Annotated in this window: 107 protein-coding genes and 3 pseudogenes (2 of these 110 cut by a window edge); 87 read left to right on the top strand and 23 right to left on the bottom strand. The window is 63.4% G+C overall.

Annotated elements, in window-relative coordinates; genetic code table 11:
* From ToN1_RS03135 to ToN1_RS03060, 16 genes are all read left to right on the top strand, one after another.
* Positions 1-922: the 3' portion of an acyl-CoA dehydrogenase family protein gene (locus tag ToN1_RS03135; protein ID WP_169204548.1), read on the top strand. Its footprint begins 353 nt before the window's first position; only the last 922 of its 1,275 coding nucleotides appear in the window; the start codon falls outside the window, past its left edge; its stop codon occupies positions 920-922.
* The gene (locus ToN1_RS03130; protein ID WP_169204547.1) at positions 919-1,974 is read left to right on the top strand and encodes a phosphotransferase family protein; all 1,056 of its coding nucleotides are present in this window, start codon (positions 919-921) and stop codon (positions 1,972-1,974) included. Before ToN1_RS03135 ends, ToN1_RS03130 begins: the two co-directional genes overlap by 4 nt.
* A 26-nt stretch (positions 1,975-2,000) precedes the next feature.
* The gene (locus ToN1_RS03125) at positions 2,001-3,200 is read left to right on the top strand and encodes an MFS transporter (protein ID WP_169204546.1); all 1,200 of its coding nucleotides are present in this window, start codon (positions 2,001-2,003) and stop codon (positions 3,198-3,200) included.
* A complete protein-coding gene (locus ToN1_RS03120; RefSeq protein ID WP_169204545.1) occupies positions 3,191-3,961 on the top strand; it encodes an SDR family NAD(P)-dependent oxidoreductase in 771 nt (256 codons plus the stop codon). The genes ToN1_RS03125 and ToN1_RS03120 overlap by 10 nt, the downstream gene beginning before the upstream one ends.
* Before the next feature lie 266 nt (positions 3,962-4,227).
* Entirely contained in the window at positions 4,228-5,502 is a 1,275-nt protein-coding gene (locus ToN1_RS03115; protein ID WP_096447426.1) for a cytochrome P450, read from the top strand.
* A 162-nt stretch (positions 5,503-5,664) separates the two neighbouring features.
* On the top strand, positions 5,665-6,972 hold the full coding sequence (locus ToN1_RS03110) for an amidohydrolase family protein (RefSeq protein WP_096447424.1): 1,308 nt from the start codon (positions 5,665-5,667) through the stop codon (positions 6,970-6,972).
* Between the two features lie 133 nt (positions 6,973-7,105).
* On the top strand, positions 7,106-8,251 hold the full coding sequence (locus ToN1_RS03105) for an acyl-CoA dehydrogenase family protein (RefSeq protein WP_096447422.1): 1,146 nt from the start codon (positions 7,106-7,108) through the stop codon (positions 8,249-8,251).
* A 2-nt stretch (positions 8,252-8,253) separates the two neighbouring features.
* The gene (locus ToN1_RS03100; protein ID WP_096447420.1) at positions 8,254-9,309 is read left to right on the top strand and encodes an acyl-CoA dehydrogenase family protein; all 1,056 of its coding nucleotides are present in this window, start codon (positions 8,254-8,256) and stop codon (positions 9,307-9,309) included.
* Complete coding sequence (locus ToN1_RS03095; protein ID WP_169141487.1) at positions 9,306-10,106, top strand: crotonase/enoyl-CoA hydratase family protein; 801 nt, start codon at positions 9,306-9,308, stop codon at positions 10,104-10,106. The genes ToN1_RS03100 and ToN1_RS03095 overlap by 4 nt, the downstream gene beginning before the upstream one ends.
* Positions 10,107-10,143: 37 nt before the next feature.
* Positions 10,144-11,268 carry an acyl-CoA dehydrogenase family protein gene (locus ToN1_RS03090; protein ID WP_096447416.1) on the top strand — a complete coding sequence of 375 codons (1,125 nt, stop codon included), beginning with the start codon at positions 10,144-10,146 and terminating at the stop codon, positions 11,266-11,268.
* A 169-nt stretch (positions 11,269-11,437) separates the two neighbouring features.
* Complete coding sequence (folE, locus tag ToN1_RS03085) at positions 11,438-12,076, top strand: GTP cyclohydrolase I FolE (RefSeq protein ID WP_050416190.1); 639 nt, start codon at positions 11,438-11,440, stop codon at positions 12,074-12,076.
* A gap of 13 nt (positions 12,077-12,089) precedes the next feature.
* The gene (locus ToN1_RS03080; RefSeq protein ID WP_096447414.1) at positions 12,090-12,524 is read left to right on the top strand and encodes a hemerythrin domain-containing protein; all 435 of its coding nucleotides are present in this window, start codon (positions 12,090-12,092) and stop codon (positions 12,522-12,524) included.
* 426 nt (positions 12,525-12,950) lie between these two features.
* The gene (locus ToN1_RS03075; RefSeq protein ID WP_169204544.1) at positions 12,951-13,373 is read left to right on the top strand and encodes a DUF4124 domain-containing protein; all 423 of its coding nucleotides are present in this window, start codon (positions 12,951-12,953) and stop codon (positions 13,371-13,373) included.
* 270 nt (positions 13,374-13,643) lie between these two features.
* The gene (locus ToN1_RS03070; RefSeq protein ID WP_169204543.1) at positions 13,644-14,456 is read left to right on the top strand and encodes a hypothetical protein; all 813 of its coding nucleotides are present in this window, start codon (positions 13,644-13,646) and stop codon (positions 14,454-14,456) included.
* A 581-nt stretch (positions 14,457-15,037) separates the two neighbouring features.
* Positions 15,038-18,187, top strand: coding sequence for an ATP-binding protein (locus ToN1_RS03065; RefSeq protein WP_169204542.1), 3,150 nt, complete (start codon positions 15,038-15,040; stop codon positions 18,185-18,187).
* On the top strand, positions 18,184-19,050 hold the full coding sequence (locus ToN1_RS03060) for a response regulator (RefSeq protein WP_169204541.1): 867 nt from the start codon (positions 18,184-18,186) through the stop codon (positions 19,048-19,050). The genes ToN1_RS03065 and ToN1_RS03060 overlap by 4 nt, the downstream gene beginning before the upstream one ends.
* Positions 19,051-19,456: 406 nt before the next feature.
* Here the strand turns inward: ToN1_RS03060 and ToN1_RS03055 are convergent, their stop codons facing one another.
* Positions 19,457-20,368 carry a LysR substrate-binding domain-containing protein gene (locus ToN1_RS03055; RefSeq protein ID WP_096447412.1) on the bottom strand — a complete coding sequence of 304 codons (912 nt, stop codon included), beginning with the start codon at positions 20,366-20,368 and terminating at the stop codon, positions 19,457-19,459.
* Between the two features lie 97 nt (positions 20,369-20,465).
* Between ToN1_RS03055 and ToN1_RS03050 the strand changes: the two genes are divergently transcribed.
* From ToN1_RS03050 to ToN1_RS03040, 3 genes are all read left to right on the top strand, one after another.
* Positions 20,466-24,023, top strand: coding sequence for an indolepyruvate ferredoxin oxidoreductase family protein (locus ToN1_RS03050; protein ID WP_169141808.1), 3,558 nt, complete (start codon positions 20,466-20,468; stop codon positions 24,021-24,023).
* Between the two features lie 86 nt (positions 24,024-24,109).
* Positions 24,110-24,871 (top strand): electron transfer flavoprotein subunit beta/FixA family protein, encoded by a 762-nt coding sequence (locus ToN1_RS03045; protein WP_050416130.1) that lies wholly within the window; start codon positions 24,110-24,112, stop codon positions 24,869-24,871.
* Positions 24,871-25,800: an electron transfer flavoprotein subunit alpha/FixB family protein gene (locus ToN1_RS03040; protein WP_050416129.1), complete on the top strand. Its 930-nt coding sequence runs from the start codon at positions 24,871-24,873 to the stop codon at positions 25,798-25,800. Before ToN1_RS03045 ends, ToN1_RS03040 begins: the two co-directional genes overlap by 1 nt.
* 307 nt (positions 25,801-26,107) lie before the next feature.
* Here ToN1_RS03040 and ToN1_RS03035 read toward each other — a convergent pair whose 3' ends face one another.
* Together ToN1_RS03035 and ToN1_RS03030 are read right to left on the bottom strand one after the other, a co-directional pair.
* Complete coding sequence (locus ToN1_RS03035) at positions 26,108-26,545, bottom strand: hypothetical protein (RefSeq protein ID WP_018990600.1); 438 nt, start codon at positions 26,543-26,545, stop codon at positions 26,108-26,110.
* On the bottom strand, positions 26,545-27,102 hold the full coding sequence (locus ToN1_RS03030) for a nucleotidyltransferase domain-containing protein (RefSeq protein ID WP_153169526.1): 558 nt from the start codon (positions 27,100-27,102) through the stop codon (positions 26,545-26,547). The genes ToN1_RS03035 and ToN1_RS03030 overlap by 1 nt, the downstream gene beginning before the upstream one ends.
* 242 nt (positions 27,103-27,344) lie before the next feature.
* Here ToN1_RS03030 and ToN1_RS03025 point away from each other — a divergent pair, with 242 nt between their 5' ends.
* Positions 27,345-27,563 carry a hypothetical protein gene (locus ToN1_RS03025; RefSeq protein ID WP_169204540.1) on the top strand — a complete coding sequence of 73 codons (219 nt, stop codon included), beginning with the start codon at positions 27,345-27,347 and terminating at the stop codon, positions 27,561-27,563.
* 74 nt (positions 27,564-27,637) lie between these two features.
* Here the strand turns inward: ToN1_RS03025 and ToN1_RS03020 are convergent, their stop codons facing one another.
* The 9 genes from ToN1_RS03020 to ToN1_RS02980 form a co-directional block, all read right to left on the bottom strand.
* On the bottom strand, positions 27,638-29,224 hold the full coding sequence (locus ToN1_RS03020) for an MFS transporter (RefSeq protein ID WP_169204539.1): 1,587 nt from the start codon (positions 29,222-29,224) through the stop codon (positions 27,638-27,640).
* 19 nt (positions 29,225-29,243) lie between these two features.
* Positions 29,244-30,296: a universal stress protein gene (locus ToN1_RS03015; RefSeq protein ID WP_169141813.1), complete on the bottom strand. Its 1,053-nt coding sequence runs from the start codon at positions 30,294-30,296 to the stop codon at positions 29,244-29,246.
* Between the two features lie 114 nt (positions 30,297-30,410).
* On the bottom strand, positions 30,411-31,352 hold the full coding sequence (locus ToN1_RS03010; protein ID WP_169141814.1) for a VOC family protein: 942 nt from the start codon (positions 31,350-31,352) through the stop codon (positions 30,411-30,413).
* A gap of 130 nt (positions 31,353-31,482) precedes the next feature.
* Positions 31,483-32,241, bottom strand: a complete 759-nt coding sequence (locus ToN1_RS03005; protein ID WP_121429182.1) for an SDR family NAD(P)-dependent oxidoreductase — start codon at positions 32,239-32,241, stop codon at positions 31,483-31,485.
* Between the two features lie 60 nt (positions 32,242-32,301).
* Complete coding sequence (locus ToN1_RS03000; RefSeq protein WP_018990607.1) at positions 32,302-32,526, bottom strand: ferredoxin; 225 nt, start codon at positions 32,524-32,526, stop codon at positions 32,302-32,304.
* 147 nt (positions 32,527-32,673) lie between these two features.
* Positions 32,674-33,462 carry an IclR family transcriptional regulator gene (locus ToN1_RS02995; RefSeq protein WP_169204538.1) on the bottom strand — a complete coding sequence of 263 codons (789 nt, stop codon included), beginning with the start codon at positions 33,460-33,462 and terminating at the stop codon, positions 32,674-32,676.
* A 234-nt stretch (positions 33,463-33,696) separates the two neighbouring features.
* Positions 33,697-34,566 (bottom strand): cache domain-containing protein, encoded by an 870-nt coding sequence (locus ToN1_RS02990; protein ID WP_211162012.1) that lies wholly within the window; start codon positions 34,564-34,566, stop codon positions 33,697-33,699.
* Positions 34,567-34,640: 74 nt separating this feature from the next.
* Complete coding sequence (locus ToN1_RS02985; RefSeq protein ID WP_210148003.1) at positions 34,641-35,834, bottom strand: thiolase family protein; 1,194 nt, start codon at positions 35,832-35,834, stop codon at positions 34,641-34,643.
* Positions 35,831-36,229 (bottom strand): Zn-ribbon domain-containing OB-fold protein, encoded by a 399-nt coding sequence (locus tag ToN1_RS02980; RefSeq protein WP_169141817.1) that lies wholly within the window; start codon positions 36,227-36,229, stop codon positions 35,831-35,833. The genes ToN1_RS02985 and ToN1_RS02980 overlap by 4 nt, the downstream gene beginning before the upstream one ends.
* Before the next feature lie 150 nt (positions 36,230-36,379).
* On the opposite strand from ToN1_RS02980, the gene ToN1_RS02975 reads away from it, so the two are divergent.
* From ToN1_RS02975 to ToN1_RS02945, 7 genes are all read left to right on the top strand, one after another.
* Positions 36,380-37,081 carry an SDR family NAD(P)-dependent oxidoreductase gene (locus tag ToN1_RS02975; protein WP_153169519.1) on the top strand — a complete coding sequence of 234 codons (702 nt, stop codon included), beginning with the start codon at positions 36,380-36,382 and terminating at the stop codon, positions 37,079-37,081.
* A gap of 96 nt (positions 37,082-37,177) precedes the next feature.
* A complete protein-coding gene (locus ToN1_RS02970; protein WP_169141818.1) occupies positions 37,178-38,164 on the top strand; it encodes a fumarylacetoacetate hydrolase family protein in 987 nt (328 codons plus the stop codon).
* 172 nt (positions 38,165-38,336) lie between these two features.
* Positions 38,337-39,731 (top strand): aromatic ring-hydroxylating dioxygenase subunit alpha, encoded by a 1,395-nt coding sequence (locus ToN1_RS02965; protein WP_153169517.1) that lies wholly within the window; start codon positions 38,337-38,339, stop codon positions 39,729-39,731.
* A 39-nt stretch (positions 39,732-39,770) separates the two neighbouring features.
* Positions 39,771-40,334: an aromatic-ring-hydroxylating dioxygenase subunit beta gene (locus tag ToN1_RS02960; protein ID WP_018990615.1), complete on the top strand. Its 564-nt coding sequence runs from the start codon at positions 39,771-39,773 to the stop codon at positions 40,332-40,334.
* 102 nt (positions 40,335-40,436) lie between these two features.
* A complete protein-coding gene (locus ToN1_RS02955; RefSeq protein ID WP_169141819.1) occupies positions 40,437-41,708 on the top strand; it encodes an MFS transporter in 1,272 nt (423 codons plus the stop codon).
* Between the two features lie 27 nt (positions 41,709-41,735).
* The gene (locus ToN1_RS02950) at positions 41,736-42,056 is read left to right on the top strand and encodes a 2Fe-2S iron-sulfur cluster-binding protein (protein WP_169141820.1); all 321 of its coding nucleotides are present in this window, start codon (positions 41,736-41,738) and stop codon (positions 42,054-42,056) included.
* 36 nt (positions 42,057-42,092) lie between these two features.
* The gene (locus tag ToN1_RS02945) at positions 42,093-43,328 is read left to right on the top strand and encodes an NAD(P)/FAD-dependent oxidoreductase (RefSeq protein WP_169141821.1); all 1,236 of its coding nucleotides are present in this window, start codon (positions 42,093-42,095) and stop codon (positions 43,326-43,328) included.
* Between the two features lie 76 nt (positions 43,329-43,404).
* On the opposite strand, the gene ToN1_RS02940 is transcribed toward ToN1_RS02945, so the two are convergent.
* Positions 43,405-44,148 (bottom strand): DUF2889 domain-containing protein, encoded by a 744-nt coding sequence (locus ToN1_RS02940; protein WP_169141822.1) that lies wholly within the window; start codon positions 44,146-44,148, stop codon positions 43,405-43,407.
* A gap of 86 nt (positions 44,149-44,234) precedes the next feature.
* Between ToN1_RS02940 and ToN1_RS02935 the strand changes: the two genes are divergently transcribed.
* The 18 genes from ToN1_RS02935 to ToN1_RS02850 all read left to right on the top strand — a co-directional run bounded on the left by ToN1_RS02935 (position 44,235) and on the right by ToN1_RS02850 (position 64,964).
* The gene (locus tag ToN1_RS02935) at positions 44,235-45,035 is read left to right on the top strand and encodes an SDR family NAD(P)-dependent oxidoreductase (protein WP_153169511.1); all 801 of its coding nucleotides are present in this window, start codon (positions 44,235-44,237) and stop codon (positions 45,033-45,035) included.
* Between the two features lie 61 nt (positions 45,036-45,096).
* Positions 45,097-45,798, top strand: a complete 702-nt coding sequence (locus ToN1_RS02930; RefSeq protein ID WP_169141823.1) for a TetR/AcrR family transcriptional regulator — start codon at positions 45,097-45,099, stop codon at positions 45,796-45,798.
* Positions 45,799-45,982: 184 nt separating this feature from the next.
* Positions 45,983-47,074 carry an amidohydrolase family protein gene (locus tag ToN1_RS02925; protein ID WP_050416114.1) on the top strand — a complete coding sequence of 364 codons (1,092 nt, stop codon included), beginning with the start codon at positions 45,983-45,985 and terminating at the stop codon, positions 47,072-47,074.
* Positions 47,071-47,943, top strand: coding sequence for a fumarylacetoacetate hydrolase family protein (locus ToN1_RS02920; RefSeq protein ID WP_169141824.1), 873 nt, complete (start codon positions 47,071-47,073; stop codon positions 47,941-47,943). The genes ToN1_RS02925 and ToN1_RS02920 overlap by 4 nt, the downstream gene beginning before the upstream one ends.
* 17 nt (positions 47,944-47,960) lie before the next feature.
* The gene (locus tag ToN1_RS02915) at positions 47,961-48,866 is read left to right on the top strand and encodes a 3-hydroxyacyl-CoA dehydrogenase (protein WP_153169507.1); all 906 of its coding nucleotides are present in this window, start codon (positions 47,961-47,963) and stop codon (positions 48,864-48,866) included.
* Positions 48,863-50,035, top strand: coding sequence for a thiolase family protein (locus ToN1_RS02910; protein WP_169141826.1), 1,173 nt, complete (start codon positions 48,863-48,865; stop codon positions 50,033-50,035). Before ToN1_RS02915 ends, ToN1_RS02910 begins: the two co-directional genes overlap by 4 nt.
* Before the next feature lie 37 nt (positions 50,036-50,072).
* Positions 50,073-50,924: an SDR family oxidoreductase gene (locus ToN1_RS02905; RefSeq protein ID WP_169141827.1), complete on the top strand. Its 852-nt coding sequence runs from the start codon at positions 50,073-50,075 to the stop codon at positions 50,922-50,924.
* Positions 50,925-51,198: 274 nt separating this feature from the next.
* Positions 51,199-52,899 (top strand): DUF1302 domain-containing protein, encoded by a 1,701-nt coding sequence (locus tag ToN1_RS02900; RefSeq protein ID WP_169204537.1) that lies wholly within the window; start codon positions 51,199-51,201, stop codon positions 52,897-52,899.
* A gap of 26 nt (positions 52,900-52,925) precedes the next feature.
* Positions 52,926-54,281, top strand: a complete 1,356-nt coding sequence (locus ToN1_RS02895) for a DUF1329 domain-containing protein (RefSeq protein ID WP_169204536.1) — start codon at positions 52,926-52,928, stop codon at positions 54,279-54,281.
* A gap of 134 nt (positions 54,282-54,415) precedes the next feature.
* A complete protein-coding gene (locus ToN1_RS02890; RefSeq protein ID WP_169204535.1) occupies positions 54,416-55,543 on the top strand; it encodes a WD40/YVTN/BNR-like repeat-containing protein in 1,128 nt (375 codons plus the stop codon).
* Between the two features lie 36 nt (positions 55,544-55,579).
* Positions 55,580-58,027 carry an efflux RND transporter permease subunit gene (locus ToN1_RS02885; protein ID WP_169204534.1) on the top strand — a complete coding sequence of 816 codons (2,448 nt, stop codon included), beginning with the start codon at positions 55,580-55,582 and terminating at the stop codon, positions 58,025-58,027.
* A gap of 81 nt (positions 58,028-58,108) precedes the next feature.
* Positions 58,109-59,074, top strand: coding sequence for a VOC family protein (locus ToN1_RS02880; protein ID WP_153169500.1), 966 nt, complete (start codon positions 58,109-58,111; stop codon positions 59,072-59,074).
* Between the two features lies 1 nt (position 59,075).
* Positions 59,076-59,912, top strand: a complete 837-nt coding sequence (locus ToN1_RS02875; protein ID WP_169204533.1) for an enoyl-CoA hydratase/isomerase family protein — start codon at positions 59,076-59,078, stop codon at positions 59,910-59,912.
* 40 nt (positions 59,913-59,952) lie between these two features.
* Positions 59,953-60,783, top strand: a complete 831-nt coding sequence (locus ToN1_RS02870) for an SDR family NAD(P)-dependent oxidoreductase (protein WP_169204532.1) — start codon at positions 59,953-59,955, stop codon at positions 60,781-60,783.
* Positions 60,784-60,793: 10 nt separating this feature from the next.
* The gene (locus ToN1_RS02865) at positions 60,794-61,720 is read left to right on the top strand and encodes a quinone oxidoreductase family protein (RefSeq protein ID WP_169204531.1); all 927 of its coding nucleotides are present in this window, start codon (positions 60,794-60,796) and stop codon (positions 61,718-61,720) included.
* Between the two features lie 26 nt (positions 61,721-61,746).
* Entirely contained in the window at positions 61,747-62,703 is a 957-nt protein-coding gene (locus tag ToN1_RS02860; protein ID WP_169204530.1) for a Rieske 2Fe-2S domain-containing protein, read from the top strand.
* Positions 62,700-63,743, top strand: a complete 1,044-nt coding sequence (locus tag ToN1_RS02855; RefSeq protein ID WP_169204529.1) for an aromatic ring-hydroxylating oxygenase subunit alpha — start codon at positions 62,700-62,702, stop codon at positions 63,741-63,743. The genes ToN1_RS02860 and ToN1_RS02855 overlap by 4 nt, the downstream gene beginning before the upstream one ends.
* Before the next feature lie 69 nt (positions 63,744-63,812).
* Positions 63,813-64,964, top strand: coding sequence for a multidrug effflux MFS transporter (locus tag ToN1_RS02850; protein WP_211162011.1), 1,152 nt, complete (start codon positions 63,813-63,815; stop codon positions 64,962-64,964).
* 44 nt (positions 64,965-65,008) lie between these two features.
* Here ToN1_RS02850 and ToN1_RS02845 read toward each other — a convergent pair whose 3' ends face one another.
* The 5 genes from ToN1_RS02845 to ToN1_RS02825 form a co-directional block, all read right to left on the bottom strand.
* On the bottom strand, positions 65,009-65,230 hold the full coding sequence (locus ToN1_RS02845) for a hypothetical protein (protein ID WP_211162017.1): 222 nt from the start codon (positions 65,228-65,230) through the stop codon (positions 65,009-65,011).
* A gap of 72 nt (positions 65,231-65,302) precedes the next feature.
* Complete coding sequence (locus ToN1_RS02840) at positions 65,303-66,886, bottom strand: phytoene desaturase family protein (protein WP_169204526.1); 1,584 nt, start codon at positions 66,884-66,886, stop codon at positions 65,303-65,305.
* Positions 66,887-66,999: 113 nt separating this feature from the next.
* Positions 67,000-68,316: an amidohydrolase family protein gene (locus ToN1_RS02835; RefSeq protein WP_169204525.1), complete on the bottom strand. Its 1,317-nt coding sequence runs from the start codon at positions 68,314-68,316 to the stop codon at positions 67,000-67,002.
* A gap of 93 nt (positions 68,317-68,409) precedes the next feature.
* Positions 68,410-68,979: an aromatic-ring-hydroxylating dioxygenase subunit beta gene (locus tag ToN1_RS02830; protein ID WP_018990641.1), complete on the bottom strand. Its 570-nt coding sequence runs from the start codon at positions 68,977-68,979 to the stop codon at positions 68,410-68,412.
* Between the two features lie 39 nt (positions 68,980-69,018).
* Complete coding sequence (locus ToN1_RS02825; protein WP_169204524.1) at positions 69,019-70,413, bottom strand: aromatic ring-hydroxylating dioxygenase subunit alpha; 1,395 nt, start codon at positions 70,411-70,413, stop codon at positions 69,019-69,021.
* Positions 70,414-70,674: 261 nt separating this feature from the next.
* Between ToN1_RS02825 and ToN1_RS02820 the strand changes: the two genes are divergently transcribed.
* From ToN1_RS02820 to ToN1_RS02770, 11 genes and pseudogenes are all read left to right on the top strand, one after another.
* The gene (locus ToN1_RS02820; protein WP_169204523.1) at positions 70,675-71,454 is read left to right on the top strand and encodes an SDR family oxidoreductase; all 780 of its coding nucleotides are present in this window, start codon (positions 70,675-70,677) and stop codon (positions 71,452-71,454) included.
* Between the two features lie 69 nt (positions 71,455-71,523).
* Positions 71,524-71,934, top strand: a complete 411-nt coding sequence (locus ToN1_RS02815) for a VOC family protein (RefSeq protein WP_169204522.1) — start codon at positions 71,524-71,526, stop codon at positions 71,932-71,934.
* A gap of 333 nt (positions 71,935-72,267) precedes the next feature.
* Positions 72,268-72,471, top strand: a pseudogene (locus tag ToN1_RS25020) (hypothetical protein); the annotation flags it as partial.
* Positions 72,472-72,739: 268 nt separating this feature from the next.
* Positions 72,740-73,555 (top strand): ParA family protein, encoded by an 816-nt coding sequence (locus ToN1_RS02805; RefSeq protein ID WP_244860950.1) that lies wholly within the window; start codon positions 72,740-72,742, stop codon positions 73,553-73,555.
* Complete coding sequence (locus ToN1_RS02800; RefSeq protein ID WP_244860949.1) at positions 73,548-74,990, top strand: hypothetical protein; 1,443 nt, start codon at positions 73,548-73,550, stop codon at positions 74,988-74,990. The genes ToN1_RS02805 and ToN1_RS02800 overlap by 8 nt, the downstream gene beginning before the upstream one ends.
* Before the next feature lie 10 nt (positions 74,991-75,000).
* Positions 75,001-75,723 (top strand): STY4526/YPO1902 family pathogenicity island replication protein, encoded by a 723-nt coding sequence (locus tag ToN1_RS02795; RefSeq protein ID WP_244860948.1) that lies wholly within the window; start codon positions 75,001-75,003, stop codon positions 75,721-75,723.
* Positions 75,666-76,064, top strand: coding sequence for an aminotransferase-like domain-containing protein (locus tag ToN1_RS02790; protein ID WP_169204521.1), 399 nt, complete (start codon positions 75,666-75,668; stop codon positions 76,062-76,064). The genes ToN1_RS02795 and ToN1_RS02790 overlap by 58 nt, the downstream gene beginning before the upstream one ends.
* Positions 76,065-76,073: 9 nt before the next feature.
* Positions 76,074-76,940, top strand: a complete 867-nt coding sequence (locus ToN1_RS02785) for a PFL_4669 family integrating conjugative element protein (protein WP_169204520.1) — start codon at positions 76,074-76,076, stop codon at positions 76,938-76,940.
* A 516-nt stretch (positions 76,941-77,456) separates the two neighbouring features.
* On the top strand, positions 77,457-77,675 hold the full coding sequence (locus ToN1_RS02780) for a hypothetical protein (RefSeq protein WP_210148001.1): 219 nt from the start codon (positions 77,457-77,459) through the stop codon (positions 77,673-77,675).
* Between the two features lie 77 nt (positions 77,676-77,752).
* Complete coding sequence (locus ToN1_RS02775) at positions 77,753-78,169, top strand: single-stranded DNA-binding protein (protein WP_169204518.1); 417 nt, start codon at positions 77,753-77,755, stop codon at positions 78,167-78,169.
* Between the two features lie 15 nt (positions 78,170-78,184).
* Complete coding sequence (locus ToN1_RS02770; protein WP_169204517.1) at positions 78,185-78,385, top strand: hypothetical protein; 201 nt, start codon at positions 78,185-78,187, stop codon at positions 78,383-78,385.
* 1,176 nt (positions 78,386-79,561) lie between these two features.
* Here the strand turns inward: ToN1_RS02770 and ToN1_RS02765 are convergent.
* A complete protein-coding gene (locus ToN1_RS02765; RefSeq protein ID WP_169204516.1) occupies positions 79,562-79,813 on the bottom strand; it encodes an SDR family oxidoreductase in 252 nt (83 codons plus the stop codon).
* A 422-nt stretch (positions 79,814-80,235) separates the two neighbouring features.
* Here ToN1_RS02765 and ToN1_RS02760 point away from each other — a divergent pair, with 422 nt between their 5' ends.
* From ToN1_RS02760 to ToN1_RS02745, 4 genes are all read left to right on the top strand, one after another.
* Positions 80,236-81,012 (top strand): tyrosine-protein phosphatase, encoded by a 777-nt coding sequence (locus ToN1_RS02760; protein WP_169204515.1) that lies wholly within the window; start codon positions 80,236-80,238, stop codon positions 81,010-81,012.
* Positions 81,009-81,845, top strand: coding sequence for an enoyl-CoA hydratase-related protein (locus ToN1_RS02755; RefSeq protein ID WP_169204514.1), 837 nt, complete (start codon positions 81,009-81,011; stop codon positions 81,843-81,845). Before ToN1_RS02760 ends, ToN1_RS02755 begins: the two co-directional genes overlap by 4 nt.
* A gap of 145 nt (positions 81,846-81,990) precedes the next feature.
* Positions 81,991-82,431, top strand: a complete 441-nt coding sequence (locus ToN1_RS02750) for an SDR family NAD(P)-dependent oxidoreductase (RefSeq protein WP_169204513.1) — start codon at positions 81,991-81,993, stop codon at positions 82,429-82,431.
* Complete coding sequence (locus tag ToN1_RS02745; RefSeq protein WP_169204512.1) at positions 82,428-82,634, top strand: hypothetical protein; 207 nt, start codon at positions 82,428-82,430, stop codon at positions 82,632-82,634. The genes ToN1_RS02750 and ToN1_RS02745 overlap by 4 nt, the downstream gene beginning before the upstream one ends.
* Before the next feature lie 18 nt (positions 82,635-82,652).
* Here the strand turns inward: ToN1_RS02745 and ToN1_RS24685 are convergent.
* Positions 82,653-82,790 (bottom strand): annotated as a pseudogene (locus ToN1_RS24685) (IS1380 family transposase); the annotation flags it as partial.
* A 298-nt stretch (positions 82,791-83,088) separates the two neighbouring features.
* Between ToN1_RS24685 and ToN1_RS02740 the strand changes: the two are divergent.
* The 4 genes and pseudogenes from ToN1_RS02740 to ToN1_RS02725 all read left to right on the top strand — a co-directional run bounded on the left by ToN1_RS02740 (position 83,089) and on the right by ToN1_RS02725 (position 89,168).
* A pseudogene (locus tag ToN1_RS02740) lies at positions 83,089-84,252 on the top strand (IS3 family transposase).
* An 850-nt stretch (positions 84,253-85,102) separates the two neighbouring features.
* Positions 85,103-86,194, top strand: a complete 1,092-nt coding sequence (locus ToN1_RS02735) for a YCF48-related protein (protein ID WP_169205971.1) — start codon at positions 85,103-85,105, stop codon at positions 86,192-86,194.
* A gap of 24 nt (positions 86,195-86,218) precedes the next feature.
* On the top strand, positions 86,219-88,738 hold the full coding sequence (locus tag ToN1_RS02730; RefSeq protein WP_169205972.1) for an efflux RND transporter permease subunit: 2,520 nt from the start codon (positions 86,219-86,221) through the stop codon (positions 88,736-88,738).
* 187 nt (positions 88,739-88,925) lie between these two features.
* Positions 88,926-89,168 (top strand): hypothetical protein, encoded by a 243-nt coding sequence (locus ToN1_RS02725; protein ID WP_169205973.1) that lies wholly within the window; start codon positions 88,926-88,928, stop codon positions 89,166-89,168.
* Between the two features lie 136 nt (positions 89,169-89,304).
* On the opposite strand, the gene ToN1_RS02720 is transcribed toward ToN1_RS02725, so the two are convergent.
* Both ToN1_RS02720 and ToN1_RS02715 read right to left on the bottom strand, forming a co-directional pair.
* Positions 89,305-90,222: a DUF2889 domain-containing protein gene (locus ToN1_RS02720; RefSeq protein WP_169205974.1), complete on the bottom strand. Its 918-nt coding sequence runs from the start codon at positions 90,220-90,222 to the stop codon at positions 89,305-89,307.
* A gap of 420 nt (positions 90,223-90,642) precedes the next feature.
* Positions 90,643-91,665 (bottom strand): NAD(P)H-dependent flavin oxidoreductase, encoded by a 1,023-nt coding sequence (locus ToN1_RS02715; protein WP_244860947.1) that lies wholly within the window; start codon positions 91,663-91,665, stop codon positions 90,643-90,645.
* Between the two features lie 317 nt (positions 91,666-91,982).
* On the opposite strand from ToN1_RS02715, the gene ToN1_RS02710 reads away from it, so the two are divergent.
* From ToN1_RS02710 to ToN1_RS02600, 23 genes are all read left to right on the top strand, one after another.
* Positions 91,983-92,384, top strand: coding sequence for a hypothetical protein (locus ToN1_RS02710; RefSeq protein WP_169205975.1), 402 nt, complete (start codon positions 91,983-91,985; stop codon positions 92,382-92,384).
* 44 nt (positions 92,385-92,428) lie between these two features.
* On the top strand, positions 92,429-93,520 hold the full coding sequence (locus tag ToN1_RS02705; protein ID WP_210148000.1) for an acyl-CoA dehydrogenase family protein: 1,092 nt from the start codon (positions 92,429-92,431) through the stop codon (positions 93,518-93,520).
* An 8-nt stretch (positions 93,521-93,528) separates the two neighbouring features.
* Complete coding sequence (locus ToN1_RS02700; protein ID WP_210147999.1) at positions 93,529-94,401, top strand: enoyl-CoA hydratase/isomerase family protein; 873 nt, start codon at positions 93,529-93,531, stop codon at positions 94,399-94,401.
* Positions 94,398-96,542: an acetate--CoA ligase family protein gene (locus ToN1_RS02695; RefSeq protein WP_169205977.1), complete on the top strand. Its 2,145-nt coding sequence runs from the start codon at positions 94,398-94,400 to the stop codon at positions 96,540-96,542. Before ToN1_RS02700 ends, ToN1_RS02695 begins: the two co-directional genes overlap by 4 nt.
* Before the next feature lie 15 nt (positions 96,543-96,557).
* The gene (locus ToN1_RS02690) at positions 96,558-97,367 is read left to right on the top strand and encodes an enoyl-CoA hydratase/isomerase family protein (protein ID WP_169205978.1); all 810 of its coding nucleotides are present in this window, start codon (positions 96,558-96,560) and stop codon (positions 97,365-97,367) included.
* A gap of 132 nt (positions 97,368-97,499) precedes the next feature.
* On the top strand, positions 97,500-99,059 hold the full coding sequence (locus tag ToN1_RS02685) for a long-chain-fatty-acid--CoA ligase (RefSeq protein WP_210147998.1): 1,560 nt from the start codon (positions 97,500-97,502) through the stop codon (positions 99,057-99,059).
* Positions 99,060-99,283: 224 nt separating this feature from the next.
* On the top strand, positions 99,284-100,060 hold the full coding sequence (locus tag ToN1_RS02680; protein WP_210147997.1) for an enoyl-CoA hydratase/isomerase family protein: 777 nt from the start codon (positions 99,284-99,286) through the stop codon (positions 100,058-100,060).
* A gap of 148 nt (positions 100,061-100,208) precedes the next feature.
* Positions 100,209-101,003: an SDR family NAD(P)-dependent oxidoreductase gene (locus ToN1_RS02675; protein ID WP_169205980.1), complete on the top strand. Its 795-nt coding sequence runs from the start codon at positions 100,209-100,211 to the stop codon at positions 101,001-101,003.
* Between the two features lie 8 nt (positions 101,004-101,011).
* A complete protein-coding gene (locus ToN1_RS02670) occupies positions 101,012-101,377 on the top strand; it encodes a Zn-ribbon domain-containing OB-fold protein (RefSeq protein ID WP_169205981.1) in 366 nt (121 codons plus the stop codon).
* A gap of 28 nt (positions 101,378-101,405) precedes the next feature.
* On the top strand, positions 101,406-102,560 hold the full coding sequence (locus ToN1_RS02665; RefSeq protein WP_169205982.1) for a thiolase: 1,155 nt from the start codon (positions 101,406-101,408) through the stop codon (positions 102,558-102,560).
* An 11-nt stretch (positions 102,561-102,571) separates the two neighbouring features.
* A complete protein-coding gene (locus tag ToN1_RS02660; protein WP_169205983.1) occupies positions 102,572-103,441 on the top strand; it encodes a MaoC/PaaZ C-terminal domain-containing protein in 870 nt (289 codons plus the stop codon).
* Between the two features lie 50 nt (positions 103,442-103,491).
* On the top strand, positions 103,492-104,241 hold the full coding sequence (locus ToN1_RS02655) for an electron transfer flavoprotein subunit beta/FixA family protein (RefSeq protein WP_169205984.1): 750 nt from the start codon (positions 103,492-103,494) through the stop codon (positions 104,239-104,241).
* A 2-nt stretch (positions 104,242-104,243) separates the two neighbouring features.
* Entirely contained in the window at positions 104,244-105,176 is a 933-nt protein-coding gene (locus ToN1_RS02650) for an electron transfer flavoprotein subunit alpha/FixB family protein (protein ID WP_169205985.1), read from the top strand.
* A 17-nt stretch (positions 105,177-105,193) separates the two neighbouring features.
* Complete coding sequence (locus tag ToN1_RS02645; RefSeq protein ID WP_169205986.1) at positions 105,194-106,036, top strand: HpcH/HpaI aldolase/citrate lyase family protein; 843 nt, start codon at positions 105,194-105,196, stop codon at positions 106,034-106,036.
* 76 nt (positions 106,037-106,112) lie between these two features.
* Complete coding sequence (locus ToN1_RS02640) at positions 106,113-106,265, top strand: hypothetical protein (RefSeq protein ID WP_169205987.1); 153 nt, start codon at positions 106,113-106,115, stop codon at positions 106,263-106,265.
* Positions 106,266-106,500: 235 nt separating this feature from the next.
* A complete protein-coding gene (locus tag ToN1_RS02635) occupies positions 106,501-107,313 on the top strand; it encodes an IclR family transcriptional regulator (protein WP_169205988.1) in 813 nt (270 codons plus the stop codon).
* Between the two features lie 143 nt (positions 107,314-107,456).
* Entirely contained in the window at positions 107,457-108,311 is an 855-nt protein-coding gene (locus ToN1_RS02630) for an HTD2 family dehydratase (protein ID WP_169205989.1), read from the top strand.
* A gap of 29 nt (positions 108,312-108,340) precedes the next feature.
* The gene (locus tag ToN1_RS02625; RefSeq protein WP_169205990.1) at positions 108,341-109,495 is read left to right on the top strand and encodes an acyl-CoA dehydrogenase family protein; all 1,155 of its coding nucleotides are present in this window, start codon (positions 108,341-108,343) and stop codon (positions 109,493-109,495) included.
* Between the two features lies 1 nt (position 109,496).
* Positions 109,497-110,684: a CaiB/BaiF CoA transferase family protein gene (locus ToN1_RS02620; protein WP_169205991.1), complete on the top strand. Its 1,188-nt coding sequence runs from the start codon at positions 109,497-109,499 to the stop codon at positions 110,682-110,684.
* Between the two features lie 19 nt (positions 110,685-110,703).
* Positions 110,704-111,513: an enoyl-CoA hydratase gene (locus ToN1_RS02615; RefSeq protein ID WP_169205992.1), complete on the top strand. Its 810-nt coding sequence runs from the start codon at positions 110,704-110,706 to the stop codon at positions 111,511-111,513.
* 52 nt (positions 111,514-111,565) lie between these two features.
* A complete protein-coding gene (locus tag ToN1_RS02610) occupies positions 111,566-112,762 on the top strand; it encodes an acyl-CoA dehydrogenase family protein (RefSeq protein ID WP_169205993.1) in 1,197 nt (398 codons plus the stop codon).
* Positions 112,763-112,770: 8 nt separating this feature from the next.
* Positions 112,771-113,904: an acyl-CoA dehydrogenase family protein gene (locus ToN1_RS02605; RefSeq protein WP_169205994.1), complete on the top strand. Its 1,134-nt coding sequence runs from the start codon at positions 112,771-112,773 to the stop codon at positions 113,902-113,904.
* 20 nt (positions 113,905-113,924) lie between these two features.
* A complete protein-coding gene (locus ToN1_RS02600; protein ID WP_169205995.1) occupies positions 113,925-114,704 on the top strand; it encodes an enoyl-CoA hydratase/isomerase family protein in 780 nt (259 codons plus the stop codon).
* Positions 114,705-114,740: 36 nt separating this feature from the next.
* On the opposite strand, the gene ToN1_RS02595 is transcribed toward ToN1_RS02600, so the two are convergent.
* Positions 114,741-115,343, bottom strand: the 3' portion of a protein-coding gene (locus ToN1_RS02595) for an IclR family transcriptional regulator (protein ID WP_169205996.1). The gene runs 213 nt beyond the window's last position; only the last 603 of its 816 coding nucleotides appear in the window; its start codon lies beyond the right edge, outside the window; it ends in the stop codon at positions 114,741-114,743.

The raw sequence follows: 115,343 nt of genomic DNA, 5'->3' as shown, positions 1-115,343 counted from the left end.
GGCGCGCTACCTCGAGCCGCTTCTCGACAACCGCATCGTGTCCTGTTTTGCGATGACCGAGCCGCAGGGGGGCGCCGATCCGAAAGTGTTCACGACGCGCGCCGAACAGGATGGCAATGATTGGCTGATTTCGGGGCAGAAGTGGTTCGCGTCGAACGCGCGCTATGCCGCGTTCTACATCGTCATGGCGATCACCGATCCGACCGTGTCGCCCTACAAAGGCATGAGCATGTTCATCGTGCCTGCCTGCACGCCGGGAATCGAGATCGTCCGTAACGTCGGCGTCCCTGACGATCCCGAGGCGACTCATGGCTACCTGAACTTCGACCGGGTGCGGGTGGCGGCGGAGAACATGCTCGGCGCGCCGGGCGAGGCCTTCGTCGTCGCGCAGGTGCGCCTCGGCGGGGGGCGCGTGCACCACGCGATGCGCGTCATCGGCCAGTCGCAGAAGGCGCTCGACGCGCTGTGCGAGCGGGCCTTGTCGCGCAGCACCCAGGGCTCGCTGCTCGCGGACAAGCAGATGGTGCAGGAGAGGATCGCCGATGCGTGGATCCAGCTCGAGCAGTTCCGCCTGCTGGTCATGCGCACTGCCTGGCGCATCGACAAGTACCAGGACTACATGAAGGTGCGCAAGGACATCGCCGCGGTGAAGGCGACGATGCCCAAGGTGCTGCACGACATCGCGTCGAGCGCATTGCAGGTGCATGGATCGATAGGGGTGTCGTGCGAGATGCCCTTCGTCGGCCTGATCGTGCGCGCCTACCAGATGGGGCTCGCGGACGGTCCCACCGAGGTGCACAAGGTCACCGTCGCCAAGCAGTTGCTGCGCGAGTACACCGGTTGCGAGGACCTGTTCCCGGACTATCACCGGCCGACGGCCGAGGCCGCTGCACGGGCGAAGTTCAGCGCGGTGCTGGGATGAGCGCTCACGGGTGGGCGGCGGAGGTCGATCTCGGACGACTCGCCGAATGGATGGATGCGCAGGGGCTGGGTAGTGGGGCGATCGACTCGGTCACGCCGCTCACCGGGGGCACGCAGAACGTCCTGCTGCGCTTTTTTCGGGACGGCGCCGAGTACGTCCTGCGCTGCCCGCCGCCGGGCGCAAAGCCCGAGATCCACGCGACCTTTCTCCGTGAGGCGCGGCTGCTCGGAGCACTTGCCGGCACGGCGGTACCCCACCCGCGCCTGATTGCTGCCTGCAGGGATGCGTCGGTGCTCGGTGCGCCGTTCTACCTGATGGCTCCGGTGGATGGCTTTACCGCAACGCCCACGCCGCTCCGGGGGCTCTATGCCACTGATCCGACGTGGCGCCATGCGATGGGGCTGTCGATGGTCGATGCCTTGCTGCGCCTGGGCGAGGTCGCGCCCGATGCGGTCGGACTGGCGGACTTCGGGCGGCCGGAAGGGTTTCTTGAGCGGCAAGTGCCGCGCTGGCTCATGCACCTCGAGCGCTGCGCGGAGCAGCCCGGTTGGCCGGGGCCGCAGGCGCTGCCTGGTGTGCGCGAGGTGGCCGACTGGCTCGAAGCGCACGTGCCGGCAGCCAACGTTCCGGGGCTGATGCACGGCGATTATCACTTCGGCAACGTGATGTTCCGGCATGACCGGCCGGCGCTTGCAGCGATCATCGACTGGGAGCTTGCGACGCTGGGGGATCCGCTGCTCGACCTCGGCTGGCTCGTCGCGACCTGGCCCGACCGCGACGGGCGGGGCGCCGGCACCATCCGCATCGCGCCCGCCGACGGTCTTCCCTCGACCGCCGAACTCGTCGAACACTATCGCCAGCGCAGCGCGCGCGATCTGTCGGCGATCAATTGGTACGTCGCGATGGCACGCTTCAAGCTCGGCATCATGCTCGAGGCCAGCCATGCGCGATCCTGCGCAGGCAAGGCTCCGGCGGAAACCGGCGCGCAGCATCATTCGTCCGCGGTGCGCCTGCTCGAAGCGGCGATCGCGGGGATCGAGGTGCGGGCGTGAATGGGCACGGGGTTTCCCCGGCATCCATGCGCAGCGCCCTGGTGGCGCTGGTCGCATGCCAGGTCGGACTGCACGCCTGCGTGCAGGGGGCTCGCCTGGCCGCGCCGCTGAGCGTCCTGCGGCTGGGGCATTCCGAGTGGGCAGTGGGGCTCGTGATGACGATGTTCGCGCTATTTCCCGCGATCTTCGCGATCCCGGCCGGACGGCTTGCCGATCGGCACGGCTACCATCTGCCGCTGCGCATTGCGGCCGGCCTGTCGCTCGCGGGTGCGTTGCTCGCAGCGTCGGTACCCCATCTCATTGCCCTGTGTGCGGCCGCTGCGTTGTGCGGCGCGGGCTCGGGCTTCGGCATGATCGCGATCCAGCGCACGGCCAGCCGATTCGCGCGGGACGAGGCGGATCGACTTCGCGTGTTCAGCTGGATCGCGCTCGCTCCGGCCGTGGCGGGACTCTTCGGGCCGATGATGGCCGGCGTGTTGATCGATCATCTCGGCTTTTCGGCGGCGTTCGCCGCGCTCGCGCTGCTTCCGTTCGCGACCCTGGTGATCGCCCAGGCGGTCCCGCATGAAAGCCGGGCGCCGGTCTCCGCGTTGAACCGCAAGCAGCCGTCCGCTTGGGGCCTGCTCCGCCTGCCGTCGTTCCGGCGCCTGCTCCTCGTCAACTGGCTGGTGTCGGCCAGTTGGGACGTGCATGGCTTCGCGTTGCCGATTCTCGGGGTCGAACGCGGCTTCAGCGCATCGGCGCTGGGGGCGGTGCTGGCGGCCTATGCGGTGGCGTCGATGTCGGTGCGCGTCGTGATCCCGTTTGTGGCCGAACGCCTGCCGCGACGCCATTTGCTTGCGGGGGCGCTTTTCATCACGTGTCTGGTGTTCGTGCTGTATCCACTGCTCCAGAGTGCATGGGCCATGGCGCTGTGCGCCGCGACCCTCGGCCTTGCGCTGGGCGCGATCCAACCGACGATTCTCGCGACGCTGCATCAGGTCACGCCCCGCGAGCGGCACGGCGAGGCGCTGGCTTTCCGCTCGATGACGGTGCACGCCTGGATGACCGCGATGCCCCTCCTTTTTGGCGCCATTGGGGCGAGTGCCGGCGCGGCCGTGCTGTTCTGGGTGATGGCCGCGGCGCTCGGTCTCGGGGGCCTGCAGGCCCGGCGGATCGACACGGACAACGGGGCTCCCGGGCGCCGCGAGGAACATCCACAACAGGAGGAGAGGACATGCAGCTGAGCGGAAAACGCCTCATCGTGACCGGCACCGCAGGGGGCATCGGTGCGAGTGCACTGCGCGGACTGGTGGCGGCCGGTGCGCGGCTGGCGGCGCTGGACGTGAATGACGAGGCTGGCCGCGCGGAAGTGGCGCGCGCCAATGTGGGAGCCTCGGGCGAGGCGAGGTATTTCCACTGCGACATTCGCGAGCGTGCCGAAGTCGATAGGATCGTCGCGCAGGCCGTCGCCTGGTTGGGCGGCCTCGACGGACTGGTGAACATCGCCGGCGTCGAGCGCGCGGCGCCGGCCGAAGCGATCGTCGAGGCCGACTGGGACCTCATATTCGACGTCAATGCGCGCGGTACCCTGAACACCAACCAGGCCGTCTTTCCGCATCTGCGGGAGAAGGGCGGTCGCATCCTCAACTTCGGCTCCGCGGCGGGGGTCATGGGGCTGCCCGGGTGTGCCCACTATTCGGCCGCCAAGGCAGCGGTCCTCGGCTGGACCCGAACGGTGGCGAAGGAGTGGGGGCGACACGGCATCAGCGTGAATGCCGCTGCGCCGGGCATGTGGACACCCATGTACGACGCCCACCGCGCACGAATGGACCAAGATGCCCTGCGGGCGCACGACGCGATGATGGCCGGGTTGATCCCGCTCGGCGGCAAGCTCGGCGACCCCGATCGCGACATGACGCCTTTCGTGGTGTTCATGATGAGCGACGGGGCTCGCTTCATCAGCGGCCAGACGCTAGCCGTCGACGGTGGACTCATGATTCCGTGATGCAGGAGCGAGAACCGTTGCACTGTCGGCTGCACTAACGCGCGCCACGTCCGCATTCCCGCCCCAGGCAGGGCAGGTGTCCTCCGGCCTGCCCTGGTCCCTGCTTGAACACTTGGCAGTACGCATTAAATGGAGCACTATGCGCAAAAGTGTTCAGAAACAGCGCCGTCTTATCCGGCGTGAAGGCACCGTGTCGAGGCCATTGCACATGGCCGGCACAGCGTGTTCGTTCACGACCGGGCGGTGCGCCAACGGAGGAAGACGAAATGAGCAGTGTCAAGGACGTTACGCTGGAGAGCGCGTTCGCCGGAGTGGCCGACAACTACCGCGGTGAGGATGTCGATCTGCATGCGATCTACCGCGAGATGCGGAAGAACTCGCCGATCATTGCCGAGAACTTCATGGGCAAGCTCGGCGTGCCGAACATCGCAGGGCTGGATCCGAACCGGCCGACCTACACCGTGTTCAAATACAAGGACGTGATGACCGTCCTGCGCGATGCCGCAAACTACACCAGCGGTTTCATCGCCGAAGGGCTGGGGGCCTTCTTCGACGGCCTGATCCTCACCGGCATGGACGGCGAGGCGCACAAGAAGGCACGCGGCCTGCTGCAGCCCATCTTCATGCCCGACGTGGTCAACACGTGGCGCGACAGCAAGATGGATCCCATCGTGCGCAACGAGTACCTGTTGCCGCTGGTGCCGAAGAAGAAGGCCGACCTGATGGACTTCGGCCTCCACTTCCCGATTCGCCTGATCTACGCGCTGATCGGTTTTCCCGACGACGAACCCGAGAAGGTCGAACAGTATGCGGCATGGGCGCTGGCGATCCTTGCCGGCCCGCAGGTGGACGCCGAAAAGGCCGCGATTGCGCGCAAGGCTGCAATGGAAGCCGCACAGGCGCTCTACGACGCGGTGAAGGAAGCCGTCGTCGCCGTGCGCCAACGCGGCGCCGAAGGAAACGACCTCATCAGCCGCCTGATCCGGGCCGAATACGAAGGGCGCAAGCTCGATGACCACGAGATCACGACCTTCGTGCGTTCGCTGCTCCCGGCTGCCGGTGAGACCACGACGCGGACCTTCGGCTCGCTGATGGTGTTGCTGCTCGAGCGTCCGGACGTGCTCGACAGGGTCCGCAAGGATCGCAGCCTGGTCGGCAAGGCCATCGACGAGGCGATCCGGTTCGAGCCCGTGGCGACCTTCAAGGTGCGTCAGGCGGCACAGGACCTCGAACTCGGCGGCGTCCGCATCCCGAAGGGTGCCATGGTCCAGTGCATCGTTTCTTCCGCCAACCGCGACGAGGAAGCCTTCGAGAGCAGCGAAGAGTTCGACATCGATCGCAAGCTCAAGCCTTCATTCGGCTTCGGCTTCGGCCCTCACATGTGCATCGGGCAGTTCATCGCCAAGACCGAGCTCCAGGTGGCGCTGAACGCCATTCTCGATCTGTTCCCGAACATCCGCCTCGACCCGGATGAGCCGAAGCCGCGGATTACGGGCGCACAGCTTCGTGGCCCTCACTCCGTCCCGGTCATCTGGGATTGAGGTGGCGCGCGGACCGGCTGAGCCTCCGGCCGATCTGGAAATTTCGTTAAACATGAACACAAAGCAAAAAAGTGTTTAACAAAACGAATTTCTTGCTCTAAGATAGAGGCTCATAACCGGTTCGCGCCCACCGCGGACGCCACTCCAACAGGGGACACACACATGAAGCTCGAAGATCTCATCCTTGTCAGCGTCGATGACCATGCGATCGAACCGCGTGGCGCCTTCGACCGCCACATGCCCGCCAAGTACAAGGGCCGCCAGCCGCGCGTCGAAAACCGCAACGGCCGCGACATCTGGGTGTTCGAGGAGCAGGCAACGGGCTACATGGGACTGAATTCGGTGGTCGGGCGTCCGAAGGAGGAGTACGGCATGGAGCCGCTCTCCTACGAACAGATGCGCCGTGGTACCTGGGACATCAAGGCGCGGGTCGACGACATGAATGCGAACGGCGTGCTCGGCTCGCTGTGTTTCCCGACCTTCCCCGGTTTCGCCGGCCAGCGCTTCCAGGTCATGCCGGACAAAAACGTCAGCCTTGCAGCCATCCAGGCCTACAACGACTGGCACCTGCATGACTGGTGCAACGCTGCTCCGGGTCGCTTCATCCCCTTGATGATGGTGCCATGGTGGGACATGCAGGCCGCCGCGGCCGAGGTGAAGCGCATGGCCGATCAGGGTGTGCATGCCATCACGCTGTCCGACAACCCGACCGTGCATGGCTACCCGTCGATCCACAACCCGCACTGGGATCCCCTGTGGAAGGCGTGCGAAGAGAACAATGTCGTGATCTGCTGCCACATCGGCACCGGGGTGAAGGCGGCTCACGCCTCGGATGAATCGCCGATCGACGCCTGGATCACGTCGATGCCGATCTCGATCTCCAACTCGGCGGCGGACTGGATCTGGGCACCCATGTGGAAGAAGTACCCCAAGCTGCGCATGGCCCTGTCGGAAGGCGGCATCGGCTGGATCCCGTATCTGCTCGAGCGCGCCGACTTCACGCACAACCACCACCACGCCTGGACGAACTCGAACTTCGGCGGCAAGAAGCCCAGCGACATCTTCAACGAGCACTTCATCACCTGCTTCATCGAGGATGCGTTCGGGCTCAGGAACCTCGACTCGATCAACGTCGACATGGTCACGTGGGAGTGCGACTACCCGCACTCGGACTGCACCTGGCCGAACTCCGCGGACGTGTTCTGGCAGCAGGCGAAGAACCTGCCCGACGAGATCATCAACAAGATCAGCCACCTCAACGCGATGCGCGAATTCTCTTACGACCCGTTCGCCATCCTGGGGCGCGAGAACTGCACCGTCGGTGCGCTGCGCGCGCAGGCGACGCATGTCAGCATCGAGCCGGCGCTGGGCCTCGGCGGCGCAGCTCCGCAACGCGATCCCAGCAAGCCGGTGACCTCGGGCGATATCAACAAGATGTTCGCCTCGGCGGACGCGCAGACCGCGCTCTGAGTCCGGCTGCAGTGCGGTTGGCGGGCACGCGGGGCGTGTCCGCCGGCCGACGGTCGTCCGTGCCGTTCGCGGGCGACGTGACCCGGGTCATCCACGCCGTTGCTCAAGCCGACGGCCCACTATCGAACGCGCCATGTCCATAGACCAGTTCAAGTACAGTCGCATTCCACCGGAGGCCGAAGCACTTCGTGCGGAAGTGCGTGCCTTCCTCGCCGAAGCCCTGAAGGACTACCCGGCGGTCCGCCGGGCGGATTCCTGGATGGGGTTCGACGCCGAATTCAGCCGTCGCCTGGGAGCGAAGGGCTGGGTCGGCATGGCTCTGCCCAAGCGCTATGGTGGCGGCGAGGCGAGTCCCTTCGCGCGCTACGTCGTGATCGAGGAGCTGCTCGCCGCCGGCGCGCCGGTGTCCGCGCACTGGTTCGCCGATCGCCAGAGCGGCCCGCAGATCCTGCACTACGGCACCGATGCGCAGAAAGAACGCCACCTGCCGGCGATCTGCCGCGGCGAACAGTTTTTCTGCATCGGCATGAGCGAGCCCAATTCGGGCTCCGACCTCGCTTCGATCAAGACGCGCGCACGCCGTGAAGGGGACAAGTGGGTGGTGAATGGGCAGAAGGTGTGGACCACCAACGCCCACCGCTCGCACTACATGATCGCGTTGGTACGCACCGGCGAGAACAGCAAGCGCCAGGAAGGACTCTCGCAGTTCATCATCGACCTCAGTCTGCCGGGCATCACCATCCGGCCGATCAAGGACCTGACGGGCGCCGAGCATTTCAACGAGGTCTTCTTCGACGAACTCGTACTCGATGCCGACGCCATCATCGGTACCGAAGGGCAGGGCTGGGGGCAGGTCACCGCCGAACTCGCCTTCGAACGCAGCGGTCCCGAGCGCTTCCTCAGCTCGATCGCGCTGCTCCACACGCTCATCGACGCGGTGGGCCGTAGTCCTGATGCCCTGCAGGCCAAGGAGATCGGCCGCTTCGCCGCGCGACTGGTGACGCTGCGCAACATGTCGTTGGCGGTGACGGCCCAACTCGCGGCGGGCAACAACCCGGCGTGGGAGGCCTCGGTCGTGAAGGATCTCGGTGCGGTTTTCGAGCAAGAGATTCCGGAAGTCGCGCAGCTGTTGTGCGAGCTTCCGCCAACCGTTCAGGGCGGCAGCGACCACGCCCAGGTGCTGGCCTATCTGACCCAGATGGCGCCATCGTTTTCACTGCGCGGCGGCACGCGGGAGATTCTCCGCGGCATCATCGCGCGCGGATTGGGGCTGCGTTGATCATGAGAGACCTATTCGATTCCTCTGTCGAGCGCCTGTTCTCGGACCTCGTCACCGCCGACGCGGTGTTGGCTTGCGAGGGCGGCGAATGGCCGACGGAGCTGTGGACGGCTGTCGAAGCATCCGGATTCACGCTGGCACTGGTGCCGGAGTCGCTCGGCGGTGCAGGTGCCACGTGGGCGGATGTATGTGGTGTGCTGCGTCTGGCCGGCCGCTTCAACCTCCCGCTGCCGCTGCCCGAAGCGATGCTCGCCAATTGGTTGCTGGGTGCGAGCGGACTGGCCGCCGTGTCGGGAACGCTGAGTGTTGCCGCGCGCGGCACACTGCGCCTGGAAAACGGCCGTGTGACCGGGGCCGCTGTCGATGTGCCATGGGGGCGCCACGTCCGCCACGTGGTGGCCGTCGCAGCGGGCGCGGCGCCGGCGGTGGTGCTCCTGCCGACCGAGGCGGCGACGGTGGTGCGTACCGTGAATACGGCCGCCGAACCGCGCGACACGCTCAAATTCGAAGCGGTGGTGCCGCTCGCAAGCGCGGCTTTGCCGACGGCACTGTCGGCCGACGTGCTCAAGCTTGGCGGTGCAATGATGCGTGCCGCGCAGATTGCGGGCGCGCTCGAAACCGTGTTGGCGATGGCCACCACGTATGCCGGTGAGCGCGTGCAGTTCGGCAAGCCGATCGGCAGTTTCCAGGCGATCCAGCACCAGATTGCAGTCCTCGCCGAACATGCGGCGGCCTCCGTGATGTCCGCCGAAGCGGCCTTCGCCGAGTCGGACGATCGGCTCGCACGCCTGCCGGTGATGGCGGCCAAGATCTGCGCCTCCGAGGCCGCGGGGATCGGGGCGGGTGTCGCCCACGCCGTGCATGGCGCGATCGGCTTCACCCACGAACACGCCCTGCACCTGACGACCCGCAGGCTGTGGTCGTGGCGCAGCGAGTTCGGCTCGCTCACCGACTGGTCGCAGCAGCTCGGTCGCGCGCTCTGCGGCGCCGGCTCCCAGGCATTGTGGCCATCGGTTACCGCCGGCGTGCTCGCCGCATACGAGGAGACTGCAGCATGAAACCCTTTCTGATCCTCGAACGCGAGGACGCCATCCTCACCGTCCGCATGGATAGCCCGGAGACGCGCAACGCGCTCTCCGACCCGTCACAGATGCAGGAGTTCGTCGACCTGTGCGCCAACGTCCGCACGGACCGCTCGATCAAGGTCGTCGTACTCACCGGCAACGGACCGGCTTTCTGTGCCGGCGGCAACGTCAAGGACATGCGCGAACGCGGCGGCATCTTTGCCGGGTCGCCCTATGAGGTGCGCGAGAGCTACCGCAATGGCATCCAGCGCATCCCGCTGTGCCTTTACGACCTGGACGTGCCCGTCATCGCGGCGATGAACGGACCGGCGATCGGCGCGGGCCTGGACTTGGCGTGCATGTGCGATGTGCGCATCGCCGCCGACACCGCGAAGTTCGCGGAAAGCTTCGTGAAGCTCGGCATCGTGCCGGGTGATGGCGGTGCGTGGCTGCTGCCGCGCATCGTCGGTATGCCCAGGGCCAGCCTGATGGCGCTCACCGGCGACATGATCGACGCCCAGACCGCGCTCGCGTGGGGCCTCGTGACCGAGGTGGTACCCGCAGCCGAGCTCGAGACCGCGGCGCTGGGCATTGCCCGGCGCATGGCGGCTAATCCGGCCCACGGCCTGCGCCTTACCAAGCGCCTGCTGCGGGAAGGCCAGCACATGCGTCTCGATTCGCTGCTGGAGATGTCGGCGGCCTACCAGGCGCTTGCCCATCACACCGAAGATCACATGGAAGCGGTCGCAGCCTTCGTCGAGAAGCGCGAACCGAAATTCACCGGCCGCTGAGCCGGGAAACTGCACGAGAACAGGCGGAGGAACAAGGATGCGGACCGTATTCCGTGAAGATCATGAAATGTTCCGCGAGATGGCGCGGCGCTTCATCGAGAACGAGATCGTCCCCCACCTGCACGAGTGGGAGGCGGTCGGGATCGTGCCGAAGTCGGTCTGGCGCAAGGCGGGCGAGGTCGGCCTGCTGTGCTCGACGGTGCCGGAGGAATACGGCGGTGCGGGTGGCGATTTCGGCCACTCGGCGGTGATGATCGAGGAGCTGGCGCGGGTCAATGCGACCGCGATCGGCTTCACGACCCACTCCGAGATCGTCGCCCCTTACATCGTTGCCTACGGCAGCGAGGCGCAGAAGAAGAAGTGGCTGCCGCGGATGGTTGCGGGCGAGATCATCGGCGTCATCGCGATGAGCGAGCCCGGCATCGGTTCCGACCTGCGCTCGATGCGCACCAGCGCACGGCGCGATGGCGACGAATACGTCATCAACGGCCAGAAGACCTTCATCACCAACGGTGGCAACGCGGACCTGATGGTCACCGCGACCAAGCTCGACCCCAATGCGAAGGAGCTCACGCTGATCTGCGTCGAGGCCGATCGCCCCGGATTCTCCAAAGGCCGGCTGCTTGAAAAGATCGGACTGAAGGGCCAGGACACCTCGGAACTCTTCTTCGACGACGTCCGTGTCCCGGTCGAGAATCGCCTCGGCGACGAGAACAAGGGCTTCGGCTATCTCACGCACCAGCTCGCGTGGGAACGCACCATCATCGGCATTCGCGCTGCCGCCTCCATCGAGGCGCTGATCGACGACACGCTCGAGTACGTGCGCGAGCGCAAGGTGTTCGGCAAGACGGTCTTCGATTTCCAGAACACCAAGTTCAAGCTCGCCGAATGCAAGGCGCAGGCAACCATGCTGCGCGTGTTTGTGGACGACTGCCTGGGCAAGGCCATGCGCGGCGAACTCTCGCCCGAGGTCGGCGCGATGTGCAAGCTGGTCGGTTCCGAGATGCAGGGCAAGGTGCTCGACGAACTTCTGCAGCTGCACGGCGGCTACGGCTTCATGAGCGAGTACAAGATCAGCCGTGCTTGGGTCGATGCACGCGTCGCGCGTATCTACGGTGGCACGTCCGAGATCATGAAGGAAATCATCGCCCGCTCGCTCTGAGCAGACCAGACCGCGCGGGCGTGACGCAGATTATGTCTTCTCCTCCGACGGTGCGCGGTGCGCTGCCGGTTTACGGGACCTCGGCAACACGGTCCCGCTCTTTCTTCTGTGGGGACGCCCTGCGTCACGGGCGCCCCCGCACGCCGCAGGACAAACGGGAGAACGCAGCATGAAAGAAGGGCAAACCGACGACGCCGGTGACGCGGACCTGCGCGGTGGCGTATCGCGCGAGGCGGCGGAAGACGCCGTACGCACCCTTATCCGCTGGGCCGGCGACGAACCGGGCCGCGAGGGGCTCGTCGATACGCCCTCGCGCGTCGTGCGCGCCTACGAAGAATTCTTCGCCGGCTATTCGCAGGACCCGGCCGAAATCCTGGCTCGCACCTTCTCCGAGGTCGAGGGCTACGACGAGATGATCGTCATGAACGACATCCGCTTCGAAAGCCACTGCGAGCACCACATGGCGCCGATCATCGGCAAGGCGCACATCGGTTACCTCCCGAACCACCGCGTGGTCGGCATCTCCAAGCTCGCGCGGCTGGTCGAGATCTACGCAAAACGCCTGCAGATCCAGGAAAAAATGACGGTGCAGATCGCCGACACGCTGCACTCCGTGCTGCAACCCAAGGGCGTCGCGGTTGTCATCGAGGCGTCCCACCAGTGCATGACCACGCGCGGGGTGCACAAGCCCGGCGCAGGCCTCGTCACCAGCCGGATGGTCGGCGCGTTTCGCGAAGACGCCTCGACGCGCCGCGAATTCCTCGCGATGATCGGCATGGGCGGCCCGCGCGGCCTGCCGAATACCTGAACGGAGACCGGAAATGAGCGAGCAGGCGACCCCCTGGAGCGACGAATTCCTCCTCGGCTATGGGCCGATGGACGACATCCACCACGAGTTCGTCGAGCTCGTGCACGCCATGCAGGTCGTCGGAGACGAAGTCTTCCCGGCGCTGCTCGACCGTTTCGCCGCCCACGCCGAGCACCACTTCGCGGAGGAAGCCGCCTGGATGTCCGCGGGAAACTTCCCGGCGCGGGACTGCCACATCGAGGAACACGAGAAGGTCATGGCGTCGGTGCGCGAAGTGCAGCAGATGGTCGCGGCGGGCAACATCGAGGTCGGGCGCCGCCTCGCGGTCGCGCTCGAGGAGTGGTTCCCGGGCCATGCGACCTACATGGATTCGGCGCTGGCGCAATGGATGGTCAAGCGCAGTACGGGGGGCGTGCCGCTGGTCCTGAAGCGCGCGGTGACGACCTGAAAGTCGGCTAGGTAGGCGCGCTGCGGTGGCTATGGCAGAGCCGGGTTAGGTCGGTGACGTCGGCTGCGGTATCCAAAGTGCACTTTGTGCGACCATTCATCACTCAGTTGTGATGTTCCCTGCGCACTGACCGTCGTTCGGCCAGACCGGCCATCGGCCTGGTGGTCTGTGTAGGGCGGCAATGCGTCGGTCACCGGCCGTGGCGGTGAATGAGTCAAGCGACGGGATGTCGTATCCATCTCAGTTGGAGTGCTTGGCAGCTCGCATGCCACGCACTTAAGATGTCGGGCGAATCTTCATGTACCCGGGGGCCACTTGCTAAACGACTGTAATCGGTCGAAAAGTGTCGAGCGCGCGACTGTCCTCCGCACGACGAAGGGCTCTGCACTGACCGCGATCGCATTGTTCGTGATCGCAGCCCCAGGCATGGACGCATGGGCGCAGAATCTGACGCCGCCTTCGCGAACGGTCTTCAGGTGTGAAGCGGATGGCAAGGTGACCTACTCGGACTCCCCGTGCCTAGGAGCGCGCAAGATCGAGGTCGAACCCACACGGGGGGTAAGCAAGTTATCGGGCAGCGAACGCGTTGGCAACGACGTTCGCCTCGAACGGCACCGCGAAATCATGGCCGATGCCCTAAAGCCGCTCACTGGCATGGACGCGAAGCAGATGGACGTCTATCGGCGACGGATCAAACTTGAACCCACCGACCGGCAGGAATGCTACGCCTTGGATGGCGACCTCGCAGCGATGGAGCAGCGTGAAAGGCTTGCCTCCGGATCGCATCTCTCATCGATACAAGGCACCTTGCTAAAGATGAGGCTTCGCTATCGCGAACTTGGGTGTTAGGCGGGCTGATGGGAGCCGGCCACAAGCAGTCGATCGTGCTCTCTTCCATAAGTCGCCCTTCGCACTTGCATTAGCATGTTCGGGTGTCGGCTGCCCGGCACAACAAGGACCGGACCATAGAGGGCCATCCTCCCCCGGCCCACAGGCAGTTTGCCCGAATCCGGTCGGCCGGGCTGATCGAGAAGCCAAGACCAGAGAGCTTCGAACGGACCCGGCGCCTGAACCATTTATAGGTGGTGATAGGTTTTGCCTGGCATTACAGGAGATCAGATGACCCGCACCGCGAGCGATTTTCCCAACGATGCGATCATCCGCATATCGAACCTTGACGTTCCTATTTACCGCATCTTTCCCGTTTGGCACCTTGAAGAAGCGGTGCGCCTACGGCGGGCGGTGTTGGTACCGCCCCGTCGCTGGGACGACCCGTTCGAGGTTGTCGGAAACGCGATTTCTGTGGATTGCCAGGACGGCCCGGAGATCATCAATCAGTCGTTGCCGCAAGCGTACGCACAATGCTGGTCGCTAACCGAAGAGTCTGACACGCTACTGCGCGCTTACTCTCGGGTTGTCAAGGACGCGCTGTTCGGCAGGAATACATCCCCGAGAGACGAAGGCGTCCGGGTCAGGAGCACCCCGCGCAAACTTCTCGGAGCCTTGAAGCGGGGGACACCCGTAGGACTCACTGGGGAATGGTTTCTCGGTGCGGTGAAGTATGTAGGTCGCACGGAACTCTTGCAGGAACTGGCCAACGCAATCGGCGCGCATGGGAAAAGAGTCTTCTACTACCCAGCCAATCACGCAAAGCTGCTTCTCCTGAAGCGATCAGCCTTTTCTCACGAAGCCGAGGTACGCGCGATCTTCGTACAACACGACACCGATCAAGATCACGATCTCTTGTCGATTCCGCTTGATCCCAACGAAGTTTTTGACGAGATCACGTTTGACCCACGACTGCAGACCTCCGAACGGAAGGAGCGAGAGGCTGTATTGAGATCGTTGGGTTACAGCGGCAGCTTTGGGGAATCTGAGTTGTACCACCGGACGCTTCTTCAGGTGGTCGTATCGAGCCCGCCCAAGGAGTGAGCGCTAACAATCACGATATCGATAACGGCAAAGTTTGGGGAGGTCGGCATACGTCGCACCGCAGAATGAATTGCCTACGAGCCCGAATATTGCCATCGCATCATTGAATATGCGCGACTCGTAGGCAACGACTCTGATCGAGTGTCGGCTCCTTATCCGCTGCGACCGGCTGAAATTGGTCGGGTCGAGACGGTCGCACTGGCTTCGCGTTGTACCCGGGCGGGTCCGAAGCCGGAGGTCTCAGTTCGGCCACGAGCGATCATCGAAAAGTAACGAAAAGTACGGTTCTGAACGGCGGGTTGCTCTTAAGGAAAGCGACCTTCGCAAGCGACTGACAGCTCGTCGCCATCTCCGCATAATGCTGGCATACTGGATCTTCTTGTTCCGTAAGTAATGCTTTCGAAGTCGATTACATCTCAAACGGATGTCTTCATGGGAAGTGACGTCAAATTTCAAGTGTGACCTTGAATTTCCTATCCTCTGCCGAAATTGGGACGAAGGCCGCGATGGATATTTTTGCTATCGTTGTGGGAGCCCGGCAATAGTTAGGTATATACATTCTTAATAAAGGGTACGTTTCTGTGTCAATCGACATGAATTCCGTTCGGGCTTTGATTAATCGTATATTTTCTCAATATCCGACAGTAAGCGCCGCTCTATTCCATCGCTCGGCAATTACAGAAGCTCACGAAATCCTGTGCGCGGCAAACCTACCTAGCGCTATTCTTCATGTATGGGAGGACCTCGGAAAGGCAACCGTTCCCCTGTACGGCGCTCGTGGTGTTTTCGGTGGGGTTTCCGACGGATCTCCCGGAGAAGCTAGTCGCAGGCTTCAATCACTTAACCAACCTCTCATTGCGAGAGTTGGGCAAGCACTTATTCAGGCCGACCTTGTGACGTTTGGGCAAGGAGTAACCAATACCGAGCGGTTATCAGTACGAACACAAGCCGATATTGCGGCGCAATTTATTGGCGCCTGCGCTCACTTAGTTGGTTACAACTTTGTTGCTAGCACTGTTCTGCCTACGCTTGCTCCCCTGCGAGCCTTTTCGGCAAGTGCCGCCAAAGATAGTAAGACCAGTCTGCAAGAGGCACTGCAAGCGCGGAAACTAGGCTTACCTAAATACTCTTTGCTCGAAACACGGGGGGAGGCGCACGACGCAATCTTCGTTGTGCAAGTCGAAGTACCATCCGGGGAAAAGGCATGCGGTGAAGCGCGATCAAAAAAAATGGCTGAGATGGAGGCCGCTGGTGCTCTCTTGAAGCATCTTTTTCCTAGGCTGTCCGGCAAGCAATCTATTCCGGTTGCTCCGGCGACCGACATCCCAAAGCTCGCAAGTGGAATCCAGAAGCTACCGAACGAAGTCGAAGTACGCGCCCTAGCGGCTAGCCTGTCGCTTCCGAGCTGGGCAACTAGGTTACTCGGACTGGCATTTGTCCATTGCAGTTATCCAGAGGTTCGGCAAACACCTACCTTTGGGCGAAGCAACAAATTGCTAGCGTTCCTTGGTAGCTACGTTCTGCAGTGGTCCTTCCGGGACTTCATTATTCGAACATGTAGTATCGAGGATATCGAAAAAGCTGGTGGGCTCGCGAACCTGAGTGCTGCACTAATCAATCCAGATGCCTTCGAACAACTCTGCAAGAAACTGCTTCCAAAAGATGCATGTCTGATCGGTCCTGGGGAAAAATCTCTGAGCAAAAGCGTTATTGTTGAGTTTGCTCAGTCAGTTATTGCTGTTGTTTTCCTCTCCCGAGAGCAAACGATCAATTCTTCCATAGACTGTTTTGAAGACATCCCAGATATTGACGATTATCTGCGCTCAAAGCTGGCTCTTCATAAGACACGAGATAATACTCTATCCCCAAAAACGTTGCTCAATGAAAGGTGTCAAGCAATTGGTGTGCGCGTCAGGTGGGAAACTCGTTCGTCAGCAGGTAGCAAAGTCAAAATTAAGCCCACCGTTCGATTTAAATCAGAGGTTGCTGATAAAGATCTTTGCATTGCTTTTCCAGAGCGTACATATTTGTCACATGAGTTTGACGGGAACCGAATAGTTGAGATTCAGTGCGCACGCACCCTGTTAAGTGAGTTTGATAGTTTGGTAGGGGTATCTCCATTTAATGCTAAACATCAGTCTCTCGCGGCATATAGTGCGATTCGAAAATGGTTCGCCACCCACTTGGTAGAAACAATACACACGATCAGTAAGGAGAAGTTCGGTGTAAGGCTATCACGTATAGGCGATACTGACGTTCTGGGTCTCGATTCCGCAAGGAAGGGCAAGTTTCAGTCGTTCCATAGGATAGTTACTGACCTCCTAACTGAGTCTGGTCTCCGCAGAGAAAATGACGTTTCGCGTTTCTTTGAGTTTTTCGCACAAGCTGGTAGGGAGTCACGCCAGCAGGCTTTAGTGAAATGCTTGATTGAGTACCTCGATCAATTGCAGGCTCTGCTTGACAACCTCGATCCGCTTTCATTCGAAAATACGATTCAAGGTTATGACCAATTTCAGAAGCTCACTGAATTTGCCACTGCCTTTAAATTACGTGGTCGAACAATTTGTTCAGTCGAGGCTGACGATCTAATAGACCAACTCAAGATAGGGCTTCGTCGTCGGCGATGTCGAGTCGAGTCATCGATTTCAGTCAGCTCGGTTATACAGGAGCCTCAAGGGTTTCACTTGGCGCTAATTGCTGCGCTAGCAAAACTTCTTGAATCAATCGACAAAAGCAATAGTGTAATTCAACTAGATCAAATGGATTACTGCCTGCGCCTATCCGTTTCAAAGCCGGCTCATTATAAAGTCAATTTAGATGAAGTCTTTTCGAACAACCCGGTATGGCGTGCAATTAATGAATTGTTGCCCGTTAGTGGCGTTGAAAATTCTAGCCTTGCAATTGAATTGTTGATTCCCAGTATTCCGCGTACGGAGTTCGATATGATCGTCCTGCAGTGCTGGGGAGCGTATCACCAACTGGACGCATTGGACTCGCGGACCTATGATTCTATTGCGGCAATTCTTCATGATATGAAAAATGAGCTCCTCGCCTTTTCAGAGGCTGCACAAAGAGCAAGGGCCGCGGCTGAGATGCGTGCACGATACTCATTGGCGACTGATGCCAGTCGCCATATCGATACTGCCAAAGACAAAATTTCTGCTATTCGATCGCTCGCCAAGTCCTCGCTTTCACTTGACATCGCTCCGTTAGAGCTTGGCCCCTTCATGCACTCGTTGGTCTCAGAGACATGGACTATTGTTCCAGAGGGAGTAACCTTTATCCCTCCTGGTATTTCCGGAAAATTTGCGTTATGGTCAAATGAATCTGGATTGAGGTCTGTTCTCTCCAATCTATTACGAAACGCAATTGAGGCAGTTGGTTCTGAAGGCAAGGTTATTCTTGAGTACCTTGTAGACTCTGTAGAAAAGACTGTTACGTTCGAGATTACTGACTCCGGCCCAGGTTTATCAGATTCGCAACTTATTGCTCTTAATAATGGATTGACACTAGATTCGTCAAAAAGGAGCGGCCAAGGTATTGGACTTCTTACTGTTTTAATGATTATGAAGGAGTTGCATGGAAGGATTCGATTCGAAAGAATGTCTTCTGGCGGTAGCAGAATCTCTTTCGATCTTCCTTCTCTGGAACCGGTCGCTCCTGATTGCACAGGCAATTCAGAAACCACTGAGGCCGATGAAACGGAATTCGAAAAGGTGATGCTGGAATGAAGATTCTTTGGGTTGACGATCAAGTCGATACCGCCCAGACGTTCGCGAATATTCTTTCGTCTAACGGCATTGATGTCGAATTTTCAACGGATGGAGAAGATGCCCTCAGAAAGGTTGAGCAGTGTTCGTATAGCCTTATTTTGACGGACCTTGCAATGCCGCCCGGCCGTTGGGGAGGGTTGTGGCTGTTGGAAAGGCTCAAGCACATAGCCTCGGCGCCGCCAGTAATTGTCGTTTCCGGCGAAGGATCACAGCAAGAAACAATTCAAGCTATCAGGCTTGGGGCCGCCGACTACGTAACTAAAGAAAATCTATCTACCGAATTGCTCACACAAGTTCAAAATATCGTAGCTTCAGATAGTGCTGCAATTGATGCACTAAAGGTCATTTCTGGTGGAGAATGTGGTTCGGTAGAGTTCAAGTCGACGCTCCGCTTTAATTTGCATGCAAAGCGCGCCGATTCGAATATCGAATTGGCTTGCCTTAAATCCATAGTCGGCTTCTTGAACACAGCGGGTGGCACCCTAGTCATCGGAGTGAAGGATGACGGGGAGGTTCTTGGTCTCACGTTAGATCAATTCCAAAATATCGACAAATTTCAACTTCACTTCTGGAATCTCGTTAGAGACGCAATTGGCCCGGAGTTTTCTGAGTACATTGCGGCCCAACCCGTAACGGTTAAGGGAGAGGAAATTTTTGTGGTTAACTGTCGCCAATCCAATCGCCCGGTTTTTCTGAAATGGAAATCGTCCGGTGAATCGAGGGCTCAAGAGCTTTTCTTTGTGAGGGCTGGCCCTCAAACTGAGCAACTTGGGACTCGTCAAGCTTTGGCTTACATCAATAGCCACTTTACTGAATCATGAACAGCTTGCAATCGAACGACTAGTATTCATTTTTTTCATGGGGCTGTTCTTTAGGAGTGCTTGCGGCTTGGTCTCTGAGTCGAAGTATGCGACATCGGGCGTATGCGCGCCGAGGGGAGGGCAATCCCTCCGGCCAATAAGCAGTGGAGGTGCTGCATGGCTGTTCCTCTCATAAACCTGCCACTGAATAACCGGGTCAACGAAGGTCTCTTATGGGTCGGGAGTTCGCGTTCACCGGATTGAAAATCTGCCGCTCGTCGTAGTCCGCGGTTGAGCGGCAGGTAACCAATGGATTACTGACCGGTACACACTTCCTTTCGAACGACCGTTCAGGCCGAGTACTTGTCGTCCGACCGTCGCCGCTAGACCATCCCGTCTGACGTGCCCGTAACGACCGCCGCGCCGCTCAGCTCCCGCAAGCCTGTATCAGGAACTGCCTGAACGCGTCGGCGGATCGTTCCAGCGTGCCGTCGTGCCGCCAGATCAGCCCGACTTCCATGTCGGGTACCACATCGAGAATGGGGCGGGCCTCGATCTTCTTGCCTTCCAGCGACCACGGCCGATACACCATGTCGGACAGGATGGTGACGCCGAAGCCGTGCGCGACGAGCCCGCGCAGCGCTTCGACCGAGCCGGTGCGAAACGCGATGTCGGGCTGAATGCCCTTGGCTGCCCAATAACGCTGCGTCGACAGTTCGCCTTCGTCAACGGTGACCTGGATGTAGGGATAGGCAGCGACGTCGGCGAGGGCCGCGTTGTCTTTTTGCAGGAGCGGGTGGGCGGCCGAAGTCCATAGCTGGCGGCGGGAGCGCAGCAGCACGTGGTGGCCGAAGCGTTCGCGCTCGACGACGTTGGACAGGATCACCACGCCCAACTCGATATCGCCGGCCGCGACGCCGGCTTCGATGGCTTCGCGGTTCATGTCGTGGAGGTCGAGTTCGACGTCCGGATAGTTCGCGCGAAAGCGGGCGAGCAGCGGGGGCAGGAAATAGCCGAGCACGGTGTACGAAGCACCGATGCGGATCGCGCCTTTCAGGTGGTGGGCCTGGAAGCGCGGTTCGCGCAGAGCGTCTTCGAGCGCGTCGAGGATGTCGCGCGTGCGTCGATAGAAGCTGTGCCCCTCGGCGGTGAGGCCCACGCCGTGGGGTTTGCGGTCGAACAGGCGCACCCCCAGCGATTCTTCCAGGAGCAGCACCGCATTGGTGATGGCCGATTGCGAAACGTGGGCGCGCGTGGCGGCCATCGAGAACTGGCCGGTCTCCGCGGCGGCGATGAAGTAGCGCAGCTGGCGCAGGGTGACATTGTTGTCGACCGGCATCCGTTTTCCTAATACCAGAACTCAGTATTGGTGATTTTACGATACATAGACAGATTCGTACTATGTGTCGATATAAATAGAGAGTCTGGAGGGGATGATGAACTCACCGCTGTCTGCCGAGGCGAGGGATGCACTGCTTTCGGTCACGCTGGAGGACAAGTACACCCAGGAGTCCGGACGCATCTACCTGAGCGGTACTCAGGCCTTGGCGCGCCTGCCCATGCTGCAGAAGGAGCGCGACCGGCGCGCGGGGCTGAACACCGGCGGCTACATTTCGGGCTATCGCGGCTCGCCGCTGGGCGGGCTGGACATGGCGCTGTGGAAGGCGAAAAAGCATCTTGCCTCCCACGACGTAGTCTTTCAGCCCGGCCTCAACGAAGACCTCGCTGCGACCGCCGTGTGGGGCACGCAGCAGGTGAATCTTTACCCCAACGCCCAGCGCGACGGGGTATTCGGCATGTGGTATGGCAAGGGGCCGGGCGTGGACCGCTCGGCCGACGTGCTGAAGCACGCGAACGCCGCAGGGACCTCGCCCCATGGCGGCGTGCTGATGCTCGCCGGCGACGACCATGCGGCGAAGTCGTCGTCGGTCGCGCATCAGTCGGAACACCTGCTGATCGCCTGTGGCATTCCGGTGCTGTACCCGGCGAACGTGCAGGAGTATCTCGACTTCGGCCTGCATGGCTGGGCGATGAGCCGCTACTCCGGGTTGTGGGTGTCGATGAAGTGCGTCACCGATGTCGTCGAGTCGTCCGCATCGGTCGAGATCGATCCGGACCGCCTGCAGATCGTCATTCCGGATAGCTTCGCAATGCCTGAAGGCGGGCTCAATATCCGCTGGCCGGATACGCCGCTCGCGCAGGAAGCGCGCATGCTCGATTACAAGTGGTATGCGGCGCTCGAATACGTCCGCGCGAACAAGCTCAACCGTATCGTGATCGATTCGCCCGACGCGCGCTTCGGGATCATGGCGGCAGGCAAAGCCTATCTCGACGTGCGTCAGGCGCTGACGGACCTGGGTTTGGACGACGATGCCTGTCGACGGATCGGCATCCGCCTCTTCAAGGTGGGCTGCGTGTGGCCGCTCGACGCCCACAATGCGCGCGCGTTTGCGACCGGACTGGAAGAAATCCTGGTGGTCGAGGAGAAGCGCCAGATTCTCGAGTACGCCCTCAAGGAGGAACTGTACAACTGGCGCGACGACGTCCGCCCGCGCGTCTACGGCAAATTCGACGAGCGCGACAACTCGGGGGGCGAGTGGTCGGTGCCGCGTGGGCAATGGCTGCTTCCGGCGCGCTACGAGCTGTCGCCGGCGATCATCGCGAAGGCCATCGCCGCGCGACTGGAGCGCGTGGGGCTGCCCGAAGACCTTCGCGCCCGCGTGTTCGCGCGCATCGATGTCATCGAGGCGAAGGAGCGCGAAGCGGCGCGGCCTCGCGTGACCGTCGAGCGCAAGCCCTGGTTCTGTTCGGGCTGTCCGCACAACACGTCCACCCGCGTGCCGGAAGGCTCGCGCGCGCTCGCCGGCATCGGTTGTCACTACATGGCGATGTGGATGGACCGGCGCACCGAGACTTTCACGCAGATGGGCGGGGAGGGCGTGAGCTGGCTCGGCCAGATGCACTTCTCGGGCGACAAGCACGTCTTCGTGAACCTCGGTGACGGCACCTATTTCCATTCGGGCCTGCTCGCCATCCGCGCGGCGATCGCCGCCAAGGCGACCCTCACTTACAAGATCCTCTACAACGACGCGGTCGCGATGACGGGGGGGCAGCCGGTCGACGGGGTGCTGACGGTGCCGCAGATCGCGCAGCAGGTGAGCGCCGAAGGTGCTAGCCGGGTCCTGATCGTGAGCGACGAGCCGGAGAAGTACGCGATGCGCGCCGGTCTGCCGGATGCGGTGACGGTGCACCATCGGGATGAGCTTGACGCGTTGCAGCTCGAGCTGCGCGAGAGTTCGGGGGTGTCGGTCCTGATCTACGATCAGACCTGCGCCACCGAGAAGCGCCGCCGCCGCAAGCGCGGCGATTACCCTGATCCGGCCCGCCGCGCATTCATCAACCCGGCAGTCTGCGAGGGTTGTGGCGACTGCTCCGTGGCCTCCAACTGCCTGTCGGTGGAGCCACTGGAAACGCCGCTAGGCACCAAGCGCAAGATCAATCAGAGCGGCTGCAACAAGGATTTCTCCTGCCTGAAGGGTTTTTGCCCGAGCTTCGTGACCGCCGAGGGCGCGCAATTGCGCAAGCCCGCAGCGCGCGAGTCGGCGCCGGTGACTGCCTCGGAAGCGCTGCCTGAACCCGCACTGCCCGGGCTGGACAAACCCTGCGGTATCGTCGTGACGGGGGTCGGCGGAACGGGGGTAGTGACGATCGGTGCGCTGTTGGGCATGGCGGCTCATCTGGAACAAAAGGGCGTCACCGTGCTCGACATGACCGGGCTCGCGCAGAAGGGCGGGGCGGTGTTGAGCCACGTGCAGATCGCGGCGACCCCGGCGGCCATTCACGCCACCCGGATCGCTACCGGCGAGGCCGACGTGCTGATCGGCTGCGACGAGATCGTCTCGGCTTCGGCCGAAGCGCTCTCCAAGGTTCGTCAGGGACGCACGCGAGCGGTGGTCAATAGCGCGCAGACCCCGGCGGCGGAGTTCCTGTCGAATCCCGACTGGAAGTTTCCGGGGGCGGCGGCCGAGGGCGACATCCGCGCCAGTGTGGGCGATGCCTGTGAATTCATCGACGCGAACGCGCTTGCACTGCGGCTGCTCGGCGACACGATCTACGCCAATCCGCTCGTGCTGGGGTTCGCGTGGCAGAAAGGCTGGATTCCGGTCGGCAAGGCGGCATTGCTGCGCGCGATCGAGCTGAATGGCGTCTCGGTCGAAAAGAACCAGCAGGCGTTCGAGTGGGGACGGCTTGCGGCACACGACGCGGGAAAACTGCCGGTGGCCGACGCTTCGGGGCGGGGTGAGGCGGTGGTGCTGGCTATGCCGGAGTCGCTGGACCGGCTGATCGAACGCCGCGTCAGGCTGCTCAGCGATTATCAGAATGGTGTCTATGGCGAGCGTTACCGAAAGGCCGTGGCGCGGGTGCAAGAGGCCGAGCGAGCGGTGGTTGGACAAGGCCGACTCGCCCTGACCGAGGCTGTCGCGCGCAACCTCGCGAAGCTCATGGCGTACAAGGACGAGTACGAGGTGGCGCGGTTGCACAGCGCGCCCGAATTCCTCGCCCAGTTGCGCGAACAGTTCGAGGGCGAGCCCGGCCGGGATTACCGGCTCAACTTCCACCTCGCGCCACCCCTGTTCGCGAAGCGTGGCGTTGACGGCCTGCCCCAGAAGCGCGCCTACGGTCCGTGGATGATGCGTACCTTCCGCCTGCTCTCCCGCTTCAAGGGCCTGCGTGGCACCGCCCTGGATCCCTTTGGCAGGAGCGCGGAGCGGCGCCAGGAGCGCGAACTGGTGAAGGACTATTTCGTCTTCATCGACCGCATCTGCGACGGCCTGTCGCGAGACCGGCTGGATGTCGCGATCGAGCTTGCGCGCATCCCGGAACAGATTCGTGGCTATGGCCACGTCAAGGAACGCAGCATGGCCGGCGCGACCAAGCGTCGCGAAGAGCTGCAGGCCCGGTTCGAGGCTGGCCGGTCGGAACGGGCAGCCTGAAGTGCGCCGGACAACAACATCGAGGCGCTCGCGCCCTTGATGGTCGTACGGCGCGAATCAACCAGCAATCGACAACAAGGAGACTCATGAAGATCCTGGTACCCGTCAAGCGCGTGCTTGACTACAACGTGAAGGCCCGCGTGAAAGCGGACGGTTCGGGCATGGACCTCGCCAACGTGAAGATGGCCATGAACCCCTTCGACGAGATCGCGGTGGAAGAGGCTGTGCGGCTGAAGGAAGCCGGCATCGCGACCGAAGTGGTGGCGGTGAGCTGCGGCGCGGCGGTGTGCTCCGAAACCCTGCGTGCGGCGATGGCAATCGGGGCCGACCGCGGCATCCTCGTCGATTGTGGTGAACTGAACGACGCCGAGCTGCAGCCGCTCGCCGTCGCCAAACTCCTGAAGGCCCTGTGCGACACGGAAGCCCCGCAGCTGGTGATCTGCGGCAAGCAGGCGATCGACGACGACGCGAACCAGACCGGCCAGATGCTCGCAGCCCTGATGGGCTGGCCGCAGGCCACCTTTGCATCGAAGCTGTCAGTGGACGGGAACCTTGCCACGGTCACGCGCGAGATCGACGGCGGCCTCGAAACCCTCGAGATGACGCTGCCCGCGGTCGTCACCACGGATTTGCGCCTCAACGAGCCGCGCTACGCGACGCTGCCCAACATCATGAAGGCGAAAAAGAAGCCGCTCGAGACCGTGAAGCCCACGGATCTGCGAGTCGATGTGGCTCCGCGTCTGGCGATCCTGAAAGTGGCCGAGCCGTCCAGGCGCAGTGCCGGCGTGCTGGTTCCGGATGTCGCGACGCTGGTCGATAAACTGAAGAACGAAGCAAAGGTGATCTGATGGCCGTCCTCGTCATTGCGGAACACGACAACCAGTCGATCAAGACCGCGACTCTCAACGCCGTGACCGCCGCGCAGGCGGTCGGAGCGGACATCCACGTCCTGGTCGCGGGCAGCGGCTGCTCCACCGCCGCCCAAGCCGCCGCCGCCATCAGCGCCGTCGCGAAGGTGTTGGTATGCGACGCGGCCCAGTACGAAGCACAGACCGCCGAGAACGTTGCCGAGCTCGTGCGTGCGCTCGCCGCCGACTACAGTCACGTCTTCGCCGCGGCAACCAGCGCCGGGAAGAACATGCTGCCGCGCGTCGCCGCACTGCTCGACGTCGCGCAGATCTCCGACATTGTCGCGGTCGAATCGGCCGACACCTTCGTGCGACCGATCTACGCCGGCAATGCGCTAGCGACCGTCAAGAGCACCGACCGCGTGAAGGTCGTGACCGTGCGCACCGCTGCGTTCGACGCCGCGCCGCTCGGCGGCTCCGCGCCGATCGAGGTCGTGCCCGCCGCGAAGGACCTGGGCCTGACCCGTGTCGTCGGCCGCGAACTCACGAAGAGTGAGCGCCCCGAACTCGGTGCCGCCAAGATCATCGTCTCCGGTGGCCGGGGGCTGGGTAACGGCGAGAACTACCGCACCCTGCTCGAGCCGCTGGCGGACAAGCTAGGCGCCGCGCTCGGAGCGAGCCGCGCCGCGGTCGACGCGGGCTTTGTCCCCAACGACTTCCAGGTCGGCCAGACCGGCAAGATCGTCGCGCCCCAGGTCTACATCGCGATCGGCATCTCCGGCGCTATCCAGCATCTGGCGGGCATGAAGGATTCCCGGCTGATCGTCGCGATCAACAAGGACCCCGAGGCGCCGATCTTTCAGGTTGCGGACTACGGCCTTGTAGCGGATCTGTTCGCCGCGGTTCCCGAACTGACAGCGAGCCTTTGATCTGCAGGTCATGCCGATTCGCTGGCCGTGATGCCAACCCGTTCCCGTTGGATTCTTCGGTGGCAGCTATTCCTCTCCCGCTGCAATCCCTGCCGAAGATCCCTTCGCCCATCGGTCGCAAACCGGTGAGTTTTTTTTGGTTCAAGGGTGTTACTGCGCAGCTGACCCATTCATTGTCTTTTCCATGGTCAGGGAACCTCTGCATGCGCACCGCACAAGCGTGTGTCCGGCCAGGGTCTTGTCGAACGGTCGAGCGTGGAGGCTCTGACAGCGGCGCTTTGCTAAAGTAATCGCTCGCAGTAGGGCCTCACGGCGTACCGGTCAGCGTGTGTGCCACAGGCAGGTACTTGGCGAGAATGGCTAGCATGGTGGCTGCCTCAGCCTTCGATACCGGGGGGAACGGAGAAAGGTAGGAAGTGCCGTTGCGCCGCTCATGAGCCTTCGTGATGAAGGCAAACTCTTGAGGGCTCACACCCAGCGAGGACGACACCCGCTGAATGGCCAAGTTACGACCAGCATCCTTGGTCCGAACCTCGTAAAATTCCAGGACGGCCTGTACCACCTGAAAATAGCCTTCGTAGGCTAAGGTGAAGACCTGCAGATGTCGGGTGGGGTCTATCTGTTCGGCGGTGACCTTGTAGTCCGCCGCGTTACGCAAAAAGCCCGATATAGCCCCGGGTGTCGGGGCGACCGCTTCAAAGGCTTTTGTCTTGATGAGGTTTTCGTATTCGGCCGGGCGTGGCATTACAGTATCCTCAGGGTTGGGCCTTGGGCAATTTGAGCCATGATGGGGTCGGACTTCACCAGAGCAGCCCACTCAGCAGGCTCGTACAGAGAGAAATTGACGGGGCGCAGCAGAACTTGCTCGGCGAGGGTCAGGGCCTCGGATAGCTCGAGGAGCGGGGCACTCCCGATTACAATCAAGTCAATATCGCTCTGGCCGCTGTCGGTGCCCTTGGCCACAGAGCCAAATACGAACGCTGAGGTGATGTGGTCAGCAAAAGGCGCCAGGGCCTCTTTCAGCGGCTCCACAACAGCAAATGACTTGCGAGCGATGCTGAGCAACTCCGGATAGAGAATGAAGTCGGTATTCGCCCGGATACTCCGCTGCCGGCCTCGCCGGGCGTCTTCTTTTAGTACGCCGGCCTCGACCAGGCGGTCCACCTGCTTCTGAGCGCTTCCGCGCCCGCTGTCCGCCAGGCGTAGCAGTTCCTGCAGTGTGAAGCTGCGGTTAGGTTGCAACAGCGTAGCCCCCAGCACTCGTTGCAGGCCTGGAGTGAAGAGAAAGTCGGCAAGACTCATGGCGAATCCTCACTTTAGGGATGGCTGTCCCTATTATAGGGATTTATCGCAAAATCCTCAATTAAGGGATATATGTCCCCATTTAGAGGATTATACAAACGCCCTGATTCAACCACGCTAGGGATGCGGCAAAAAATCCTTGCGCTCGTTCAGGGTATTGTCTAATATTGAACACAAGCACATATAGTGTGCAAATACAAAAATCGCCCGATAGAGGCGCACCTTCGACAGGAGGAGACATCATGGCTCTCAGAACACTCGGCATCAGCGCCGTCGCGGCGGCGTTGCTGACCGCTACCGACGGTTCCTTCGTTTCGCTGCACCCCCCAGGTGTCCCCCAGGCGTGTGCTTCAGCTCCATCGTGCGATGGGACGCTGGAGAGTCACGCGTATGCGGTGTCGCATCTCTATGCGCACAAGACGATGAACGAGTTCGTCGGCATGTTGTTGATGCACCGCTAAGTGTCGAGGGGACGTCAATGCGTCCTCGGCCGCGCCGGGACGCTGCGGAAGGTCCTCGCGACCGCTTTCAGGCGTCACGCTTCCGCAATGAAGCGGCGTGTGCGCGAGTTCCCGTCCGTGGTGAGGGCCTCCAGGCGGCGCTCGATGTCGCGGTCCTGCCGAGTGACACGGTCGCGCTGGCGCAGGTAGTCGAGCCACGAGTCCACCAGGAAGCGTTCGGCAAGACAATCCGTGTGTTCGAGATCCCTATAGAGGCGCCAGGCGATCGCCCCGTTTCGTCGGCGTGAGATGCCGAGTTCGTGGGCCGCGCGCACGAACTCCTCACGCCGCTCGGCCGGCACGTGGTAAGTGATTTCGACCGCAACCGGTCCCTGCTCATGGTCGGCCGGGCTGGCAGCGGGCCCCGTTTCCTGCGTGTCGGCGACGCTGAAATCGGACTCCGATCCCATTTGCATGCGAGCTCGTCCGGTCAGCATCAGTCCGGCCGCAATCGACCCGGCAGCAATCCACAGGCTTGCCCCGACGCCCATGCGTTCGGCGATCGCGCCCCACAATACGCCGCCCGCTGCCATCGCCCCCATGATGACGAGCAGGTATACCGACGCAACGCGAGCACGTACCCAGGCTGCGGCGGAGGTCTGGATCACGGTCCCGGTGGTGGTATTGACAGCCATCCACGCCATTCCGCCGACGAAGAGCAGTGCACTCATGACAAAGAGATTGTGTACCACCGGAATCAGCGCTGTGACGGCCATGAACAACAGGCCGCCGCCGGTCACGATGCGGCGCACGGAGAAACGACGATACAGTCGGGTGACCTGTAATGCCGCGATGACTGCGCCCGCGCCGAGACTGCCGAGGAGCAGGCTGAACCCGCCCGCAGCGAGCCCGAGCTGGTCACGGGCGACGAGTGGCAGCAATGCCCAGATCGCGCTGCCTGCGGTCACGAAAGCGAAGACCAGTCGCAGCGCGAGCCGCAGCTGCGCGGAATGCTGCATGTAACGTACGCCGCTGCGGATGCCGCTCCACAGCCGCTCGGGCGGCAGGCCGGGCCGCAGATCCGTGTCGGGCAGGGCGCGCAGCAGCCCCAGTGAGATCAAGAAACCGACCGCGACCACGACGAACAGCGTCGGGACGCCCGCGAATGCGATCAGTGCCCCCGCGGCGGCCGGTCCCACGACGCGCGCGATGTTGGGTGTGACCGTGGACAGGGCGATCGCTGCCGGTATCTGCCCCTTCGGCGCGCTGTCGATGTTGGCGGCAATCCACGCCGCCATGCCGAACGCGTTGCTGCACCCGAGCGCGAAGGTGAGGCCGAGGAGCAGCCAGGCGCCGATGCCGCCAGCCAGGGCCGTGGCTGCGAGCAGGCAGGCGCATGCGAGGGAACAGGTCTGGGTGATCAGAAGGAGGCGCCTGCGGTTGACCAGATCGGCGATCACGCCGCTCGGGAGTCCGAGCAGAAAGGCCGGCAGCGCCATCGCCGTCTGGACCAAGGACACCATGAGCGGCGAATCGGGCCGCAGTTCGGTCATCATCCAGGCGGCGCCGATGTTCTGCATCCACATCGACAGGTTGACCGCGATCGCCGCGATCCACAGCGCGCGAAACGGCCGATGGAGGAGAGGTGCCCACGCACCCGTGGCATTGCGCTCGACACTCACGGGCGGGGCACCGGCGTCGTCATGACTGGCCGGGCGTGCTCATGCGGGGCAGCGTCTGGTGCAGGTTGGCAATCCGCGAATACAGGCGTCGGTAGGTCTCGCGTTCGCGATGGTTGAAGCGCGCGTCGCCGTTCGGTCCGAAGGCCGCCACGATCTCCTTCCAGTCCTGTTCCGCGAGGTGTTCGCAGGCGCCCGGGATGACCGCCCGCTCCTCGAGTGCGATATGCCTGAGCTGCCCGAGGGCGAAGGCGTCGATGGCGCTCGCGAGCGTTTCTGCGTCTGGGTCGGGAGACGCCTGATAGTGGGCGACCGCCGCGCGCAGGGCAGCAAGTTGTCGGTCGCCATCCAGGTGCTCCTGTTGCAGGTCGTCGATGACTTGGTCGAGCGAAGACGTGCGCCTCCTGAGTGCAGCGAAGAGATAGGCATCTTCCTTTGGATGGTGCAGTTTGGCCGGGAACTCGTCGAGGTAGGTGAGCATGCCGTCGAGCAGGCCGATATCCGCAGGTTTGCCGTCGCGCAGTCCGCCGGCCAGCATCCGCATGCCGTAGGACACGACCGCGATCGAGCGGTGCTCGTCCTTGATAATCGCGCAGACCTTCGTCATCGCCGGGTTCGGGTCGTTCTTTTCGACCGACGACACGAGCACCGGAATGCGGCTGCCAGCGAGCACCTTGAGCGTTTCGGAGGCGAGCATGACGCCGCCGATGCTGCGCGGCCCATGCGATGCCATGAAGATCAGGTCGCAGCCCAATTCCTTTGCCGCGGCGAGAATGGCCTCGTGCGGCCGGTTGCTCCGCCGGGTCACGCACTCGCAGTCGATGTCGCCCGCGCGCGCCGACACCTCGGCCTTCGCGAGGATCTCGCGGGCGCGCCCGCCGAAGTCGTCCTGGTACAGGCCGGGGTCGAGAAGGTGGATCAGCGCACCGTCGTCGGTCAGAGAGGCGCCGGCATCCGGGTCGGCATAGAAGAACGTGATGCGCGCCCCCACGCTGCGGGCGAACTGGACGGCCTGAGAGATCGTCTGGCTGGCGAGATGGGTACCGTCGGTCGGAACGAGGATATGGCTGTACATCGCGTGCTCCGGTGGCTGCATTCAGATGATGTCGATAGGGTGCGCGGTAGCGGCCGGCGCCGCAACCGGCGCGCGCAGTGCGGAACCCGGTCCGGCTGGTGCGCTCGCAGGCACTCAGCCCCTGGCGTGGAGAACCTCGGGGTCGAAGACCTCCGCCGGTGTGCGCACGCTAGGGCCGAGGATGGGGCCGACGATCTCATGACCCCAGGTGGAGAGCTGCTCCGGATTGAGTTCGAAGCCGTCATCGTGCCAGGGTTCGAGTTCGGTGATGCATTCGATCGCGAAGCCGGACGGCGTGAAGTGATAGAAGGACATGTGCGGGTCCTGCGAATGCTGTCCCAGCGTCATCATCATCTGTAGTCCGTTCTTCTTGACCAGATCGTAGGTTTCGCCGACGTCGCGAACCGAGCGCACGAAGAGGCCGATGTGCTGCACGCCGGCCTTGCCCGGGCCGAAACCGTAAGCGATGTCGTGGCTCGTCTTGTCGTTGAGCCTGGAGCGGAAGAACCCCGTCTTGCCCTTGCCGGCGCCCGAGCCGTACCAGTGCATGCCCATGATGCCGGTGAGGAAGTGTTCGAGTTCGGGCGTGTATTCGGGCGTGATCACGACGATGTGGCCGACGCCCCGTTCGCCGCAGACGAATCCGCCGTGCGGACGGCCCGGCACGAAGGAGCGCGGGCTCCATTTCTGGGCATAGAACAGCTCGTGCTGGTATCCGACCGGGTCACGGAAACGGATCAGCTCCTTCACGCCGCGTTTGTCGCACAGTTCTGGATCGCCGAAGCTGATCTCGACACCATGGCTGCGGAAGCGCTCGACGGCGGCGTGAAACTCCAGCTTGCCCTTGGCTTCCCAGCCGATGTAAGCGAGGCGGTCGATCTTGCCCGTATGGAATGCGAGCCGATGACGACGGTCATCGAGCTTGAAGTAGAGGGTGTCCGGATCCGCAGTCGGGGATGTCCCGATCTGAAAGCCCATGACCTTCGGGCCATATTCGCGCCAGGCATCGAGGTTCGCCGATTCGAACCCCAGGTAGCCGATACCGATGATGTCCATGCTGTCTTCCTCCTGTTTTGAGCGACCTGCGCCCGCGATTTACACCGCGCTTTGCGCAGACTTCGGACTGTGCCGCAGGGGCACGACGTCCGTTCGTTCACTGTTGGGTTACGAACTTTCGGGCTCGTGCTCAGATTGCGAGCAGACCCCCGTCGATGACGAGGTCCGAACCGGTCATGAAGGCGGCTTCGTCCGAGGCCACGTACAGGGCCAGCGACACGACTTCCTCGGGTTCCCCCGGCCGATCCTGCAGCACGCCATCGAGTAGCGCCCGGCGGGTGACGGGGTTCTCGACGAAGGCCGCGGTGCCGGGCGTCTTCACGAAGCCCGGACTGATGCTGACCGCGCGTATGCCGACCGGCGCCCCTTCGACCGCCAGCTGGCGGGTGAAGGAGACGACCGCACCCTTGGCGGCGCAGTGGGCGCTGATGCCTGCAACCTTTGAGCCGCCCCAGGCGGCGGTCGAGGCGATGTTGATGATCACGCCACCGCGCACGGCGAGATGCTTCCACGCGTATTTGGTCGTGTAGAAGATGAGGTCGATCTCGTTCCGGATCGTGTAGTGCCAGTCAGCGATCGAGAATTCCGCCACCGGTCCGAAACGCGCGGCCGATGCGTTGTTGTAGAGAACGTCGATGCGCCCGAACTGTTCCGCCGCGGACTCGACCCAGGCGCGGGCCTGTTCGTGGTCGCCGAGGTCCACCGGGGCGGAGCCGTGCAACTCGAATCCTTCGGCCTCGACCAGCCGGCGCGTTTCGGCGTGGGCGGCTGCATCCGTGTCGCAACCTACCACCACGGCGCCCTCGCGCGCGAAGCGCAAGGCTGCGACACGACCCTGACCGCCGCCGGTGCCGGTGATCAGCGCTACTTTTCCTTCAAGACGATTCATTCGGATCTCCGCGAAGTGGGCAGTTCCAGCGCTTTTCGCGCTACCAGTCCGGCGAAGAACTCAGGCGCCCGGTGCTTCGACCCGGATCGCCTCGGCGGGACAGGCGGCAGCCCCCTCGATCGCGGCCTCTTCCTGGCCGGCGGGAACGAACTCGCTGTCCAGATAGACGATGCCGTCGCCGTCCAGCTTGTACACGTCGGGGCACAGGGCCGCGCACAATCCGTAACCGCAGCAGCGGCTGCGATCGACAATAACCTTGTGAAGTTTTTCGTTCTGTTCGCTCATGGCGTGTCTCCTCATCTGCTCGGGGCCATCGAGGCCTGCGGGATGATTATGCACAGAAAACGAAAAAGTGTCACTGTTTTTGCGGGGCGTGTCGCGGGGCCGCAAAAAGGGTTGCTCAAGGACCGCCGGCAGCCCTCGCGACGACCCTCAAAACAGCAGGTTCGACAGCTTGTCTGCGAGTTTGCGCACCTCGCCCCCGAGCTTGTCCGCGTCGGCCCCGATGTACTGGCCCCGGAACATCACCGCCGATACGGCAAAGGCAATGGCACCGGCGCGGTCGCGCACGGGGGCCGCGATAGCCATGATGCCGGCGGAAAAGTAGCCGTCATCGATCGCCCACTGGTGTTCCCTGGCGAACTGCACCTGCTGGCAGTACTCGTCGAACTCCAGCGGTCGGGCCCAGCGGATCTTGTCGAATGCGGCGCGCATCGCGGTCGGGTCGAGATCCACCTCCGCCGCGAACAGTCTGCCGCTGGCGCCCATGAAGATGGGCAGGCGCTGACCGATCGCCATGTCGATGCGCAGATCGGTCGGGCTTGCCTCGGAACTCACCAGCACGATGCGGTCGTATCCCATCTGGCGCCACAGGGTGACCGTGACATGGAAGCGGGCGGCGAATTGCTGAAGCAGTGGGCGCGCGATGTCGAGCCGCTGGCCTTGTGTTACGAGGTGTCCTACGAGTTTGGCGAGCCCCAGGCCGGGCGAATAGGTCTTCGACGCGGGATCGAATGCAACCATGTCCTCGGCGGCCAGTGTGCGCAGGATGTTGAAGCAGGTACTGGGGTTGATCGACAACTGCCGGGCGATGTCCGCCGCGCGCTCCGGGGTGTCGGTCTCCGTCAGAAAACGCAGGATCCGCACCGCATTGACGACAGGCTTGACGGTGACCCCGCTTGACGACCGGCCCGCGGTTTCATCCTCTTGTGTGGTGTCCATCCCTTGTCTCCTCCGTCCGTCGTGCAGGCGTCCCGGTCGGCAAACGGGAGACGTCTTCCTCGCGTGTGCCCCAGGCGAGGCGTCCAAGGAATCAGGGTGCCCATCCGTGAGCCGGAGAATCTGCACGTAAAACGGTTTTGTGTTTGCGTATTAGAATTAAATTCTGTCCGCAGAATACTACGGCGACGACGAAAAGGCGACAGCCGGGCCGGCTTACGACAAGGGGAAATGACTTCAGGGTTTGAAGTAGCCCACCGCGACGATGTGGTCGCCGACGACTTCGAACAGCGTGTGCTTTTCCTCTGTTCTTTTCGTGACAGGGTTTTTCCACAGGTAGTCGAGTTCGCCTCGCGGTCGGTTCGCGGTCTGCTCGAGCATCTTGCGAACGATGGGCGTGCCGGCCTGGTCGTACAGGTCCCGACCGTCGGAGCCGACCAGGCGCGGCATCGTGCCGTGGGCGACGAAGCGTCCCGTTTTCCGGTCGATTACGAACACGTAGAGATCGTCCCGCACGAAGCGGCCCTCGATGCGGTTGAATTCGGCAATTGCGCTGGCAGGCGCGGCCTTCATCGCCGCAACGGCCTGTTCCAGGAAGGCCTGCGCCTGGTCCGGGGACGAGCGGCTGATGTAGTAACCGACCGCGACCACTCGTTCGCCAACCTTCTCGAAGAACGCATGCTTGCGCTGAACAGTGTTGTCGGTCCAGTTGACCCAGCGGTACTCGACTTCGCCGCGGCCATCGGCACGCGCCTTGTTCAGCATCTCCGCGAAGAAAGCCTTTCCGCTGGCGTCGCGCATCTCGGAGACCTTGCGGCCGATCAGGGTCGTGGACGAGCCCCCGCTCGTCAGCATGGTGCCGTCCATGTCGAGCACGTACACATAGAGCTCACGGTCGATGAAGTCGCCCTGCCGGCCGAATTCCGCCAGTGCCCGGTCGCCGACGGCACGAAGTCGGGCGGTGGCCTTCTCCAGCAATGCCTGCGCGCGCGTGGCGGAATCCGGTGCTGACACCGGGCTACCCGAAACCGCTTCGGCCGCGCTTGCCGGCGGCAGCCAGGTGCTCGCAAGAATGAGCAGTCCCACCACGAGTGTTCTTATCGCCATGCTCCCCTCCGAATAGTCGAAAATTGGACAGTAAATCTGATTGTGAAGGAATCCGCCTGCGACCGTGGCCGGGCTCAGTCACGGACCAGCAGCACACTGCCGCCCAGCGGTCCACCGCCTGCCGCAACCACTGAAACGTGATGGGGCGCGATCTGTCGTTCGCCCGCGCGTCCCCACAGCTGCGAGCAGGCTTCATGAACGTAGCCCAGACCGTGCGTGCGCCCACCGGAGAGCTGGCCGCCGTTGGTATTGATCGGCAACTGGCCGTCGCGGGCGATGCGGTGGCCACCTTCGACGAAGCGGCCGCTTTCGCCGCGCGGGCATAGCCCGAGTGCTTCGAGCCAGATCATCGTGAGGATCGAGAATCCATCGTAGAGCTGGGCCGAGCCGACGTCCTTGGGCTTGAGATCGGTGCGCGCCCACATCATTTCGCCGACATCGCGCGCGGCGGTCGCGGTGAGGTCGATCTGGTCCCACGACCAGGGTTGGTGCAGTGCGGCGCCGATCGCTTCGAGGCGGATTGGTGGATTTGGCCCGTCCCTGGCGACGTCGGCACGCGAAAGGATGATCGCGGTCGAGGCGTCGCAATGGACGTCGCAGTCGAGCATGCGCAGTGGAGTCGAGATCATGCGCGAGGCAAAGTAGTCATCGAGCGAGAGCGGCGTCCGGTAGATCGCCTTGGGGTTCAGCGCGGCGTTGCTGCGGCAGGTGAGGGCGATCTGGGCGAGTTGTTCGGGCGTCGTGCCGTATTCGTGAAAGTGGCGCTGGGTGTAGAGCGCCATGAGGTTGATCGCGGAGAGCACATTGAATGGCGTGTACCACTGCCAGAAGAAGCTGCTGTCGCGTCCGATCGTCTTGTTCGTCAGGGCGCTGGCATTCTTGTCGACCTTGCGGCGGCTCGCTTCCGTGATGGTGCGGAAGACCAGCACGTGGCGGCACAGGCCGGATGCGATCGCCATCGCGCCGTTGATGATGCCTGCGAGCGGTCCGGGGCCTTCGTAGCCCCCTCCGTACCAGTTGACCTGGAGGCCGAGGGTGCCGATCAGCGCGTTGGGGCCGACGGGCGAGAAGGCATCGCCATTGTTGTTGTCGCCCGGCCAGCACGCCACGCCGTCGATGTCCGCGCGCGTGAGTCCGGCGTCGGCGATGGCTTCGAGGCAAGCGTCCAGCGTGAGTCGCATGCCCGATCGGGCAACCGGGCGTCCTACCGCGGACTGGCCGACACCGGTGATGGCGACGTCTTTTTCAAAGATTCGGTCGAACATCATGCGTCCTTCTCGAAGAGGGGGAGCCACACGTCCTCGTGCTGCTCGAAGCGCACCCTGACGGGCATGTCGATATGCACCGCCTCGGCGGGAAGTCCCACGACATTCGTGACGAAGCGCAGGCCGCTCTGTTCCGCGAGTTCGACGATCGCCACCACATAAGGCTCGGTGAGGTCGGGGCGCCATGCCTGGTGATTGATCGTGTAGCTCAGGACCTTGCCCTTGCCGGAGACCGCCCGCGGTGCCACCTCGAAACTGCCGCAGTGCGGGCAGATCGGGGCGGGCGGATGAAAGAAGCGCGTGCAGTCCGCGCAATGATGTATGAGGAGGCGCCCCTGCGCGCCGCCCTGCCAGAACGGGGAGTTGTCCTCGGTGAGGAGGGGGAGTTTTCGGGTCATGGTCTGCGCGCTCTCGACGATTTGACGATCGGTCAAGCGGGATTCTACATGCACATATAGACAGAAGTGCAAAATCTGTCTAAAGTTTGTCGCAAGGACCTGCCTGCCAGCGTGCAACGACGCGGAGGCCATACAAGGAACTCTGATCCCATGAGTACTCGACTCGAAGCTAGAAGTATCGTCGTAACCGGTGGATTCGGCGCGCTTGGCCGCGCGGTGGCGCAGCGCCTCGTGGAAGACGGTGCGCACGTCACGCTTGTGGACCGTGCGGCGGCGCCCGCTGGCGGCCTGCCTGCAGGCGTCGCGGTTGTGCTCGGCGGGGTCGACCTGAGCGACGAAGCGGCCTGCGCGGCAGCCTATGCGCGCGTGCGTGTGGCTGCTGGTGGCATCGACGGCGTGGTGAATGTGGCAGGTGGCTTCGCGTGGGAGCCGATCGAAGGCGGAGCGCTCGAGACCTGGGATCGCCTGTACACGATGAATGTGCGTACCGCCGTAGCGAGTTGCCGGGCGGCTCTGCCGCATCTGCTGGCGCGCGGGGCGGGGCGCATCGTGAATGTCGGCGCACTGGCCGCGCAGAAGGCCGGAATGGGGATGGCGGCGTATGCCGCATCGAAGTCCGGCGTCGCGCGGTTGACCGAATCACTTGCCGAAGAGCTCAAGGACCGTGGCGTCACCGTGAATGCGGTGTTGCCGAGCATCATCGACACCCCCGCCAACCGCGCCGACATGCCGGACGCCGATGCCAGCCGCTGGGTGGCGCCGGACAAGCTCGCCGCGGTGATCGCTTTCCTGCTCTCGGATGACGCCTCGGCCGTCACCGGAGCCTGCGTGCCGGTGAGCGGCCGGGTGTAGCAACCGCCAGCGCCTCTTCCGTGGGGAGGGGCAGAACTCGAAGAAGAGAGGATTCGCCCGCATCGAGCGGGACGAGTCCCCGACAGGAGACAATAGATGCGACTCGTCACATATCGTGACTCTCACGGCTTTCAGCGTGCCGGCGCGCTGATCGAATCGGATTCGGCGATCGTCGACCTCGCCACGGCTTGCGAAGTCGTAAACGGCCATGGGTCCCCCACCTTCGCGAGCGTGCTCGGTTTGGTCGAGGCCGGTGAAGAGGCTCTTGCAGCGGCACGCGTCCTGGTCCGGAAAGCTCCGTCGGCGGCGGTCATCGCGCGTGAGGGCGTGAAGCTGTGCGCACCCATCCAGCCGCCGCCGCAGATGCGCGACTGCTCCTGTTTCGAGCTGCATCTGCGACAGAGCTTCGCTGCTGCGCGGCGCGCGCGCGTGGCGCACTTGCCCGACCCCGAGGAGGCGCTGCGGCAGATGAACACGCGCGCCGACGAGCGCGTCATCGAGACCTTCAATCGCCAGCCGATCTATTACAAGTGCAATCGCTTCGCGGTGATCGGTCCCGACGACGACGTCGTGTGGCCGGCGTACAGCAAGGCGATGGACTTCGAACTCGAGCTGGCCTGCTACATCGGCCGCAAGGGGAAGGACGTGCCGCGCGACAAGGCGCGCGATTACATCGTTGGCTACACGATCTTCAACGACATGAGCGCCCGCGATGCGCAGGCCCTCGAGATGCCCGGCATGCTCGGCCCGGCGAAGAGCAAGGACTTCGACACCGGTAACGTGATGGGGCCTTGCCTCGTCACTGCGGACGAGGTACCCGATCCTTACGACCTGCAGATGATCGCGCGCGTGAATGGCGAGGAATGGGGGCGTGGCACCACGCGCGACATGCGCTGGACCTTCGAGGACGTGATCGCGCACATCTCCCGCTCGGAAACGCTCTATCCGGGCGAAGTGCTGGGCTCGGGCACGGTCGGCAACGGCTGCGGACTCGAGCAGCTGCGCTATCTCAAACCGGGCGACGTCGTCGAACTCGAGATCGAGGCGATCGGCACGTTGCGCACGCGCGTGACGAAGCCGTGACGGGAAGACGCAGTCCTTCGCAATAAGGACGTTAGACGGTGGGCAACGGCTACCGAAATACAGGGTGCCGAACACCGGTGCCCGAGCAATTGAACAACCCACAAGAAGTGGCCGTCAGGCCCATCGAACGAGGATCGTCCTTACGGACGGCTTCACTCCACAGGAGATGACAATGTTGACCAAGGCAAGCTACACGTTGGCGGACGGTACGCCGCTGTCCGATCTGGTTCGCGTCCCGACGCGGGAAGTCCAGATGCGGGCCCTGTCGGATCCGGAGATCTATCAGCTGGAGATGGATCGCGTCTTCGGCAAGACCTGGCTGCTGCTCGGGCACGAATCCGAAGTGCCCAACTCGGGCGATTTCGTCGTGCGCGACATGGGGTCGGACTCGGTCATCGTCGCGCGTGCGAAGGACGGGAACATCCACGTCTCGCTTAACGTGTGTCCCCACCGCGGCATGCGCATCTCGACGGTCGACGCGGGCAATACCCAGATTCACAAGTGCATCTACCACGGGTGGGCATTCAAGCCGAGCGGCGAGTTCATCGGAGCGCCTGTCGAGAAGGAGTGCATGCACGGCAAGATGATGCCGAAGGAGGAGCTGGGCCTGCCGCAGGCGCGGGTGACGCTCTACGGCGGCATCATTTTCGCGACCTGGGACTTGGAGGGACCGTCGTTCGAAGAATTCCTCGGTGATGCGAAATGGTACTTCGACACCCTGTTCGAGCGCAGCGACAAGGGGCTCGAAGTGCTCGGCCCGCCGCAGCGTTTCATCGTGCGCGCGAACTGGAAAGCCGCGGGCGAACAGTCCGCCGCCGACGGCTACCACACGCTGACCCTGCACCGCTGGCTGGGTGAGGTCGGCAACTACTCCAAGAGTGGCGACGGCGGCAGCGCGGACCTGTCGCCCGAGATGTACGGCGTCGAGGTGAGCTCGCCGCATGGCCATGCGCTGCGCTGCATCGACCTCGGACGCAAAATCAAGAAGCTCTCCGGCCTCGATCCGGCGGAGCTGACGGTGGATCAGAAACTCGAAGCACTGCCGCCGCCGGGGATGACGCGTGAAATGTTGCCTCAGCTCAGGAAGCACCTGAGCGAAGAGCAGCTCGAAGTGATGGTGTCGATGCCGCCGCAGGTGGGCGGGATTTTCCCCAACGTGCTGTTCGCGTTCGTGTACATCCCGCAGGCCGACGGCTCCGTGCTCGGCCTCACGCTGCTGCACGCCTACGTGCCGAAGGGGCCGGATCAACTCGAGTTCGTGAACTGGGTGCTCGCTGAGAAGGATGCCCCGCAGGAGCTCAAGGACAGGATGCTGATGCAGAGCATCCAGTTGTTCGGCACCTCGGGCATGGTCGAGCAGGACGACTCCGATACCTGGCCCCACATGACCCTCGCCGCCAAGGGCGCGCGCGGGCGTCGCTCGACCCTCAAGTACCAGGCGGTGTACGAGACCGGCGCCCCTGCCGGCTGGCCCGGGCCGGGCATTGTGAATGAAGGGTTCACCAAGGACGACACCCAGTGGCACTGGTGGCTGTACTGGAACGAACTGATGAACGCCAAGGCCTGAGCCGTCCGGTCCGACCCAACACCTTCGAAGGAGCGACACATGAGCGCCGCACAACAAGTTGCCGAGAACGCCCCCGTCATCGGAAACCCGATCCCGGTCGGGGCCGAAGTCTATAATCGCATCGTCGGCTTCCTCTACCAGGAAGCGACCCTGCTCGACACGATCCGTCTCAAGGAGTGGGGCGCGACGCTTGCGCCCGACCTGGTCTACACCGTGCCTCTGCGACAGACCCGCCCGATGTCCCAGCAGGCCCAGTCGGTTATCCGCACCGTGCAGCACTACCACGACAACTACCGCTCGATCATGGGGCGCATCATGCGGCTCACCGAGACACGTAGCGCGTGGGCCGAGGATCCCCCGTCACGCACCCGCCGCATGGTCAGCAACGTGCAGGTATTCGCTACCGACAGGCCCGACGAGTTCGCGGTCGTGAGCTATCTGCTGCTGACACGCAGCCGTTTCGACTTTCCGGACATGGATGTCATCAGCGGGGAGCGCAACGATCTGCTGCGCGTCGATGGCGAGGGATTCAAGCTCGTGCGTCGCGAAGTCATTCTCGACCAGGCGGTGCTGGGCACGCCGAACCTCGCGATCTTCCTCTAGGCAACCCGGGCGCCGCCGGTCCGGTTACGGATCGGACGGTGCCCGTTCTGTCCTTCGGCACGAGGCTGGTACGAGAGCCAGGACGGGGAGCGGAGTAGAAAAATGGCATCAAACGGAAATCACGCGGCGATCGATCTGACCGAGTTCAGGCAGGGCTGGCAGGTCGTGGTTCTGTCGGTGATCGGGGTGGCGATCAGCATCAACGCCGCATTGCTGTATGGCTTCGGCGTCCTGGTGATCCCCCTCGAGCAGGCTTTCGGGTGGGACCGTGGTTCGCTGCAAGCAGCAATCACCTTTCTGTTCGGCGGCGCCGTGCTCGGCCTGCAACTCGTCGGCTGGCTCAACCTGCGTTTCGGCATGAAGCGCGTGACAGTGATTTCGCTGCTGCTGATGGCGCTCGGCTATCTGGCGACGACGCAGATTGGCGGCTCGATCTGGTCGCTCTACGCAGCATTTTTCCTGCTCCCGATCATCGGCATGGGTGCGCTGGCGGTCACGTGGACGCAACTCCTCAATCTCTGGTTTCACCGCAACCGCGGACTGGCGCTCGCGATCGGGCTTTCGGGCACCGGCATCACCGCCGCGCTGGTACCGAGACTGTTGGGTTGGGGGGTCGAGAACTGGGACTGGCGGGCCGCCTTCGTCATCCTGGCGCTGCTCAATGTGCTGGTGGGACTGCCGCTGACCCTATGGTGGTTCCGCCTGCCTGGCGAACGTGCGGTGAGCGGCGCGAAGGCAGACGACGGTCCGCCGCTGGTGCGGAGCGGCGTGAGCTTCCAGGAAGGAATGCTCCTGCCGCGATTCTGGATCTGCAATGTGGCGTTGTCGCTGGTCGTGTCGGCGGTGGTGGGCCTCGTTACCAGTACCGTGCCGATGTTGCGAGATAAGGGGCTGTCGGCGGCGGATGCGACCCTGGTCTTCGGTTACTTCGGCATTGCGCTGATTTGCGGTCGCCTGGTGGTCGGCTACCTGCTCGATCGGCTGTGGCCGCCCGGCGTGGCGGCCTTGAGCCTTTCCCTGCCCGGGGTGGGTTGTCTGATTTTCCTGTCGGGAACCACCGATCCGGCTGTCATGAGTCTTGCCGCGGCGCTGGTCGGACTTGGCGCCGGCGCCGAATTCGACATCGCGGCCTTCCTCATCGCGCGCTACTTCGGCCTCAAGGATTACGGCCGGTTGTTCGGCGTGCATCAGGGGCTCATCACGGTAGCGTCGGCAGCCGCGCCGCTGATGTTTGCAGCGATGCTGAGTGTCACCGGTAGCTACTTTGCCATGCTCGTCTATTGCACCGTGGCCACCCTGCTCGGCGCGTCATTGCTGCTGACGCTCGGGCGCAGTCCCCAGTTTGCCCTGCACGCCGAAGCGCAGCGGGCCTGATTTCATCCCATTCATCGGAGCCACCAAATGCCCACGATCACCTTCATCGAACACAACGGCACCCGGCACGAAGTGCACGCCGAAGTCGGCCAGTCGGCCATGCAGGCCGCGACCTTTGCCGGCGTTCCCGGCATTCCCGGTGACTGTGGCGGCGCCTGCGCCTGCGCCAGCTGCCATGCCTACGTCGACGACGCCTGGGCGGGGCGTTTTGCGCCCGCCGAAGGCACCGAATACGACATGCTCGAGAACGTCGTCGAGCGCCAGCCCACCAGTCGGCTCACCTGCCAGCTGGTCGTCGGAGCGGACATGGACGGCCTCACGCTGCGCCTGCCGGCTGCGCAGTTCTGAAGACGGCGATCTGAAAAACGACAAGGAGACGGGAAGATGTCGCTCGATTCAGTGGTGATCGTGGGGGCGGGACACGGGGGCGTGCAAGTGGCGATTTCGCTGCGCCAGGAAGGTTTCGGGGGCCGCATCGTGCTCGTGAACGACGAGCCCGGTCTGCCTTACCAGCGACCGCCCCTGTCGAAGGCCTACCTTCTCGGCAAGATCAACGCCACTGCGATGCTCTTCCGGCCGGAGACCTTCTACGTCGATCAGCGCATCGAGCTCGTCCATGATCGGGTAGCGGCGATCGATCGGCAGAACCGTCGTGTCATGCTCGACTCGGGGAGTGCGCTCGACTTCGGCCATCTGGTGCTCGCGACCGGTGCCCACAATCGGCCGCTCAACGTGCCGGGTTCGACGCTGGGCGGCATCTTCGGCATCAAGACCAAGGCGGATGCCGATTTCTTGTCGCCGCTGGTGAAGCAGGCCAGGAACGTCGTCGTGATCGGTGCCGGCTTCATCGGTCTGGAGTTCGCCGCGGTGGCGGCGGCCGAAGGAGCTGCGGTCGAAGTGCTTGAACTCGGCGACCGCCCGATGGCCCGGGCAGTGTCCCCGCAGATGTCGGAGCTCTTCCGTGCCGCACATCAAGGCTGGGGCGTGAAGTTCAACTTCCGTACCGGGCTGGCGGAGCTGGAAGGCGAGGACGGCAAGGTGAGCGCCGTGACGACATCGGACGGACGACGTCTGCCTGCCGAGCTGGTCGTCTACGGCATCGGCGTGATTCCCAACGTGCAGCTCGCGCTCGAGGCCGGACTCGACATCGATAACGGGATTCGCGTTAATTCCAGTCTCCTCACTTCGGACCCGCACATCTCGGCGCTGGGTGACGTCGCCGCCTTCCCGTGCGTGCAAAACGGCGAAAATCTCACGCGCCTGGAGTCCGTGCAGAACGCGGTCGACCAAGGCAAGCTCATCGCGGCCCGCCTCGTGGGCAAACCCGCACCCTACACAGCGCTGCCCTGGTTCTGGACCGACCAGGGCAATCTCAAGCTGCAGATCGCCGGTCTGTCGATCGGGGCAGACAACTACGTGACGCTGGGTGACGCCGCCGCGCAGCAGCTCTCGGTGCTGTGCTTCCGCGGGGACGAGCTGATCGCGGTCGAGTCCTGCAACCGTCCCGGCGATCACGTGTTCGCACGCAAGATCCTCGCACGCCCCCCAGCGCTCACGCCCGCTGCCGCCGCTGCCCCCGACTTCGATCTGAAAGCCTGGGAAGCGGCCAACCGGCCCTGATCGTCCGGTGTGCTACTCGGCGCGATCGCATGTCGGCGTCCGCCGCATCGCGCTCGCGCCGACACCTGGAGCGTGCTTACTCCGCGAAAGCGTGGAGCCAGGACTGGTCGTCGCGGCAAAGGCGTTCCGGATGCGCGGTGAAGTCCCAGGTCGAGCCCACGATGCGAATCGCCTGGGGCGCGCGTTCGGGTTGCTGCACGAAGCAACGGCCGCTCGGGCGGGCGTGCAAGTCCTTGTCGATGTCCCGCAGACGTCCGAGCGCGATCAGCGCACAGCGGCGCAGCACGAGGGCCGCTTCCGCCTCGTCGGCCGCGAGACTGCTGAGCGCCCAGCGCGCCATGCCCTGGCGCATGTCGACGCCGGCATAGGGCGAGGGGGACACGATCGTACGGTCCTGCACTTCCCAGTCGAGCCGCAAACCGTCGTCACGGACCAGACGGGCGTGCGAACGGCCGTCGACATGACGGGGAATTTCGATGTCGAAGAGGCGATGGGAGATCCCCCTCGCCGCTGCGGCGATCGCGAGGCCGGCGAGGTCGAACATATGCGTGCACTGCAGGCTGGCGTCGGTATGGCGGGTTACTGCGCTGGCGATGGGGTCCAGTTGCATGCCGCGTAGTGCGTTCAGCGGTGCGGCGGCATTCGGACACTCCGTGAACGGATGTCGCGGAGCCTCGGCGGAGATTTCGATCACGCGGCCGAGGCGATGACGCAGCGCGACGCGGAAATGGTGAAAGTCGTCTTCGAGGACGGCACGGACTTCGCCCTCATGGCCGGTCTGGCGGCCTTCAAGCTGGATCCGTCGGCAAAAGGAGGGCATTGCAATGGCTTCCGTTTGGGGAGTGTTTCTTTCTTCTTAATGTGTACAATAACAAAAATAGTGTGCAAAAACGCCAGGAGACGAAAATGGGCTTGCTGAAGGACAAGGTTGCGTTGATTACCGGGGCCGGCGGCGGCATCGGGCGCGGCGTGGCGCACAGCTTCGCGCGCGAGGGGGCTGCCGTGGTGATCGCGGAGATCAACGAAGAGACTGGAGCCCAGGTGGCGCGCGAGATCGAGGAGTTGGGCGGGCGGGCGCTGTTCGTGCGTACCGACGTGATGCAGAAGGCGTCCGTGACGGGAGCGATCGAGGCGGCAGTGGCCCATTTCGGCGGGCTGGACATCCTCGTGAACAACGCCTTCGTGCCGACGCCGAACGTGCGCCTCGAAGACAAGACGGACGAAATGCTCGAGCAGACGCTGACCTCGACGATCAAGGCGTCGTGGTGGGCGATGCAGGCATCGCTGCCGCACATGCGGGCGCGCGGGGGCGGGAAGATCGTCAATTTCTACTCGATCGACGTCGAGATCGGCGCGTGGCTGCATGCCGACTACAACACGGCGAAGGGAGGCATCGTCGGCCTCACGCGCAGTGCGGCGGCGGAATGGGGACGCTTCAACATTACGGTGAATGCCGTCGCCCCGACGGCAATGGGTGCGACCTTCCACAAGCTGGCCGCGGAGAACCCCGGTTTCGCCGAACGCTCTGCCGCGATGCGCCCCCTCGGCCGGTGCGGCGATCCGGAACTCGACATCGGCCCCGTTGTGGTCTTTCTCGCATCGGACATGTCCCGCTATGTCACCGGCGAAATGCTGCATGTCGACGGCGGGCTGCACTTGCCCGGCTACAACTCGCGTCCGGCGGATGTGCCGGTGCGCGAATACTGAATCGAAGTTCTGATGGGCCCTGCGGTTCGCCCCGCGGTCCCTCCATTCCCAAGGCACACGCATGAACGACGAAGCCGAGACAGTCGCTGAAGACGGACCGGTAATGGAGTCCGCTCGGCGCAATCGCCGCTCCGACGCGACCATTGCACGAATTCTGGCATCGACGGAAAGGATCATCCTCCAGGGAGGTGCCGAGCGCATTTCCATCATCGACGTGTGCGACGACGCAGGTGTCTCGCGGGGCACGTTCTACCGCTATTTCTCGTCGCAGGACGATCTGCTCGATGCGTTTTCGCGCCACAAACGCGAGGGTTTTCACAGGGCGATGCAGGAAGTGACCGCCCCTTACGACGACCCCGACGAGAAATTTCGCGCCCTGATCGGTTACCTGGAGCACTACGCGGCGCACGGACAGGCGCGGCGTCTGCTGGTGGTGGCACCCGATTATGCGATGAGTTTTTTTCGCCGCGTCTTCAACGACGCGCGCGTGCGCTTGCAGGACGTCCTCAGGGCCGTGTTCGACGCGTGGGATGGGCGTCTCGGCATCAGCATCGATCGCGAGCTCGTGTGCGAAATGCTGATCCGCTACGTATTGAGCGAACAACTCGTCCCCAATGAGCGCGTAAACGAAGGCACGGCACGCATCGAGCGTCTCGTGCGCTCGCTGATCGGTTTTCCTGCCACCAAGGGCGATGAGGCTGTCGAGGTGGCTGCGCCGGCACGTTCCACGGGCTCGCGCCGCCGCGAGAAAGAAAAAACATAAACAGATTTGCAAAATATGTTTATGTTTGGCATGATGAATCTTATCGTTGCAAAGACACCGGTCGAGTGTCGCAGGCAGGAGACAAATCCCCGATAGCCAGGCGAGGTCCGTCCGGCGCATCGATGCTCCCGTCCGCGATTGCGGCACTCGGCAGGTTCCACCAACCTGCACTGGGAGACACCACATGCTCATCGACCTCCACGCCCACGCCCCCCATCCGGATTACTACGACCAGCACCCCTATTGGGGGCCGGCTTTCGAATCGCAGCCCGACGGCGACATCAAGCTTCGCGTCGGCGACTGGATCCTCACGCTCGGCGCGCCCGAGCGAAAAGCCGCCTTGCGCAAGGCGAAGGCCGAGGGCAATGCCCTGAACGTGCAGGACTACATGAGCCGTTGGCGCGACCCCAAGACGCGCCTTGCGGGGATGGATGCAGCCGGCCAAAACGCCCAGGTCGTCTCGGTGCCTTCGCATTGCTACATGTACTGGACGGAGCTCGACTACGCGATACCGTTCTCGCGCAAGGTCAACGACGTGCTCGCCGAGTACTGCTCGGCGGCGTCCGACCGACTGATGTTCTGGGCGCAGGCGCCCCTGCAGGATCCGAAGGAGGCAGCCAAGGAAATTCGCCGCGCGTGCACCCAACTGGGCGCAAAGGGACTGGGTGCGGGGGGGTCGAATTTCGGCGGCCTGGAGTTCGATTCGCCTGAGATGGATCCGGTGTGGGAGGCCCTGTGCGACCTCGACCTGCCGATGTTCGTGCATGGCTACAACCAGTCGGTGACGTGGGGCAAGAAGGCCAATACCGACCGCTATGAAACCACGGCCATCGTCGGCATGAACTACGACGAGACCAAGGCCTTCTGGTACCTGGTGAACGGTGGTGTGTTCGACCGCTTCCCCAAGCTCAAGGTCTACATCACGCACGGTGGTGGCTATGTGCCTTATCAGCTCGGCCGCCTCGCGCAGACCAACCCCAACCTCGACACGTACCACAACAAGAAGCCTGTGCTGGAGTACATGCGCAACTTCTGGTTCGACGTGGAGCTGCACGAGCTGCCGATGCGTCAGGCACTGATCGACGTCATCGGGGCCGACCGCATCCTCTACGGTTCGAATTTCGGAGGCAGTGATGCGGTGCGTCACGACCTCACCGAAGGCCTGCGCCTTTCGGAGGAAGATCTGCAGAAGATCCGCTGGAAGAATGCCTGCGAACTGCTCCACCTCGATCCGGCGAAAGTGGGCGCCGTCGCAAAGGCCGAGGTGGCGGCATGAAACTCGCGCGCTGCAGTGATGGCGGCGCGCCATTCTGGGCCGTCGTCAATGCCGAAGCCCGCACGGTCACACCGATCGTCGGCAGCTTCGCGGATTGGGGACCGGCGCTGACCCGCGCGATTGCCGCGGGGCAGGGCGGAGCAGCCCATTCGGTGCTGACGCCCGGCGGCGATGCCCGGCCGCTGGATTCGGTGCGACTGCTGCCGCCGATCGAGCCGGTCAATCGGGTCGTCGTCGCGGGTGCGAATTACGCGAAGCATCTGGCGGACGACTTCGGCCTGAAGTCTCCCCCGCAGCCCATCGCCTTCCTCAAGGCATACGGCGCCCTGATCGGTGCCAATGATCCGATCCGTTATCCGCCGCTGACGAACGAACTCGATCACGAGGTCGAACTCGTCGTCATCGTGGGGGAGGTGCCGGTCGACCCGGAAGACCCGCTCGCCAGCGTTCTCGGCTATGCCGTGGGCAACGATGTATCGGCGCGCGACCTGCAGCGCAGCGGTCCGGCCGGCATCGGCATGGATCTCTTCGCGGCGAAAAGCCAGGACCGCAGCACCGGAGTCGGTCCGTGGATCGTGACGCGCGACGAGTTCCCGGAGGGGAGCCCGAAACTGCGACTGACCCTGAAGGTGAACGGCGAGACGCGCCAGGACGGCAATACCGGCGAGATGACGTGGAACGTCGCGCAACTGGTGAAGTTCGTCGAAGAGCGTTCCAGTTTCGCGCCCGGCGACATCCTGTTTACCGGATCGCCGGCCGGCGTGGGCCAGGGTACAGGCCGATTCCTCAATCCCGGCGACGTCGTCGAAGCCGGAATCGAGGGGATCGGAACGATCACGAACATCGTCGGGCCCAAACCCGGCGTCTGAGCAAGGAGGCAAGACAAATGCTCGACAAGAATCACAAGGTTGTGGTGGTCGGCGCCGGCCTGATGGGCACCGGCATCGCCCATGCGTTCGCGAGCAGCGGCTTCGCGACGCAACTGGTGGATACCAGCGCCGACGCACTCGCCAAGGCGGAGAAGAGCATTCACGGCATCCTGGATGGTGGCGTGAAGCTCGGAAAGCTCGTCGTGGATGTGGCCGACGCCGCCAAGGCGCGGCTTTCCACGAATACCTCATTGAAACAGGCTGCCGAGGGGGCTCACCTCCTGGTCGAGACCGTCTCGGAGAATCTCGCGGTCAAGAAGGCGGTGTTGGGCGAGGCGGTTCCCGTACTGGCCGCGAACGCGGTGATCGCGACCAACACATCGGCGCTCAGCGTCACCGAGATTGCAGCTTCGGTGCCGTGTCCCGAGCGCGTCATCGGCATGCACTTTTTCAACCCGGTGCACAAGATGAAGCTCGTCGAGCTGGTGCTCGGTATCGCAACCGACGAAGCCACCGTCGCGACAAGCCGCGAATGGTGCGACGCGATCGGCAAGACCTCGATCCTGGTGAATGAGTCCCCCGGCCTGACGACCAGCCGCATGTCCGCGATGCTGGGGAACGAAGCGATGTGGATGCTGCAGGAAGGCACTGCCAGCGCCGAGGACATCGACACCGCGCTGCGGATGGGTTTCAACCACCCGATGGGGCCGCTCGAGCTGGGTGACCTGACCGGTTGGGATACGCGCCTGTCGGTGCTGCGCTACCTCCATTCGACGCTCGGCGAGAAGTTCCGTCCCTGCCCGCTGATCATCAAGATGGTGGCGGCCGGCCGCTACGGGCGCAAGACCGGGCACGGAGTATACAAGTATGACGAGACTGGCCAGCGCGTTCCGGGCTCGGGCCTGAAGGCGAGCAACCTATGAGCGACGTCTTCATAGTCGAGGCCGTCCGCACGCCGGTCGGCAAGTACCGGGGGAGTCTGGCCGGCGTACGCGCGGACCACCTCGGCGCCCACGTCCTCAACGCCGTGGTCGAGCGCGCGGGCATCTCGGCGGGCGAGGTGGACGACGTCATCTTCGGCTGCGTCACCCAGGTCGGCGAGCAATCCGCGAACATTGCGCGCACCTCCCTGCTGGGGGCCGGCTGGCCGGATACGATTCCCGGTCTCACGATCGACCGCAAGTGCGGCTCCGGTGAGGCCGCGGTACACGTCGCCGCAGGACTGATCGCCGCCGGATCGGCGCAGGTCGTCGTGGCGGGCGGTGCCGAGAACATGAGCCGCGTGCGCATGGGCGGCAACCGCGAAATCTACGGCGAGCCCTTCGGCTGGCTGGCTTCCGAGCGCTACGAGCTCACCAGCCAGGGTGAGGCGGCCGAGCGGGTCGCGGACAAATGGGAATTGACCCGCGTCCAGCTCGACGCCTTCGCGATGGAGAGTCACCGCCGCGCTGCGGCCGCGGCCGAAGCGGGATATTTCCGCAAGGAGATCGCGCCGGTACCTGTCGCTGCGCTCAAGGATCGGGACTACGTAGAGCCCGCGCCGGAAGTCTTCGCCGCTGACGAAACGATTCGCCCCGGCACCAGTGCCGAGAAGCTTGCCACGTTGAAGACCAGCTTTCGCGACAACGGCAAGATGACCGCCGGCAATTCGTCGCAGATTTCCGACGGTGCAGCGGTGCTGCTGCTGATGTCCGCAGAGGCGGTCGACCGGCTCGGCGTCAAACCCCGTGCGCGCATCCGCGCCTTCACCACGGTCGGCTCCGACCCGACGCTGATGCTGACCGGGCCGATTGCCGCAACCCGGAAGGTGCTCGCCCAAGCCGGGTTGAATGTCGAGGACATTGATCTGTTCGAGGTCAACGAGGCGTTCGCGCCGGTGCCGATGGTATGGATGAAGGAGCTCGGTGTGTCGCATGACCGGCTCAACGTCAATGGCGGCGCGATCGCCCTCGGGCATCCGCTCGGCGGAAGCGGCTCGCGCATCATGACCTCGCTGCTGCACGAACTGGAACGGCGTGACGCGCGCTACGGCCTGCAGGCGATCTGCTGCGCGGGCGGCATGGGCACGGCGACGATCATCGAGCGCATGTAAGCGGGCGCCGCGGCAGGCAAACGACAGGAGACACGACATGAACATCGACCTTAGCGACCGGCGCGTAATCGTAACCGGCGCCTCACGCGGCATCGGGCGTGCGATCGCGCGTGCCTTCGCCGCGGAAGGTGCGCGCGTTGCGATCTGCGCACGCACTCCCGAAGCGGTCGAAGAGACTGGCAGGGAGCTTGCACAGCAGGCCCGGGCGGTCATCGCGCACGCGGTGGATGTGACCGACACGCCGGGTGTGAAGGCCTTCGTGGATGAGGTCGCCGAGAGCTGGGGCGGGGTCGATGTCCTCGTCAACAATGCCGGCCAGGGGCGGGGGGGGAATCTGGACACGCTCACCCCCGAGGCGATCCTCGAGCACGCCAACATTCTGCAGATGGGGCACTTCCGCTTCGTGCAGGCGGTGGTCCCGTACATGCGCCGGCAACGCTGGGGTCGCATCATCGAGATCAACGCGCTGGCCGGTGCGATCCCGACGCCGGACGGCATCCCGTCGGTCATCAATCGTGCGTCCTGCCTCGCGCTCTCCAAGTCCCTCGGGATGTCGCTCGCGAAGGAAAACATCCTCGTCAACTCGCTGAACATGGGTTGGATCGACACCGGCCAGTGGGAGCGCCATTTCAGGGAGGTCGGCCCCGGAGTCTCCCGTGAGGAGTTCAACGAGATGGTCCTCAAGGTGGTGCCGATCGGGCGTTTCGGCAAGCCGGAAGACGTGGCAGGCATGGCGCTGTTCCTCGCCAGCGAATACGCCAGCTTCATCAGCGCGGCCTCGATCGATATCGCCGGTGGGCTGCAGGGCCAGATCGCGTACTACCCGACACTCAAGCGCGATTTCACCGAAGCCGTGAAGCGGCGCAACGAGGGCTCGGCGACGGTCTGATTCGTCGGTGCCGATCTGGATCGGCGCGTGTTTTGACGATGTCAAATCAATTGCTGGGTAGGCGGGTGATGCGGGGTAAAATTCTAATTAGAGAATCTATGTTCGAATGTAGAATTTTAGGAAATTACTCGCTACAATTCAGTTGTGTGAAAACCCGCCGTACCGGGACACGCAGCGATTGATCTGAAAAGAGGCCGGATTCGCCCTTCAATGAGGCGTGAAAAGACAAGGTCAGGGCGTCACGGTCATCGATATAACCAGAGGAGACAAATTCATGAATAATGGGAGCAGGTCTGTCCGTACCCGGTTCGCGCTGCGAGGCGTCACTGCCGCGCTTGCACTTGCATGGGTGGGGGGGGCGTCGGCGTTCGAGGTCGAAACCGGCAACCCGGACGTCAAGATGCGTTGGGATAACACGATCCGATATACGACGGGCGTGCGCGTCGAGGATCAGGACAAGAAGCTGATGCGCAACCCGGTCTATGACGAGGGCGACAGCAAGTTCGATCGAGGCGACGTCGTGACCAACCGTCTCGATCTGCTCTCAGAATTCGATGTTAGCTATCGCGGCAAATTCGGCGCTCGTGTAACCGGTGCGGCGTGGTATGACCATGCCTACGATGATCATTCGGTGACTGCGCCGACCGGCACTGCCACCGCCTACCGCAACGACAAGTACAACGGCACGGTCAAGCGCTATGTGAATGGTCCCTCGGGCGAAATCCTCGACGCCTTCGTCTGGACCAACCTCGATCTCGGCACGGTGCCGTTCAACCTGAAGGTCGGGCGCCAGACCAACGTGTGGGGTGAAGGCCTGCTGATCGGTGCGCATGCAATCTCCTACGGACAGTCCCCGGTCGACGGGGTGAAGGCCGTAACCAACCCCGGCATCGAGACCAAGGAAGTTTTCCTTCCGATCGGGCAGGTGCATGCAAGTGCCCAGCTCACGGACAGTGTGACCGTCGTCGGGCAGTATTTCTACGACTGGGAGCCTACCCGCGTACCGCACGCCGGCACTTACCTGATGGGTGCCGACACCGCGCCGTCGTCCGATAACCTTTCCTTCGGGATCGGCCAGCTCAAGGCCTCGATCATCGACGCGAAGGAACCGAGCAAGCGCGGCAATTGGGGTGTGGGTGCGCGCTGGAATGCCGAGGCGATCGAGTCGACCTTCGGTGCCTACTACCGCAAATTCGACGACTACGCGCCGGAACTCGGTGTGCAGCTCTCGGACTTCGTTCGCCTCGGTCCCGCCGTATTGCCCAGCAAGGCACGCTTCCTGTATCCCGAGGACATCGAGCAATACAGTGTGAGCTTCTCGCGCGTGATCGGTGGCGTAAGCGTGGGTACCGAGTTGTCGTACCGCAAGAACGGGCCTTTGAATACGCCGGCGTCGCATACGCTCGACTCGGGCGCGCGCGGCGACACCTGGCATGCGGTGGTGAATGGCGTTTATCTGTTACCGCAGACGCCGATGTGGGATACCGGGACATTGATTGCGGAGGTCGCATACAACCGACTCGATCGCGTGACCGAGAACGAGCAGCTGTATCGCAAGGTCGGTGCGGCAAGTTGCGTCAATTCGGCAATCGGACGCCCGAGGACCGGCACCAAGCGCGACGGCTGTTCGACCGTCGATGCCCTGCAACTCGCGGTCAGGTTCTCGCCGCAATATCTCAACATCTTTCCGTCATGGGACCTGGCGGTGCCGGTCAGCATCAACTACGGGCTTTCCGGAAACGCACCCTCTTCAGGTGGCGGCACAGAGGGTGAGCTGCGTTGGTCGATCGGTACCACCTGGACCTATGCGTCCAAGTACGAATTCGCCCTCAACTACTCCGACCGCACTCTGCCAGTGCGCAAGGGCGTCGTTCGCGGTGAGGAACGGATTACCGGCGGTGCCGCCCACAGCAACTCTTCGGTTGGTGTGATCGACCGTGGCTGGCTGTCCTTCACGTTCAAGACGGCTTTCTGACAGGCCGCAAACAGGAGACGAGAGACATGAAGATGCGCAATTTCGTATGGGCCGCCGCGGCGGTCCTCTCGAGCCACGCGATGGCAGCAGTTACGGCAGAAGAGGCGAAACAGCTCGGTGCGACGCTGACCAAGTACGGCGCGATCCAGGCGGGCAACAAGGAAGGGACGATCCCCGAATACACCGGGGGGCTGACCAAGGCTCCGGCCGACTTCAAGCCCGACAGTGGTTTCTGGGCCGATCCGTTCAAGGACGAGAAGCCCCTGCTCCGGATCGACGGCAAGAACTATCAGCAGCACGCAGACAAGCTGTCGGAAGGGCAGAAGGAGCTTTTGAAGAAGTACCCGAGCTTCTATATGGATATCTATCCGTCGCACCGGACAGCGTCGTATCCGGCCAAGATCCTGAACAACACGGTGCGCAATGCGACGACGTGCAATACCGCCAAGAACGGCCTTTCCGTCGAGGACGCGTGCCGGGGCGGTCTGCCGTTCCCGATCCCCAAGACCGGCTATGAGGTCATGTGGAACCAGCAGCTTCGCTACAAGGCCGATACGACCACCAAGTCGTCGCGCTCGTGGGTCGTAGACTCCAACGGCAAGGTGGTCATGGCGGCCCAGCAGAAGACGATGGAAGAGACGCCTTACTACCATGACGACCTGGACGGCCGCGACGCAAAGCTCTACTGGCGCACCTACTCGGTAACTCAGGCGCCGATCCGCAAGGCAGGCGAGGCGACCGGCCTTTCGGATTTCCTCGATCCGACCGAGAAGCCACGCCGCGCGTGGAGCTACACGCCGGGACAGCGCCGCATCAAGCTCGCCCCGGAGTTCGCCTACGACACGCCGGTCGCAAGCATGGGGGGCGTTACGCTGTTCGACGAGCTCTTCGTGTTCTCGGGACAGATGGACCGTTTCGAGTTCAAGCTGGTCGGCAAGAAGGAGATGTACATCCCCTACAACGCCTACAAGCTTTATTTCGGTTGTGGCGTCGAAGAGCAGTTCATGGACAAGCACCCGAATCCGGCCTGCTGGCGTTGGGAGCTTCACCGCGTCTGGGTCGTGGAAGCGACGCTGAAGCCGGGCGTCCGCCATGTGTACGCCAAGCGCATGTACTACTTCGACGAGGACACTTACGGCGCAGGCCTGTACGACGCCTTCGACCAGAGCGGCCAGTTGTATCGCTCGATCTTCAACTCGATGGTTCAGCTGTACGACGTCCAGGCGCCCTACACCGTGAAGAACGTGGTGTATGACTTCAACAAGGGCATGTACGCGCTGGTGAATGACGGCCTGGTAGGCGGTTACGGCGTTCTGAAGGCGCCGAAGGCCAACCGCGAACTCAACCCCGAGGCAATCGTCGCGCAGGAAACCGCGCGCTGATCGTCAGTCCTCATGTGGGAGCGGGCATCGCGGCTTGCCGTCTTGCCCCTTCCGGTTCCGGCTCACTCCAGATAGATCCCCCCGCCCGGTGCTTGTTGTGGGCGGCGGGGATCGCATCGGCAAGGAGTTGTCTCTTGAATCGCGTTAGCAGTTCGATCTCCCGTTCCATGGTCCCGGGCCGGCGTCTGCGTCTGACCCTTGCGGCAGCGGTTCTCGGCGCGGCAGGCGTGGCGCTCGCCACGGGTTCCGCCGTGCGCGACGTATTGGCCGTCCCCGCGGTGATCTCTCCCCTGTCCTTGCGGAGTGCAATGTCAGGAATCGCCAGCAAGGATGGGCGCGCCCTGGCCGTCGGGCCGCGCGGGATCATTCTGCTGTCACGCGATGGCGGTCGGAACTGGTCCCAGATCGTCGCGCCGGTGAGCGCAGACTTCACGACGGTGCGCTTCGGGGCGGGCAGCACCGCATGGGCGCTCGGACACGATGCAGTCGTCCTGCGTTCGGATAACGGCGGGGAAACCTGGTCCCGGGTGATGGACGGTCATGCTCTCTTCGAGCTGCTCTCCAAACACTACGGCGCTCTGGCCAATGCGGGCAACGAAGAGGCGGAACGCGTGTTGCGGGACGTCGAGATGGCGGCCGAGCAGTCTGCGACGCCGGGCGTGCTGGCCTATCCGTTTCTCGATATCCACGTAAACGAGCGCGGCGAAGGTTTTCTGGCCGGCGCTTTCGGTCTCCTGCTGCATACCACTGACGGTGGCACCACATGGGAGCCGTGGATCGAGCGCGCGGACAACGGGCGTCGCATGCACCTGTATGCGATCGAGCCGACGCCCGACGGTGGGGTGTTTCTTGCCGGAGAGCAAGGTCTGGTACGTCGCCTCGATCGGGACGCGGCCCGGTTCGAGACCATCGAAACGCCCTATAAGGGTACGTATTTCGGCATCACGGCAGGGCACTCGAAGCTGATCGCCTACGGGTTGCGCGGCAATGCGTTTATCAGCCGCGATGGGGCAACGAGCTGGTCGTCTCTCGCCATGGGCAGCGATGCGAGCGTTGTCGCCGCACTCGACCGCGGCGCGGGACGGCTGGTGTTCGTGACCCAATCTGGTCAGGTCCTGCTGAGTAATGACGATGGGGCGAGCGTGGCAGCGCTCGAGGTGCCACGCGGCGGGGAGGTATTCGCCGCTGCGATGGCCGGTCCGGAAGAGATCCTGCTCGCCCGGGTCAATGGTGTTGATCTGATCCGTTTGCCCCTCCGGTAACGGCCTCTCCTGATACTGAAATTTGCGAGACACAGCATGGCAGGCCACAGCGAACAAAGAGTGATGCCGGTGATTCGGGACCTGAAGGATTTCGATTTCGGTTCCGGCAGCGTGCTCGAGCGCATCATCTTCAACAATCGCATCGTCGTGCTCCTGGCATGCCTTGTGGCGACTCTCGTACTCGGCTTCGCCGCGACGCGCATCCAGGTTAATGCGAATTTCGAGCGGATGATTCCACTCGGCAGCCCGTACATCAAGAATTACCTCGATAACAAAAGCGAGTTACCGGGCCTGGGCAACACGATCCGGATCGTCGTCGAGAACAAGTCGGGGGACGTCTTCGACCCCGGGTACCTCGACGTGCTCAAGAAAGTCAATGACGACCTTTACCTGATTCCCGGCGTCGATCGCTCGTGGATGAAGTCGATCTGGATGCCGATTGTCCGCTGGCGCGAGGTGACCGAAGACGGCATTACCGGCGGCGCGGTGATGCCCGCGAGCTTCGACGGCAGCGCGAACGAAGTCGCGAAACTGCGCGAGAACATCGGCAAGGCGGGCATCGTCGGCAGCCTCGTCGCGAATGACATGAAGTCGAGCATGATCGTGGCGCCGCTGCTGGATATTCATCCGAAGACCGGTGAAGCGCTGAATTACGGTGAGTTTGCGGACGCTCTCGAAGCGAAGATCCGCACCTACGAGAGTGACAAGGTCGGCATTCACATCGTCGGTTTCGCGAAGATCGTCGGCGATCTGATCGCGGGCCTGCGCGAGGTGATGGTGTTCTTCGCGGTGTCAGTCGTCGTTGCCGCGTTCTTCGTCTATCTCTACACCCGCTGCGTGCGCAGCACGATGCTTCTTGTGACGGTCGCCGTGATCGGCGTGGTGTGGTTGCTCGGGCTGATGCAGTTGCTCGGGTATGAGCTCGATCCGTATTCGATCCTGGTGCCTTTCCTGATCTTCGCCATCGGGCTGTCGCACGGCGCGCAGAAGATGAACGGCATCATCCAGGACATTGGCCGCGGCACCCACAAGTACGTCGCGTCACGCTACACCTTCCGGCGCCTGTTCATGGCCGGTCTCACGGCACTGCTGGCGAACATCGTCGGCTTTGCTGTACTGATCATCATCGACATCCCGGTTATCCGCGACTTGGCCCTGACCACCAGCGTCGGCGTTTCGGTCCTGATCTTCACGAAGCTTTTCCTTATCCCGGTCGCACTCTCCTATCTCGGCGTCAGCGAATCGGCCATCCGGCATGCCACGGCGGACGACATGAGGGCGGGCGGCCGGCGTTCGTTGCCGGGGCGGATCTGGCACGGTTTGGACGAACTCACCGAGCGGAGGTGGGCGATTGCGGTCATCGCCATTGCCGCGATCGTGACCGTCGTCTCCGCAATCGTCATGCAGGACCTGCGCATCGGAGATCTGGATGCCGGGGCGCCCGAACTTCGTCCCGAGTCGCGCTACAACCGCGACAACGCATACATCACGGAACACTACGGGCTCTCGAGCGACCAGTTCGTGGTCATCATGAAGACCAGCGACGAGGGCTGTCGCCTGTATTCCAACCTGCAGAAGATGGACGGGCTGGCACAACTGCTGCGGCAGGATCCGGCGGTCCAGACGACGACCTCACTGGCCGAAACGGTGCGTTTCGTGACCTCGGCGATGTTCGAGGGCAGTGGCAAGTGGCTCACGATCAGCCGTAACCAGTCGATCACGGACGGCTCCGTGTCGGCAGCCGTCATCGCGACGCCGGACATCACGAACCAGAGTTGCTCCGTGTCGCCGCTGGTGGTGTACCTGAAGGACCACAAGGCCGATACCCTGGCGCGCATCCTGCAGACCGGGGAAGCGTATGCGGCCGCAAACAATTCGGCGCCCGATGCGAAGGAGCCGGTGCAGTTCCTGCTCGCTGCGGGCAGCGCGGGGATCGAGGCGGCGACCAATATCGAGGTACAGAAGAGCATCGTCACGATGTATCTCGCGGTCTATGGTGCAACGGCTCTGCTGTGCCTGATCACGTTCCGCAGCGTTCGCGCGACGATCGTCGCACTGATCCCACTCGTCATCACCACGATCCTCTGCAAGGCGCTGATGGTCTGGCTCGGGATCGGACTCAAGGTCGCGACCCTGCCGGTCATCGCGGTTGGTGTCGGTGTCGGTGTCGACTACGCGCTTTATCTGCTAAGCGTGCAGATTGCCGTCCAGCGCCGCGGGGGAAGCTTGCGCGATGCCTATCGCAAGTCGCTCGACTTCACGGGCAAGGTGGTCGCGTTGGTGGGACTCACGATGGCTGCCGGCGTGATCACATGGGCATGGTCGCCGATCAAGTTCCAGGCCGACATGGGGATCCTGCTGACCTTCATGTTCCTGTGGAACATGCTCGGTGCTCTGATCCTGATTCCGGCGCTGTCGCATTTCATGCTCAACCCGCGCGAACCGAGCGGCGCACGTGGAACCCTTTTGCGCGCGGCGGCCTGATTCCTCAAGAAATTCAAGAAAGCCGACATCGCCCGGGCGGGCGGCTGGCGGACAAGACAGACCACAACTGGAGACAAGACGATGTTCGACCTCTTGCTGAGTGCCGACATGATGCTGCCTGATCCCGACGACATGGCTGCGCGACTGGTGAACAAGCTCGGCGTGCACGGCCATCCTAACTGGCGTCAGGCGTTCGACGACCATCCCTACATCGCGCATTTCCTGCGCGTGCACAAGTCGCTGGCGGTCTCTCCGACCCGACTCGAACCGCAATGGCATCTGGATCGCGAGAATCCGGGCGACCCGATGTTCCACGAGTTCCTCGAGAGCCTGAAGGACTACCAGGGACGCCATCGTCCGATGCTCACCCACTCGGTCGTGCTCGCGCTGCAAGGGCCGAAATTCGACGCCTTCGTCGACAAGCTGATGCGTCGCGGGTTGCCGTTCCGGATGGCCCAGCGCACGCCGGACATGCCGTTCGACCGGTTGTGGCTCGGCGCGACGCCCGAGCGGCCGCGTTACACCCCGGTGGTGGATGGCGGCCTGTGCATCGAGGTGATGCCGACCGAACCGCTGCAGATGCCGTCCGAGACATTCGCCGCGCAACCCATGCAGCCGCGCGACCCGAAGCCGGGCGACATGGTGCGCGTCAGCGCGCGCGGATTCCTCGTGCGCGATCTGGACGAGACGCTGCGCTGCTGCTCGAAGAATCTCGACTGGGAGCCGAGCGGCGAAGTCGAAGCGCTGCATCGCGAGGGATACCGCCGCGCGACGATGCCCTTTACGGTAGCCAACAGCGCCAGCCTCGACGTGATCCAGCCCAGCCGCTGGAACAGCGACGCGGGCCTGTACCTGAACAACTGGGGGCCGGGTCTTTACTACATCCGCATCGCAGTGAATGGCCTCAAGGCCAAGGCTGAGGACCTGCGCGCGCGCGGGACCCGTTTCCAATGGATCGAGGAGTCCGAAGCCGTCGGCGGCGGCGCGATGATCCGGATCGATCCGAGCGAGATGCGCGGGCAGCTCATCGAGTTCGAGGAGGTCTGACATGGCATCCGACCTTGCGGTCAAGAATGCCGGGGCCGAGTCGATGGCGGTCCCGCTCAACGACGCCGTGGTCGTGGAGCGTCAGGGCAGCATCGGCTGGATCGTGCTGACCCGTCCGGCCCAGATCAATGCTATCAACGACGAGATTCGCACCGGCGTTCCGCAGGCTCTGCGGGATCTCGAGGCAGACCCGTCGATCCGCGTGATCGTCATTCGTGGGGATGGCCCGCGGGGTTTCTGCGCGGGCGCCGACATCAAGGAACAGCGTGGCCCCGAGACCTCGATCGAAGTGCGCCGGCGCATGCAGGGCGCGCGCTGGGTCGAGGCGTTCGATGCGGCCGAGAAACCCACGATTGCGGCCATTCATGGCTATTGCATGGGAGGGGGCATGGAGCTCGCCCTCGCTTGCGACATCCGCTTTGCCACGCCCGACGCGGTTTTCAGTCTGCCAGAGACTGCCCTGGGCCTGATTCCCGGCGGCGGGGGAACCCAGCGCCTGCCGCGCGTGGTGGGGCCGGGCCGGGCGATGGACCTGCTGCTCACCGGTGACCGCCTGAGCGCCGATGAAGCGAAGGCGATCGGGCTGGTCACCCGGGTGGCGAGCGCGCCGGACAAACTGGTGGAAGAGGTGCGTGCCTTCGCGATGCGCATCGCCTCACGGGCGCCGGCGGCGACGCTGTGTGTGAAGCGCGCTGCGCGTGCCGCACTGGACGTCGACCTCAAGAAGGGCCTGGACCTCGAGCTGGATCTTTTCGCACTGCTCAAACCCAGCGACGACGCGAGGGAGGCGGCGACCGCCTTTCGCGAAAAGCGCGAACCGCGCTTCACCGGTCGCTAAGCGACGCGCTCTGCGCAGAGAAGAATCAGGAGACAGACAGATGAGCGAGCGAAAACTGGATGGCCGTGTCGCGATCGTGACCGGGGCGGCCGGCGGCCTCGGCGCCGAATCGGCCCGCGTGCTGGCGATGCACGGTGCGAGTGTGGCAATCACGGACATCGATCTCGACGGCGCACGCAAGGTGGCCGCCGAGATCGAGTCGGGCGGTGGGCGCGCGATTGCCGTGCGGGCCGACGTCTCGTCCGAGGCGGACGTCGCGGCGATGGTCGCGGCGGCGGTGGACCGCTTCGGGCGAGTGGATGTCCTGTACAGCAATGCGGCGATCCTGAGCGTCGAGCAACGCGAGCGCGACCGCGACGTTGCCAACATGGACGTCGAGGCGTGGGACCGCGCGATGGCGGTGAATCTGCGCGGTTCGATGCTGTGCGCCAAGTATGCGATCCGCGAGATGCTCAAGCAGAAGAAAGGCTCCCTGATCTTCGCGACCTCGGGGCTCGGCGCCCAAGGCGACCTGTCGCTGTCGGCCTACGCCGCTTCGAAGGCGGCGCTGATGATGCTCAGCAAGTCGATCGCGACCCAGTACGGCAAGGAGGGCATTCGCTCAAACGCGCTGCAGATCGGCCTCGCGCCGGCGGAGAACGCCCACGGGAGCATGCCGCCGGCCGTGATCCAGATCATCCGCGACAATCACCTCACGCCCGATGTCGGCACCCCGCGCCAGATCGCCGACGTGGTGGCCTTCCTCGCGTCCGACGAGTCGTCCTTCGTGACCGGCACGACGCTGGTCGCCGATGGCGGTTTCTCATGCCACACGCCCTCGCTTGTCGCAATGAAGGCCCTCTTCGCTCAGACCGGCGCGAAGGGAATGTAAGGAGTCGTCGATGAAAGCAGCTGTCATCAGCGAGCGGGGCGCCGCTCCAGTCGTGCAGGAGTTTCCGGAACCGGCGTCCCAGGAAGGCGCCGTCCTCATCGACATGGACACGGCGGGGCTCGGGGGCTGGGACGTACTCGGCGCGTACCGGCTGGGCGTGCAATACCCGTGCGTGATCCGCGGCGAAGGCGTGGGCAGGGCGCCGGACGGCCGCCGCGTGTATTTCGGCGAGCGCTCGGTGATGCCCTTCGGGGCGTGGGCCGAGCGTACGCTGGTGCCGGCCGATGAGGTCTGGGACGTGCCCGACGACGTCGACGACAAGACCGCGATCACGATGGGCATCGCCGCCACCGGCGCACTGGTGCCGCTCGAGCAAGCCAACATCCAGCGGGGTGAGCAGGTGCTGGTGCTCGGTGCGACCGGCACGCTCGGGCAGGTGGCGCTGCAACTCGCGCGCTATCTCGGCGCGGGCAGGGTCGTCGCGGCCGCACGCTCCGCCGAGACCCTGCAGCGCCTGAAGACGCGCGGGATTGCCGACGAAGTCGTGGCGCTCGGTAGCGAGAACGATGTCGCGGCGTTGAAGGACGCGGCGGGCGACGGTTTCGACGTCGTGCTCGATCTGGTGTGCGGGCAACCGATGCTCAACGCCCTCAAGGCGACCCGATGGGGCGCACGCATCATGACGATCGGCACGGGTGCGGGGCGTCAGATCAATCTCGACATCGCCGATCTGCTTTTCCGCACGCTGTCATGCGTGGGTACGGGGCAGCGTCCGCCGGCCGATCGCCGCGCGATCTGGGAGCGACTGCTGCGCATTGCACACACAGAGAATATCCAGGTCGACTACGCCGACTATACGCTGGATCAGGCTGTCGAAGCCTGGGCGTCGCAGATTGCCGGGCCGCACGCGAAGATCACCGCGCGGATCAGGGGCTGACCGGCAAGGGGCAGGGGAGGCTGAGCATGGGACGATGGTGGGTGGTCGCGCTGTCCGAGGCGGTGCACGGTGACAAGGCGCTCGCGGTGACCTGCGAAGGCGAGCAACTCGCCGTGTTTCGCGACGGGAAGGGCGCCGTGTTCGCGCTGGAGGACCGGTGTCCGCACCGGCGTGTGCCACTGTCGCCCGGACCCGTGAAAGCCGGTGGTCTTCAGTGCCCCTACCACGGCTGGACTTTCGACGGCGCGACGGGCCTGTGCAATGACATTCCCAACCTGCGTCGCGATGAGCGGGTGCCGGCGCGTTATGCGGCGCGCGCCTTTCCGGCGGCCGAGGCGAACGGCTTCATCCACGTCTGGCGGGGGGCGGGAACGCCCGCCGCCGTATTGCCGGGCGCGTCGTATCGCGCGGCCGGTCGCGAACAGACCGGTTCAGCGGTGGCTAATATTGCGTTTGAGCAATATCTCGACGTGATGCTCGACGGCCCGGAATGCCTGCTTTCCTTCCCCGGCGTGCACATCACCGATTTCTTCCTCGGCGATCCGCGCCGCGACGGCGAGCATCTTGTCCTCGATCGAGGTGCGGTGTGGAAGGGCAAGGGAAATGGGCCAGCCTTCGTGCGAGACCATTCGCTCTGGGTACGTACTCGCGTACCGCTAAGGGGCGGTGACATTCGCGTGGAACTCCTCAGCGCCGACGAAGAGCCGCTCGTCACGATCTTCATCGCTGCCAGCGAGAACAGGCGCGGTACCACCAGTCTGGTCTGGCGCGGTTTTCGTCATGCCACGGCAGCGCCGCTGTCGTGGCGGTGGCGGATGGCGCGGGCGATCGGACGTGCTCCGTTCGCAATCTTCCCCCATATCGACGGCGCAGCCGCGGCGGCACTCGAAGTCGCACCGTCACGAGATCGCAGATTGGCGAAGACCGATGCGAGGACGCCGGCCGAGCGCGTGGTGCCGGTGCAGGAGAGATGCGTAGTATGAGCGAAGTCCCGATGATGGATGCGGTAGGGCGCGAAGCGGAGGCGACCTCCAAGCGCGACTGGGTACCGATCAATCTCGATCTGCGCGACACCTGGTTTCCGGTCGCCTACAGTGCCGACATCGGCCAGCGGGCGGTACGCCGTATTGTCCATGCGCAGGACGTATATCTATGGCGCGATGGCGGGAGGTTATATGCGGCCGAGTTCCGCCCCGACCGCCTCGAGGCGATGCGCGCAGGTGCAAGTGCCTTCACGAACGGCTCCGGTTTCTATCCGGCCGTCGAGCGCTACGGGTATATCTGGGCGTGGTACGGAAACCCCGATAATGCGCACGAGGAACTGATCCCGAACATCCCCTTCCTGCCGCCCGATGGTCAGGGGATCCCTCGCTACACGCAGCGCGCGGTGCGTTTCGATGCGGCCTCGCCGCTGTCCGTCGAGAACCTCATCGATCTGACACATGCCGACTTCCTGCATGCCAACGCGATCGGTGACGGCCAGTCCGAGAACGATGTCGTCGAGGTCCATTCGACCTCCGAGACGGTGACTCGCATCCGCAACGTCACCCGCAAGTCGGTGGCACCGGTGATGCGCTGGATCGGAGGCGTACGCGCCCAATACCAGGATCTGCGCGCAGTGCTGCATGTCCATCTGCGCAACAACGTGTGCATCTCTTACCCGAACTTCACCCCGGGCTATCCGATTCCGAACGTGCAGCCCTTTGTACCAGTCGGCAAGCACCGTTCTCGCGTTGACCAGACGAACTACACCGTCCATGCGCCGGCACCGTTTCGCTGGCTGATGCCGCGCATCTCCTACGTGATCCAGCCACAGGACAACTCGGTGCTGCGCCCTCAGAACGCGCGCTATTTCGAGTCCACCGAACGCCGCGACCTGAGCTCGCGTTTCGACGGCCCCGGCAACCGCTACCGATTGCTGATGGTGCGTCTCGCCGAGAGGCAGCAGCGCGGGGACTTCGGCTACGGCGCCGATGCCGACCCGAGTGCCGACATTTCGGCAGTGCTCGGCATGCGGGGCTGATTTCTGCAATCCGGATACCGTCCCGGTACAAGGCAACTCGGCACGACCGTGATCCTGGCGGGCTTGGCGATGCTCGGCCCGTTTTCGATCAACACCTACCTGCCATCCTTCGGGGAAATGGCGGTGGTGCTCGGCACGGATCGAGTCGCGTTGCAGCAGACAGTGGCGATCTACTTCGCCGCCTTTGCCTTCATGGCCCTGTGGCATGGCACGATCTCGGACTCCTTCGGGCGCCGCCGCGTGGTGCTGGCCGGTCTGGTCGTCTATGCATTGGCGTCGCTCGGATGCGCGCTTGCGACACAAGTGGAGCAGTTGTGGGTTCTGCGGGCACTCCAGGGCTTCTCGGCGGGTGCCGGGATCGTGATCGGTCGCGCCGTCGTCCGGGACCTGCATGAAGGGCCGCGTGCGCAGCGCATGATGTCGCAGGTGGTGTTGATGTTCTCGATCGCACCTGCCGTCGCTCCTTTGGTGGGCGGCTGGTTGCAGGTCGCGCTGGGCTGGCGCTCCGTATTCGTGTTCCTGTGCCTGCTTGCCACCAGCCTGCTCGTCGCCGTGTTTTTCGGATTACCGGAGACCCTGCCAGCCTCGCAGCGTCACCCGTTCAATCCGGCGGGTGTGCTTCGCGGTTACGCGGCCGTGCTCGGAAACGCGCGCTTCATGAGCTGGGCACTGGCGTATGCCTGCATGTTCGGCGGCTTCTTCCTTTACGTACTGTCTGCGCCGGTGTTCCTGATGGAGCACCTTGGCCTGGGCGAGACCGATTTCCTGTGGATGTTCGGACCTGCGACGGTGGGGCTGATGTTGGGCTCCGCGCTTGCGGGCCGCCTTGCGCAGCGCTGGTCGACGGCATCCACGCTGAAGGCCGGGTTCGCGATCATGGCTGCCGCCACTCTCTGGAATCTCGCCGTGTGCCTCGTCGAACCCGGCGGCACGGCGTGGTATGTGGCGTATCTCCTGTTCTTCAATCTGGGCATGTCGGTGATGATTCCAACGATCACGGTGCGCGGCCTGGATTGCGTACCGGCGCGCCGCGGCACCGGCTCATCGGTTCAGCTGTTCATCCAGACGGGATTCAACGCCTGGATTGCCGCGGTGCTGGCGCCACTGATGTGGAATTCGCTGCTGTCCCTCGCGCTGGGAGCCGCTGCTCTTGCCCTGTGCGGCGTCCTCGGGGTGGTCGTGGCGGGCCGCCTGTCCAGCCCCTCCGAGGCCCATCAATGAGGGGCTGCTCCTTCACGGCTGCGCTATCGGCGAGCGATCGCGAATCAGCTTGATCTTGCGGCCTGGCGGTAGCCTCTGAACAGGATCAACGGCATCCGCAGCAGCGTCCGCCACCCGAGCAGCCGGAGCGCCTGCCAGCAGTCTTCGGGGCGGATCAGGATGGTGGTGGCCATCGAGCCCATGACCTTGCCCTTCATGACCAGGGTGTCGTCCTTTCGCTGGATGGACTTCACTTCGACCATCTCCACGCCTTCCTTGCTGAACATCTTCACGGCTGCCGCTCTCCATCACGTTGGACGTGACCGCAACCGCGCGACGCGGTCGCGGCGTTCCACGGGTCAGTTTTCGATGAGGTCGTCGAAATCCATGCCCAGGTCTTCCAACACCACCTGTGCCGCATTGCGTCCGGACGCTGCGGTGACTCCGCCCCCCGGATGGGTGGACGCGCCCGCCATGTACAGACCTGCCACCGGCGACTTGTACTGCCCGTAGCCCGGGGCGGGGCGGTTGCCCGCGATCTGCCAGTTGTACGAGCCGAAGTGCAGGATGTCCGCACCGATCATCGCGTTGTTGTGGCGCTCGATATCGAGCGGTGTGAACCACGAGAAACCGATGATGTTGTCGTCGCCCATATTGGTCGTGAGCTTGCGCAGGTCGTCGAGGAATCCGTAAGCGATTTCCTTGCCGATCTCGTCCCAACGCTGCGGGCCGCCCTTTACGTTGTAGGGGCAGAACGCGTACATGTTGAGCACACGCTTGCCCTCGGGTGCCCGCGTCTTGTCATAGACGTCCTGCATCACGTAGGCGACGAAGTCGCGGCGCGGGATGCCGTATTCGAGATCGGAGAAGGCGCGTGCGAACTCCTCCCAGTCGGAGTGCGAACGCTCGACCCAGAAGAAATCGTCCACCGCCGGTCCGACCTTGTACTGCGGCGCCTCGTGCAGCGCGAGGTGCAGGTTGAAGGGCTGGAAGCTGTTGCGTTTCAGCCCCCGAATCCGCGGCTCGAATCCTTCCGGCAGATTCGCGCCCGGCACCATGTGCGGGAACACCTGTTGCACGTGCATCGTCGAGATGACGCCTTTCTTCGCGATGATCTCCTCGCCCGATTCGAGCACGACGCCCGTCACCTTGCTGCCATCCATGCGCATCTGCTTGACGGGTGCATTGACGCGTACCGCGCCGCCATGCGATTCGAAGCACTCCCGCAGCTTGTCCGCGAAGGCGCCCGAGCCGCCGACGGGAATGCCGACACCGTAGCGGTGCATGAAGGGCAGAATGATGTAGAAACCGAATCCCGTGCCGTTGTTGAACGGGTTCATCATGGCTTCCGAGGCATAGCGGGCCAACGCGATGCGCACCTTGGGGTGCTCGAACCATTCGCAGATGAAGTCCCATGCGCTCATCGACTGGGTTCGCATCAGCGATTGCCCGACCACGCTCTGCTCCATCATCACGGCTTGCGCCCCCGCGTTCGGGGGTGCATGGAACATGCCCATCACCATCATGTCGAGGTTCTGGAAAACCTCCTTGTTGAAGCGCCGGTAGGCTTCCGCATCCTTCTGCGAGAATTTTGCGATCGCTTGGGCAGTCTGCTCAAGGTCGGTGTAGAACTCGAGCGTGGTCCCGTCGTCGTAGAAGATCGCAGTCATCTTGTCGGGGTTGATGTACTTCAGCCCGAACTTCGATTTCAGCTGCAGTTCGTCGTTGCGCAGCAATGGGTTGGCCTGCAGCAGGGTGTGTGCGACCGAGCAGACGTCATGCTTGAAGCCCGGCGCCGTCAGCTCGCGCGTCATGACGCCGCCGCCGACCTTGTCGTTTTTCTCGACGACGCATACCTTCAGTCCCGCCTTCGCCAGGTAGCACGCGGCCACCAGACCGTTGTGGCCACCACCGGCGACCACGATGTCGTATTGTTCGCTCATGGATATCTCCCGTTATCGGTTCCATCGTCGGGCGTGAGGGCGCCCGCCGCGCTATCGCGGATAGCGCGGGATCTCCTCCTCTCATGCTGCGGGCGCCGTGAAGCGCCCCCGGATCAGAGTGCGGTCTCGGCGTCCGCCTGTTTGAACATGGCGTTGATGTCGCCCGAAGTGACCGGTTTGCCGGCTTCCCGCTTCGGTGCCGCGCCCCCCATGCCTTGCGTGGGCGAGGTGTCGATGCCCTTGGCGCGAGCCTGCGCGCGCAGCGCGCCTACGGTGCAGTTCTCGCGGCCGAGGATCGCGAACGGGTCGTAGCTGTATTCGCGCATCACGTTCCGGTGAGTGACCTTGGCGATGGTCTCGTCGGGGAGGTGCCTGAAGCTCTCCCACACTACTTCCGGAGAATTCGGCCAGGTGCAATCGGAATGCGGGTAGTCGCATTCCCAGCCAACCATGTCTTCACCGATGTGCTTCAGGTTCTGCAGGCCGAAGTCGTCCTCGATGAAACACGTGATGATGTGCTCCTTGAAGATTTCGCTCGGCTTCTTGCCGCCGAAGCTGGCATTCGTCCAGGCCTTGTGATGCCGGTGGGTGAAATCCGCACGCTCGAGGAGGTAGGGAATCCACCCGATGCCGCCCTCGGAAAGCGCCATCTTCAGCGTCGGGTACTTCCTCCACATTGGAGCCCAGATCCAGTCGGCCGCCGAGTTCGCGATCGAGATCGGCATCGAAGTGATCCAGGCGTCGATCGGCGACAGGTCGGAGGCGTGCTCGGCCTTGACGCCGGTGCCGATGTGGCAGTTGATGACCACCGCGTTGTCCGCGCAGGCCTTCCACACCGGGTCCCAGTACGAATCGTGGATCGACGGGAAACCATGCAGGGCGGGGTTGTCGGAGAAGGAGATCGCGTGCACCCCGTCCTTCGCCATGCGGTTGATTTCGGCGGCGGCGGCCTGCGCATCCCACCAGGGAATCAGCGCCATCGGGATGAAGCGCCCCGGGGCGGCGTTGCACCAGTCGTGCAGGTGCCAGTCGTTGTAGGCCTGGATGGCGGCGAGCGATACGTCGCGCGCGTTCTCGTACTGCTGGAAGCGCTGCCCCGCGAAGCCGGGGAAGGTCGGGAAACACAGCGAGCCGAGCACGCCATTGGCGTTCATGTCGTCGACGCGCGCCTGGACGTCCCAAGTGCCGCGCCTCATGTGTTCGTAACCGAGCGGCTCCATGCCGTACTCTTCCTTGGGGCGACCGACGACCGAGTTGAGGCCCATGTAGCCGGTTGCCCGTCCTTCGAAAACCCACACGTCACGCCCCTTATGCTTCTCGATGTGAGGCTCGCGCCCCTTGAAGCGGGCCGGCATGTGGCGCGCAAAGGCGTTCGGGGGTTCAATGGCGTGGTCGTCGATGCTGACGAGGATGAGTTCTTCAAGTTTCATCGCGTGTTGTCTCCGATTCCGCCGTCGCATGCCGCGCACGTGGCCGAGCGGCATGCAGGCGGTATGTTTGTGGTAGTGGTCGCCGTTGCGCGTCTAAAGGATCACGCCCAGGTTGGGGGTGCCGATGACGACTTGGTCGAGCAGGATCTCGCGGCGAGCGAGTTTCAGCGCGCCATCCTCGCGGCGCAGAATGTCGTGGCGGACGCAGGGGATCAGGTCGAAGTAGTCGAAATCGAAACGGCTGCGTGTGAGGAGCAGATAGCTCTCGACCTTCAGGTCATCGCTGTCGTCGATTCGGTAGACGCGTACGTTCGTGACCAGACGCTTGATGCGCGATGGCGGATCCTCGCCCCAGGCGCTCTTGGTGTCGGTAATGCGCTTGACCCGCATGAGCATCGAGCCGTAATTCTCGTGCAGGTGCTGGACGTTGCGCGAATAGGTCTGGTCGAACTGTGACGTCGAACGCGTGTGGCGCAGGGGCGCGTTATATTCGAGGTCCTTGGTGAGCAGCTCCGCCCATTCGCCGAGGCGCAGGTTGTCGAGCATTTCGGCTTCGTCGTAGAGGAAGTCGAGAACCTCGTTGTAGGTATCGCTGCCGGAGGGAATACGGTTCGCCTTGATCGAGGGCGGCAGCGGAGTCGGTTCGAGCAGTTGCTGAAGCATGGAGGTCTCCTGAAATAGGGGTAGTTAGTCGCGCTGTGATCAGTTCTCGGCAGTCATCAGTTCGTACCAGTATTCCCACCAGCGCCACTGGGTGTCGTCCTTCGTGAAGCCGTCGCCGACATCGCCAGGGCCCGGCCAGCCTTCGAGCCTGTTGTTCTCGTACATCGACTGATACTTCATCGTGATGTGCTTGCTCACGGCACCCTTCGCCGCGAGCGTCTGGTGCGGCCAGGTGTCCGAATCGTCCTGCTCGACCATCCCCGAAGTGCCCAGGAGTTGGACGCCAAGGCGCAGCATCTTGGCCTTCAGTTCCGGCGGAGTGTCCTTCTCGGCCAGGATCCAGTTCACGAATTCCAGCTTGTCCGGCCCCTTCGGGACATACGCATGCAGCGCCATGACCCCGATCACGCCATCGGGCGAGGGGATGTAGACGAACTCGAACAGCCCGTTGGGAAAGAAGTTGCCCACCTGGGGCGGACGCCAGGCCATGACGCGCAGCTGGTCATCGCTGAAGCGACGGAGCACTTCCGGCAGCATCTCGGGCGTGATGCCCGGCGGGGGCAGCGCCTCGAGTTTCTCCTTGATCGACAACTCGCTCGGGTCCTTCCCCGTCAGGCGTCGGATCTTGCGGTCCAGCTCGATGCAACGCATGGTGTGTGCGTGCCCGGTGTAGACCTCGGTGCCGTACATCTCCGGCGTCAGATCGCCGCCGCCACCCTCGCTGCCCGGCTTGCGATAGGGGCCTACTTCCGACAGCCAGCGGTGCAGGGTCAGCACATGGAATCCGTCCGACGCCGACTGCTCGCAGGCGGTCTTCCAGTTCGCACGGATCGTGAAACGCTGCGGGGGGCCCAGCACTTCCATGCCCTTGTCAGTACGGCACCAGAGCGTGTCGAAATACCATTTCGCGTCGCCGAGGAAGTCCTCGAAGCTCGGGCCCTCGATGTTCCACGTCGCGAAGACCAAGCCGCCATAGATCGCGACGCGGGCCTTCTTCAGGCCAAGTTCCTGCTTGGTCATCATCTTCCCGTGCATGCATTCCTTCTCGACCGGCGCGCCGATGAAGTCGCCGTTCGGCTTGAATGCCCAGCCGTGGTAGATACAGACGTGAGTCATCGTGTTACCCACGTCGTGGGTCGAGATCTTCATGCCCCGATGGGGGCAGACGTTGAGGGAGACGTACACCTCGCCGTCCGCCCCGCGCGCCATCAGCACGGAATCCGATCCCATGTCGCGGACAACGAAATCGCCCTTGTTCGGGATTTCGGTTTCGTGCCCCAGGAATACCCAGGTCTTGGCGAAGATGCGCTCCATCTCGAGCTCGAACAGTTCGGGATCGGAAAGCGCCCGCATCTTGACTTCGCGGGTTTCGAGGTTGATCAGATCGGAAAGCAGGGTGCCGTCCGAGAGTTTGGGGTTCGATTTTCTGTCCATGTGGTCCTCCTCCTTGAAGGTCGTCCGTTCGTCTGTGCTTTAAAACTGAACATAAACACAAAAGATGTATAATTTAAGCGGAGTATCCTACCGTTGCTCACGGTGTGATTTGATCTATGTCAACAAAAGGGCCGGTGGTGCCCCTCGACTAAACGCGAGATGCGCAGGTTTGCGTGGCTTTGTGGAAGTTGAACACTTTTCCCATAAAGTGGATCAATGCTGTCCCTGCGAGGCAAGTTCAAGACGTGGCAGGAGAGCTGAATGGATTTCGGAATCAATGGACGTCGGGCGATCGTGTGCGCCTCCTCGCGCGGCCTTGGAAAAGCCTGTGCCTTGGCGTTGGCGCAGGAAGGCTGTACGGTCATCCTCAATGGACGTGACGAGGAGCGCCTGAGCTTGGCGGCAGACGAGATCGCGCGGGAGACCGGAGTGAGGCCCGCCACCGTCGTTGCCGATCTCGATACCGAGCGAGGGCGGCAGCTTCTGCTCGCCGCATGCGATGAACCGGACATCCTCGTCACCAATAACGGCGGGCCCGCGCCCGGCAGGATCGAGGATTGGGATCACGCAGTGTGGCTGGGCGCCATCGAAGCCAACATGCTGTCCGGGATACTCCTCATCCAGGCCGTCGTGGGGGGAATGCGGAAGCGCAAGTTCGGGCGCATCGTCAATATCACCTCCGCGATGGTGAAATCGCCGCATCTCCCGCTCGGGCTTTCGACTGCCGCGCGCGCAGGATTGACGGCCTTCTCCAAGGCTTTATCGCGAGCCGTCGCGCGCGACAATGTCACGATCAATAACCTGCTGCCGGAGCGGATCGAAACCGACCGGCTGCGCTACATGATCGAACAGCAGGCGACGAGAGCCGGGTGCAGCTTCGAGGAGGCCCGGAATGACATGCTCAAGCCCGTCGCCGCAGGCAGATTCGGCCGCCCCGAGGAGTTCGCCGCCGCATGTGCGTTTCTTTGTTCAATGCAGGCTTCCTACATATCGGGACAGAACTTGCAGGTGGACGGCGGAAGCTACAGCGGGCTCATGTAAGAGCTCTCACCCGTTGCAACTCACGGCGTCCGGCCGCCTTACAGAATTCAACCTCCGTCGGAGCAATTCATGATCACGCGAATGGACCACTTTACGATCGTTACCGATCGCCTCGATGTGACGCGTCGCTTCTACACCGAACTGCTCGAGATGGAGGAAGGGCCGCGTCCGCCTTTTTCCGTCCCAGGCTGCTGGCTCTACATATCGCAGCAACCCGTGCTGCACGTCATCAGTGTCAAAGAGATGCCCGAGCCGCGTCGGGGCGTTCTCGACCACATGGCATTTCGCGCCGAGGGACTGGTGCGCACGCTGAATCGCCTGGTTGCGGCCGGCGTTAGCTACCGCATCATTCGCACGCCGGGCGAACTGCGCACGTGGCAGGTCTTCTTCACGGATCCGAACGGAGTCGAAGTCGAACTCGACTTCGACCCGGCCAAGAGCGCTCCCGATGATTGGGCTCTCCGGAGAAGGCCGATCTGATTCGCGCGGAATCACGGGTCATACTCGCACCGCCGTTGCTCGACCTGTCATTGCTCCCCCGGTGCGTGGTAGTGATCCAGCCGCCGTGACCGTGGTGACGGGCGTTTGATTAGGACGCTGGAAAGGTCAGGTTGCACCCAAGAAACTTTCAAAAGTCCGCCGTAGTTCCGCGCCGTTGCTCGGTGTGGGGAGACGTTGTTTTGAAAATAAAGTGACGCAAGTGTTTGATTTTACGTATTAGTCACCAGTCTTGTGGCTCCAGGTGTCACCGGTTCGATCCCGGTATGTCGCCCCAAGTAATCAAGGACTTGGGGAAAAGTAGGCAATCTACAAATCGCCAATCGTTCTACAAAACGGCTCGCTGAAAAGCGAGCCGTTTTCATTTTACGGGGCCGACCTTCTCGCCTCGGCGCTTTCGGACATAAGACGGCTACTTACTGGGAGATCGGCCATTGCATCCTCGAGTTCGAGCGGGGCAGTGAAGCCCGCGCCGAGCGGGGTGAGCAGGAACTGCAGCGCCTGTCCGCCGACCTATGGCAGCGCTTCGGACGAGGTTTCAGCGTCGACAACCTGGAGCAAGTGCGCCTCTTTTTGCCTCGCGTATCCGCCCCGGCTGATTTCCGAGGCGCTGTCTCGGAATACGACTGTTCTGCCCTCCGACGGGAAATCCGAGACGGTGTCGCGGAATATCCCGCACCGGCTCAGTCGGGAGTCCCGTTCCCACTTCATGCGCGTGTGTCGCAGCCTCCCCTCGCCGACACTCAAGCTTTCCCCTCGCTTTCGTCCCCTGCTCGCCGACATTGGCATGGGCGTCCTGCTCATCGATGCGGATGTGCAGCCGAGTCTCAGTCGCTATTACCCCATTGCCAGGCGAGCGCGGCACGGACTGACGCAAATGATCAAGCAGGGGGCGCTCAGCGACGACCGCATTTCAACCATCGACTTCGCGCTCGCGCCCGTGCCATTGCGTCGACAGCCGCAGCTCAACCCCAACGGCTGCCTCGACATCGTCATCTCCGATGCGCCACAGGGGGCGCTCCAGGACTGGCTCGCGCCGCGTATGGACAGCGCGCTGCGCATCAAACTCGCCTTGCGCAGTCCGCTGCTGCAGGAGCGCTACGATGTCGTGCTCATCGATACCCAGGGCGCGGTGGGCCACCTTCAGGATGCTGCAGTGCTGGCCGCCGACGTGCTCCTTTCGCCGATCTCGCCCGATATCCTCTCGGCGCGCGAGTTTCTGTCGGGCACCCAGGAACTGCTGAACCGCGTAGAAACGGCTGCGGCGTTCGGCATCTCCGTGCCGCAAATGCTGGCGATCATCTACCGCCACGAAAACACCCGCGACGCACGCGAGATCGGTCAGGCGATTCGCGAGAGCTATCAGCAGCTCAAGTGCAAGGTCCTGCTCCTCAAAACGGTCATACCGCACGCCGTTGCGTACCGCAATGCCGCCACTGCCCAGGTCCCGGTGCATTGGATCGACCCGGTCAAGGCGAGTCCTGCAATGCATGCGCTCCTGTGGGAGCTCATTCCGAGCCTTGACGGCACCCGCGCTGGGGTGCCGCCGGAAGCTCTCAGCGAGGTCGTCGACGGCCATGACGTCCAGAACGCGATTGCCTGACTCCATCTCCGTCAAGGAACTGGCCCAGCACATGGAAAAGCGAGGAAAGCTGCAAGCGCCCGCGTCCCATGGCATAACCGGCGAGCGTCGCGCGCTGCTCGTTCAACACAGCCTGGCCGTCAAGGAAGCGGCCAACGCCGCGACCGACCTCCAGCCGGGTGAGGATGTCGACGGCTGGATGCTCCTGCGGTGCATGGATATCGATTGCTACGACCGCAACCTGCGCGTGCGAACCAACAAGCGCTATGCCGACATCCGTGCCTCCATCGAAGCCCGGGGCGGCCTGAAGGATGCGTTGAGCGTGACCCGCAGAGCGGGTGCCAGCCGCTACATGTGCTATTTCGGCGGCAATACGCGCCTGCAGATCGTCCAGGAGCTATGGCTCGAGACGCACGATGCCCGCTACGAGTGGATTCGCGTCGTGCTGCATCCGTGGGCGGGCGAGGCCGATGTCATTTCGGCCCACCTGGCCGAGAACGAGAATCGCGCCGAAACGCTGTTCTGGGAGAAAGCCCGCGGCACCGCGCTGCTCAAGAGCGAGCTCGAATCCGAGCTCCAGCGACCTCTGAGCCTGCGCGAATTGTCCGAGCACGCCCAACGCTGCGGCCTGAAGCTTCACAGCGTGACCGCCTCCATCTACCTCTTCGCCATCGACTACCTCGCCCCGATCGGCTTGCACCTCACACACGAAAGTACCGCCGCCATTCGCTCCCGCTTCGGGTGCCTAGAAAAGCTCGCCGACGCGCTCAATCTGGATCCCCTGGTGCGCAAGACCGCGTTCGAGGAGCTCGTGGCCGACTTCGCCGCGGAGATCAACGCGGTCCGGGAGATGGACGATCCGCCACGACTCGGCAAGGACGAGGTGGAGACGATCCTTCGCCGCATGACCGCGCAGTTTGCGCTGCTCGCACAGTGCACGCCGGCGGCCGCGGAGTGTGCCGCGCTGGCGGTCGCCGGTGCCGACCGGCAGTTGCCTGATTCAGAGATCCGCCGTCTCCTGCGCGAGCCGCAGCCATGCGACGCAACGTCCGGTGCAACAGATGCGGTGGCGCGCGGGGCGACCGCAGTCTCGCCGCCGGCGAGGAAGGGCAGGGACGCGCGGGCCGGGGCACGCTTGTCGAAGCGTGTCGGCGACTTCGCCAATGCGTTTCGATTGTCCGACTGTGTGCGCCTGGACCCAAAGCTACCACAAGGATTCAGCGTCGAGCCCTTGCCCGCGCCCTGCGACGACGCCGAAGAGGCCGGGTCCGTCGAGCGCGCGGCCGCTCATCGGCTCCTGGCGCAACTGTCGATCTCCGCCAACGGGAGCGACGCCGAGGCCGACCCCATCGTGGCCTTGTTCCGTGATCCGTCCTCCTGGGCGGCTACACGATCCCTCCTCGACGCGTACCACCGCGTATGCGCGGAGAAGCCGCCCAGCGGCGAGGCGGAGTAGGAGGAGCCAGATGATCCCGATCAGAAGCGAGCAACTCCGGTACGCCCTGCTGTCGCATCTCATTCACCTGCTCGACACCGGAGAGCTGCAGACGCTGCTCGAGGCCGGGCTCAGCCCCGACATCCTCGACACCCTGCGTGCCGCGTCCGCCCGCGATCTCCCCTCCATCGCCGGCATGCCGCAGCTCGACGTCCGCATTCAATTCGATCCCGCAACGCTCGAGGCCGCCTATCGACGGCACTGCGCGATCGCCGAAATGCGGCAGCTGATGGAGGATCACGTCATGCACGGCGCCCAACCGCCGCTGCTGGTTCACCTCTTCAAGATGACCCTGGCCGAGATTCAGCAGCAACGCGCGCTGCTGTGCCCCGATCCGCCGCCGCGCGGCCGGCCGGCCCTTCCTGATCCGAGCGTACGCGAGGCGGTCCACAACGCCTGGTCCACCATTCGTTGCACGTGCCCGCCACAGCGTCAGTTTGTGGAACTGCATCGCGCATTCCCCGACCACTCCATCGCCACGCTGTGGCACGTCGTGCACGAGTTCGATGCGGACGCCGAGGGCATCGAGCATCTGGATTCATCCAACCCAACAGCAACGCCACAGCCACTGGATTCCTTCGACCCAGTGCAACGGGGTGTTCGCGTGGATTCTTTCAACCCAGCTGTGCTTCACCGATGTCCGGACATTCCCTTTCCGAGCCGCAGATTACCGTCGAGGTGCTCATTCGCCTGAACGGTGACTACGCCGCCACGGCAGTCCTCCTCGCCCTCCTGTGGCGGGGCGCAGACCGGGCGCCCGTGCGCATTTCCAGCCGCACGCTGGCCGGGTACACCCTGCTGGGACACCAGGTTGTCCAGCGCGCCTTGCTGCGCCTGGAAGCGCGCGGCTTGATCGGCAGTCGCAAGGTCAGTCGCGCGACCGGCGCGTACACCGTCGACATGGAGGCACTGCGCCAGCTCTTGAGCAAGCCGCTTCCCGAATGCGACTTCCTGCCCGGCTTCACGCCCATCCCGGCGCTGGTCCAGCTGCAATCCGTCGACCCGCCCGCGGACGACCTCTCCCACGCCACCTGAGGAAGAGCCATGCCATCGCACCCGATCGCCCCACCACCTCCGCAGTCCTCCCCGGCCCCTGTCGACGATCAGCCCGGACTCCTCGATCCCCTCTTTCCCGGCGGCTCGCCGATCGCCTTCGAGACTGACGATCGGTCTCCGTTTTCCGATCGCTACAGCATTCCAAGGGAGCGCGAGAAGCTTGTCGACCTCATCGAGGCGGATGACCCAGATCCCCACGATCCGCGCTGGGCGCGCTATGAGCTCTACCTCCAGCGCTGCGATGCGCTCAAGCAGATGGAGGCGGAATACCGCGTCACGGCGGGCGCCGACGCAACGGTCGAACCCGTGGTCGCGACCCAATTGCGCGATCTCGGTTCGCTGGTCGACGACGGCGTCGACACCATGACGCTGCACACCAAAGAGGGCTTCCGGATGTTCATGGGGCGGCGACGCGACCCGGCCGGCCAGTACAACGCGATTCCCGGCGGCAAGCGGGTGGCCTCAAGCCTGAAAGCCTTGTGGGCGCTCACGCGCAACAACAACCCTTACGCGGACTGGGCGCTCCTTCGCGCCGATCATCGCATCCCGGAGCTCAGGCGCTCGCTCGATCGCCAGGCGCAACTGCTCAGTGCCGAGCTCAAGAAGCGCGCCGACAAGGGATTGGGGTTTGGCATCCTCAAGTCGCGCGAGCCGAAGGTCCTGGAACTCGGCTTCCGCAGCCCCTACGGCTACGTCATCGCCGAGCTGATCGTGGAGTTCGACTACTACGTCCGCGTGGTCAAGACCCTCGGCCGCAAGGCCTTGTTCTCCGACAAGGAGGCGCATGACGCCATCCGGCAATTCACTCGGCCGATGCGTGCCGCATTCGAGGAATTCATCCGGTTCGAGACCTGACTCACCAAGCCGGACCTGCTCGCACTCAGCCGTGCCGACTTCCTGCCCGGCGCCGACGGCAACGCGCAGAAGCGTGTCGCAGCCGTCACCGGTATCTTCGGTGCTGTGCCAGCCGGAATCTACGCAGGCCACCAAATCTCGCGCCACTCCCAGCGCCGCATCTCGATCTCGGATACCGAGAAGGCGATGCTCGAGCGCGTGGCCGCCGACATCGCGGCCATCGATTCGGAACGTGCCGCAGCTGGCGATGAGGCAACGGATGATGGGCTGGTCGATTGAGGTGTGCTGGTGAGCGACGTGGCACAACCCGAACCGCCGGGTGCTGCCGACGTCGTCGACCGGCACTGCGGCAGTCCGCCTTGTCAACCGGATGCTGACACAAAGGCCTTTACGGGTAGGGGCGGCGCCCCAGCTGATCTGCGGCAGGCGCAGGCCCGTGTTGACAAGATTTACCGCCAACAGGAGGACCTGTCGCGGCTCACACGCCGGGTACGGGGGCGGACCTTCTATCTTTCGGTGCACCGGCGCAAGGCCACGGGCCAGGTTCACCTGCGCTGGCGTGCGGCAGGCGCCGGGGCCCGCGCCGGCCACATCCCATGGGGCGCGATCGACGCCTACTTCGCCCAACTCCCCGGGGCGCTGCGAGAGTGGTATGAGCGCATCCACCGGCGGGTCATCGAGCTCAATCGGCGCGAACTGGAGGCGCGGCTCGCCCTGCGTCACGCCTGCAAGTGAGATCCGTAAATTCCCCCGCGGTGGCGGTACCGGCGTCGGCCGCCGCCGCATTCGTCCCCGACGCCAAGGAGAGCATCATGCCCAATGTATTTCGTGGGAAAGGCAATCTCGGTGATACGCCCATCCTCAAGCACGTCCCCGTCAACGGCGCGGACGAAGTGGTCGCCGAGATGCGCGTGTTTTTCGACGATTACGCCTACGATCAGGTCACCGATGAGTACCAGCAGGTCGGCGGATTCTGGATGAGCGTGTCGCTGTGGGGCCAGCGTGGCGAGGACGCCGCGCGCGTGCTGCGACGAGGCGCACGGGTCCAGGTCGAGGGCGTCCTCAAGCAGTTCATGTACTCGCCCGAGGGCGCCCCCGACAAGGTGCCCGGCTTCCAGGTCACTGCCGACGACGTCGCGCTGTGCCTGGGCCGGGTCGCGGGAGTCGAGTACAAGCCCAAGCGGGAGGTCGCGGGATCGTCGAGCGAGGTGGCTGCCGACGCAGCCTAGGATCCCAGCCAGGCGTTGCTGGGCATTGCCAACCGCCTGGTCCTCGCGGCCTCCCTCCAGAAGACCCCGCCCGTGCGTGCCTTCATCGACGAGGACGGAATTGGCCCCGGCAACTGGGCGGGCGGCCCGGTTCTCGCCGGCTGCGACCAGCAGGTCGCCTATGTCAGTTACAACGGGCGCGTCTGGCTGCCCGGAACGCCGCCTCGCTCGGTCTGACGACGGTCGATAGCCGCAGGGAAAAAAAGTAGGAAAGCGTTGCCGACTCCGCCGAGCCAGGCGTTGAAACCAGTCAGCCCCTGAAACAGGTCCCGCCTTTGGTCTGGTGCTCCAACCACCCGATCGGGAAGCGCTCACTTCCCGAGGCGGGGCATGGCAATCGCCGGTAGCCTTTCGCCATCGGAAGCGGTCATGGAGCCACGCTTCGAACTGGGCCGGCTTGTTATGACGTCGGGAATGGAAGCCCCATCGAGCCGTACCCGGGCTTGGTCGAGCGATGCCTTGCGGCCGACCTCCCCGGGGTTTCGGGGGCGCTCCGACCCCGACCTCAACGACTGGGACGTGGCCTTGGGCGAGGGCGGATCCTGGCCGCCTACGCAATCGATCTCGCCAAGCCGTGCGTCGGATGGGGCGACAACACGACCTGGATCATCACCGAGGCGGATCGCAGTGTGACGACCTTATTATTGCTGCCTCACGAGTACTGATCGGCGTAGGGGCAAGTCTCCCGGGACTTCGAGAAAGCCTTCGTTCTACTGCTCAATGCAAGAGTCCTGTGGGGGAGTATGAGGTCGGCCCCGAGAGGATTGACGTATGGATGCGTATCGCAGAGATGTTTGATGTGTCTCACCCCGAGGCATCATGAGGCCTTTGCGTGGGGGCGCTAGCCGGCGAGCTTATCCACAACGTTTTCCCCAGAATTACCGCAGCGTACCACGCGTACGGTGAAGAGTTTCCGGTGTCGCCTGACATCCACCAAACGCGGCGGCTGTCAGAAGCTTTGGCCACCCGAGGCTGCACAGGGGAAGGAATCCATCTCCTCGGGTATCAGTGCGGAAAGAATTGCCATATGCTGCCTTGGACGAATCCTGTCAGGTACTCCGAGGGCAAACACTGACCGTAATAGTCGTGCTCGCAAGAGTTTCCACTGGGCCGACGGGGTCCGTCGACGGGTGCGAGCCCAAGTAAGGAAATCAGTGCGGCCGCCAGCATGAAGGGGCGGATGCGTCTTCTCATGGTCTTCTCCTTTGTCACCGGGCTCACATCAAATATTCGTATAGTTGTACGATGTGCGTTTACATCTACCGTAGAATAGGCGCTGCCAGAAATCAATATTGCTGACGAAAATTTTGTAGTTTGTTCGGATATGTGAATAATGGAGGCCGGCATGGCGGGTCAGTAGAAACGCCAGCCACCGTTGACTGGCAGGGTCATACCGGTCACGTGGTCCGCTTGCGCCGAAGTTTGCCAGCCAACCTCATTTGCGATGTCTTCCCCTCTGCCCGGACGTTGAAGGGGAATCTGCGAGGCGATGGGTCCGACACGCTCCGTGTCGAACTCTGCCGTCATGCCGGTCTCGTCAATGAAGTCCGGCGAGACGGTTTTGGCGGTGATTCCCTTCAGACCGAGTTCTCGCGCCAAGGCCATGGTCAGGCCGTGCTGGCCGGCCTTGGCCGGTGTAGCCCGTCACCCATCTGCTGCTGTGAGCGACAATCGAGCCAACATTGACCCTATGGCATCACGTTTATGAAGGCGAGCGCCTGATCGTCCTCGACCACCTTGACGCAAGACGCTTCGCCCCGAAGGATCCTGGCGAATATGTCTTTGGTCTCGTAGGTCATCGTGACTTTCCGTTCCGGGTTAAATCCATTTTGACACGATTCGAGAGCGAAGTTTATATTTAAGAATATCGTTCAAAAATGGAAGGCAATGATGAGAGTAAGTGATGGTGGACCGGCATTGCGCGAAGATTTCACGCCGGCGCAGCTGACTCGGGCGTTGTCGCCACTGGATTCGGTGTCCGATGGGTCTGAGGGGGACTATCAGTGCGGGCAGCTCGAGGTTCTTGCATGAGTGTCGGCCTCGTGCTCACCGGGGCGCCGAATTTCCGTGATCTCGGCGGTCATCCGACGCAGGACGGACGGCGCATCCGACGCGCCCGCATCTTCCGTTCGGGCAGCCTTTCAGGGCTGACTCCGCGCGACCTTGACGCGATCGTGAAGCTGGGCATCCGCCTGATCTGCGATCTGCGCAGTCAGGCGGAACGGAATGCGGCGCCCAATCGATGGCTTGGCGATCATGGTGCACGCGAGCTTCACATCGACATTAGCGCCGATCTGCGGGCGGGTAACGCAGAACTGCTCGAAATCCTGCGGCGGGACCCGAGCGCCGCGGGCGCTCGCCGTATGATGCTGCAAACATACCGGTACCTGCCTGGCGCGTTTGCCCGGCCGCTCCGTGGACTGTTCGCACGACTCGTCGGCAGTGACGGTTTGCCGGCAGTCTTTCATTGCACAGCCGGAAAGGATCGGACCGGATTCCTGGTGGCACTCCTCCTCCATGCGCTGGGTGTCGAGCGTAAGACCATCTACCAAGACTACCTGGCAAGCGCTGCGGCATGTTGTCAGCGGTTTCGCGACTCCGCTGCACGGGCGATGGCAATCCACCTCGGCGGGGCGCTCGATGCGTCGGCCATTGATGTGATCTGTGGTGTCGAGGCCTGCTACCTGGACGAATCGTTCTCGGCGATGGTGGCGACCCACGGTTCGGTCGATTTCTACCTCGAAAACGTGGCGGGACTCGGCCCATCGCAGCTATGCCGCTTGCGCGACGCGTTGCTCGAATGAGTGCGCCACCTCTGCATTTTCACGATGTCGCCTATCGCAACGAGGGCGAGGTCGCACTCATCGCCCTGGAGAATCCGCCGGTTAACAGTCTTGGGCACGGCGTGCGCCGAGGTCTGGTGGACGCTTTCGACAAGACGCGGCGTGACCCGCAGGTGCGCGCTATCGTGCGGTGCGGCCGCGGACGCGGCTTCTCGGCCGGTGGCGACATCCACGAGTTAGGCACCCCGGCCGCCACCGCCGAGCCGGCGCTGTCGCTCCACGTCCACCCCGTCATTGAGAACAGCGAAAAGCCGGTGGTGGCGGCCATCCACGGCCTGGCCATCGGCGGCGGCCTGGAAACCGCCCTGGTCTGCCACTACCGTATCGCCGCCGGCGACGCCATGGCAGGCCTGCCGGAACTCAAGCTCGGAGTGATCCCGCTTTCCGGCACACAGCGCCTGCCTCGGGCACTGGGGTTGGAGAAGGCCATCGACGTGATTCTCGGCGGCGAGCTGCGCCCGGCCCGGCAACTGGCCGATGGCGCTCTGTTCGACCGCGTGATTGAAGGCGACGCGCAGACGGTGCTGTCGGCCGCCATCGCTTTCGCCCGCGGCCGAGTCGGCGTTTTGCCGTTGCCGCTGATTCGCCAACGGTCGCTGCCCGATGCCGATCCGGCGGCCGTCGTGGCCGCTGCCCGGGCACGGCTTGCCGCCGACGAGGCAGACAACCCGATGGCCCGGGAGGCCCTTAATGCCATTGCCGCAGCAGCGGAAACGCCCGATTTCGACGCTGGAATGGCGGTCGCCCGGACCATCTACGACCGCCTCGTCGCTTCCGACGAAGTGCGCCGATAGCGCGACCGCTTCTTTGCCGGCCGCAATACCGGTAAAGGCGGCGACTAGATCCTGAAGGAGATACTGACGCCACAGAGTAATGCCACGAGCTTTCGCGGGAGAGTGGCTTTGGTCTCCGGCGCCGGGCAAGGCTTGGGGCGGGCCTATGCCCCTTGGCTGGCGGCGCGGCGCAACCGTAATCGCGAACATCCCGCTCTTCGAGGGCCGGCCGCCCTCGGCGCAAGCGGTTGTCGACGAGATCAAGGCCGCCGGCGGTAAGGCGACCGCCGGAACCCATTCCGTGGCCGACGAAGGTGGCGCCTGCGCCCTGATCGAATCGTCCTACACGGCCTACGGGCGGCCGGAAATCTTTGTCTGCAACGCCGGCATTATCCGTAGCGGCGGCCTTGGCCAGGCTTCGCTGGCGGATTTCCGCGACGTGATGGACGTCAATTTCTGGGACGCGGGTCTATCCGTTGCATGCGGCTTTACCTCGAATGCGAGCCACTGGTTACGGCCGCATCGTCCTGACTGCCGCAGGCACCCGGCCGGTGGACCCAGGATTCTCAATCAACGGTCGTTGGTGAAAAGGCTGAGAGGACCATGAAACGACTCGAACATAATGTCGCCTTGGTCACTGGCTCAACGCAGGGGCAGTGCGAAGGCATCGCCCTGCGCTTGGCGCGGGATACACACGGCAAGACGGTGGTGATGAAACAGCTCAGCGACCAAGTGGTGCTATGGTTTGCGAATCTGCGGCCCTCTTTGATCGGGATGGAAACATGCGGCGGTGCTCACTGCTGGGCGTGAAAGCTCCAGGAATATGGGCACGCCGTGAGCGACCGGCAGCTTCGGCTTGATTGCCACCTTGACCTGCACCGCCTGACAGCACTGCCCGATCAACGCCAGCCCCGCATAGGAGGTCAGTTGCAGCTTGCTCGATTGCTTCAGCTCAAAGCGCGCCATAACAGACTGGGTGAGTCCGTAAATGCCGTATTGTGCTTGTAACAGAAAGTATTAGGGGTCGCGTCCGCGCGCCATGGCACGGATTAAGGGATCTGGCACGCAAGTACTCCAAGAAGCTCGTGCGGTTGAATCCAAACGATACGACTGCTCTGCAACTCCTTCAAGAGCGCGAGCCATAACGTGCAAAAGCGCCCGGGCCGATGAAGACGCTGGTGCCGCCACCGGCTGCCGCCGCGGAACTGGCCTGCCCCCGATTCTCCGGACACATTGCATGGCAACATGTGTCTAGGAGGAATCGATGCGAACAAGAAGGAAGTTCTCGGACGAGTTCAAGCGCGAGGCGGTGCGTTTGGCAACGCGGCCGGGTATGACGGCGACAGCGGTCGCCCGAGATCTGGGACTCGAGCGCAGCGTGCTGCGCCGATGGATGTTGAATGCGGAAGAAGGTCGCACCGATTTGACGCCTGGCAGGCCTCTGAAGAGCGACAGCCAGGCGGAACTTGAGCAACTGCGGCGCGAACTGGCGCGGGTGAAGATGGAGCGCGATATCTTAAAAAAGGCGCTCGGCTACTTCGCGAAGGACCCGACGTGAAGTTCGGCTTCGTTGCCAAACATCGGGCGGTGTGGCCGGTTCGGGTTCTATGTGAAGTGCTCGGAATTTCCCGCAGCGGCTTCTACGAATGGTTCAGTAGGCGGCCAAGCCCGCGTACCCGCGCCAACGAGAAGCTCACGGGGCTGATTCGGCAAAGCTTCGAAGCGAGCGATCGGACCTACGGTAGCCGACGTGTTTGGCACGACGTGCTTGCCTGGGGCGAGCACTGCGGCATTCATCGCGTTGCTCGCCTAATGAGGGCGGCCGGGCTGGCTGCGCGCAAGAAGCGTCGTCGCTCGCCCAACGATGCGGGCCTGCGGCCCGAACACAGCATTGCACCGAATCTGCTGCAGCGCGAGTTCGAGGCGGATGCGCCGAACAAGAAGTGGCTGGCCGACTTCACGTACCTGTGGACCGACGAAGGCTGGCTATACGTTGCGGCCGTGCTGGACCTGTACTCGCGAAGAATTGTCGGCTGGTCAATGAAGGCGGAAATGACTGCGGACTGCGCAACTGGTCATCGATGCGCTCTTGATGGCGGTCTGGCGGCGCGGTAAACCCAAGGAGCTGTTACACCATTCCGATCAGGGTAGCCAATACACCCGCGAAGACTTCCAGCGGCTGCTAGCCGACCAGGGCATCGTTTGCAGCATGAGTCGAAAGGGCAACTGCTGGGATAACGCCGCGATGGAGAGCTTCTTCTCCAGCCTCAAGACGGAACGTGCCGCGCGAAAGCGATATCCGACACGCGACGACGCTCGGGCGGACGTGTTCGACTACATTGAACGCTTCTACAATCCGCGGCGGCGTCACTCCGTGCTTGGATATCTCAGCCCGGTTCAGTTTGAAGAAAATATGGTGGCTGTGTAGCTACCGAAACTGTCCGGAGAATCGGGGGCAGGCCAAACCGACTCTGCGCAGGCCCTCTGGATGGACGCTCGTTTTCGACAGCCGGCCGCCGGCGGCGATCGAGCCGGCCCGCTTCAAATGGCGCTTCAAGCACCCCGAAGCTGCTGCGAAACTCTCTACACGACCCGTTGACAACCCAGATACAGCATGATTGAATCCAGCATTCGAAAAAACGAACACTGTTCAAAGAAATGGGGGAGATCAATGAGTGCCAAAAGCTAACAATGCGTAAACCAGATCGAGCTCTCGAGAAGGTGGCGCTGGAAGTAGAGCCTGGTATTCCCGGTCACGGTCATCGCCTTCGCGGTTTGACCGCGTATCGCCTTTGGGGCTACAACCCGGTACTTCGAAAACCCTCACTTTCCGAAAAGCCGGTTTCGTCAGATCAAAGACTCATAACGTCGATCGCGAAGAGGATAGAGGTTTTCGAGGTGTTCACCGATAGTCCAGATGTTCACATCTCGTCGAGTAGGGCGCCTCGCTCGAGGGTTCCGCGCGTCCTCGAGCTAGCACTACGATGTCAACACAAATGTTTGTTACCGCTGCTCGATGCGTGGAAACAGGAAAGGGCCGTTCGTACTAATAGGCGTACATGCGATTTTGTCTCGTACCTCCCGCACGCCTTGCGGTGGCTGCGGATGCGCCGAAAAGTCGATGTACGGCTATCAACGTACTTTTTAGTAGAAGTCGCCCCGGTCGATCGAGATATCTTCTACTCGTCGGTAGGCTTGGCGCGCAAAACCCGGCGTTGACGGTTTGACGCATTTGCCCGGGGTGGGCGAAGCCCTCCTTTTTTGAGGAGTGAAGAGCGATGTTTTCTTTGCGAAAGTTTCTTACCCATTCCCTGCTCGCGCTGGGTATGGTTCACTCGGTCGGATGCATTGCTGCCAATCGCTTTGCCGACCCCCTCGACACCCCGGCCCGTCTCACGAGCAGGTCGCTGCAGACGCCGGTCTGGGGACTGGCGAAGGTCGGAGACGGAAGGGTGATCGGAGTGGGGCCCCGAGGCCATATTCTGCTCTCGGACGACCAAGGACAATCCTGGCGTCAGGTCCCGTCCCCAGTCAGCGTAGATCTGGTCGCTGCACAGTTCCCAACCGCTGTCGAGGGTTGGATCGTCGGCCACGAGGGCGTCGTTCTTCATTCCACCGACGGTGGAGCATCGTGGGTTCGCGTCCTGGACGGCCGGCAGATCGGTGCGCTGATGACCGCTCATTATGAGAAGCAGGCCAGCGACCGGAAGGATCCGGAACTCACGCAGGCACTCGAAGATGCCCGCAACTTCGCGGCGGAGGGGCCGACCAGACCCTTCTTAAACCTTTGGTTCCGTAATGCGCGCGAAGGTTGGCTCATTGGGCAGTTCAATCTGATCCTGCATACCGCCGATGGCGGCGGGACGTGGGAACCCTGGCTCGACCGGAGCGACAACCCCGAACGGTACTCGCTCCACGCTATCCGCGGTGTGGGCGACGATGTCTATATCGTAGGGGAGTTGGGTTTGGTGTTGAAGCTGACGCCCGACGGCAGGCGGTTTTCCCGAGTAACGACGCCGTATCGCGGAACGTGGTTCAACGTGTTCGGGGACGCGAGCGAAGTGGTTGCTGTCGGCTTGCGCGGAAACGTGTGGCGCAGTCGCGATGCCGGCGAGACCTGGGCGCAACTTGGTACGGACGCGGCCGCGGGGATCAATGCCGGGGCCAAGCTGCCGGACGGGCGAACGGTTGTCCTTCCCCAGAGCGGCCAGCTGTTGCTCGGTCCGACCACCGGGAAAACGTTCCACGAGGTCGGCGGCACGGGGCAACCGGATGGTGGTTTCGATCTGCTGCCGCTTTCAGCGACCGAGATACTGATCAGTGGACAGCGGGGCGTCGCGCGCGTCCTGTTGCACGACGCTGCGAAGTAAGTATCAAGGAACAGGAGTTAAGTCATGGCTGGAGCATTGCCTGATTCACAGGGTGTCGAGCATTTCCGGGTCGTTCGAGATCTGGCCGATTTCGATGTAAGGTCGGGCAACTGGCTTGAGCGGGTAATCTTTAATAATCGGTTGAAGCTACTGGCGCTGTTCGCGTTCATATCGGTATTCCTCGGCTGGCAGTCGATGCAGATCGAGGTCAACGCCAACTTCGAGCGGATGATTCCATCGTCGCACACATACATCCGGAACTTCCTCGATAACAAGGAACACGTCCGCGGGCTGGGCAACCAGATTCGTATCGCCGTCGAGAACACCCAAGGGGATATTTTCGATCCCGAGTACCTCAAGGTGCTCGCAGAGATAAACGACATACTTTACCTCACGCCTGGCGTGGATCGTCCATGGCTCAAGTCGTTGTGGACCCCATTGCTTCGCTGGTCGGAAGTGACCGAGGAAGGCATGCGTGGGGGCCCGGTCATGCCGGACGGCTTCGACGGCTCGCCGGCCAAGACCAAAGAGTTGAGACGGAATCTGTCGCACTCAGGTGCGATAGGCAATCTCGTTTCAACGAATATGCGATCGTCAATGATCCTCGTGCCGCTGCTCGACAGGTATCCGGACACCGGGAAGCCGATCAATTACCTGTCGTTGTCCCGCACGCTGGAGGAGAAGATAAGGAGCAAGGAAACCGACAAGATTAGGATTCACATCGTCGGCTTCGGCAAGCTCGCCGGCGATCTGATCGAGGGGCTCACTGTCGTGATCTCCTACTTCGCGCTATCGGTCCTCATCGCCGGAGTACTCGTCTTCCTCTACACCCGGTGTCTGCGCAGCACCTTGGTCCTCGTCAGTTCGGCGATCCTGGGCGTGGTGTGGCTCATTGGATTGATGAAGCTGTTGGGCCTAGAGCTCGATCCCTATTCCATTCTGGTTCCGTTCCTGCTCTTCGCGATCGGATTGTCCCATGGCGCCCAGAAGATGAATGGCATCTTGCAGGACGTGGGACGGGGTACCCACAAGTACGTAGCAGCACGCTACACGTTCCGCCGGCTCTTCCTGGCGGGCCTTACGGCGCTATTGACCAACATCGTCGGTTTCCTGGTACTGATCATCATCGAAATCCCTGTGATTCGCGACCTTGCGTTGATGACCAGTGTCGGTGTGACCGGACTGATCTTTACGAAGCTGGTGTTGATTCCCGTTATCCTTTCCTACACTGGCGTCAGCCCGGTTGCGGCGCGACGGGCCGTGCAGGAACAGCACGTGGAGGACGCCAGCCGCACGGTTGTTGGGCGGTTGTGGGCCATGCTCGAACAGCTCACGCGACGCCGTGCCGCGCTCGCTGCCGTCAGTCTTTCCGTGCTCCTTTTGGCCGCCGGCCTCGTGATGCGCGTCGACTTGCAGGTTGGCGATCTCGACGCCGGTGCGCCCGAACTTCGGCCCGATTCACGCTACAACCTCGATGTCGCCTACGTGACGGACAATTTCGGCCTTACCAGTGACCAGTTTGCGGTGCTGGTGAAGACGCCGCCGGCGAAGTGCGACGCGTACCAAGCGCTCGTAGACAGCGATCGTCTCGCCTGGGAGCTCGAGCACGTAGAGGGCGTGATGGCCGTCTCCTCGTTCTCAGAACGGCTCAGACGCATCGTGGGCGGGATGTCGGAAGGCTATTACAAATTGGCGACTATCCCTCGCGACGATAGGATCCGCGGCTATGCCGCGAATCGCGTGATTTCGGACAACCCCGACTCGATGAACCCTTCCTGCGAGGTCATGCCGCTCGTGGCATATCTGACGGACCACAAGGCCGAGACGCTGGAGCGCGTGCTGAAAACGGTGGAGGCTTTCGCGGCGACCCATAATCGCGATGATGTGCAGTTCCTGCCTGCGGCGGGGGCCGCCGGGATCGAGTCGGTGACCAATATCGTCGTGTGGGAATCCTTCTATCGCATGCATTTGCTGCTCTATGCTGCGGTCGTCGTGCTGTGCTTTGTCACTTTCCGTTCGTGGCGTGCCGTCGTGGTGGCGATTGTTCCGCTGCTGCTCACGTCGATACTCTGCGAGGCGATCATGGTAGCCCTTGGGATCGGGGTAAAGGTGGCGACCCTTCCGGTGATCGCGCTCGGCGTGGGCGTCGGTGTCGACTACGCGCTTTACCTGCTTTCGATCCAGCTGGCCCTGCAACGCGGGGGCGCTAGTCTGGCGGAGGCCTACAAGGGTTCCCTCGATTTCACCGGCAAGGTGGTTGCGCTCGTTGGGGCTACCATGGCGGCGGGAGTCGTCAGCTGGGCTTGGTCGCCGATCAAGTTCCAGGCCGACATGGGGATCCTGCTGACGTTCATGTTCCTATGGAACATGATCGGTGCATTGCTGCTGATTCCGGCCTTGTCGCATTTCCTGCTTCGCGACATCGGGCGCCGTCCGAAGGACTTGGAGGTGCGCGAGTGGTTGCCGCAGGTTTCGATCGAGGGTACTGCCGGCGAACCCGCCACCGAAAAGCCTTCTCTGGAGGTGCATTCCCACGCTGTGTAGTGCAGCGTTTCATCTGGCCTGGAACTTATTGCGACGTGCGCCGATAGCCCGGTCTGCAGGCCGTGTCCACACGCTCCCGGCCGCGATGATGGGCGGGGGGCATCGTGACGATCAATCCATTGGTCGATGGCGGTGTCACCCCCGGCACAGCCGCGAAGATGCCGCGTTGCACATTCAGGAAGCCAGCATGGCCGATCTCGTCTTCGAAGCCTGCATGGACAAGGATGGGAATCTGTTGTTGCCGTCGCGGCCCATTTCGCTTCCCACTGCGGTCGCCTCGGAGGGGCGATATGCTCTGGCGCTGCCCTTCGCGGCGAGCCGCAACGATATTCGCGGACGACCCGACGGGCTGCGAAGCTGGTTACCCAACAAGACGCCGAATTCGGCGCAAAGTCGTCCGCAGAGTTGCCACCATTCGATGGCAAACTGAAGTCGCATTCCCCTCTCGGCGACGATGCTCTACGAAATCGTGCCACTGACTTTCACATCCGATTCGATGGAAAGTCGCGGCGCGTTCGAGACAAATCAGGAAATCGACGTTGTATTCACCCCCCGTCTGACCGAACTCATTCGGGCGGGGACTTCAATCCGCGTGCGGCCAGAGCCCGATCAAGCGTCTCCGCCATTAGCGGTACCTCGGCCAGCGAGCGCAAGGCGTCGTTGAGGTGCGTACAGCCCATCGTCTTGGGCAGGCGCTCGATTACCACGGTGCGAAGCTGCCGTAGCGGCGCACCGATCAGCCGATGGAGGTTGGCTACCGCGGATGGGCACTCGGGATAGGGGAGAATTCGAGGGATTGCATGGATGGCGAGAACGGACATTGAAGCGGCATCGACCGTTGCTCCGATACTGTACTCGTGGATTGCGCGGCGTGCCCCGGAGGGGGTGCTGGCGCTGTCCTGGAACATGGCATCGATGTGCAGCAAGCCGGCTTCGTGCCAGACGTCGATTCGTCTCGCGCGCCGTAGTGACTTCCCCGGGCTCGAGGGTAGTGGATGCCAGCCACGTGGGTCGGTCGGGCGGGGAAGGGGGACGACGTCCCCGAAACTCTGCAAGTCCCCATCAACATCGCGCAACGGCGTCGCTCCCGCTTGGAAAGCGATGCAAACCCCCTCCATCTGGGGTAAGGCGCGCGAGCGGATCACGGAAAGGGGGGGCGGATCCGATTCTTCGCCGCGTTCAGCGGACGGCCAGTGCTGCCATACTCCTGGCGCGATCAGGCTGGTGCCCGCAAAGTCATCCAGCAGCAGATAGAGCGGCGTGCCCGCCGCGCGTTCGTCCGGAAGAGCCTCTTCGAGAGCCGAGCGCAGTTGATTCCCGCTACGCGCGCCGATCAGCCTGTGCAATGTCGCTCGCGGTGGCGTGCAGGAAATGGTTTCGATCGTACGGTCGAGCAGCCGCGCCTCCGCTCTATCGTAGGCGAAGACCTCAGTGGTGCCATCGGCTCGTGTCAGCAAGTCCCGGCCTCGCGCATCGAACCTCATGGCATTGATGCGATCCTCGGGCCAGGTGGCGTCAATCGATGAAGTGCGGCGGATCGATCCCGGTTGGCGTGGCGGGGCGTGTCCCGCGGAATCGCGAGGGGCAGGTGGCAACATTGGCAGTGTTTCTCTAGTGGAGGGAAGTCGGGAGACTTTCGAGCAGGCATGAGTACGTGCGGCTGGGGTTCAGCGGGCCGACGATGTCGCAAACGATCGCGTCGCACTCATAGAGGCGGAATGGGGGCGACCACTCTGGTTTAAACGGTTTCGTCGATCAGGCTCTCCGCTTAACTGCATGACGGACGCGTACACCTGCGCCACTCCCGACGGGGGAGCGGCAGCGTCGGCATGGGGGGCAGCGGCCTGCACGGGGCTTGATTCAAGGCTCGACGCGCAAGTCATGGACGCAACCGGGGAAAGGTCTTAACCAACGATTGCGTTCAAGCGGCTGCCGACGATCGCCCGGCTCTCAGTAACGATTTTCTGGACCAGCTCGCGGCAGGTGGGAATCTCGTGGATCAAACCCACGCCGATGCCCGCGGCGTAGGCGCCGTCATCGGGATCACCTCTCTCGGCGGCCTGGACCCAGCGCAGGCTGCTCGCCATGGCCATCAGGTCTTCGTGGCTGGCGGTGCCGCGGCGCTCCAGCTCAAGAATCTGATCGGTCAGAGTATTCTTCAGTACCCGGGTGGAGTCGCCGATCGAGCTACAGATCAAAGTCGTGTCGCGCTCTGTTGCGGCCAAGTAGCGTGCCTTCACTGCTTCGGGCATTGGCGATTCCCGAGTCATCAGGAAGCGGGTGCCCATGGCGACGCCATCGGCGCCGAGGGCGAGGGCGGCCACCAGGCCGCGGCCGTCAGTGAAGCCGCCGTTGGCGACCACCGGAATCCTCAGCCGGTCGACGGCGGCAGGGATCAGGACCAGGTTGGGCACGTTATCCTCGCCCGGGTGACCGGCCGCCTCGAAGCCGGTCATGCTGATCGCGTCGGCTCCGAGCTGCTCGGCCTTCAAGGCGAAGCGTACTCCAGTGCACTTGTGCAGCACCTTGATGCCGGCCTCCTTGAAGGCGGCGATGAAGCTCGCCGGATTACCGCCGGCCGTTTCCACGCACTTCACCCTCGCGTCGAGGATCACTCGGGCGCTGTCTTCCGGCTTCACGGAGAGCTTCGGAAGGATGGTGAGATTCACGCCGAAGGGTTTCTCGGTCAGCGAGCGCGTCTTCTCGATCTCGGCGCGCAACGCTTCGGGGGTGGGGAAACTGTGTGCTGAAAGGAAACCGAGCCCGCCCGCATTGGCCACCGCAGCGACGAGTTCGGCGCAAGACACATAACGCATCCCGCCCTGGATCAACGGATATTCGATGCCGAAGAGATCGGTGATTCTTGTCCTGAACATGGTGCACCTTTTTAGTGGCCCCGGCGAGGCATCTCCTGCATTTTTCACCACGACGTCGATCCCGCCGAGCTGACAGGCGTGTGCCCGGCGGAGACACCCGTGATGAGCCAGATGCGGGGACGATCTGACATATTGTCTCTTCTGTCTGAGATTCTTAAAACTGAACAGTGTTCAAGCTATATGATCGGCCTTCATGTGGTCAAGCAGCGTGAGCAGGTTCTTTCTCGCAGTGCACGAAGGGCGAGATCCTCAAACCACTCGGTTGCCGCCGAAGGCTGCTTGACCGTCAGTGGTTAGTGCGTTAATCTGAATAACGTTCAAATAAAGGAATTGCGCCCGCTGGCAGGAGTTGGGGGTAGATCGCAGTCATGGAGTTCACCTTTAGTCCAGAAGACGAGTTGTTTCGGAAGGAAGTCACGGGCTCCGTGCGGGCGAACGTGCCTGCTGGCCTTGCCCGACGGACATACACCGGTACCCACCCACCTGCACGCGAGGACGTGAAGACCTGGCGGGGCATCCTGCACAAGAAAGGTTGGCGGGCGCGCACCGAGCACAACGGCTCGGAGATGCAGCAACGGGTGACGGAGCTGCAGGTCACTGCCCTTGGCGCTTGCGCGCTTCGCTTCTTCCCTGACGGCGAGTTCGCAATTTGGCCCGCAGATGTGCCAGGGCGCACGGCGCAGTGCCTCTTCACCCAGCCGGCGACCATCTTCGGTGGCACCCGGGAAGTGCAAAAAAACATTATCGGCAAGCTGGCCTTCGGCCGCTGATCGGGAGAGAGTGCATGGATTTCAACCTATCCGACGAACAGCAGATGCTGCGCGACGGCGCCCGTCGCTTCGTTCGCGAGCAGTACGATTTCGAGGCGCGCCGCGGCCTGAGCCGATCCGAGGTGGGTCATTCGAGCACGCACTGGAAAACCTTCGCCGAACTCGGCTGGCTGGCGCTGGGGATCCCGGAGGACGCGGGCGGTCTCGGCTGCTCGTTTAACGAGACCGCGATCCTCCTGGAAGAGTTCGGGCGCGGCCTGGTGCTCGAACCGTTCGTGTCCACCGCCGTGCTGTGCGTGCGCATTCTCGACCGCTGCGAAAACGCCGATGTCCGGCTGCAAGTGCTCGCTGAAGTGACATCCGGCGAGGCCAAGCTTGCTCTGGCTCATGATGAGCCGGCGAGCCGCTTCGAGCCCGGGCGCGCAGCGACCTCGGCACGGGCCCACGGCGACGGCTTCGTCCTCAATGGAACAAAGATGCTCGTGGTGGACGGGCCCTCGGCCGACCGCTACATCGTCTCGGCAACCGTCGATGACGACCCGGCTCCGTCCCTGTTCCTCGTGCCCAATGACGTCCCGGGTCTGACGCTGGGGGCCTATCCGCTGATCGACGGCGGACGGGCCGCCGACCTGCGCTTCGCCGACGTCGCGTGCCCGGCCGCGGCCCGTCTGGCCGGCCCGCAACGGGCGACCGATATCCTCGAAGAAGCCTTCGACGCGGCGACGGTCGCGCGCATCGCCGAGGCTATCGGCGCGATGGAGGCGGCGATGGCCGTCACCAACGAGTACATCAAGACCCGGGTGCAGTTCGGCCAGCCCATCGGCAAGTTTCAAGCCCTCCAGCATCGCATGGCCGAAATGTTCATCGAGGTCGAAAAGTCGCGTTCGTCCCTGTTCCGTGCGCTCGCACACCTCGACGCGGAGACCGTCACGCGCAAAGCGGCGGTGTCTGCCGCGAAGGTGGTGGTGGCGGCGGCGGGCAAGTTCGTGGGAGGACAGGGGATCCAGCTGCACGGCGGCATGGGTATGACCGAGGAGTGCTCCGTGGGCCATTACTTCAAGAAGCTGATGGCCTTCGACAAGCTTTACGGCGACAGCGACTGGCATTTGTTGCGCTACGCCGCCTGCAACCAATAGGAAATCGTGTGCGCATCCCGGATGCGGAACGCATCACCGTCATGGAGGAATATACCTTGAGCCGCGGCATCGATTTTTCCAGCTACACGTCGCTGGCGTTTCGCCGGGACGGTCATGTGCTTCATGTCACTTTCAATCGTCCGGACACGCTCAATGCCGTCGACGATTTGATGCAGCGCGAGCTGGAGCGCTTCTTCATGGAGGTGCCGGCCGACCCCGAGACGCGCGTCATCGTGCTCACCGGCGCGGGCAAGGCCTTCAGCGCCGGCGGCGACATCGAGCACATACAGAAGCAGATCGACACGCCGGCGCCGACGTATGGGTTGATCGCGGGGGCCAAGCGTCTGCTGGGCCTCTTGCTGGATGTGCCGCAACCGATCATCGCCAAGGTGAACGGTGCGGCGATCGGCCTCGGCTGCACGCTCGCGCTCTTCTCGGATCTTATCTACGCCGCCAAGCACGCCAAGATCGCCGACCCCCACGTCAAGGTGGGCTTCGTTGCGGGCGATGGCGGTTCAATCATCTGGCCCCAGCTCGTCGGGTACGCACGCGCCAAGGAGTACCTGCTGACCGGTGAAATGCTCACCGGCGAGGAAGCCGCGAGGCTCGGCCTCATCAACCATGCGTTGGCGGCCGAGGAGCTCGATGCAGCGGTCGACGCGATGGCGCAGAAGCTCGCCGCGGGCGCGCGCCACGCCGTCCAGTGGACGAAGGCGACGATCAACATCGGCCTCAAGCAGTTGGTGGCCACGATGATGGACGCCGGCATGGCGTACGAGGCCCTGTCGAGCCGGACCGAGGACCACGCCGAGGCGGTCAAGGCCCTTCGTGAAAAGCGGTCTCCCCGATTCAATGCAATTGATGGAGCTCCCAAGCAATGACTTCGCCACGTCGCGTCTATCGCCACACGGAGCTCGATCGCGTGCTCAATCCCCGCAGTATTGCCATCGTCGGGGCCTCGCCGCGGCCGGGCTCCTTCGGGGAGCGTCTGCAGAAAAACCTCGACGGTTTCTCCGGTCGCGTCTATCTGGTCAATGCCAAGTACGAGGAGGTCGGGGGCGTACCCTGCTTTTCGTCGATCTCCGCCTTGCCCGAGGTGCCGGACTGCGTCGCCATCACCGTGGCGCGGGAGGCAGCCGAGCCGATCGTCCAGGAGGCGGGCGAGCTCGGTGCGGGCGGGGTCATTCTCTACGCCTCCGGCTACGCCGAGACCGGCAAGCCTGAGCGTGTTGCCGAGCAGAGCCGGCTGACCGAGCTGGGGCATCGCTACAACCTGCGCATCCTCGGCCCCAACTGCCTGGGGATAGCGAACTACCTGCGGGGCGCACGTATCACGTTCTCCGAGTACCCGAAGTTTTCCGCGCCGCGTCCGGAGTCGGTCGGCATTGCCAGCCAGTCCGGTGCGCTTTCCCAATCCCTTGCCCAGGCCATCGAGCGCGGGATGTCGGTGAGCCACGCATTTTCGGCCGGCAACCAGTCGGATGTGGATATCGCCGACCTGGTCGCCTATCTCGCCGAAGAGCCGTCGTGCAGAGCCATCGCCTGCGTGTTCGAGGGCATGGCCAATCCAGAGCGGCTGATCGCGGCAGCCGACATCGCCTGGCAGGCGGACAAGCCGCTGGTGATTCATAAGATCGCCACCGGTGAGCAAGGGGCGCTTGCCGCGATGTCGCACACGGGGTCGCTCGCCGGCTCCGGTGCCGCCTACCTCGCCGCCTTCGAGCGCGCGGGCGCGATCGTCGTCGATGACTTCGAAGCGCTGATGGAAACGGCCGCCTTCTTCGCCAAGGCGCCCAAACCCAAGGCGCGGGGGGTGGCGGTGCTCGCCACTTCGGGCGGCGCCTCGATCATGGCCGCGGACAAGGCTGAGATTCACGGCGTACCGCTACCCCAACCACAGCCCGAAGTCACGGCGATTCTCGAGTCGCACATTCCCGATTTCGGCTCGGCGCGCAATCCCTGTGACGTCACGGCCCAGGTGGTGAATAACCCCGAATCCCTTGGCGCCTGCGCCGAGGCACTGATGGGCGACCACCACTACGGCGCGGTCGTCCTGCCCCAGCCGGTGGCTTTCGATGTCCACACGCCCCGCATCAAGGTATTCAGCGACCTGGCCGCGCGCTACGGCAAGATCACCTGCAACGTGCTCATCTCCGACTGGCTGCAGGGGCCGGCCACTCGTGAGGCGGAGATGGATCCCAACGTGGCTATATTCCGCTCCATGGATCGCTGCTTCGCCACGCTGGCTGCATGGCACAAGCGCGAGGAGAGGCTCGCCTCGCCCTTGCCTGCGTATCGGCGGCTTGCTCCGGCCGCAGCGGCCCGACAGGCGGCTGAATTACTCGACGCCGCACCGAACCGCACGCTCACCGAGCGCGAGGCGAAGGCGGTGCTATCCCTGTACGGTGTCCCTGTGGTCGGTGAGCGTCTCGTGACGAGCGAGGCGGCCGCAGTCGACGCCGCGCATCAGTTGGGCTATCCGATCGCAATGAAGGTTGAGTCGCCCGACATTCCCCACAAGACGGAAGCCGGCGTTATCGCCCTCAATCTGCGCAACGAAACGGAGTTGCGCGCCGCCTATGCGAGGGTGACGGCGAACGCGCTGAAGGTCGCGGATGCCTCGCGCATCAACGGCGCGCTGCTCCAGCCCATGATTCCGTCGGGCGCTGAGATCATGGTCGGCGCTCGCGTGGACCCGCTGTTCGGGCCTCTCGTGGTCGTGAGCCTAGGCGGTGTCCTCGTCGAGCTGCTGAAGGACTCGTTGGTGGCCCAGGCGCCGGTCTCAGCCGACGAAGCCCGCCAGATGATCGAGAAGCTGAAGGGTGTCGCCGTGCTGAAGGGCTTCCGCGGGTCCGAGCCGGTCGATCTTGACCGTCTCGCCGATACCGTTGCCCGCCTGTCCGAATTCGCCGCCGATCACCGTGATCGTATCGCCGAGCTCGACGTCAATCCCCTGATCTGCTCGGGCCGACGCATCACCGCCGTCGACGCACTCGTCGTTCTCCAACGCAACGACAAATAATCCAGGAGCCTTTCCATGACCGACCGTTACGCCAAATACGAGCAACTCAAGTTCGACCGACCCCATCCGCGGGTGCTGCGCATTACCATCAACTCACCGCTCAAGCTCAATGCGATGACTGCCCGGCTGCACTGGGAAGTCTCGCAGGTGTGGAAGGATGTCGACGAGGATCCCACCGTCTCGGCGGCGATCATCACTGGCGGAGCAAATTCCTTCTCCGCTGGCGGCGATCTCACGCACGAGCGTAAGGTCTGCGACGACTACGAGATGCGCATGCAGGCGATGCGGGAGTCGCGTGACCTCGTCTACAACATGATCAATTGCTCGAAGCCCATCGTTAGCTCGGCCCGCGGCTGGGCGGTGGGCGCCGGCATTGCCGCCGTGATGCTGGCCGACGTTTCGATCGTCGCCAAGGATGCCAATTTCTCCGATGGCCACAGCAAGATCGGTGTCGCGGCGGGCGACCATGCCACCATTCTCTGGCCGCTGCTGTGCGGCATGGCCAAGGCCAAGTATTACCTGCTCACCGCGGACAACTTCACCGGCGAGGAGGCCGAGCGCATCGGGCTTGTATCCATGGCGGTGGACGATGCCGAGCTAGACGACAAGGCGGTACAGGTGGCGTCAAAGCTTGCGGAGCAGGCACCCTCGGCCCTGCGCTGGACCAAGCACACCCTCAACCATTGGCTGCGCCAGGCCGCGCCGATCTTCGACGCGTCGCTGGCGCTGGAGTTCATCGGCTTCGCCGGCCCCGAAGGCAAGGAGGGCATCGACGCCTTCTTGCAGAAGCGCAAGGCGTCGTTCTCGCCGGATTCGCCGTTCTAGCGCCCGGAAGGCGGACGTCCAGAGCGGATATGGCGGACGTGCTTCACAAGCGTTTGTAGCTGCGACTTTTTTTTGTTCAGTTTTAGGCCGGTCTGGTGACATCTCCAGGCTGGACTCCAAGCGGAGGCATGCGTGGCAGTGATCGAGACGATGCGTGACCTGGTCGAGCGCAACGAGCGCTATCACGGCGACCAAGACTACCTGATCTTCGGCGAGAGGCGGCTGAGCTTCCGCCAGTACACCCACCGCGTGCGCCGGCTGGCCGGCGCACTGGTCGCCGGCGGCCTGCGCCATCAGGACAGGATCGGAATCCTGGCCATGAATTGTCCAGAGTACCTGGAGGTCTATGGCGTCGCCGAGGTTTCCGGCCTGGTGGCGAGTCCGGTGAATTTTCGCCTCGCGGGGCCGGAGATCGCGTACATCATCCGTGACGCCTCACCACGGGTGCTGTTCTTCGAATCCCAGTATGCCGCAGTGATCGACAGGCTGCGCGGGGAACTGACCTGCGTCGAGCGCTACATTTGCATTGGCGACGAGGTGCCGCAGTGGGCCGAAGCGTATGAAGACGTGCTGGCGAAGGGCGACGAAAGCGGGCCGGCGATGGCCCCCGGCCCTGACGACCTGTTGTGTATCATGTACACAAGCGGTACGACCGGCAGACCGAAGGGTGCAATGATCACGCATCGAGCCTTCGTCTCGCTCTGCGAGGCCTGGGCCCAAGAAATGTCTGCGGACGTGGGCGACAAGGTTTTGTTGGCAATGCCGCTGTTCCACATTGGCGCACGTTCCCAAGGTGGGGCGATTACTGCGCGCGGGGGCGCCATCGTGCTGCACCGCGCCTTCGAGCCTGAGGCGATCTTGCGCACCATCGCCGAGCAGCGGATCACCCAGGTGCATCTCGCGCCGACCATGATGCAGGCGGTGCTCAACGTTCCGGGCCAGGACAAGTACGACGCGTCGAGCCTGAAAACGATCAACTACGCGGCGGCGCCCATGCCCGTGACCGTGCTGCGGCAGGCTTTGGAGCGCTTCGGCCCGATCCTCATCAATGGTTATGGGCAGACCGAGGGTTCGGGCACCGTGCTCGCCAAGCATTACCATCGGCCCCACGGCGACGAACGGGACAGGCGCCGTCTGGGCTCGATCGGCCAGCCGCAGCCGGCGACGCTGCTGCGCATCGTCGACGAAAACGACATGGAGGTGCCGGCCGGCGCCATTGGCGAGATTTGCCTCAAGTCAGCGCAGAACATGATCGGGTACTGGAACAACAGCGTGGCGACCGTCGAGGCGCTGCGCGGAGGGTGGCTCCACACGGGCGACATGGGCTATCAGGATGAGGATGGCTTCGTCTATCTCGCTGACCGCAAGAAGGACGTGATCATTTCGGGCGGCGAGAACATTTACAGCCGCGAGGTTGAAGAAGCGCTGATGTCGCACGAAGCGGTAATGGACGCGGCGGTGATTGGCGTGCCCGATCCCTACTGGGGCGAGTCAGTCAACGCTGTAGTGGTGCTCAGAGCAGGTGCGAGACTCGCGCCGTCGGACCTCGTCGCCCACTGCAAGCGGGTGATCGCTAGCTACAAGTGTCCGAAGAGCGTCGAGTTCGTCGACGAGCTTCCCCGTCTGCCGAGCGGCAAGATCAGCAAGGTGACTCTGCGCGAGCGGTTCAGGGCCCTCGTTCCAGCGAAATGACGCGTGCCCGGCGTGCCGTCTTTGCGCCAACTCACCGTCGCGCCCCGACGGTGACTCGCGTCCGTTCGTAATCGTTCCCGATCGATGACCAAATAACCACCGGCGCCCTCTCCGGTGGAAAAGCTGTTCGTCCCGCTGCCGTTGCACGCGTCATCGCGGAGTCGAGCTTGACGGTCGAACAGTGTTCATATAAATTGAATAGTATTCAAGTATCAGAACAGAAAATGACCATGCTCGAGCTCTCACGCCGCGGCTCTGTCGCTGTACTCACACTGAATCGACCGCCAGTTAATGCCATTAACGACGACATGGGGAACGCGTTCAATCGTGTCCTCGATGAGCTCGAAGCCGCCGACGACTGGACAGTCCTCCACATCCGCAGCCAAGGCAAGGTCTTCGCCGCCGGCGCGGATCTCGATCTGATCCGTTCCTGGAAGGATGCGCCTCGGCCAGGGCGTGCGCTGGCCGGCTACATCGACCGCCTACAGCGCGTGTACCGGCGCATTGAACTGCTGCCCAAGGTGACCTTTTGCGAAATCGGCGGTGCTGCATTGGGGGGCGGTTTCGAGCTGGCGCTCTCGTGCGACCTGCGGATGGTGGCCGCGGAGGCCAAGATTGGTCTGCCTGAGACGGGCATCGGGCTGATCCCGGGCCTCGGCGGCACTCAGCGTCTGACCCGGCTGGTCGGCCGCGGCATCGCTTCCCGCGTGATCCTCACAGCTGAGCCGGTCGATGGAGCGACCGCCGAGCGGCTGGGGCTCGTGCAATGGTCGTGCGCCCGGGACGAGCTCGAGGAGCGCGCGCGCGCCGTGACCAACCGCATCGCCGGGCTGCCGGTCGAGGCGCTGCGGGTCGCGAAGCAGTGCATCGCCGCCGCCGACGACGACCGCGGGCAGGGTTACACGCTCGAGCGCGAGCTCGGCGGCGAGCTGCTCGAGACGCCCCGGACTCAGGAGCTGATCTCGGCCTTCCTCGACAAGAACAAGGCGGAGAAGGGCTGACCATGGGATGTGGGAGAAGTCCGCACGATCAGCATCGAATGCGCCCCTGACTCGCGGTGAGGAGATGCCTCCTGTTCGGGCGGGCTTTTCACGGGACTTGTGACGGCATCCGGCACGCGCGCTACCAACAGATGACAAGGAGATGGATATGACAAAGCAATGTGAGCTCGGTTGGCGCGAAGCGACCGACCTGAGCGGTAAGGTGGTAGTGGTCACGGGCGTCGCCTCGGGCATCGGGCGGGCGACCGCGATCCAGTTCGCCGGCGCGGGCGCCACCGTCTATGGCGGAGACATCAACGAGGCTGGCGGTAACGAGGTGGTGTCGCAGATCCGCGAGGCCGGCGGCAAGGCCCAGTTCGTGCCAGTTGATCTGACCGACCACGATTCGATCGACCGCTTCGTCGATACGATCCTCGACAAGACCGGCAAGGCTGTCGACGTCATCGCCAGCGTCGCCGGCTGGGAGCGCGTCGGGCCCTTCCTGGAGAACACCCCCGACTTCTGGGACCGGGTGATCTCGATCAACTATCTCGCGCCTGTACGCATGATCCATCGCTTCCTGCCGGCCATGATCGAGCGCGGGCAGGGCGCGCGCATCGTCACGGTAGCGTCCGATGCCGGTCGCGTCGGCAGCATGGGCGAAACCTTCTACTCGGGCAGCAAGGGCGCGATCATCGCCTTCACCAAGTCGCTCGCTCGCGAGACCGCGCGCTACGGCATCACCGCCAACTGCGTTGCGCCGGGCGTCACGGATACGCCGCTGTTCCACGACGGCATCCAGAATCCCAAGCTCAAGGAAGCGCTCATTAATGCAGTGCCGATGCGCCGCCTGGCGAAGAGCTCCGAGCCCGCCAACATGATCCTGTACTTCGCCACCCCAGCCGCCGACTTCATCACCGGACAAGTGATCTCGGTCAATGGCGGCCTGACGATGCACGGGTGAGGCGAGCCATGAGCGAGTTGCACCCGGAGCAGGAGTTCTTCGCGATTCTCGATAAAGGCCGGTTCATGATCCAGCGTTGCCGTGACAGTGGCCGCTATGTCTATTACCCCCGCGTTGCGGAGCCGGGGTCGGGCTCGACGAATCTCGAGTGGGTGGAAGCAAGCGGGGAGGGTGTCGTGTATTCGGCGACCACCGTTAGCCAGAAGCCACCAACACCCGATTACAACGTCGCGCTGATCGACCTCGCCGAGGGGCCCCGGATGATGAGCCGCGTGGAGGGCATCGCGCCCGAGGGGGTGAAGATTGGCATGCGGGTGAAAGCCCGCATCGTCCGCGACAACGACAAGCCCGTAGTGGTGTTCGAGCCGCTCTGAGCGCGATTCGACAATTAATCGAGAGACCATGAAAGATTCCTTTCCTCGCGGTCGAACCGCCATTGTTGGCGCGGCGACCTTCGGTATGGGTGAGGCTCCCGGGTTCACCAACATGGAGTTAGCGGCTCGTGCCAGCGTCAGTGCCTTGGCGCAAGCCGGCCTGACGCCGAAAGATGTCGACGGCCTGTTCATTGTGACGATGGACGACACCATGAGTGGGCTCAGCTTCGCTGAGTATCTCGGCATACGTCCGCGCCTGACCGACAACTGTCGCACGGGCGGCTCGTCGTTCGAGATCCAAGCCTCGCTCGCCGCCCTGGCGCTCGACGCGGGTCAGTGCGACGTCGTCCTGATCGCCTACGGCAGCAACCAGCGCACCGCGGCCGGTAAGCTGATCAGCTCGAACCGGCCTTCGCCCTGGGAAAGCCCTTATCGGCCGATCAACCCGGTGTCGTCTTATGCGCTCGCCGCGGCGCGGCACATGCACCAGTACGGCACCACCAAGCAGCAATTGGGCGAGGTTGCCGTCGCCGCGCGCAAGTGGGCGCAGAAGAATCCCGACGCCTTCATGCGCGACGAGCTCACGATGGAGGCCTACATGGCCGCTCGCCAAGTGTCCTCGCCGCTGGGCGTGCGCGACTGCTGCTTGGTCACCGACGGCGCCGCTGCGGTGGTGATGTCGCGCGCCGACCGGGCCCGGGATCTTAACAAGCGACCCGCATATCTGCTGGGCGCCGCGGCCGAGACCACCCACCGGGAAATTGCCCAGATGGCCGATTTGACCGTGACGGGCGTCGCCCGCGCGGCGCAGCGGGCCTTCGCCCAGGCCGGCGTCAGGCCGGCCGACATCGACGTGGTCGAGCTCTACGACGCTTTCACGATCAACACCATCCTCTTCCTTGAGGACATGGGTTTTTGTCCGAAGGGGGAGGGTGGTCATTTTGTCTCCGGCGGGCGGATCGCTCCAGGCGGGGAACTACCGGTGAATACCAACGGCGGGGGCCTGTCCTGCGTCCACCCGGGTATGTACGGGTTGTTCACGATGGTAGAGGCGGTCCAGCAGCTGCAGGGCGTTTGCGGTGAGCGCCAGGTGCAAGGCGCCCGGCTGGCGGTCGCCCAAGGCAACGGCGGTGTGCTGTCCAGCGAAGCCGTGCTCGTGCTCGGCACCGAAGAAACGCTTTGAGGGAGCCAATCATGCTCGACTATCAGGCGGTCAAGAACTGGGAATTCGGCGATATCCGCCATACCTATACCCGGCGCGACACGATGCTCTACGCGCTCGGTATCGGGATGGGCAGCAACCCGCTGGATCCGGGCGAGTTGCGCTTCGTCTTCGAGAAGGATCTGCAGGCGGTGCCGACCATGGTGTCGGTGATCGGCACGCCGGGTTTCTGGTGGAAGGACCCCAGGACCGGTGCCGACTGGGTCAAGCTGGTGCATGGCGAGCAACGCATCGAGCTGCTCAAGCCTTTGCCCGTCGAGGCCACCGTCGTCGCGCGCAACAAGGTGGTGTCACTCACGGACAAGGGGCCGGGCAAAGGTGCGGTCGCCGTGATTCAGCGCGAGATCTTCGATGAAACGGGTACCAAGCTCGCAGTTAGCACACAGGTAGTTTTCCTGCGCGGTGACGGCGGCTTCAGCGAGGTTTCCGGCGTGGGCGATCCGGGGCCGGAAGCCCTGCCCGCCGTGCCGGAGCGCGCGCCAGACGTCGAGGTCGATCTGCCCATCCTCGAGCAGGCAGCCCTGATCTATCGCCTGAGTGGAGACGACAACGTGCTGCACGCCGATCCTGAGGTCGCGAAGGCGGCCGGATTTCCGCGCCCCATCCTGCACGGTCTCTGCACCTTCGGCATGGCGGCTCACGCGGTGCTGGGCGCGTGTTGTGGGTTCGACGCGTCACGCCTGCGCAGCTTTTCGACCCGATTCACCTCGCCCGTCTACCCCGGTGAAACGGTGCGGTTCGAGATGTGGAACGAGGGCGGCGGATTCCTGCGCCTGCGGGCGAGGGTGGAGGCGCGGGACGTGACCGTGCTCAACAACGGCGTGATCGAGCTCGCCGACTGAATTTCCGGTCGCCCCTCAAAGGCGGCCTCGAACGATAGAGGTACGAATCCATGAAGGTGTTGGTTCCGATCAAACGGGTGGTCGATTACAACGTCAAGGTGCGGGTCAAGTCGGATGGCTCCGGGGTCGATCTCGGGGGCGTGAAGATGGCGATGAACCCCTTCGACGAGATTGCAGTCGAGGCGGCGATCCGCCTCAAGGAAGCCGGAGCGGCCACCGAGGTGGTGGTGGTGTCCATCGGGACGGCCGCCTGCCAGGAGGTGCTGCGCGCCGGGCTGGCGCTCGGTGCCGACCGGGCAATCCTGGTGGAAACGAATGCCGAACTGCAATCGCTGCACGTGGCCAAGCTGCTCAAGGCCGTGGTGGACAAGGAGGCGCCGCAGCTGGCGATCCTGGGCAAGCAGGCGATCGACGACGATGCCGGGCAGACCGGGCAGATGCTCGCTGCGCTGCTTGGGTGGGGGCAGGCCACTTATGCCTTCAAGTTGGCGGTGGCCGGCGACCGCATCGAAGTGACGCGCGAGGTCGACGGCGGTCTTGAGACCGTGAGCCTGCCGCTGCCGGCGGTGGTGACGACCGATCTGCGCCTCAACGAGCCGCGCTACGCGACGCTGCCCAACATCATGAAGGCCAAGAAAAAGCCGCTTGAAACGCTGCCCTCCACCACGCTCGGCGTCGATCTGGCCCCGCGCCTGAGGACCGTGAAGGTGAGTGAGCCGCCGGTGCGCAAGGCGGGCGTTGTGGTACCCGACGTGGCAGCGCTGGTCGACAAACTCCGCAATGAAGCAAAGGTGATCTGATCATGTCCGTTCTCGTCCTCGCCGAACACGACAATGCCCAGCTCAAGGGCGCGACCTTCAACGCCGTGACCGCCGCGACCCGCGTCGGGGCAGAGGTCCATCTGCTGGTGGCTGGTAGTGGCTGTGGTGCGGTAGCGGAGCAGGCGACCAAGATTGTCGGCGTCGCCAAGGTGCTGCTTGCCGATGCTGCCCACTACGCACATGCCGCACCGGAAAACCTCGCGGCCCTCATCCTGTCGCAGGCCGCAGCCTACTCGCACATCATCGCCGCCGCCACCGCGGTCGGCAAGAGCACTCTGCCCCGAGTCGCCGCCCTGCTCGATGTCGCGCAGATCTCCGACGTCGTTGCGGTGGAGTCGCCTGATACCTTCGTACGTCCAATCTACGCCGGCGCGGGCTTGGCTACCGTGCAGTCGCTCGACACGGTCAAGGTGATGACCGTGCGCACCACTGGTTTCGACGCCGCTGCGAAGGAAGGCGGTGGTGCCCCGATCGAGCGCATCGACGCTGCCGCCGATACCGGCTTGTCGCAGTTCATTGGGCAGGAGCTGAGCAAGTCCAGCCGCCCGGAGCTGACCTCGGGGCGCATCGTGGTCTCCGGCGGGCGCGGCATGGGCAGTGCCGAGAACTTCAGCCTGCTCGAGGCGCTCGCCGATAAGCTCAGCGCGGCGGTCGGTGCGTCGCGGGCTGCGGTCGATGCCGGATTTATGCCAAACGATTACCAGGTCGGCCAGACGGGCAAGATCGTCGCGCCCGAGCTGTACGTCGCGGTAGGGATCTCCGGCGCGATCCAGCACTTGGCCGGGATGAAGGACAGCAAGGTCATCGTCGCCATCAACAAGGATCCGGAGGCGCCGATCTTCCAGGTAGCTGACTACGGGCTGGTCGCGGATCTCTTCGAGGCGGTACCGGAACTGACCGCCGCGTTGGGCTGAGCCGGGCCGCCACGATCGTGCGCAGCGACAAGCTTCCGGAACGCTCTTACCTCTTCGTGCCGGCGAACCGGCCGGAGCGCATCGGCAAGGCGTTTGCCGCCGGTGCCGATGCCGTCATCGCGGATCTGGAAGACGCTGTGGCCCCAGACCTCAAGGCGGCGGCGCGCGACGCGTTGGCGAACGCGCTGTCTGCGCCGGCGCCCGTCTTGGTGCGAGTCAACGGCGCGGACACGCCCTGGTTCGAGGATGATCTGGCGGCCTGCGCAGCGCCCGGTGTGGCCGGCATCGTTCTGCCCAAGGCCGAGCGGACGCAGGACGTGGACTGCATCACGGAACGCCTCGGCGCGGACATGCCTGTGCTGGCCTTGATCGAAACCGCACGGGGGATGGCCGATGCCGAAGCCATTGCGGCCTGTCCAGCGGTGCGGCGGCTGTTATTCGGTTCCATCGATTTCCAGGTCGATCTCGGCATCGAGGGCGGTGGTACGGAGCTCTTGTTCTTTCGCTCCCGACTCGTGCTGGTGTCGCGGCTGGCCGGGCTCGACGGGCCGGTGGATGGCGTCACTGTCGGTTTCGACGATCCGGCCACTACCCGGGCCGACGCGCAGCGCGCGCGCCGCGAGGGCTTCGCCGGGAAGCTCTGCGTACACCCCAAGCAGATCGCGGCGGTCAATGCCGCGTTTTCCCCCGGCGCGGAAGAGATCGCATGGGCGGAACGCGTCGTGGCAGCCGCTGCCGCGGCGGGTGGCGATGCGGTGGCCCTCGACGGCAAGATGATCGACAAGCCGGTCCTGGCCAAGGCGGAGCGGATCCTGCGGGTCGGGGGGCGGTTCGGCCAGCCGGCGGCGAGAGTGTCGTGAGCGACGGCTCGAGGGGAGTCAGCGTATCGGAGACATACCACGACATTGGCCGCGAATCACGGCCAATGCGTCGGCGTTGTGGGAGAACGGCGAGGCGACGACCTTCGCCGAGCTCGCGGAACGGAGCGATGCCCTCCGGGCGAGGCAGATGTGCCGCGTTGGCGAAAAGGAGATCTCCATCCTGCACTGGGAGCCGACCCTGTTCGTGCGGCTGCTCACCCATCTGTAGGCAGCAGATCTGCACGCAGGAGCTGCGAGCCTGTTATTCCCGTCAGACCTGAGGCGAAGGCGGAGCCTGTGGGGGGGGCGTGCCGGGACGTTGCGCAAGGCCGAACCCGAAGATTCGCGATGGCCGGCCGCAAACATGCCCATATGACAAATTCGTCAGCAGATAGACATGTGAACGGAGTTATAGAAGTAGAATGGCGTACTAAAATCAGAACGATTGCGGAAGGAGTGAATGTATGCCCAAGAGGTCCCAAGCGGATGTGGTAAACGGGGACAAGGAAAACGGCGGACCACGTTCGCTGACCCGATTGCTCGGCCTATTCGATGCCCTGGCCCGGTCCCCGAATGGGCTGACCCTCGCGGAGCTGAACGTCACCCTCGAGTCGCCGAAGAGCAGCCTGCTGAATCTCCTTCGTCCGCTGGTGAACGATGGATACCTGAATCATGACGGCAGTCGCTATCTGCTCGGTCCCGCGGTATTTCGCTTGGCGGCCAACGTCATGTCGGTCTGGAACTTCTCCAAAGTGCTCCACCCGTACCTCGAGGAACTGGCCAATCGATGTCACGAGACGGTCTATGTGGGAATTCTTGATCGAGAGCAGGGTGTCATCACCTACCTCCAAGTCATCGAGAGCGCCCATTCGGTCAGGTACTCGATGCCCGTCGGTACCAGCAGGCCGCTGTACTGCACGGCCGCCGGCCGGCTGCTCCTCGCGCATGCGGACAGGGAATGGCAAGAGGAGTACATGCGCAGGACCAAGATGGAGCCGCGCACTCCTCAGACCATCACCCGCAAGAAGGAACTGCGGGCCGAACTCGAGAATGTGTTGCAGAAGGGCTATTCGGTCAGCGTCGGCGAACTTATGCGCGAATCGGCCGGCATCGCCGCGCCGATTTTCGGCACGGACGGCAAGGTGGTGGCGGCGCTTGCCATCGGTGCGCCTTCGGATCGCTTCGAGCAGGAGCGGCCGCTGCTCCAAGAGGCGCTGCTGGACGTCGCGACACGCGCGTCGGGGATGATGAGAGGGTCGAGCCCGGTGCTCAGCTGACTCCGCGCTCGCAGTCCTACCTCGTGGAAGGCTCCCGTCGTGGGGTCCATGGTTCGCCGCAAGCTTTTTATATAGGCGGACTGTTCACAAGCTGCTGCGATTGTGTAGAATGCTGTTCAACAATATGAGCAGTGATCATATAAATGAATACCGACAGCGGCGTACTGCAGGACTGGGTGGGGCGTACCGAGGTTCTTCGAGATCGGGTCACGGCAGCGCCGCCGATCGCGCTGGCCGCGACACTCGATCATCCTCGCACGGGGTTTGACACCGGCGCAGATCTGCCGGCTCCTTGGCATTGGCTTTACTTCCTTCCCTCGGTCCGTCAGTCTGAAATCGGCGCCGACGGCCATCCCAAGCGCGGCGGCTTCCTGCCGCCAGTGGCGCTGCCGCGGCGCATGTGGGCTGGCAGCCAGATGCGGTTCGTGCGCCCCCTGAAGGTTGGGGCCGACGTCACTCGGACGTCGCGAATCGCCAACGTCCGCGTCAAGGAAGGGCGCAGCGGCGCCCTCGTATTCGTCAAAGTCGAGCACCGGATCGAGGACGCCGGGGGGCTCGTGCTCGAGGAGGCGCAGGATATCGTCTATCGCGACGCGGCAAAGTCCGGCGAGGCGACCCCGGAGTCCCCGCCAGCCCCGGGCAACGCCCTCTGGTGCCACGAGATTCGTCCCGATCCGGTGCTGCTGTTCCGCTTTTCCGCGCTGACCTTCAACAGCCACCGCATCCACTACGACCTTCCCTATGCCACCGGCGTCGAACACTACCCGGCTCTGGTGGTGCACGGACCACTGATCGCAACCCTCCTGCTGGACGCGCTGCATCGCGAGCTACCGGATCGCCGCCTGCGCGCCTTCACCTTCCGCGCGGTCAGGCCACTGTTCGAAGGTCGCCCCTTCAAGGTCTGCGGGCGCATCGAGGCCGACGGCAACACCGTGCGCTTGTGGGCGCAGGATGCGGACGGGTGGCTGGCCATGGACGCCAGCGCCGAATTGATCTGACCCAACATCAAGCTATCGAGACAAGAGCGATGCATACCGAAAATTACGACGACATCCGCGACGGCGTTCGCGCCCTGTGCGCCGAGTTCCCCGACGAATACTTCCGCAAGGTCGATGAGGCGCGGGCCTATCCGGAGGCGTTTGTCGACGCCCTCACCAAGGCGGGTTGGATGGCCGCGCTGATCCCCGCCGAGTACGGCGGCTCCGGCCTGGGGCTGGCCGAGGCCTCGGTGATCATGGAAGAGATCAACCGCAACGGTGGCAATTCCGGCGCCTGCCATGGGCAGATGTACAATATGAACACCATTCTGCGGAACGGTTCGGAGGCGCAGAAGGAGAAGTACCTGCCCAAGATCGCCACCGGCGAACTGCGCATCCAGTCCATGGGGGTGACCGAGCCGACTACCGGCACCGACACCACCAAGCTCAAGACCACTGCAACGAAGAAGGACGGCCGCTACGTCGTGAACGGCCAGAAGGTGTGGATCTCACGCATCCAGCACAGCGACATGATGATCCTGCTCGCGCGCACCACGCCGCTTTCTGACGTGAAGAAGAAATCCGACGGCCTGTCGTGCTTTCTCGTCGATCTGCACCAGGCCATCGGCAACGGTCTGACCGTGCGGCCGATCCTCAACATGGTCAATCACGAGACCAACGAGCTCTTCTTCGACAACCTCGAGATTCCCGAGGAGAACCTGATCGGCGAGGAGGGCAAGGGCTTCAAGTACATCCTCGAAGGTCTCAACGCCGAGCGCATCCTGATCGCAGCCGAATGCATCGGCGATGGCTACTGGTTCGTGGACCGGGCGAAGAAATACGCCAGTGAGCGGATCGTCTTCGATCGGCCGATCGGCATGAACCAGGGCGTGCAGTTCCCCATCGCCGAGTCCTACATCGAGGTCGAGGCGGCCAACCTCATGCGCTGGAAGGCGGCCCATCTCTACGACGCCCACCGGGCCTGCGGTGCCGAGGCCAACATGGCCAAGTACCTCGCCGCCAAGGCTTCCTGGGAGGCTGCCAACGTCTGCCTGCAGACCCACGGCGGCTTCGGCTTCGCCTGCGAGTACGACATCGAGCGCAAGTTCCGCGAGACCCGGCTGTACCAGGTGGCGCCGATCTCCACCAACCTGATCTTCTCCTACGTCGCCGAGCACGTGCTCGGCCTGCCGCGTTCGTTCTGAAATGAATAGATCCCGACCCCTCGACGGCATTCGTGTCGTCTCCCTGGAACACGCGGTGGCGGTACCCTTCGCCACGCGCCAGCTGGCTGATCTCGGCGCCGAGGTCATCAAGATCGAGCGTCCCGGCGCCGGCGACTTCGCCCGTGCCTACGACAAGAGCGTGAACGGCCTCGCGTCCTATTTCGTCTGGCTGAACCGCGGGAAGAAGAGCGTCACCCTCGACGTCAAGCAGCCGGTCGCGAACGAGGTGCTGCAAAAGCTCATCGCCCGCGCCGACGTGGTGGTGCAGAACCTGGCCCCCGGCGCTGCCGCCCGCCTGGGCGTGAGCTACGAGGCGCTCGCACCCAAGCACCCGCGCCTGATCGTGTGCGATCTCTCTGGCTACGGCGAGACGGGGCCTTTGCGCGACAAGAAAGCGTACGACCTGCTGATTCAGGCCGAATCGGGCCTCATCGCCACGACCGGATCCGCCGATACGCCTTCGCGCGCCGGCGCCTCGATCGCCGACATCGCTGCCGGCATGTACGCCTACAGCGGCATCCTCACGGCATTGCTGCAGCGGGAGCGCACCGATCGCGGCGCTCGGGTCGAGATCAGCATGCTCGAAGCGCTCTCGGAATGGATGATGCAGCCGGTCTATCTGGGCCACTACGGCGGCAAGGCGCCGAGCCGACAGGGGGCGACCCACCCGATCATCGCCCCCTACGGCCCCCATCGCGCTGGTGATGGCACCGAAGTGATCTTCGGTCTGCAGAACGAGCGTGAGTGGCAGGCTTTCTGCAACAAGGTGCTCGTGCGCCCCGAATTGGCCAGCGATGAACGCTTCGACTCCAACACGAAGCGGGTTGCGGCACGCGCCGAGCTGACCGCGCTGATCGAGACCGAGTTCGAGGGCCTTTCCGCCGAACAGGTCGTCGCCCGCCTCGATGCGGCCGGCATTGCCAATGGCCGTCTCAACGACATGAACGCAGTGTGGAATCACGAGCAGCTTCGCGCCCGCGGACGCTGGGCCCAAGTGCAGACGGAGCAGGGGGCGATCGAGGCGCTGCTGCCGCCTGTCAACATCAGTGGCGTCGAGCCGGTGATGGGCGACGTGCCGGCGCTGGGCCAGCACACCGAGGCTGTGCTTGCCGAACTCGGCTACGACGGCGCTGCGATTGCCCGCATGCGCGAAAGCAAGGCGATTTGACGAGAGAAGAGGCAAGCGGATGAGCTACGAGCAGATTCTCTACGAGGTGAAGGAGGGCGTCGCCACCATCACCCTGAATCGTCCCGAGGTCCTCAACGCGTGGACGGACGTAATCGCCGAGGAGCTCTGGGACGCCACCCACAAGGCGGACGCCGACAACGATGTGCGGGTCATGCTCCTGACCGGCGCGGGCCGCGCCTTCTGCGCAGGGGGCGACGTGACCGGATTCAAGAGCGAGAACCCGCAGCAACTGATCGACAAGTTGCCGCGCTCCTACGATTTCAGCCGCCGTCCCGACTACCAGGGACGGGCGAGCTATTTCCCCTCGCTCTCCAAGCCGATCATCGCCGTGCTCAACGGCCCCGCGGCGGGCCTTGGGCTGGTGCACGCGCTCTTCTGCGACCTGCGTTTCGCCGCCCATGACGCTGTGATCACCACCGCATTTTCGCGTATTGGCCTCGCCTCCGAGTACGGCATGGCCTGGGCGTTGAAGCACGTGGTCGGCTACCCGGCAGCGATGGATCTGTTGCTCTCGGCGCGCAAGGTACGCGGGGAGGAGGCGCTGCGCCTGGGCCTGGTCAACCAGACCTACTCGAAGGACCAGTTGCTCGGAGCCGCTTACGCCTACGCTCGTGATCTCGTTGAAAACGTGTCACCGCGTTCGATGCGGGTGATGAAGCGACAGTTGTGGGAGTTGCCCTTTCAGAGCCTGCACGAGGCCCTGATCTCGGATTCTGCCGAGATGCTCGAAGCCAACGTCTGCGAGGATTTCCAGGAAGGCAAATGCGCCTTCATGGAGAAGCGCAAACCCAATTTTACCGGCCATTGATTCATCGGCAGCGGGGCAGGCGCCCCGACCTGCCACGACGTGCGAGACCGCCATGTTCCTACGCGAAAGCGCCGAAGAGGCCAGTTTCCGAGCCGAGGTGCGCGACTTCGTGCAGCGCGAGCTGCCCATCGTCATCCGTGACCGCGTGCTCACGTTCCAGCGCGTTGAGCGCGACGATTACGTGTGCTGGCAGAAGATCCTCCATGTCAAGGGCTGGGGCGCACCTGCCTGGCCGAGGGAGTACGGCGGCACGGGTTGGAATGCGACCCAGCGCGTGATCTTCGAAGAGGAGTGCTTTGCCGCCGGCGCGCCGCGGCAGATGCCCTTCGGTCTGTCCATGTGCGGGCCAGTGCTGATCGCCTTCGGTACCGAGGCGCAGAAGGCCAAGTTCCTGCCGCGCATCATCGCGATGGACGACTGGTGGTGTCAGGGCTATTCCGAGCCGGGCGCAGGCTCCGACCTCGCTTCGCTCAAGACCCGCGCGGTGCGCCAGGGTGACAAGTACGTCATCAATGGTCAGAAGACGTGGACGAGCTTCGCCCATTGGGCCAACTGGATCTTCTGCCTGGTCCGTACCGATCCGGAGGCTAAGCCCCAGGCCGGCATCTCCTTCCTGCTGATCGACATGAAGAGCCCGGGCGTCACCGTGCGCCCGATCAGGACCCTCGACCAGGGAGCCGACGTGAACGAGGTGTTCCTCGACAACGTCGAGGTGCCGCTGGAAAACTTGGTAGGCGAGGAAAACAAGGGGTGGGCCATCGCCAAGTACCTTCTCGGCCATGAGCGCACCAACATCGCCGGCATCGGCATGTGCAAGCGCTTGATGCGTCGCGTGAAGGAAATGGCGGGCACCTGCACCAAGCGCGGTCGGCCGCTGGTCGAAGATCCACGCTTCCGCGCACGCATTTCCCAGCTCGACATGCAGCTCATCTGTCACGAGTGGTCGCTGCTGCGCATCATCTCACTGGAATCCGGCAACAAGCCGATCGGTCCGGAGGCGTCAGTGTTGAAGATCCGCGGGTCCGAGATCCAGCAGGATCTCACGGAGCTGCTGATGGACATCGCCGGGCCCTATGCGGTGCCCTACGTACCCGAAGCCCTGGAATTGGGCTCGACGGTGCAGACCGCCGGCGATCCATTGCTGAATCCGCTGGCTGGGCAGTTCCTCGACATGCGCAAAATCTCGATCTACGGCGGTGCCAACGAGATCCAGAAGAACATTATCGCCAAGGCAATTCTTGATCTGTGAGGTTGGGCATGGACTTCAACTACAGCGAAGAGCAGCAGATGCTGACTGACACCATCGGCCGTTTCGTGGAAAAGACCTATGACTTCGAGTCACGGCGCAAGCTCGCCAAGACGGAGCTCGGCTTTTCCAGGGAGCACTGGAGCACGCTCGCCGAAATGGGGCTCATGGCGCTCGTTGTGCCGGAGGAATTCGGCGGTATGGGCGGCTCCCCGGTGGAAACGCTGATCGTCATGGAAGCGTTCGGCCGCGGGCTGGTGCTGGAACCCTATGTAGGCACCGCTGTGGTGGCAGCAAACCTGATCACAGAGGCCGGCAACGTCGCACAGAAGGAAGCGATGCTCGGGGCCATCGCCGACGGCAGCCGCCGCTTCGCCTTGGCCGCCTTGGAACCCCAGGGCCGCTTCGACCTTTGGGACGTGGCGACGCGCGCGACATCCGACGGCGCGGGCTATGTCCTCGACGGCCGGAAGGCTGTGGTCCTTGGGGGTGACAGCGCCGACACACTGATCATCTCGGCCCGCACGTCGGGCAGGACGACTGACAGGGTGGGCATCAGCCTATTCTTGGTAGACGCCAAAGCACCTGGCCTGACCATCGAGGGCTTTCCCAATCTCGATGGCCAGCGTTCCGCCGAAGTGACGCTCAGTAACGTGAGAGTGGGGTCGGAAGCACTGCTCGGTGCCCGGGATGCCGGCTACCCCTCCCTCGAATGGGCCGTGGATCACGGCATCGCCGCCCTGTGCGCGGAAGCCGTCGGCGTAATGAGCAAGCTCCTGGACACCACCGCTGAGTATTTGCGTACCCGCAAGCAGTTCGGCAAGCCTATCGGCAGCTTCCAGGCCCTGCAGCACGCCGCCGCTGACATGCTCACGGCCTTGGAGCAGTGTCGCTCCGCGGCAGTGATGGCAGCCGCCAAGGTGGATTCGGCGGACGCCGCTGAACGTCGCGCCGCCATTTCCGCGGCCAAGACCATCGTGGGGCAGGCGGGCCGCGCCATTGGCAAGCATGCAGTTCAGCTCCACGGCGGGATGGGCATGACCGACGAGCTGGCTGTTGGCCATTATTTTAAACGCCTGCTCTGCATTGACATGACCTGGGGCGACAGCGACCACCACATCGAGCAGTATGCAGCACTCCTATGATCCGGCAGGGACGTGAAATCATGAGCGAGGACGACATTATCCAGGTTCGTTATGAGGGCAATGTCGCCATTATGACGATGAACTATTCCGAGCGACGCAACGCCTTCAACCTTCGGATGCGGGAAACCATGTACGCACGTCTGCTCGAGTTGGAGAGCGACGACGACTGCAGAGCGATCGTGCTGACCGGCGCCGGCGGCAACTTCTGTTCGGGCGGTGACATCTCCGAGATGGCCCAACGCCCGATCGTCACCGGGCGGAATCGCTTCGATTTGGTCACGCGGATCTTCAAGCAGTTGGTCAGCGGTCCGAAGCCCTTCATCGTCGCGGTGGAAGGGGCGGCCGCGGGCTGCGGCCTGTCGTTCGTCGCCGCCAGCGACTACGCGGTGGCCGCCAGCGATGCCAAGTTTGCTTGTTCCTTCATTAACGTCGGCCTCATCCCCGACTCCGGCGGAATATGGTCGCTCCCGCGTAAGGTCGGTTACCGCAGGGCCATGGAGCTGGCGGCCCTTGGGGATACCCATGATGCCGAGGCGGCACTCGACATGCAGTTGATCAATAAGGTGTGCGCGCCGGGAAAGGCGCTGGAGGAGGCGGTGGCCGTGGCGCAGCGCTTCGCCGCCAAGCCGCCGGTGGCGATGGCGCTGCTGCGCGCGGCGCTGCACCTCGGCAACGAAAGCGTTGACGGAGCAATCAATATGGAAATCAACTACATGTCGGTGCTGCAAAACACCGAGGACTACGCCGAGGCAGCGCGCGCCTTCATGGAAAAGCGCAAACCGGTGTTCACGGGGCGCTGAACCGGAAAAGCCGGACGAGTGCCCATCGCGGAAAAATCAACGACCGGTGGCGTCGGTTGTGGATGCCGACGGCGACGACATTCCGGAGGCGCGTGTTGCCACCTCGAGCAAGGCCTCCCGCAGCGCCGGCAGGTCCGGCTCGAAGCGCACTGTCGGGGCGGAGATGGACAGCGCGGCGAGTACCTTCCCATCGGGGCCGAAGATCGGTGCCGCCATGCCGGATGATTCAGGCATCGTCTCGCCCACGCTGATCGAATAGCCCTGCTCCCGCACGTTTTTCAGTTCGGCGCGCAGCGCCTTCTTGTTCGTGATCGTTTCGGGAGTCAGCGACTCCAGCTTGGTCTCGCGCAGATAGGCCTCCTGCCATTCCTGGTCCATGTGGGCCAGGAGCACTCGACCCGAGGCCGTACAGTACAGTGGAGCGGTAGCTCCGGGCGGGACAGTGAAGCGGACGATTTTCGAGCCCTCGATGACGCTGACGACGGTGAGCACCCGCCGGTCGCGATCGAGCATTGCCAGGAACACCGTTTCGTGACAGCGGTCCGACAATTCTCCAAGGTACGGCTGAAGCACTTTGGAGAAGTTCCAGACCGACACGATGCTCGCCGAGAGGCGGAAGATCGCCGGACCGAGCCGGTA

The sequence above is a fragment of the Aromatoleum petrolei genome (assembly GCF_017894385.1).
Lineage (GTDB): Bacteria > Pseudomonadota > Gammaproteobacteria > Burkholderiales > Rhodocyclaceae > Aromatoleum > Aromatoleum petrolei.
The sequence above is the reverse complement of the archived record's forward strand: the minus strand, read 5'-3'. Positions and strand labels throughout refer to the sequence as shown.

Coding starts and splice junctions, on each gene's coding strand:
- ToN1_RS02675 (WP_169205980.1), top strand. CDS start 100,209: ATGACAAAGCAATGTGAGCTCGGTTGGCGCGAAGCGACCGACCTGAGC.
- ToN1_RS03095 (WP_169141487.1), top strand. CDS start 9,306: ATGAAACCCTTTCTGATCCTCGAACGCGAGGACGCCATCCTCACCGTC.
- ToN1_RS02940 (WP_169141822.1), bottom strand. CDS start 44,148: ATGCCCTCCTTTTGCCGACGGATCCAGCTTGAAGGCCGCCAGACCGGC.
- ToN1_RS03090 (WP_096447416.1), top strand. CDS start 10,144: ATGCGGACCGTATTCCGTGAAGATCATGAAATGTTCCGCGAGATGGCG.
- ToN1_RS02825 (WP_169204524.1), bottom strand. CDS start 70,413: ATGGACAGAAAATCGAACCCCAAACTCTCGGACGGCACCCTGCTTTCC.
- ToN1_RS02930 (WP_169141823.1), top strand. CDS start 45,097: ATGAACGACGAAGCCGAGACAGTCGCTGAAGACGGACCGGTAATGGAG.
- ToN1_RS02720 (WP_169205974.1), bottom strand. CDS start 90,222: ATGAGGTTCGATGCGCGAGGCCGGGACTTGCTGACACGAGCCGATGGC.
- ToN1_RS02635 (WP_169205988.1), top strand. CDS start 106,501: ATGCCCAAGAGGTCCCAAGCGGATGTGGTAAACGGGGACAAGGAAAAC.
- ToN1_RS02710 (WP_169205975.1), top strand. CDS start 91,983: ATGGAGTTCACCTTTAGTCCAGAAGACGAGTTGTTTCGGAAGGAAGTC.
- ToN1_RS02990 (WP_211162012.1), bottom strand. CDS start 34,566: ATGGCGATAAGAACACTCGTGGTGGGACTGCTCATTCTTGCGAGCACC.
- ToN1_RS02915 (WP_153169507.1), top strand. CDS start 47,961: ATGCTCGACAAGAATCACAAGGTTGTGGTGGTCGGCGCCGGCCTGATG.
- ToN1_RS02630 (WP_169205989.1), top strand. CDS start 107,457: ATGAATACCGACAGCGGCGTACTGCAGGACTGGGTGGGGCGTACCGAG.
- ToN1_RS02625 (WP_169205990.1), top strand. CDS start 108,341: ATGCATACCGAAAATTACGACGACATCCGCGACGGCGTTCGCGCCCTG.
- ToN1_RS02615 (WP_169205992.1), top strand. CDS start 110,704: ATGAGCTACGAGCAGATTCTCTACGAGGTGAAGGAGGGCGTCGCCACC.
- ToN1_RS02600 (WP_169205995.1), top strand. CDS start 113,925: ATGAGCGAGGACGACATTATCCAGGTTCGTTATGAGGGCAATGTCGCC.
- ToN1_RS02655 (WP_169205984.1), top strand. CDS start 103,492: ATGAAGGTGTTGGTTCCGATCAAACGGGTGGTCGATTACAACGTCAAG.
- ToN1_RS03130 (WP_169204547.1), top strand. CDS start 919: ATGAGCGCTCACGGGTGGGCGGCGGAGGTCGATCTCGGACGACTCGCC.
- ToN1_RS03075 (WP_169204544.1), top strand. CDS start 12,951: ATGGACGCATGGGCGCAGAATCTGACGCCGCCTTCGCGAACGGTCTTC.
- ToN1_RS02920 (WP_169141824.1), top strand. CDS start 47,071: ATGAAACTCGCGCGCTGCAGTGATGGCGGCGCGCCATTCTGGGCCGTC.
- ToN1_RS03025 (WP_169204540.1), top strand. CDS start 27,345: ATGGCTCTCAGAACACTCGGCATCAGCGCCGTCGCGGCGGCGTTGCTG.
- ToN1_RS03125 (WP_169204546.1), top strand. CDS start 2,001: ATGCGCAGCGCCCTGGTGGCGCTGGTCGCATGCCAGGTCGGACTGCAC.
- ToN1_RS02830 (WP_018990641.1), bottom strand. CDS start 68,979: ATGCTTCAGCAACTGCTCGAACCGACTCCGCTGCCGCCCTCGATCAAG.
- ToN1_RS03080 (WP_096447414.1), top strand. CDS start 12,090: ATGAGCGAGCAGGCGACCCCCTGGAGCGACGAATTCCTCCTCGGCTAT.
- ToN1_RS02860 (WP_169204530.1), top strand. CDS start 61,747: ATGGGACGATGGTGGGTGGTCGCGCTGTCCGAGGCGGTGCACGGTGAC.
- ToN1_RS02840 (WP_169204526.1), bottom strand. CDS start 66,886: ATGAGCGAACAATACGACATCGTGGTCGCCGGTGGTGGCCACAACGGT.
- ToN1_RS02835 (WP_169204525.1), bottom strand. CDS start 68,316: ATGAAACTTGAAGAACTCATCCTCGTCAGCATCGACGACCACGCCATT.
- ToN1_RS02620 (WP_169205991.1), top strand. CDS start 109,497: ATGAATAGATCCCGACCCCTCGACGGCATTCGTGTCGTCTCCCTGGAA.
- ToN1_RS02935 (WP_153169511.1), top strand. CDS start 44,235: ATGGGCTTGCTGAAGGACAAGGTTGCGTTGATTACCGGGGCCGGCGGC.
- ToN1_RS03040 (WP_050416129.1), top strand. CDS start 24,871: ATGGCCGTCCTCGTCATTGCGGAACACGACAACCAGTCGATCAAGACC.
- ToN1_RS02650 (WP_169205985.1), top strand. CDS start 104,244: ATGTCCGTTCTCGTCCTCGCCGAACACGACAATGCCCAGCTCAAGGGC.
- ToN1_RS02735 (WP_169205971.1), top strand. CDS start 85,103: ATGTTTTCTTTGCGAAAGTTTCTTACCCATTCCCTGCTCGCGCTGGGT.
- ToN1_RS02805 (WP_244860950.1), top strand. CDS start 72,740: ATGGGCGTCCTGCTCATCGATGCGGATGTGCAGCCGAGTCTCAGTCGC.
- ToN1_RS03030 (WP_153169526.1), bottom strand. CDS start 27,102: ATGAGTCTTGCCGACTTTCTCTTCACTCCAGGCCTGCAACGAGTGCTG.
- ToN1_RS02985 (WP_210148003.1), bottom strand. CDS start 35,834: ATGATGTTCGACCGAATCTTTGAAAAAGACGTCGCCATCACCGGTGTC.
- ToN1_RS02850 (WP_211162011.1), top strand. CDS start 63,813: ATGCTCGGCCCGTTTTCGATCAACACCTACCTGCCATCCTTCGGGGAA.
- ToN1_RS02980 (WP_169141817.1), bottom strand. CDS start 36,229: ATGACCCGAAAACTCCCCCTCCTCACCGAGGACAACTCCCCGTTCTGG.
- ToN1_RS02680 (WP_210147997.1), top strand. CDS start 99,284: ATGACCATGCTCGAGCTCTCACGCCGCGGCTCTGTCGCTGTACTCACA.
- ToN1_RS03060 (WP_169204541.1), top strand. CDS start 18,184: ATGAAGATTCTTTGGGTTGACGATCAAGTCGATACCGCCCAGACGTTC.
- ToN1_RS03015 (WP_169141813.1), bottom strand. CDS start 30,296: ATGTACAGCCATATCCTCGTTCCGACCGACGGTACCCATCTCGCCAGC.
- ToN1_RS03010 (WP_169141814.1), bottom strand. CDS start 31,352: ATGGACATCATCGGTATCGGCTACCTGGGGTTCGAATCGGCGAACCTC.
- ToN1_RS03055 (WP_096447412.1), bottom strand. CDS start 20,368: ATGCCGGTCGACAACAATGTCACCCTGCGCCAGCTGCGCTACTTCATC.
- ToN1_RS02955 (WP_169141819.1), top strand. CDS start 40,437: ATGGCATCAAACGGAAATCACGCGGCGATCGATCTGACCGAGTTCAGG.
- ToN1_RS02815 (WP_169204522.1), top strand. CDS start 71,524: ATGATCACGCGAATGGACCACTTTACGATCGTTACCGATCGCCTCGAT.
- ToN1_RS02785 (WP_169204520.1), top strand. CDS start 76,074: ATGCCATCGCACCCGATCGCCCCACCACCTCCGCAGTCCTCCCCGGCC.
- ToN1_RS02965 (WP_153169517.1), top strand. CDS start 38,337: ATGTTGACCAAGGCAAGCTACACGTTGGCGGACGGTACGCCGCTGTCC.
- ToN1_RS02945 (WP_169141821.1), top strand. CDS start 42,093: ATGTCGCTCGATTCAGTGGTGATCGTGGGGGCGGGACACGGGGGCGTG.
- ToN1_RS02670 (WP_169205981.1), top strand. CDS start 101,012: ATGAGCGAGTTGCACCCGGAGCAGGAGTTCTTCGCGATTCTCGATAAA.
- ToN1_RS02875 (WP_169204533.1), top strand. CDS start 59,076: ATGGCATCCGACCTTGCGGTCAAGAATGCCGGGGCCGAGTCGATGGCG.
- ToN1_RS03050 (WP_169141808.1), top strand. CDS start 20,466: ATGAACTCACCGCTGTCTGCCGAGGCGAGGGATGCACTGCTTTCGGTC.
- ToN1_RS03000 (WP_018990607.1), bottom strand. CDS start 32,526: ATGAGCGAACAGAACGAAAAACTTCACAAGGTTATTGTCGATCGCAGC.
- ToN1_RS03035 (WP_018990600.1), bottom strand. CDS start 26,545: ATGCCACGCCCGGCCGAATACGAAAACCTCATCAAGACAAAAGCCTTT.
- ToN1_RS02900 (WP_169204537.1), top strand. CDS start 51,199: ATGAATAATGGGAGCAGGTCTGTCCGTACCCGGTTCGCGCTGCGAGGC.
- ToN1_RS02885 (WP_169204534.1), top strand. CDS start 55,580: ATGGCAGGCCACAGCGAACAAAGAGTGATGCCGGTGATTCGGGACCTG.
- ToN1_RS03005 (WP_121429182.1), bottom strand. CDS start 32,241: ATGAATCGTCTTGAAGGAAAAGTAGCGCTGATCACCGGCACCGGCGGC.
- ToN1_RS02995 (WP_169204538.1), bottom strand. CDS start 33,462: ATGGACACCACACAAGAGGATGAAACCGCGGGCCGGTCGTCAAGCGGG.
- ToN1_RS02910 (WP_169141826.1), top strand. CDS start 48,863: ATGAGCGACGTCTTCATAGTCGAGGCCGTCCGCACGCCGGTCGGCAAG.
- ToN1_RS02755 (WP_169204514.1), top strand. CDS start 81,009: ATGAGTGCGCCACCTCTGCATTTTCACGATGTCGCCTATCGCAACGAG.
- ToN1_RS02610 (WP_169205993.1), top strand. CDS start 111,566: ATGTTCCTACGCGAAAGCGCCGAAGAGGCCAGTTTCCGAGCCGAGGTG.
- ToN1_RS03120 (WP_169204545.1), top strand. CDS start 3,191: ATGCAGCTGAGCGGAAAACGCCTCATCGTGACCGGCACCGCAGGGGGC.
- ToN1_RS03110 (WP_096447424.1), top strand. CDS start 5,665: ATGAAGCTCGAAGATCTCATCCTTGTCAGCGTCGATGACCATGCGATC.
- ToN1_RS03045 (WP_050416130.1), top strand. CDS start 24,110: ATGAAGATCCTGGTACCCGTCAAGCGCGTGCTTGACTACAACGTGAAG.
- ToN1_RS03070 (WP_169204543.1), top strand. CDS start 13,644: ATGACCCGCACCGCGAGCGATTTTCCCAACGATGCGATCATCCGCATA.
- ToN1_RS02845 (WP_211162017.1), bottom strand. CDS start 65,230: ATGTTCAGCAAGGAAGGCGTGGAGATGGTCGAAGTGAAGTCCATCCAG.
- ToN1_RS02925 (WP_050416114.1), top strand. CDS start 45,983: ATGCTCATCGACCTCCACGCCCACGCCCCCCATCCGGATTACTACGAC.
- ToN1_RS02895 (WP_169204536.1), top strand. CDS start 52,926: ATGAAGATGCGCAATTTCGTATGGGCCGCCGCGGCGGTCCTCTCGAGC.
- ToN1_RS02665 (WP_169205982.1), top strand. CDS start 101,406: ATGAAAGATTCCTTTCCTCGCGGTCGAACCGCCATTGTTGGCGCGGCG.
- ToN1_RS02855 (WP_169204529.1), top strand. CDS start 62,700: ATGAGCGAAGTCCCGATGATGGATGCGGTAGGGCGCGAAGCGGAGGCG.
- ToN1_RS03115 (WP_096447426.1), top strand. CDS start 4,228: ATGAGCAGTGTCAAGGACGTTACGCTGGAGAGCGCGTTCGCCGGAGTG.
- ToN1_RS02870 (WP_169204532.1), top strand. CDS start 59,953: ATGAGCGAGCGAAAACTGGATGGCCGTGTCGCGATCGTGACCGGGGCG.
- ToN1_RS02695 (WP_169205977.1), top strand. CDS start 94,398: ATGACTTCGCCACGTCGCGTCTATCGCCACACGGAGCTCGATCGCGTG.
- ToN1_RS02690 (WP_169205978.1), top strand. CDS start 96,558: ATGACCGACCGTTACGCCAAATACGAGCAACTCAAGTTCGACCGACCC.
- ToN1_RS02750 (WP_169204513.1), top strand. CDS start 81,991: ATGCCCCTTGGCTGGCGGCGCGGCGCAACCGTAATCGCGAACATCCCG.
- ToN1_RS02725 (WP_169205973.1), top strand. CDS start 88,926: ATGGCCGATCTCGTCTTCGAAGCCTGCATGGACAAGGATGGGAATCTG.
- folE (WP_050416190.1), top strand. CDS start 11,438: ATGAAAGAAGGGCAAACCGACGACGCCGGTGACGCGGACCTGCGCGGT.
- ToN1_RS02865 (WP_169204531.1), top strand. CDS start 60,794: ATGAAAGCAGCTGTCATCAGCGAGCGGGGCGCCGCTCCAGTCGTGCAG.
- ToN1_RS02820 (WP_169204523.1), top strand. CDS start 70,675: ATGGATTTCGGAATCAATGGACGTCGGGCGATCGTGTGCGCCTCCTCG.
- ToN1_RS02605 (WP_169205994.1), top strand. CDS start 112,771: ATGGACTTCAACTACAGCGAAGAGCAGCAGATGCTGACTGACACCATC.
- ToN1_RS02905 (WP_169141827.1), top strand. CDS start 50,073: ATGAACATCGACCTTAGCGACCGGCGCGTAATCGTAACCGGCGCCTCA.
- ToN1_RS02795 (WP_244860948.1), top strand. CDS start 75,001: ATGATCCCGATCAGAAGCGAGCAACTCCGGTACGCCCTGCTGTCGCAT.
- ToN1_RS02960 (WP_018990615.1), top strand. CDS start 39,771: ATGAGCGCCGCACAACAAGTTGCCGAGAACGCCCCCGTCATCGGAAAC.
- ToN1_RS02775 (WP_169204518.1), top strand. CDS start 77,753: ATGCCCAATGTATTTCGTGGGAAAGGCAATCTCGGTGATACGCCCATC.
- ToN1_RS02730 (WP_169205972.1), top strand. CDS start 86,219: ATGGCTGGAGCATTGCCTGATTCACAGGGTGTCGAGCATTTCCGGGTC.
- ToN1_RS02950 (WP_169141820.1), top strand. CDS start 41,736: ATGCCCACGATCACCTTCATCGAACACAACGGCACCCGGCACGAAGTG.
- ToN1_RS02705 (WP_210148000.1), top strand. CDS start 92,429: ATGCTGCGCGACGGCGCCCGTCGCTTCGTTCGCGAGCAGTACGATTTC.
- ToN1_RS02975 (WP_153169519.1), top strand. CDS start 36,380: ATGAGTACTCGACTCGAAGCTAGAAGTATCGTCGTAACCGGTGGATTC.
- ToN1_RS03105 (WP_096447422.1), top strand. CDS start 7,106: ATGTCCATAGACCAGTTCAAGTACAGTCGCATTCCACCGGAGGCCGAA.
- ToN1_RS02970 (WP_169141818.1), top strand. CDS start 37,178: ATGCGACTCGTCACATATCGTGACTCTCACGGCTTTCAGCGTGCCGGC.
- ToN1_RS02660 (WP_169205983.1), top strand. CDS start 102,572: ATGCTCGACTATCAGGCGGTCAAGAACTGGGAATTCGGCGATATCCGC.
- ToN1_RS02760 (WP_169204515.1), top strand. CDS start 80,236: ATGAGTGTCGGCCTCGTGCTCACCGGGGCGCCGAATTTCCGTGATCTC.
- ToN1_RS03100 (WP_096447420.1), top strand. CDS start 8,254: ATGAGAGACCTATTCGATTCCTCTGTCGAGCGCCTGTTCTCGGACCTC.
- ToN1_RS02880 (WP_153169500.1), top strand. CDS start 58,109: ATGTTCGACCTCTTGCTGAGTGCCGACATGATGCTGCCTGATCCCGAC.
- ToN1_RS02745 (WP_169204512.1), top strand. CDS start 82,428: ATGAAACGACTCGAACATAATGTCGCCTTGGTCACTGGCTCAACGCAG.
- ToN1_RS02790 (WP_169204521.1), top strand. CDS start 75,666: ATGTCCGGACATTCCCTTTCCGAGCCGCAGATTACCGTCGAGGTGCTC.
- ToN1_RS02765 (WP_169204516.1), bottom strand. CDS start 79,813: ATGGCCTTGGCGCGAGAACTCGGTCTGAAGGGAATCACCGCCAAAACC.